92 protein-coding genes, 1 pseudogene, 1 riboswitch and 1 other annotated feature (1 of these 95 only partly in view) are annotated in these 106,346 nt (G+C 43.3%); of the genes and pseudogenes, 28 read left to right on the top strand and 65 right to left on the bottom strand.

The features are described from left to right. From ACQEXU_RS07335 to ACQEXU_RS07400, 14 genes are all read right to left on the bottom strand, one after another. Positions 1 to 625, bottom strand: the 5' portion of a protein-coding gene (locus tag ACQEXU_RS07335) for a L,D-transpeptidase family protein (RefSeq protein WP_427010270.1). 929 nt of this gene lie to the left of the window's left edge; the window shows 625 of its 1,554 coding nt (coding positions 1-625); it begins with the start codon at positions 623 to 625; its stop codon lies off the left edge, out of view. Positions 626 to 719: 94 nt separating this feature from the next. Beyond that, the gene (locus ACQEXU_RS07340; RefSeq protein ID WP_427010271.1) at positions 720 to 1,808 is read right to left on the bottom strand and encodes a DUF1513 domain-containing protein; all 1,089 of its coding nucleotides are present in this window, start codon (positions 1,806 to 1,808) and stop codon (positions 720 to 722) included. Beyond that, the gene (locus ACQEXU_RS07345; protein ID WP_427010272.1) at positions 1,789 to 2,799 is read right to left on the bottom strand and encodes an imelysin family protein; all 1,011 of its coding nucleotides are present in this window, start codon (positions 2,797 to 2,799) and stop codon (positions 1,789 to 1,791) included. Before ACQEXU_RS07345 ends, ACQEXU_RS07340 begins: the two co-directional genes overlap by 20 nt. A gap of 8 nt (positions 2,800 to 2,807) precedes the next feature. Continuing rightward, positions 2,808 to 4,196 (bottom strand): di-heme oxidoredictase family protein, encoded by a 1,389-nt coding sequence (locus ACQEXU_RS07350; protein ID WP_427010273.1) that lies wholly within the window; start codon positions 4,194 to 4,196, stop codon positions 2,808 to 2,810. Positions 4,197 to 4,279: 83 nt separating this feature from the next. Beyond that, a complete protein-coding gene (locus ACQEXU_RS07355) occupies positions 4,280 to 5,545 on the bottom strand; it encodes an imelysin family protein (RefSeq protein ID WP_427010274.1) in 1,266 nt (421 codons plus the stop codon). Positions 5,546 to 5,706: 161 nt separating this feature from the next. Continuing rightward, positions 5,707 to 6,303 carry a GTP cyclohydrolase II gene (locus tag ACQEXU_RS07360; RefSeq protein WP_427010275.1) on the bottom strand — a complete coding sequence of 199 codons (597 nt, stop codon included), beginning with the start codon at positions 6,301 to 6,303 and terminating at the stop codon, positions 5,707 to 5,709. Positions 6,304 to 7,104: 801 nt separating this feature from the next. Beyond that, the gene (locus ACQEXU_RS07365; RefSeq protein WP_367988777.1) at positions 7,105 to 7,578 is read right to left on the bottom strand and encodes a DUF2947 domain-containing protein; all 474 of its coding nucleotides are present in this window, start codon (positions 7,576 to 7,578) and stop codon (positions 7,105 to 7,107) included. Positions 7,579 to 7,592: 14 nt separating this feature from the next. Continuing rightward, positions 7,593 to 8,177 carry an HD domain-containing protein gene (locus ACQEXU_RS07370; RefSeq protein WP_427010276.1) on the bottom strand — a complete coding sequence of 195 codons (585 nt, stop codon included), beginning with the start codon at positions 8,175 to 8,177 and terminating at the stop codon, positions 7,593 to 7,595. A gap of 2 nt (positions 8,178 to 8,179) precedes the next feature. Beyond that, the gene (rimJ, locus tag ACQEXU_RS07375) at positions 8,180 to 8,761 is read right to left on the bottom strand and encodes a ribosomal protein S5-alanine N-acetyltransferase (RefSeq protein ID WP_427010277.1); all 582 of its coding nucleotides are present in this window, start codon (positions 8,759 to 8,761) and stop codon (positions 8,180 to 8,182) included. Further along, positions 8,761 to 10,305 (bottom strand): transcriptional regulator TyrR, encoded by a 1,545-nt coding sequence (gene tyrR, locus ACQEXU_RS07380; protein WP_427010278.1) that lies wholly within the window; start codon positions 10,303 to 10,305, stop codon positions 8,761 to 8,763. The genes rimJ and tyrR overlap by 1 nt, the downstream gene beginning before the upstream one ends. Before the next feature lie 100 nt (positions 10,306 to 10,405). Next, complete coding sequence (locus ACQEXU_RS07385; protein WP_427010279.1) at positions 10,406 to 11,431, bottom strand: YcjF family protein; 1,026 nt, start codon at positions 11,429 to 11,431, stop codon at positions 10,406 to 10,408. Then, positions 11,428 to 12,804: a YcjX family protein gene (locus tag ACQEXU_RS07390; RefSeq protein WP_427010280.1), complete on the bottom strand. Its 1,377-nt coding sequence runs from the start codon at positions 12,802 to 12,804 to the stop codon at positions 11,428 to 11,430. The genes ACQEXU_RS07385 and ACQEXU_RS07390 overlap by 4 nt, the downstream gene beginning before the upstream one ends. A gap of 111 nt (positions 12,805 to 12,915) precedes the next feature. Continuing rightward, entirely contained in the window at positions 12,916 to 13,101 is a 186-nt protein-coding gene (locus tag ACQEXU_RS07395) for a hypothetical protein (protein ID WP_367988771.1), read from the bottom strand. Positions 13,102 to 13,232: 131 nt separating this feature from the next. Continuing rightward, complete coding sequence (locus tag ACQEXU_RS07400; RefSeq protein ID WP_427010281.1) at positions 13,233 to 14,756, bottom strand: fumarate hydratase; 1,524 nt, start codon at positions 14,754 to 14,756, stop codon at positions 13,233 to 13,235. Positions 14,757 to 14,999: 243 nt separating this feature from the next. On the opposite strand from ACQEXU_RS07400, the gene pabB reads away from it, so the two are divergent. After that, the gene (gene pabB, locus ACQEXU_RS07405) at positions 15,000 to 16,388 is read left to right on the top strand and encodes an aminodeoxychorismate synthase component 1 (RefSeq protein WP_427010282.1); all 1,389 of its coding nucleotides are present in this window, start codon (positions 15,000 to 15,002) and stop codon (positions 16,386 to 16,388) included. Here the strand turns inward: pabB and ACQEXU_RS07410 are convergent. Both ACQEXU_RS07410 and ACQEXU_RS07415 read right to left on the bottom strand, forming a co-directional pair. After that, positions 16,385 to 18,079 carry a response regulator gene (locus ACQEXU_RS07410; RefSeq protein ID WP_427010283.1) on the bottom strand — a complete coding sequence of 565 codons (1,695 nt, stop codon included), beginning with the start codon at positions 18,077 to 18,079 and terminating at the stop codon, positions 16,385 to 16,387. The genes pabB and ACQEXU_RS07410 overlap by 4 nt on opposite strands. A gap of 2 nt (positions 18,080 to 18,081) precedes the next feature. Continuing rightward, positions 18,082 to 18,627, bottom strand: a complete 546-nt coding sequence (locus tag ACQEXU_RS07415) for a heme NO-binding domain-containing protein (RefSeq protein ID WP_367988767.1) — start codon at positions 18,625 to 18,627, stop codon at positions 18,082 to 18,084. Positions 18,628 to 18,718: 91 nt separating this feature from the next. On the opposite strand from ACQEXU_RS07415, the gene ACQEXU_RS07420 reads away from it, so the two are divergent. The 3 genes from ACQEXU_RS07420 to ACQEXU_RS07430 all read left to right on the top strand — a co-directional run bounded on the left by ACQEXU_RS07420 (position 18,719) and on the right by ACQEXU_RS07430 (position 22,314). Further along, positions 18,719 to 19,324: a CoA pyrophosphatase gene (locus ACQEXU_RS07420; RefSeq protein WP_427010284.1), complete on the top strand. Its 606-nt coding sequence runs from the start codon at positions 18,719 to 18,721 to the stop codon at positions 19,322 to 19,324. A gap of 279 nt (positions 19,325 to 19,603) precedes the next feature. Continuing rightward, complete coding sequence (locus tag ACQEXU_RS07425) at positions 19,604 to 20,857, top strand: aromatic amino acid transport family protein (protein ID WP_427010285.1); 1,254 nt, start codon at positions 19,604 to 19,606, stop codon at positions 20,855 to 20,857. A gap of 95 nt (positions 20,858 to 20,952) precedes the next feature. Then, entirely contained in the window at positions 20,953 to 22,314 is a 1,362-nt protein-coding gene (locus tag ACQEXU_RS07430; RefSeq protein ID WP_367988764.1) for an L-serine ammonia-lyase, read from the top strand. Positions 22,315 to 22,374: 60 nt separating this feature from the next. Here ACQEXU_RS07430 and ACQEXU_RS07435 read toward each other — a convergent pair whose 3' ends face one another. From ACQEXU_RS07435 to queD, 8 genes are all read right to left on the bottom strand, one after another. Beyond that, positions 22,375 to 23,121 (bottom strand): phosphatase, encoded by a 747-nt coding sequence (locus tag ACQEXU_RS07435; RefSeq protein WP_427010286.1) that lies wholly within the window; start codon positions 23,119 to 23,121, stop codon positions 22,375 to 22,377. 27 nt (positions 23,122 to 23,148) lie between these two features. Further along, a complete protein-coding gene (locus ACQEXU_RS07440) occupies positions 23,149 to 23,883 on the bottom strand; it encodes a nucleoside/nucleotide kinase family protein (protein WP_427010287.1) in 735 nt (244 codons plus the stop codon). Between the two features lie 9 nt (positions 23,884 to 23,892). Further along, the gene (locus ACQEXU_RS07445) at positions 23,893 to 24,411 is read right to left on the bottom strand and encodes an MltR family transcriptional regulator (RefSeq protein ID WP_427010288.1); all 519 of its coding nucleotides are present in this window, start codon (positions 24,409 to 24,411) and stop codon (positions 23,893 to 23,895) included. Between the two features lie 59 nt (positions 24,412 to 24,470). Then, entirely contained in the window at positions 24,471 to 25,742 is a 1,272-nt protein-coding gene (locus tag ACQEXU_RS07450) for a zinc-binding dehydrogenase (protein WP_427010289.1), read from the bottom strand. Positions 25,743 to 25,789: 47 nt separating this feature from the next. Beyond that, on the bottom strand, positions 25,790 to 27,211 hold the full coding sequence (locus ACQEXU_RS07455; protein WP_427010290.1) for a PTS mannitol transporter subunit IICB: 1,422 nt from the start codon (positions 27,209 to 27,211) through the stop codon (positions 25,790 to 25,792). Between the two features lie 12 nt (positions 27,212 to 27,223). Next, complete coding sequence (locus ACQEXU_RS07460; protein ID WP_427010291.1) at positions 27,224 to 27,667, bottom strand: PTS sugar transporter subunit IIA; 444 nt, start codon at positions 27,665 to 27,667, stop codon at positions 27,224 to 27,226. A 586-nt stretch (positions 27,668 to 28,253) separates the two neighbouring features. Continuing rightward, positions 28,254 to 29,408 carry an amino acid permease gene (locus ACQEXU_RS07465; RefSeq protein ID WP_427010292.1) on the bottom strand — a complete coding sequence of 385 codons (1,155 nt, stop codon included), beginning with the start codon at positions 29,406 to 29,408 and terminating at the stop codon, positions 28,254 to 28,256. Positions 29,409 to 29,857: 449 nt separating this feature from the next. After that, the gene (gene queD / locus ACQEXU_RS07470) at positions 29,858 to 30,220 is read right to left on the bottom strand and encodes a 6-carboxytetrahydropterin synthase QueD (protein WP_083148820.1); all 363 of its coding nucleotides are present in this window, start codon (positions 30,218 to 30,220) and stop codon (positions 29,858 to 29,860) included. A 286-nt stretch (positions 30,221 to 30,506) separates the two neighbouring features. On the opposite strand from queD, the gene ACQEXU_RS07475 reads away from it, so the two are divergent. The 4 genes from ACQEXU_RS07475 to ACQEXU_RS07490 all read left to right on the top strand — a co-directional run bounded on the left by ACQEXU_RS07475 (position 30,507) and on the right by ACQEXU_RS07490 (position 34,546). Beyond that, positions 30,507 to 32,114 (top strand): methyl-accepting chemotaxis protein, encoded by a 1,608-nt coding sequence (locus ACQEXU_RS07475; protein WP_427010293.1) that lies wholly within the window; start codon positions 30,507 to 30,509, stop codon positions 32,112 to 32,114. 193 nt (positions 32,115 to 32,307) lie between these two features. After that, the gene (gene asnS, locus ACQEXU_RS07480) at positions 32,308 to 33,708 is read left to right on the top strand and encodes an asparagine--tRNA ligase (protein WP_427010294.1); all 1,401 of its coding nucleotides are present in this window, start codon (positions 32,308 to 32,310) and stop codon (positions 33,706 to 33,708) included. 134 nt (positions 33,709 to 33,842) lie between these two features. Continuing rightward, the gene (locus ACQEXU_RS07485) at positions 33,843 to 34,073 is read left to right on the top strand and encodes a hypothetical protein (protein ID WP_427010295.1); all 231 of its coding nucleotides are present in this window, start codon (positions 33,843 to 33,845) and stop codon (positions 34,071 to 34,073) included. Between the two features lie 173 nt (positions 34,074 to 34,246). Beyond that, positions 34,247 to 34,546, top strand: a complete 300-nt coding sequence (locus ACQEXU_RS07490; RefSeq protein WP_367988751.1) for a hypothetical protein — start codon at positions 34,247 to 34,249, stop codon at positions 34,544 to 34,546. A gap of 65 nt (positions 34,547 to 34,611) precedes the next feature. On the opposite strand, the gene ACQEXU_RS07495 is transcribed toward ACQEXU_RS07490, so the two are convergent. After that, positions 34,612 to 35,517 (bottom strand): manganese-dependent inorganic pyrophosphatase, encoded by a 906-nt coding sequence (locus ACQEXU_RS07495; RefSeq protein WP_367988750.1) that lies wholly within the window; start codon positions 35,515 to 35,517, stop codon positions 34,612 to 34,614. A gap of 186 nt (positions 35,518 to 35,703) precedes the next feature. Between ACQEXU_RS07495 and ACQEXU_RS07500 the strand changes: the two genes are divergently transcribed. Beyond that, the gene (locus ACQEXU_RS07500; protein WP_427010296.1) at positions 35,704 to 36,906 is read left to right on the top strand and encodes a putative manganese transporter; all 1,203 of its coding nucleotides are present in this window, start codon (positions 35,704 to 35,706) and stop codon (positions 36,904 to 36,906) included. 36 nt (positions 36,907 to 36,942) lie between these two features. Here ACQEXU_RS07500 and ACQEXU_RS07505 read toward each other — a convergent pair whose 3' ends face one another. The 10 genes from ACQEXU_RS07505 to ACQEXU_RS07550 all read right to left on the bottom strand — a co-directional run bounded on the left by ACQEXU_RS07505 (position 36,943) and on the right by ACQEXU_RS07550 (position 46,917). Continuing rightward, positions 36,943 to 37,692, bottom strand: coding sequence for a YebC/PmpR family DNA-binding transcriptional regulator (locus tag ACQEXU_RS07505; RefSeq protein ID WP_367988748.1), 750 nt, complete (start codon positions 37,690 to 37,692; stop codon positions 36,943 to 36,945). Positions 37,693 to 37,779: 87 nt separating this feature from the next. Continuing rightward, entirely contained in the window at positions 37,780 to 38,415 is a 636-nt protein-coding gene (hisIE, locus tag ACQEXU_RS07510) for a bifunctional phosphoribosyl-AMP cyclohydrolase/phosphoribosyl-ATP diphosphatase HisIE (RefSeq protein ID WP_046874779.1), read from the bottom strand. Then, on the bottom strand, positions 38,412 to 39,185 hold the full coding sequence (hisF, locus tag ACQEXU_RS07515) for an imidazole glycerol phosphate synthase subunit HisF (protein ID WP_004749837.1): 774 nt from the start codon (positions 39,183 to 39,185) through the stop codon (positions 38,412 to 38,414). Before hisF ends, hisIE begins: the two co-directional genes overlap by 4 nt. Next, a complete protein-coding gene (hisA, locus tag ACQEXU_RS07520; protein WP_009698177.1) occupies positions 39,167 to 39,904 on the bottom strand; it encodes a 1-(5-phosphoribosyl)-5-[(5-phosphoribosylamino)methylideneamino]imidazole-4-carboxamide isomerase in 738 nt (245 codons plus the stop codon). The genes hisF and hisA overlap by 19 nt, the downstream gene beginning before the upstream one ends. Positions 39,905 to 39,916: 12 nt before the next feature. Continuing rightward, complete coding sequence (gene hisH, locus ACQEXU_RS07525) at positions 39,917 to 40,531, bottom strand: imidazole glycerol phosphate synthase subunit HisH (RefSeq protein ID WP_017819522.1); 615 nt, start codon at positions 40,529 to 40,531, stop codon at positions 39,917 to 39,919. A 26-nt stretch (positions 40,532 to 40,557) separates the two neighbouring features. Then, complete coding sequence (gene hisB, locus ACQEXU_RS07530) at positions 40,558 to 41,631, bottom strand: bifunctional histidinol-phosphatase/imidazoleglycerol-phosphate dehydratase HisB (protein ID WP_427010297.1); 1,074 nt, start codon at positions 41,629 to 41,631, stop codon at positions 40,558 to 40,560. 71 nt (positions 41,632 to 41,702) lie between these two features. Beyond that, the gene (hisC, locus tag ACQEXU_RS07535; protein WP_427010298.1) at positions 41,703 to 42,743 is read right to left on the bottom strand and encodes a histidinol-phosphate transaminase; all 1,041 of its coding nucleotides are present in this window, start codon (positions 42,741 to 42,743) and stop codon (positions 41,703 to 41,705) included. A gap of 12 nt (positions 42,744 to 42,755) precedes the next feature. Then, positions 42,756 to 44,048, bottom strand: a complete 1,293-nt coding sequence (hisD, locus tag ACQEXU_RS07540) for a histidinol dehydrogenase (RefSeq protein ID WP_427010299.1) — start codon at positions 44,046 to 44,048, stop codon at positions 42,756 to 42,758. A 5-nt stretch (positions 44,049 to 44,053) separates the two neighbouring features. After that, positions 44,054 to 44,950 carry an ATP phosphoribosyltransferase gene (gene hisG / locus ACQEXU_RS07545; RefSeq protein ID WP_427010300.1) on the bottom strand — a complete coding sequence of 299 codons (897 nt, stop codon included), beginning with the start codon at positions 44,948 to 44,950 and terminating at the stop codon, positions 44,054 to 44,056. 48 nt (positions 44,951 to 44,998) lie between these two features. Continuing rightward, positions 44,999 to 45,134, bottom strand: a sequence feature (His leader region). Positions 45,135 to 45,318: 184 nt separating this feature from the next. Further along, the gene (locus ACQEXU_RS07550) at positions 45,319 to 46,917 is read right to left on the bottom strand and encodes a Na+/H+ antiporter NhaC family protein (RefSeq protein ID WP_427010301.1); all 1,599 of its coding nucleotides are present in this window, start codon (positions 46,915 to 46,917) and stop codon (positions 45,319 to 45,321) included. Between the two features lie 115 nt (positions 46,918 to 47,032). Next, a riboswitch (Lysine riboswitch) is annotated at positions 47,033 to 47,215 on the bottom strand. A gap of 462 nt (positions 47,216 to 47,677) precedes the next feature. Between ACQEXU_RS07550 and ACQEXU_RS07555 the strand changes: the two genes are divergently transcribed. Beyond that, positions 47,678 to 48,091, top strand: coding sequence for an H-NS family nucleoid-associated regulatory protein (locus tag ACQEXU_RS07555; protein WP_367988740.1), 414 nt, complete (start codon positions 47,678 to 47,680; stop codon positions 48,089 to 48,091). Between the two features lie 64 nt (positions 48,092 to 48,155). Here ACQEXU_RS07555 and ACQEXU_RS07560 read toward each other — a convergent pair whose 3' ends face one another. Both ACQEXU_RS07560 and ACQEXU_RS07565 read right to left on the bottom strand, forming a co-directional pair. Next, on the bottom strand, positions 48,156 to 49,460 hold the full coding sequence (locus tag ACQEXU_RS07560) for an inosine/guanosine kinase (RefSeq protein ID WP_367988739.1): 1,305 nt from the start codon (positions 49,458 to 49,460) through the stop codon (positions 48,156 to 48,158). Positions 49,461 to 49,564: 104 nt separating this feature from the next. Continuing rightward, on the bottom strand, positions 49,565 to 49,834 hold the full coding sequence (locus ACQEXU_RS07565; RefSeq protein ID WP_427010302.1) for a hypothetical protein: 270 nt from the start codon (positions 49,832 to 49,834) through the stop codon (positions 49,565 to 49,567). Between the two features lie 194 nt (positions 49,835 to 50,028). Between ACQEXU_RS07565 and mnmA the strand changes: the two genes are divergently transcribed. The 3 genes from mnmA to purB all read left to right on the top strand — a co-directional run bounded on the left by mnmA (position 50,029) and on the right by purB (position 53,328). Then, positions 50,029 to 51,150, top strand: a complete 1,122-nt coding sequence (gene mnmA / locus ACQEXU_RS07570) for a tRNA 2-thiouridine(34) synthase MnmA (protein WP_427010303.1) — start codon at positions 50,029 to 50,031, stop codon at positions 51,148 to 51,150. A 37-nt stretch (positions 51,151 to 51,187) separates the two neighbouring features. Next, the gene (hflD, locus tag ACQEXU_RS07575) at positions 51,188 to 51,808 is read left to right on the top strand and encodes a high frequency lysogenization protein HflD (protein ID WP_427010304.1); all 621 of its coding nucleotides are present in this window, start codon (positions 51,188 to 51,190) and stop codon (positions 51,806 to 51,808) included. A gap of 149 nt (positions 51,809 to 51,957) precedes the next feature. Next, on the top strand, positions 51,958 to 53,328 hold the full coding sequence (gene purB / locus ACQEXU_RS07580) for an adenylosuccinate lyase (RefSeq protein WP_367988735.1): 1,371 nt from the start codon (positions 51,958 to 51,960) through the stop codon (positions 53,326 to 53,328). A 72-nt stretch (positions 53,329 to 53,400) separates the two neighbouring features. On the opposite strand, the gene ACQEXU_RS07585 is transcribed toward purB, so the two are convergent. The 10 genes from ACQEXU_RS07585 to ACQEXU_RS07630 all read right to left on the bottom strand — a co-directional run bounded on the left by ACQEXU_RS07585 (position 53,401) and on the right by ACQEXU_RS07630 (position 62,099). Further along, positions 53,401 to 53,928, bottom strand: coding sequence for a DUF3833 domain-containing protein (locus ACQEXU_RS07585; protein WP_427010305.1), 528 nt, complete (start codon positions 53,926 to 53,928; stop codon positions 53,401 to 53,403). Then, on the bottom strand, positions 53,925 to 54,485 hold the full coding sequence (locus ACQEXU_RS07590; protein WP_427010306.1) for a chalcone isomerase family protein: 561 nt from the start codon (positions 54,483 to 54,485) through the stop codon (positions 53,925 to 53,927). The genes ACQEXU_RS07585 and ACQEXU_RS07590 overlap by 4 nt, the downstream gene beginning before the upstream one ends. Then, positions 54,415 to 54,960, bottom strand: a complete 546-nt coding sequence (locus tag ACQEXU_RS07595) for a DUF2878 domain-containing protein (RefSeq protein ID WP_427010307.1) — start codon at positions 54,958 to 54,960, stop codon at positions 54,415 to 54,417. The genes ACQEXU_RS07590 and ACQEXU_RS07595 overlap by 71 nt, the downstream gene beginning before the upstream one ends. 31 nt (positions 54,961 to 54,991) lie before the next feature. Beyond that, positions 54,992 to 56,239, bottom strand: coding sequence for a class I SAM-dependent methyltransferase (locus tag ACQEXU_RS07600; RefSeq protein ID WP_427010308.1), 1,248 nt, complete (start codon positions 56,237 to 56,239; stop codon positions 54,992 to 54,994). After that, positions 56,239 to 57,009, bottom strand: coding sequence for a DUF1365 domain-containing protein (locus ACQEXU_RS07605; protein WP_427010339.1), 771 nt, complete (start codon positions 57,007 to 57,009; stop codon positions 56,239 to 56,241). The genes ACQEXU_RS07600 and ACQEXU_RS07605 overlap by 1 nt, the downstream gene beginning before the upstream one ends. 1 nt (position 57,010) lies before the next feature. Then, the gene (locus ACQEXU_RS07610; RefSeq protein ID WP_427010309.1) at positions 57,011 to 58,291 is read right to left on the bottom strand and encodes an NAD(P)/FAD-dependent oxidoreductase; all 1,281 of its coding nucleotides are present in this window, start codon (positions 58,289 to 58,291) and stop codon (positions 57,011 to 57,013) included. A 13-nt stretch (positions 58,292 to 58,304) separates the two neighbouring features. Next, positions 58,305 to 59,030 carry an SDR family NAD(P)-dependent oxidoreductase gene (locus ACQEXU_RS07615; protein ID WP_427010310.1) on the bottom strand — a complete coding sequence of 242 codons (726 nt, stop codon included), beginning with the start codon at positions 59,028 to 59,030 and terminating at the stop codon, positions 58,305 to 58,307. Then, on the bottom strand, positions 59,027 to 59,446 hold the full coding sequence (locus tag ACQEXU_RS07620) for a nuclear transport factor 2 family protein (protein WP_427010311.1): 420 nt from the start codon (positions 59,444 to 59,446) through the stop codon (positions 59,027 to 59,029). Before ACQEXU_RS07620 ends, ACQEXU_RS07615 begins: the two co-directional genes overlap by 4 nt. Positions 59,447 to 59,626: 180 nt before the next feature. After that, positions 59,627 to 60,709 (bottom strand): 3-phosphoserine/phosphohydroxythreonine transaminase, encoded by a 1,083-nt coding sequence (gene serC, locus ACQEXU_RS07625; protein WP_427010312.1) that lies wholly within the window; start codon positions 60,707 to 60,709, stop codon positions 59,627 to 59,629. Positions 60,710 to 60,833: 124 nt separating this feature from the next. Next, complete coding sequence (locus ACQEXU_RS07630; protein WP_367988726.1) at positions 60,834 to 62,099, bottom strand: DUF945 family protein; 1,266 nt, start codon at positions 62,097 to 62,099, stop codon at positions 60,834 to 60,836. 173 nt (positions 62,100 to 62,272) lie between these two features. Here ACQEXU_RS07630 and ACQEXU_RS07635 point away from each other — a divergent pair, with 173 nt between their 5' ends. The 3 genes from ACQEXU_RS07635 to ACQEXU_RS07645 all read left to right on the top strand — a co-directional run bounded on the left by ACQEXU_RS07635 (position 62,273) and on the right by ACQEXU_RS07645 (position 65,457). Beyond that, positions 62,273 to 64,219 (top strand): ATP-binding protein, encoded by a 1,947-nt coding sequence (locus ACQEXU_RS07635; protein ID WP_427010313.1) that lies wholly within the window; start codon positions 62,273 to 62,275, stop codon positions 64,217 to 64,219. 10 nt (positions 64,220 to 64,229) lie between these two features. Next, positions 64,230 to 64,727: a response regulator gene (locus tag ACQEXU_RS07640; protein WP_427010314.1), complete on the top strand. Its 498-nt coding sequence runs from the start codon at positions 64,230 to 64,232 to the stop codon at positions 64,725 to 64,727. 181 nt (positions 64,728 to 64,908) lie between these two features. Then, complete coding sequence (locus tag ACQEXU_RS07645) at positions 64,909 to 65,457, top strand: hypothetical protein (protein WP_367988723.1); 549 nt, start codon at positions 64,909 to 64,911, stop codon at positions 65,455 to 65,457. Between the two features lie 94 nt (positions 65,458 to 65,551). On the opposite strand, the gene ACQEXU_RS07650 is transcribed toward ACQEXU_RS07645, so the two are convergent. Beyond that, a complete protein-coding gene (locus ACQEXU_RS07650; protein ID WP_367988722.1) occupies positions 65,552 to 66,139 on the bottom strand; it encodes a TfoX/Sxy family DNA transformation protein in 588 nt (195 codons plus the stop codon). A 365-nt stretch (positions 66,140 to 66,504) separates the two neighbouring features. On the opposite strand from ACQEXU_RS07650, the gene ACQEXU_RS07655 reads away from it, so the two are divergent. The 5 genes from ACQEXU_RS07655 to ACQEXU_RS07675 all read left to right on the top strand — a co-directional run bounded on the left by ACQEXU_RS07655 (position 66,505) and on the right by ACQEXU_RS07675 (position 71,839). After that, positions 66,505 to 67,425: an HDOD domain-containing protein gene (locus ACQEXU_RS07655; protein ID WP_427010315.1), complete on the top strand. Its 921-nt coding sequence runs from the start codon at positions 66,505 to 66,507 to the stop codon at positions 67,423 to 67,425. Between the two features lie 20 nt (positions 67,426 to 67,445). Beyond that, positions 67,446 to 68,351, top strand: a complete 906-nt coding sequence (locus ACQEXU_RS07660; protein WP_427010316.1) for a lysine exporter LysO family protein — start codon at positions 67,446 to 67,448, stop codon at positions 68,349 to 68,351. A gap of 83 nt (positions 68,352 to 68,434) precedes the next feature. Next, positions 68,435 to 68,947, top strand: a complete 513-nt coding sequence (locus ACQEXU_RS07665; RefSeq protein WP_427010317.1) for a hypothetical protein — start codon at positions 68,435 to 68,437, stop codon at positions 68,945 to 68,947. Between the two features lie 107 nt (positions 68,948 to 69,054). Continuing rightward, on the top strand, positions 69,055 to 70,701 hold the full coding sequence (gene panP / locus ACQEXU_RS07670) for a pyridoxal-dependent aspartate 1-decarboxylase PanP (protein WP_427010318.1): 1,647 nt from the start codon (positions 69,055 to 69,057) through the stop codon (positions 70,699 to 70,701). Between the two features lie 283 nt (positions 70,702 to 70,984). Further along, the gene (locus ACQEXU_RS07675) at positions 70,985 to 71,839 is read left to right on the top strand and encodes a MurR/RpiR family transcriptional regulator (protein WP_367988717.1); all 855 of its coding nucleotides are present in this window, start codon (positions 70,985 to 70,987) and stop codon (positions 71,837 to 71,839) included. Between the two features lie 25 nt (positions 71,840 to 71,864). Here the strand turns inward: ACQEXU_RS07675 and ACQEXU_RS07680 are convergent, their stop codons facing one another. After that, entirely contained in the window at positions 71,865 to 73,106 is a 1,242-nt protein-coding gene (locus tag ACQEXU_RS07680) for an iron-containing alcohol dehydrogenase (RefSeq protein WP_367988716.1), read from the bottom strand. Between the two features lie 265 nt (positions 73,107 to 73,371). On the opposite strand from ACQEXU_RS07680, the gene ACQEXU_RS07685 reads away from it, so the two are divergent. Both ACQEXU_RS07685 and ACQEXU_RS07690 read left to right on the top strand, forming a co-directional pair. Beyond that, positions 73,372 to 73,635: a GrxA family glutaredoxin gene (locus ACQEXU_RS07685; RefSeq protein WP_367988715.1), complete on the top strand. Its 264-nt coding sequence runs from the start codon at positions 73,372 to 73,374 to the stop codon at positions 73,633 to 73,635. Positions 73,636 to 73,788: 153 nt separating this feature from the next. Next, positions 73,789 to 75,471: an aspartate:alanine antiporter gene (locus ACQEXU_RS07690; protein ID WP_427010319.1), complete on the top strand. Its 1,683-nt coding sequence runs from the start codon at positions 73,789 to 73,791 to the stop codon at positions 75,469 to 75,471. A gap of 101 nt (positions 75,472 to 75,572) precedes the next feature. Here ACQEXU_RS07690 and fadR read toward each other — a convergent pair whose 3' ends face one another. Further along, complete coding sequence (gene fadR / locus ACQEXU_RS07695; protein WP_367988713.1) at positions 75,573 to 76,412, bottom strand: fatty acid metabolism transcriptional regulator FadR; 840 nt, start codon at positions 76,410 to 76,412, stop codon at positions 75,573 to 75,575. 638 nt (positions 76,413 to 77,050) lie between these two features. Between fadR and nhaB the strand changes: the two genes are divergently transcribed. Beyond that, complete coding sequence (gene nhaB, locus ACQEXU_RS07700; RefSeq protein ID WP_427010320.1) at positions 77,051 to 78,640, top strand: Na(+)/H(+) antiporter NhaB; 1,590 nt, start codon at positions 77,051 to 77,053, stop codon at positions 78,638 to 78,640. Positions 78,641 to 78,725: 85 nt separating this feature from the next. Then, positions 78,726 to 79,244, top strand: coding sequence for a disulfide bond formation protein DsbB (dsbB, locus tag ACQEXU_RS07705; RefSeq protein ID WP_427010321.1), 519 nt, complete (start codon positions 78,726 to 78,728; stop codon positions 79,242 to 79,244). 219 nt (positions 79,245 to 79,463) lie between these two features. Here dsbB and ACQEXU_RS07710 read toward each other — a convergent pair whose 3' ends face one another. Both ACQEXU_RS07710 and lrp read right to left on the bottom strand, forming a co-directional pair. Then, the gene (locus ACQEXU_RS07710) at positions 79,464 to 82,391 is read right to left on the bottom strand and encodes a DNA translocase FtsK 4TM domain-containing protein (protein WP_427010340.1); all 2,928 of its coding nucleotides are present in this window, start codon (positions 82,389 to 82,391) and stop codon (positions 79,464 to 79,466) included. Between the two features lie 141 nt (positions 82,392 to 82,532). Next, the gene (gene lrp, locus ACQEXU_RS07715; protein WP_367988710.1) at positions 82,533 to 83,027 is read right to left on the bottom strand and encodes a leucine-responsive transcriptional regulator Lrp; all 495 of its coding nucleotides are present in this window, start codon (positions 83,025 to 83,027) and stop codon (positions 82,533 to 82,535) included. A 156-nt stretch (positions 83,028 to 83,183) separates the two neighbouring features. On the opposite strand from lrp, the gene ald reads away from it, so the two are divergent. Then, positions 83,184 to 84,308 carry an alanine dehydrogenase gene (gene ald, locus ACQEXU_RS07720; RefSeq protein WP_427010322.1) on the top strand — a complete coding sequence of 375 codons (1,125 nt, stop codon included), beginning with the start codon at positions 83,184 to 83,186 and terminating at the stop codon, positions 84,306 to 84,308. A 95-nt stretch (positions 84,309 to 84,403) separates the two neighbouring features. Here ald and yfbV read toward each other — a convergent pair whose 3' ends face one another. Next, the gene (gene yfbV / locus ACQEXU_RS07725; RefSeq protein WP_367988708.1) at positions 84,404 to 84,856 is read right to left on the bottom strand and encodes a terminus macrodomain insulation protein YfbV; all 453 of its coding nucleotides are present in this window, start codon (positions 84,854 to 84,856) and stop codon (positions 84,404 to 84,406) included. Positions 84,857 to 85,222: 366 nt separating this feature from the next. Here yfbV and ACQEXU_RS07730 point away from each other — a divergent pair, with 366 nt between their 5' ends. Together ACQEXU_RS07730 and pta are read left to right on the top strand one after the other, a co-directional pair. After that, positions 85,223 to 86,419: an acetate kinase gene (locus ACQEXU_RS07730; RefSeq protein WP_427010323.1), complete on the top strand. Its 1,197-nt coding sequence runs from the start codon at positions 85,223 to 85,225 to the stop codon at positions 86,417 to 86,419. A 122-nt stretch (positions 86,420 to 86,541) separates the two neighbouring features. Next, a complete protein-coding gene (gene pta / locus ACQEXU_RS07735; protein ID WP_367988706.1) occupies positions 86,542 to 88,707 on the top strand; it encodes a phosphate acetyltransferase in 2,166 nt (721 codons plus the stop codon). A gap of 83 nt (positions 88,708 to 88,790) precedes the next feature. Here pta and ACQEXU_RS07740 read toward each other — a convergent pair whose 3' ends face one another. From ACQEXU_RS07740 to ACQEXU_RS07795, 12 genes and pseudogenes are all read right to left on the bottom strand, one after another. Continuing rightward, on the bottom strand, positions 88,791 to 89,744 hold the full coding sequence (locus tag ACQEXU_RS07740) for a glutathione S-transferase family protein (protein ID WP_427010324.1): 954 nt from the start codon (positions 89,742 to 89,744) through the stop codon (positions 88,791 to 88,793). A gap of 140 nt (positions 89,745 to 89,884) precedes the next feature. Then, a complete protein-coding gene (gene azu / locus ACQEXU_RS07745) occupies positions 89,885 to 90,337 on the bottom strand; it encodes an azurin (protein WP_427010325.1) in 453 nt (150 codons plus the stop codon). Between the two features lie 224 nt (positions 90,338 to 90,561). After that, entirely contained in the window at positions 90,562 to 91,554 is a 993-nt protein-coding gene (oppF, locus tag ACQEXU_RS07750; protein WP_427010326.1) for a murein tripeptide/oligopeptide ABC transporter ATP binding protein OppF, read from the bottom strand. Beyond that, positions 91,551 to 92,522, bottom strand: coding sequence for an ABC transporter ATP-binding protein (locus tag ACQEXU_RS07755; protein ID WP_367988702.1), 972 nt, complete (start codon positions 92,520 to 92,522; stop codon positions 91,551 to 91,553). Before ACQEXU_RS07755 ends, oppF begins: the two co-directional genes overlap by 4 nt. Before the next feature lie 28 nt (positions 92,523 to 92,550). Continuing rightward, positions 92,551 to 93,453 (bottom strand): oligopeptide ABC transporter permease OppC, encoded by a 903-nt coding sequence (gene oppC, locus ACQEXU_RS07760; RefSeq protein ID WP_367988701.1) that lies wholly within the window; start codon positions 93,451 to 93,453, stop codon positions 92,551 to 92,553. Between the two features lie 15 nt (positions 93,454 to 93,468). Beyond that, entirely contained in the window at positions 93,469 to 94,389 is a 921-nt protein-coding gene (gene oppB, locus ACQEXU_RS07765; protein ID WP_427010327.1) for an oligopeptide ABC transporter permease OppB, read from the bottom strand. Positions 94,390 to 94,495: 106 nt separating this feature from the next. Then, positions 94,496 to 96,130 (bottom strand): ABC transporter substrate-binding protein, encoded by a 1,635-nt coding sequence (locus ACQEXU_RS07770; RefSeq protein WP_427010328.1) that lies wholly within the window; start codon positions 96,128 to 96,130, stop codon positions 94,496 to 94,498. 1,261 nt (positions 96,131 to 97,391) lie between these two features. Then, a pseudogene (locus tag ACQEXU_RS07775) lies at positions 97,392 to 98,288 on the bottom strand (IS5 family transposase). Between the two features lie 81 nt (positions 98,289 to 98,369). Next, positions 98,370 to 98,684 (bottom strand): hypothetical protein, encoded by a 315-nt coding sequence (locus ACQEXU_RS07780; protein ID WP_427010329.1) that lies wholly within the window; start codon positions 98,682 to 98,684, stop codon positions 98,370 to 98,372. Next, positions 98,671 to 99,342 (bottom strand): RHS repeat domain-containing protein, encoded by a 672-nt coding sequence (locus tag ACQEXU_RS07785; protein WP_427010330.1) that lies wholly within the window; start codon positions 99,340 to 99,342, stop codon positions 98,671 to 98,673. The genes ACQEXU_RS07780 and ACQEXU_RS07785 overlap by 14 nt, the downstream gene beginning before the upstream one ends. A 473-nt stretch (positions 99,343 to 99,815) precedes the next feature. After that, the gene (locus ACQEXU_RS07790; protein WP_427010331.1) at positions 99,816 to 104,507 is read right to left on the bottom strand and encodes an RHS repeat-associated core domain-containing protein; all 4,692 of its coding nucleotides are present in this window, start codon (positions 104,505 to 104,507) and stop codon (positions 99,816 to 99,818) included. Positions 104,508 to 104,526: 19 nt separating this feature from the next. After that, positions 104,527 to 106,346 (bottom strand): LamG-like jellyroll fold domain-containing protein (locus tag ACQEXU_RS07795; protein ID WP_427010332.1); only part of this gene is annotated, 1,820 nt, incomplete at its 5' end.

A 106,346-nucleotide genomic window follows, 5' to 3' on the forward strand; every position in this document is an offset into this window, starting at 1 on the left:
CACGATCTTCTAGTATATCGCCAGCACGCTTTAGGCCTTTTTGGTGATAGAGAGGCAAGTCCAGTTTATGGTATTTCTGTAAGTGCAGATAAGTATTGACGAGTTGCTCGTAGCCATCTGAGTCTGGCGTGTAACTTTCAACTAACTCTCGCATTTGCTGCGTTTCTACAGCAGCATATAGCGCAGTCATTGATGTTTGGCTCGGTTGAGGTAATCCCCCTTTGAGCTTACTTTCAAAGAACCAATGAGTGCCAATAGCTGAAGCCTGTTCTGCGTAGCTCAAGTAAGCAATCAGCGTATCTGTTGCGAGTAAATCATATTCAAACCAGCGGTTACTTTTACGGTAAAACTGCAAGTGATTTAAACGTTTTGAGAACATAGGGCTAAAGCCCGCACGTTGAATCACTTCAAGTTGAAATTCCAATTTACTGCTTTGTTGTAAATCAAACCAGATTAGCTGAGCATCATTTTTACGATAGATGCGCTCCACCAGCTCTGGATATTGGATCAAGGTTTCGAGCTTATCATTGGGCTTCATCCATCCCATATGCTCAAAATATTCCAGTGCATTTGCCTGCACTGGAATACATAAAAACACCAACAATAACAACCTAACCTTAATCATGTTCACCCCGTTTTTTGCCTTCTCCGAAAGTATGGCAAAGGTCTAAATTAAGGCAACGTTATATAGCATTAAAGTGTCTTAGTTATGAGAAACGTCAAACGATCGCAGACCAGTGATTATCCCAATGGGTGCCGGTATTAAGTAATTGTTTTACTTTGGGTTCAAATTGAGTCACGACACTGCCAGCTCCAGAGCTGATACGAAAGCTCTCGTCCTGAACCACGACCCCTGATGCATCAGGTAGAGCCGCAAGCTCTATCAATTGGCGGGTTTGTTTCGACCAAATGCCGTAACAATTTCCTCTTGGCGAAGTCGCTAAAATCCACTCGTTTGTCGCGGCAATACTGGCGATGTAGTGGTTAAACCTAGCCCACTCTTCCGGCTCTGCTTCTAGCGGCATCATAGGCTGACCTTTCGTATGCATCGCCAATAAAGAAGGGTATTCATCCGGCTCACCACGATATTGCTGACCACATAACACCGTGTCTGCACCATCGTGCGCCAAATGACGAATACTCAAATGGCGGTCCTCAAGAGAAACTTGATCCTGCAGTACCCCTTCATGATTTAAGTAGCTTAAACTAGGCTGCATCGTGTCAATGTTTAATGGCTCTCTTCCATTGGTATGAACACCACCAACACCAATCGCCAGTGAATCATCTGGCATCACAATCACTTCATGAGGGCCAATCCCAAAGTCAGTAAATTCTTCGACTTTGTTGTATCCAGTTGCCACATCATAAACACCGATGATCCCTCGGCTGGTTCCTCGTTCACCCTCTGTGACATACAGCCATTTTCCATCATTAGAATAAACGCCATGCCCATAATAGTGACGGTTTTTCGTTGCTGCCGCAAGGTGAATCGTCTCACCATTTTGATAATCAAAAACTAAAAAATAAACACCGGGACGGCGGGCAAAAGCGACAGCATGATGTCGCTTACTATTAATGGCGACACCATGTCCGCGCGAAGGTAAAGCAACCTCCCGTATCGGCCAACCGAATTGATCGGCCACCACAGCAGAGAATTTGTCGCGGCCGCGAATAGCGCATCCGATTAAGGCCGCCGTTTTGCTTTGTTCATTATTTTGAGCATGAAGAGAAAACGCCGGAGCGGCTGCCCCAAAAAGGGCTGCCTTTAACAGCATTCTTCGTGTTGAATCAGTCACCATCGGTTGCATTAAATCCTATTACTACACCAAGTTCGATAGCCACTTCTTCATGAATCAAGTAGTTAAGCTGTTCAAGTTTGTTGAACTGTGCCATCACGGTTTGATATCCCGGTTTACTTTTCAGTAGGCCAAATAAGCTACTCTGCGACGGCCAAGTTTCGAGGACAGTTGCGAACTGCGTTTTAATGCTATCTGCAAGCTGTATTTTGCCTCGAGCACGTAAAGTGGCATCCAATCCTTTTCCGTTGGCCAGATACAACTTTTCCATCGCCACAACGTTAGATTTAAGGTTAGATAGTGACGTTTGTGAACGCCAAGACTCCGAGAAATAAGGGCGTGGCTTTCCGATCTTAGCCATTGGTCGGCTGAGCTTTTTCATGCTGTAATCGAGTTGATTTGATAACAGTGCAATGTATTCTGCATACCATCCAGCCTGATCAAGTGCTTGCCATGGATTTTCTTTCCATGCCAAAGCAATGGCTTTCGCGTTATTTTGCAAATTCTGCGCAATCACTGTCCCTGTTTTGCAAGTTTTGGAATTGGCTTGTAAATCAGACGCCGGATCATACAGTAACCACTCGATAGCTCCGAGCCCTTGCACTGTCACGCTTTGCTGTGAAATATCGTCAGGAAGCCATTCTCGATCTTGACGGATCAACGCCGCCATTTTTCTCCCTGTCGTATTTTTCTTATCGGGCCAAAACTGGATATTCCAGCTCTGCTCTAACGCAGCAACAGGCCCTCGCTCTTGGCCTTGCAGAGCCATCCAACTCAACATCGCTTGATGCCAAGCTTGAGTAACTGGTGCACTATCGCTTCTTTCTGTTGCACAAAAATCGGCGAACACGGAGGCCAAAACTTCAGTTTTACTTGAAAAGGTCTGCGCTGCCTGTTGCTCAACCAAATAAACTTGATGGCTACTATGAACATTTGCGTGACTTTGCGCACTCATCACTGCGGCGCTCAATAGCGCCATTGAGGACATCAATTTCATCATCATCTTATCCTTTACAATGAGTTAAGAAAGGCAACCAAGGCATCACGTTCTTTTTGGTTAAACTTAAGAACTTTCTGCTTTGCCGCTTCCGCCTCACCTCCGTGCCATAAGACTGCTTCCAATACGTTGCGCGCTCGTCCATCATGAAGGAAGTAAGTGTGACCATTGACTTCTTGCGTGTAACCAAGTCCCCAAAGAGGAGCCGTACGCCACTCCTGACCATTTGCCAAATATTCTGGACGCTCATCAGCCAAACCCGGCCCCATATCATGAAGGAGCAAGTCGGTATAAGGGTGAATTCGCTGTTCAGACAAGGCAGGAAGATCTTCACGTTTTGCTGTGGTGACACTTGTTTTGTGGCAGCTTTCACAACCAGATTGAGAGAATAGTTTTTGCCCAAATTGAACTTGAGGATCGTCCATATTACGTCTCGATGGCACCGCAAGATGTTGAGAATAGAACTCGACGAATTTCAGGATCTTGTCACTCACTTCTGGCGAACCACCATTCGGTAACTCATCACAGATCGACTGTTTAGCGGTGCAGTTTTCATTAGGGAACAAGCGGCTGGTTAAGCCAACATCGCCATTAAATGCGGCGGCATTTTGCTGCATCAATGTCGGCTGTCCTGCTTTCCAACCAAATCGGCCAATAGAAAAATCTTTCGTTTGAACATCCCAAACACGATTTAACTTACCTGAAATACCATCGCCATCACTGTCATTTTCATCCGCCCAGTTTTGTAGCGTTTGAACAGGGATACTTTCTAGAAGACCTAAACCAATCATTGGCGGAGCCACACGCGCCGAAAACTGAGTATCCGGATGCATTGGACCATAACCTAGATTTGTGATGGTTAAATGTGGTTTTCTCAATGTCACCACAGTGCCATCGGCAAACGTTACAGGCACATCACTGTATTTAATGCTAACGGTGCCTTCTGGTGTTTGATCTTGTAGAGCAAAGTCTTGTAATTGGCCGCCATAAGTTGGTTCTGGGATCACCCCATCCACAATGAATGCTTTCTTTTGTTCAGGTGTCATCGCAGGAATACTTAAGCGAACTAACATCGATACAGCATGGAGATCATTTTCTTCAGGTGGATGCCCACGCCCATCTTTAATGTGGCAGTTTTGACAACCATTAGTGTTAAACAGCGGTCCTAGCCCATCTCTGGCATCGGTCGAAGCCGGAGCCTGAACCCAAGGGTTGCGGAAAAAACTATTTCCGACACTAAAATCTAACCGCTTGCTCATTGGCAAATTCGCCGACGGTAGCGAGAAGGCATTTGGCCCTTCCTTTTTAACCGTCGTATTTCCACCAGATTTTACTTCATAGCCGGACACGGTCGTTGAAGCGGTCAAAAGGGCAAGTAATAAAGGGGAACTCAACTTCTTCATTGCGACATTCTCTTGTTATATTTGTTTTGCTCACAAACAGCAAAGGGCTCACGAGGAGCCCAGAGACAGTAAGGTCTTTTTGATTAGAACTCGTGGTCAGCGGTATCCGGGTTCAAACTGTCGATACCCACGATTTTTGCTGCTTGTTCAATAGAAGCGGTTTGAGCAACGAGTGCCATAATGGTTTCGTTAACTAGAGCATGACCTTTGTCATTTCCGACAGCGATCAATTGGTCAAAATATTGATTCTCTTTCTCAGCAGCATTAACTAGCTGCCCCACTTGAGTGCGCGTCACATCGAACTGCTTTTGAATACCTTTAGCTGCTGATTTATCTTTTTGCGCTACCAAGTCTGCGATACTCGGTCCTGATAATTGCGAGCCGTCTGCACGGGTATAGCTACCGGTGTAAACGTTGTAGATCCCCTGCTCGTTGTAATAGTGTGAATTGTGCGTATTGTCTGAGAAACAATCGTGCTCATCTTCTGTTGAATTGGCTTCTAACGCCACTTTCATACGCTCACCAGCCAATTCACCTAGTGACAGAGACCCCATACCAAACAGCATTTTACGAAGGCCATTTTCAGCGCTTGCGCTAAGTAACTCTTCACGGTAATTACCTTTTGTCTCAGCTGACCATTGCTTCTCCATCCACTCTAGATCTTGAACAAGCAGATCGGCTGCTGCTTTTAGATATTCACCACGGCGGTCACAATTACCATTAGTACAGCCTTTACCAACAACAAAATCGGTATAACCACGTTGACCTGCGCCTGCATTAGTACCGTTCAGATCTTGCCCCCAAAGCAAAAACTCAATGGCATGGTAACCAGAAGCCACGTTGGCTTCAGAACCACCAACTTCATTTAAATCCGCAATAAGCTCTGGGGTAATTTTTGTGACATCAAGGGTAGAGCCACCAATCACGAGTTTCTGGTTTGCGATAATGTTTGCATTCGCACCTTCGTTACCTAATTCATGTTGGTAATAATCTTTAGCGACGTAATCAATTAAACCTTCATCTAACGGCCATGCATTCAACTGCCCTTCCCAATCATCAACGATCGCGTTACCAAAACGGAAGACTTCAGATTGTTGGTAAGGTACGCGAGAGTCTAGCCATGCTTGCTTAACTTGCTCTAGCTTTGCAGCAGAAGGCGCTGCTAGAAATGATTCGATGGACGCATCAAGTGTTTTTGCCGTCGTTAATGCATCTGCATAGACCGCATGAGCGAGATCTGCATAGTGTTCAACCACTTGTTCTTTTGTCACTTCCGTGGCAAAAGATGAACTACTTGCAACAACCATCGCCGTTACAATTGATCGCGAGAGAAGAGATTTAACTTTCATGAAAAGCATCCTTGTTGAGCTTAATTATATTGGTAGTGCTAATTATTATCATTTGCACTTTTAGTTTCGCGATCATACAAATTTACAATTTTAATGCAACCTTAATACGAAAAAAGCCTCACAAAAGTGAGGCTTTTATCAACAAACAATACGATGATGTTTTAAAGTTTCAGATTATGTTTCCCATGAGAGACTTTTGCTTGCAGGTAACTTTCGTTTCCTTCTTTCAAATGCGCTGAGGTATTTACAACCTCTTCTATGACGATGCCATTCTCTTGAAGCTCTTTCACCTTTTTAGGGTTATTTGTCACCAAACGAATACGATTGACACCCAACGCTTGTAGCATTTGTGCAGCTTCAGAAAAGTCACGTAAGTCATCACCAAAACCTAAGTGATTATTTGCTTCGTAAGTATTTAAACCTTGGCTTTGCAAATGATAAGCATCGATTTTATTGTAAAGTCCAATACCTCGCCCTTCTTGGCGAAGATAAAGAATGATTCCACCACACTGCCCCATACGATTGATGGTTTCTTCAAGTTGCTCACCGCAATCACAGCGAGAGGAATGAAAAACATCGCCGGTTAAACACTCTGAATGCATTCGCACTAGGGGAATGTTTTCCGCTTTGTCTGCTTGCTTAAAGATAACTGCGACGTGTTCTTTTTCTGTCTTTAGATCATTAAATGACAGTAATTCTGCATCAATATTACTTTGGGCACCGACTTTAAAATCAACCCTGGCTCTTACTTCCGCCATGCTCTACTCACTTGAATCTTTCTTTTCATTTTTCCATTTAATAACCAGGTCATCTCATGATGCTAGTTGGAAAGTGTTAACATCCTGAGGTCACTTGGCCATGTAAATGGTTTCTACGTCCTAACTATGGGGACTATCAATACGAAATTCAATGCCTCCCTAGCAATTGTTATATTATAACAATTATTTTTTGAGGCAATAAAAAACCTCAGTTTGTATCAAACAAACTGAGGTCTCAGAAGCTTAGTGCATAGATAAATGCAGGAGAATGAAAGGTTATTTGATCACACCATTAATGGGTTTGGTTCTTCTTCCAAACCGAAAGCTCAACCCAAACATTTTCCAACTCTCTTAACTCTTCATCCGTGAGCAAGGATAATGTTGGCTTCGAATTTGGCAGTGTATAAGCTTGCAGTGAGCTAATCTGCGCATAAAAGTCTCTTTTTAATTGCGATATCAATGTGTCCACTGCTTTCCCTTAAATGACATAAAATTTACCTTACTCTTAAAAATGATACCTTTTTGCATAAATATTGCACAAGAAAATACAGTTTGTGGAATAACAATCACACTATATTTACGAATGAACGATGGATTTCTTTTTATTTTATGAGGATCTTTAAGATCAAATCAGAGATCATTTAAGTGCTTGGATCTTAGATTAAAATTTAATCACTTATTCTGACCAAAAGCGCCTTAAATTCTATTCTTCTATTTTCATATCTCAGAAAAAATATAATTAAACATTGGCAAAGGTATACATGTAAATAAAAAAAGCAGCTTGATTAAGCTGCTCTCTTTCTATTCACGGTTTCCTAGTTTTACTTGCCCATTTGAATCAAACCACAAAGCCTGCGTTCGTCTTCGACCAATCAAAATAGGGCCATCATCATAGAATAAGAAGTTTTTCCAATGCTTTTTAAATACTGACCACTTAGTTTCGATGACATTGTACTTTTCGTAGCAAAAATAAACGGTGACATCATCTTGCCAATCAATATGAGCAGAAATGCTTTCAGGGAGAGTGTCATCGTCTGATTCCCAAGCATCCATCCAATCCACAGTTTCTGACCAATTACTTGCCTTCATCGGCCAGTCACTTGAACTCATGCGCTCTGCATCTGGACTTTGTGCACTGATATTTTCCTTCCATAACTGTGCAGCTCTTGCCTGAGACATAGGTTTGATCGACGATAAGTCAGCATCAGGCACAGGCATTGATTGGTGGGTAAAAATCCATTTTCTTTGGTATTCATCCAAAGGTAAATAAGACATTTAGTATCCTTAAATTACTTCAGCCAGCCTTTGTCGCTCGCTTCATTGATTAACTGTTGTGCTTTTTGCCATAACGCGTGAGAACCATCATCAATCCTCCGATTTATGGTCAGGGCTTGTTTTGCGGTCACATTGTTTTCACGCCAACTACGCCCATGATTATGATAATTTAGTAGCATTGGAATAATGCGATCGAGAGCCTTTGCGAAACGAGCATCTGCACTTTTAGCCTGCTCAAACTCACACCAAATTGATTTTAATTCCGCCGCTTGATCCGGTGGAAGCATACCAAATAAACGTTCTGCTGCCGCAAGCTCTTTCGCTTCCTGTTCTAAGGATGCCTGCGCATCATAAACAAAGGTGTCTCCAGCATCGATTTCGACAATATCGTGCAGAAGCAACATCTTAACCACGCGCGCAATATCAACTGGCTCGTTGGCATGTTCTTCCATCAATAGCGCCATTAACGCGACATGCCAGCTATGCTCAGCGCTATTTTCAAGTCTTTCATCAGCACTTTTCACGCGTGTACGACGTAAAACAGACTTCAACTGATCAAGTTCAATCACCAATGCAAGTTGTTGTTCTAATCTCGTCACACTTAACCCTCCTCTTTCCAGTCAGGGTTAATGATGGCCGTCAAGTTGTGGTCTTCCCATTTGCCGTTTATCAGCAAGTAATCTTTCGCAAATCCTTCTTGCATAAAACCAGCGCGACTCAAGACGGCTTCACTTCGTTTATTTCGGGGCATATAGCTTGCCATGATACGGTGCATGTTCTGTATCGAAAACATGTAATTCACGGCAAGCCGAAGAGCGGTAGTCATCACCCCTTTCCCTTGCGCTGTTTTGGCCAGTGAATAGCCAACATTACAAGCATGGAGTGGAAAGCGCGATAAACTACTAAAAGAAATGGTGCCCTGCATTGCGCCGCTTTCTTTATCGAGGATAAGTAAGTAAAAACCTAAGCCAATTCGATGAAGTTCATTCAATTTGATCAGCTTTCGTGTCCAACCTTCCAACGTAAAAAATGCCTCTTCACGTGTGGGTTCCCACTCCTTTAAGTGTTCACGGTTTTGATTAAAATATTCAACAATCATCGCTGCATCCGTCGGCTCGGCCGTTCGCAGCACCACATTGCCTTCCGTTTCATAAACCTGACAAGGCGTACTTACTCGTTCCATTAACTTTTTCTGATTCCGTATTCACGAAGTTTGTTAGCAATTGAGGTATGAGAAACGTTGAGACGTTTCGCCAGTTTTCGACTCGAAGGGAAAGACTGGTATAGTCGCTCTAATACTTGTGATTCATAATCTTTCATGATCTCATCAAGAGAGCCATCAATGTTTAGCGTTGGTATGCTAGATGAACTGCTGTCCATTTGAGGCAAATGGAACAAGTCAATCGTTAATGTGTCACAATCAAGTTCAGTTAATGCCCTAAGCACCATGTTTTCTAACTGGCGCATGTTACCCGGCCATTGATAGTTAGCGAGTTGATCCGCTAAATGTTCATCCACTTTAGGTTTGGCAATATCCAGTTGCTTGATGTATTTCAAGATAAACAAATCCAGCAATGGACCAATATCATTCGTTCTGTCTCGCAGCGCTGGAATGGCTAAAGTAAGCACATTTAAGCGATAGAATAAGTCTTCACGGAAAGTACCAGATTCGGCCAATACAGCTAAATTATGGCGCGTTGAAGCTATCACTCGTACATCGACATGCATTTCGTGCTCTTCACCCACTCGACGAAAGGTGCCGTCTTGCAACAAGCGTAATAGCTTAATTTGTAGATGCGGACTCATCTCGCCAATTTCATCAAGAAAAACAGTACCGCCATTTGCTTGCTCAAATATCCCTTTGTGACCCTGTTGGTGATTAAACGAGCCAGGAGCATGACCAAACAATTCTGTTTCCGCTACGTCATCTGGCATCGATGCACAACTTAAAACAAGAAAAGGTTCTGATGCTCGGTGTGAACGATTGTGGCAAGCACGCGCAAGCATCTCTTTACCAGTGCCTGTTTCACCTTGAATTAACAAAGGTTGCTCAAGCATCGCCAGTTTTTTCGCTTGAGTGATCAGCGCTTTATGACGATTTGAAACACCGACAAAATGCTCAAAACCAAGGTTATTTTGTAGCGGAAGCGAATCATTGAATACTGGTTTTTCCTGAGCGGAGCGAATGATCATCACCGTACTTGCTAATACGGATTCATTGGATTCGTCCGTAATGTAGACAGGCGTCATCTCCATTACATAGTCCAAGCCATTGATCACAATAGTATCTCGCTGACGAGTACTCTTACCTTCTGACCATTTAGAAAAGTTGAATGTGGGTAGCAAGCTCGCAACAGGCATACCAATCATCTCACCTTCATCGTGATTGAATAAGTTCAGCGCGGCGTGATTCGCCATATCAACATGACCTTTGAGATCTATCGCAAGAACAGGCTCAGGCAGGTTGTTTAGCAAAGAGATCAGTTCAGTATTGTGACGCTCAATTGGCATAAACTGTATTTTACGAACATCATTAACACCTGAGATTCGGCGAATTTCAGCCATGAGTTCACTGAACGTATCAAAGTCGATATCAGGACAGTTCAGGTAAATAATCCCTGAAATATCGATTTCGATACCTCTAAGATCAATATTTTTTGAAGCAAGAATATCAAGCAGCTCACGAGTCAGCCCGAGTCTGTCTTCACAGAAAACTTCTAGACGCACTGAAAATTCCTAGTTTAAGGTGTCAGGAAATGTTGACAGTAGTTTCGCGCAAGGCTGAATTGGCGTCAAGCAACCTGATATCACTTGCTTCACAATCACACTATTTCATAGCGATAGCGGCGATTTTAGCAACAATTTCTTTGCGTACCGCGCCTAACTTAACAGACCTTTCTTTCTGCCAAGGAATTGGACGCAGCAGTGATATCGCTTTGATGCCTAGGCGTGCGGTTAGAATTCCTATCCCTATTCCCTGCCCTGCTCTCACTGATACTTTGCCAGCTAGATCCATCGACATTAAGTCCATGCCGACATCAACTGCCAAATCACTTGCACCTGCCGCTGCCATATTAATCAGCGTACTTTTAAAGAGTTGCAAGCGTGACCAGTAACCCAGTTCGATACCATATACTTTAGCAAGGTTATCGATCATCTTAAAATTGCGCCAAGCCACAAGCAGCATGTCTGCAATAGCAAGCGGGCTAATTGCGACCAGCGCTGCCGACTCCGTCGCATGACGCGTAACAATAGCGGTTGCTTGCTTATCTTGCTCTGCAATCACCATCGCATCGTACATATCCAATACTTCAGCATCACTATGGGCTGGATCAATGCTGTTCAACCAGCGATCATACGCTGGTGATTCCGGCAATATACCACTTTGCTTGGCAACCTCTTGGCAAAATGCTTTGCCCTTGCCAACGCCATCTGCGTCAATCAGCGCTTCACTTTGCTCTTGCACACTAAAGTGATTGCGTAATGTACGAAGTTTCCATAATTCACGGCCAAGTGCGCCAATACCAAGGCTTGCAATGGCCGCCATAAAGCCTGCCCAACCGATAGTTAGCCAATCATTGGTTTGAAAAGCAGTAACCACTGTGTCGACTGCTTGTAAGCCAACTAAACCGGCAAACGATATAAGCAAGCCACTTGCCAACCATTTTCGGCCACGTTTAGGACGAATAATGCGTTCTAATTGGCGTTCAGTTTCGTGTTCTGTTTCAACGCCAGTCTGAGTAGGAACAAAGGTTTCTTGCTCAGAAAACTGCTGTTGAGCCGTCAGTTCTGGTTGAGGATCTTTTCCTTTCAAATCTTGATTGAAGATCTGCTTTTGTTTTAATTCACTCATCTCAATTTATCTCCAATCAAGTATTGCAATGCTTTATCCATACGGATGTGAGCCAAAGGTGCCTGATCACTTTGTGGCATCGGCCTAAACGCCGTAAATTCAAACCCGTTACTCTGCCAATAAGATTGATTCGGTAGTTGCTTAGGCACTTCTCCTGGAAATACGGTGAGTGGCTCACCAGTTAACGCTACCCCTTGAAGTGCTGGAATAGAGACACTGTCACGTGTGATAAAACCGGATTCAGTAGCCTTCACAGAAGCCATGCTCATACAGCTCATTTCGATGTTTTCATACGCAGCAGTCTGCCATGCAGGATGCACCATCTGTTGTAATAGTGAAGCAAGGTTTGAATGCTGCTCCGGCGTGACATGGTCTGCTTTAGTGGCAGCAAAAAGAATCTTATCGATTCTCGGAGAAAACAACCGTTTTAGGATGTTGCTTTTGCCGTATCGGAAACTATGCATCAACTGTTCAAGTGCCATCTTCATATCATTGAATGACTCGTGCCCCGCATTTAAAGGCTGCAAGCAGTCAACCAGTACAATTTGGCGATCAAACGTTGCAAAGTGGTGTTTATAAAACGCCTTTACCACTTTCTGTTGGTATTCCTCATACCGCTTTTTCAACATGGCCAAATTTGAGTTACGTTCGATTTTCTGCTCTTGATCGAACTGGCACGGGAAAAACTGAAGGACAGGTGCCCCTTCTAGTTCACCGGGAAGAACAAAGCGCCCCGGCTGAACCCAATGCAAACCCTCAGCTTTACACTGATGAAGGTAATCGGTGTAAACCTGAGCGACCTGTTCAAGTTGCTTTTCATTCAGTTCGGCATTGAGATCCAATTGCGCAAGCAGCTCAACCCACTCTTTAGATAACTCTCCACGTAGCCCTTTGAGGGCATCAAACTGCGTTTGAGACCACTGGTGAAAATCCATGTTAAGTAATGGAAGATCCAGTAACCACTCTCCCGGATAATCAATAATATCGAGGTTCAGGGTGGCTGTGCTACTGAGTAATTTTTTCGTCGTCTTTTTAGGTCGATACTTGATAGCTAAGCGAATTTCACTCACGTCTCGCGTTGGCTCAGGCCACATGGGAGGCGTCATATGTAATTGGTGCATTGCCTCATCATAGGCAAAACGCGGGACCATCATATTACTCTGGGGTACACGCTTTGCGCCAACTAACCGTTTATCGCGTGCTGCAACCAATAATGGTAAGTTTTCATGCGTCGACGTATGCAATAGTTGGTTGACTAACGACGTAATGAATGCCGTCTTACCTGCACGAGATAAGCCGGTTACCGCAATACGCACATGAGAATCCATACCGCGACTGATAAAATCACTGACTTCTTGTTTAATTCTTTTCATTGAGTCTCTCTTTGTTAATCAGCCCGAATAATACTAAATACAATCTTAATCAGAGATGAACAAAAAAGCCTCTGATAAAAATCAGAGGCTTAGTCTTAAAATGGTTACTTTCTAATCGTCTTCAATCAGTTTGTAGATAACAAACAGGGCAATCTCAAGCAGAACCCAAAGCACACACGTGATAGTGATGTACTTCTCGTCAAAAATACTAATACCGTGAAGCACTAAGTCGTATCCCACGAAACTACCGACAACCACGGCAAGAATAATTTGTAAAATTTGAATAAAACGAGGCATGAGCTCTCCTGATATATGATTATTTCGAGCAAACTCTGATGAGCGATATTGTATAACTAAAAAGTGCAGCATTCGCTGCACTTTTGTCAATTCTTCGCTATAGAAATCAACACTTTTTTATGATCTCATATTTAAGACTGCGAATCCATTTCTGCAATCTTAACTTTCCATGTATCTGGACCAATTTGATGGGCATTCGCACCTTGAGAGTCAACAGCGACCGTAACTGGCATGTCTTCGACTTCAAATTCATAAATCGCTTCCATACCCAAGTCTTCAAAAGCGACAACGCGTGCTTTCTTAATCGCTTTAGCCACTAAGTATGCAGCACCACCAACCGCCATTAAGTAAACCGCTTTATGCTTTTTAATTGACTCAACCGTTGCTGGGCCACGCTCCGCTTTACCAATCATGCCCATAATGCCAGTTTCTTCAAGCATCATATCGGTAAATTTGTCCATGCGCGTAGATGTTGTCGGGCCTGCTGGGCCCACCACTTCATCACCCACTGCATCAACGGGTCCAACGTAATAAATAAACTTACCTTTTAGGTCTACACCTTCTGGTAAGCCTTCACCACTTTGTAGCATACCTTGAATGCGTTTATGCGCAGCATCACGACCTGTCAGGATTTTGCCAGAAAGAAGCACCGTTTCACCAGTTTTCCATTGTTCCACGTCTTCTTTAGTTACCGTATCAAGATTAACACGACGTGTATTTTCTCCCGCTTCCCATGTGATCTCTGGCCACTCTTCTAACTTAGGTGGTTGAAGGTCTGCTGGACCAGTGCCATCTAATGTGAAGTGAACGTGACGTGTGGCCGCACAGTTTGGAATTAGGCACACCGGTTTCGAAGCTGCATGGGTCGGCGCAGTTTTGATCTTCACGTCAACAACCGTTGTTAAACCACCTAAACCTTGCGCGCCAATGCCAAGTTTGTTCACACGATTGAAGATATCAAGTCGAAGTTCTTCTTCCGCATTTTGTGGGCCACGGTCTATCAGCTCTTGAATATCAATGTGTTCCATCAACGATTCTTTTGCCAGTACCGCCGCTTTTTCCGCTGTACCACCAATACCAATACCCAACATGCCTGGTGGACACCAACCAGCTCCCATTGTTGGCAATGTTTTTTCTACCCACTCTGCAATATCATCAGATGGGTTTAACATCACCATCTTGGTTTTGTTTTCGCTGCCGCCGCCTTTCGCTGCAATTTGAATTTCTACGTTATCACCCGGCACCATGTTGATGTGCACAACGGCTGGAGTATTGTCTTTGGTGTTGATGCGTTTACCCGCTGGATCCATGAGTACTGAGGCACGTAGCGGGTTATCTGGATTGGTGTAGGCTTGACGAACGCCTTCATCAACCATTTGTTGAACGGTAAGTTCGGTGGAATCCCACTTCACTCCCATTCCTATATTGACGAAGCATGTGACAATACCGGTATCCTGACATATCGGTCGGTGTCCTTCTGCGGACATTCGTGAGTTAATCAAGATCTGCGCAATGGCATCCTTTGCTGCCTGGCTTTCCTCACGGTTATAGGCTTTTTCTAGGGCTTGGATAAAATCCATTGGGTGATAATAAGAGATGTACTGAAGCGCATCAGCAACACTACTGATGACATCTTGCGCGCGAATTACCGTCATTGCATGCCTCGTTATTGTTATGCTTCCATTTCAACTTACTTAATTATCGGTATTTGTTGAGCGAGTTGTCGATATTTATATTGTGAATACCAAATCAGTTGGTGACACATTAAGTAAGTATTTTTTATTTGTCTTATAGTATTGAGCTTAGATGATGCGCTTTTTACAAAATAAGCATCGTGAGCGAGCTCATGACTATGATACTCTTGCTTTCTACAACGCGCTATTTCTCCAACGATCTCTTTGTCACAAATTAAACAAATGAATAACAACAACTCAATTGGTATTGAAATCAAGCCTCTAAGTTATCAAGCCGACCTTGCTAACCAATTTTTCTCTACGATTGAACAGCAACCATGGGCCATGTTGCTGCGTTCAGCATCCCAAAGCCACATCGATAGCCGATACGATATCTTGGTCGCTCAACCCATCGCCCATGTCGTTACTCGCAGTGGTGTCACGACTGTCACTGGTCCAAGCGAAACATTCGAAAGTAGCGAAGACCCATTCTCCGTCCTACACAACGCGCAACAACAGTATTTACCTGATATTTCCATAGATGAACCTTTGCCATTTATTGGCGGGGCTTTAGGGTATTTTTCCTATGACTTAGGGCGGAGCGTAGAAACGATTCCGACCATCGCTCAGCAAGATATCTCGACTCCAGAGATGGCAGTAGGACTCTATGATTGGGCGTTGATCGTTGACCACAAAGAGCGAAAAGCATTCGTGGTAGGCCAAAATCCCGAAGAAAAAATGGCATGGTTAAACGCGCAAAAAAGCACGAATCAACCAAGCTTCAAGCTGACAACGACTTGGCAATCGAATATGGAGAAAGCGCAATACTCAGATAAATTCGGTCGCGTTCAAGATTATTTATTGTCAGGAGATTGTTACCAAATTAACTTAGCCCAGCGTTTTAATGCCAGTTATCGAGGCAGTGAGTGGGAAGCGTATCAACGATTAGAAAAAGGAAACCAAGCACCATTTTCTGCGTTTATCAGAACAGAGGAAAGCGCCATTATCAGCGTTTCCCCTGAACGTTTTTTACAACTCAATGATCGCGTGATTGAAACGAAGCCGATCAAAGGTACTCGTCCCCGCTCTGAAGATGCGGCAATAGATAGAGCCAATGCTTACGATTTGGCGCATGCAGAAAAAGATCAGGCAGAAAACTTAATGATTGTCGACCTCCTTCGTAACGATATCGGCCGAGTAGCCAAACCGGGGACAGTTCATGTTCCAAAATTATTTGATATTGAAAGTTTCCCGGCCGTGCACCATCTAGTCAGTACTATTCGCGCAGAGTTGGACGAAGGCTACCATGCAACAGATCTACTCAGAGCCAGTTTTCCGGGCGGGTCCATCACTGGTGCTCCGAAAGTTCGGGCAATGGCTATCATTGAAGAATTAGAGCCTCATCGACGTAATGCTTATTGTGGCAGTATTGGCTACATATCACGTCATGGTCAGATGGATACCAGTATTACGATACGAACACTCGTTGCAGAAAAAGGGCAACTATACGCTTGGGCCGGTGGTGGCATTGTGGCCGATAGTCAGTGTGATTCTGAATACCAAGAAACATTAGATAAGTTGAGTCGAATTTTACCTGTTCTTGTAACAGATTAAGGGCTCCACTTAGCTAACATCATTCTTAAGTCATTGGCGGTGTATGGTTTGGTGAGAATGTCATTCATACCACATTCTATGCACCGCTGGCGTTCCTCTAACGTGGTTCCTGCAGTTAGAGCAATAATTGGCAGTTGATAACCTTGCTCTCTCAGATGATGTGTTGCTTCAAACCCATCCATTTCAGGCATCCGACAATCCATAAATACGATGTCATAGTGAACAGCTTCAACTAGCTTTATCGCTTCTATTCCGTTATTGGCTGTTTGCGGTACCACCTCTAATTTCTTCAGCATTTGATTAATGATGATTTGATTCATCCGAATGTCATCAACCACTAAAATAGAGAGCGCTTCAAAGCTTGTTAATTCTTCATCACCCGAAACTACACTTTGTAACGGCGCTTCAGCTTCTTCCAATGGTAGACTCACGTAAAACTGGCTCCCCTTTCCAACAGTGCTAAAAAAACCAATGTCACCTTGCATCAATAAAGCGAGGTTTTTACAAATCGCAAGACCCAGCCCTGTCCCTTCAAAACGGCGTTTGGCCGTTCTGTCCGCTTGTATGAAAGGATCGAAAAGTGCTTCGTGTAGGTCATTCTCTATACCCGGACCGGTATCAATCACTTCGATATGCATGGCTTCATCTCGCCAATCTATATTCACTCGAACCGCACCTGATGAGGTGAACTTGATTGCGTTGCCCACAAGGTTTACTGATATTTGACATATACGTTCAAAATCACCAACAAGGTATTCTGGTATCTGTTGTGACATCTGAATCGTGAAGCCAATATTTTTCTCTTGAGCTTTTGGTTTAAAGATACTGGTTAGCGTCTCAGTCAATTCATCTCGACCAAACGGTTTGTTGACCAATTCCATCATGCCTGCATTCATTTTGCTGAAATCAAGCAAGTCGTTGATAATGTGTCTGAGCAGCTCGCCGGAATTGGTAAGGTTACCCAGCAAACTGCTCTGCTCTAGAGTCAGCTCTGTATCAGCAAGTAATTCTGCGCTACCCAGTAAGCCGTTTAAAGGTGTCCTCAGTTCGTGATTGATCATCGCAACAAACTCTTTTGTTGCCTTTTCAGATTCTTCCGCCCTTAATTGTGCACGGCGCGACTTACTGTGCATTAACTGGCGGCTCACAGCACTACAAAATAAGTCTTTGACCAACGACATTTGATTCGCGATAAAGTCTTTTTCAATATCGCCAACCAGCAAATCGAACACAATATAACCGACTTGTTCATGTTCAAGTTCAATGCTCAGTTGAAGGATCTCACCATCCCAAACAAATCGTGACTCTTTAGGTTCTTTATTACTGAGAGTCTGATCGCCAAACCGGTGTTCCACTGCCGATTCCAACAATTCACTATCAAGCTCCAGATAACAGTTCATAATGACCGAATTGTCTGTTAAGCGGTGCAAAAAGCTGGAAATTAATCCATCATCTAACGTTCGATTTAGAAATGCTCGGCCAAAATCGATCAACACCTCATCAATACGAGCCTCAAATTCCAATTTACGCAGATCATGTTTGGATTGCTTTTCTAGTTGGCTCAGCGCGACTTGCAGCTTCTGATTCAACTGATAAAGTTCAAGACTTTTCTCTTCTAAGAGCCGTTCCGCTTCTTTTCGAATGGCACTTTCCCGAATAAGCTTACGCTCTAGAAGCTGCTCTCTATTCATCGTCATGCATCCACAAGCTGTAGACTAAACCGAACTTGATTTCCTACGTCAGTTTGCTTATCCATAAAAATTTCAACACTCTGGCCAAAATATTCCGCACAGCCTTCAACCAAGCCCAAGCAAACATGTGCCATGCAACGCGCGCTAACGTAATCAAACACCAACTCGGTTTCTGTTTCCGAAATAAATTCAAATTTGGGCGGATTTGCATCGCTGTAGAGCTTTTTGACCTCAAGATGAATGTAGTCTTCAACCAAGCGAATAAATTGAAAGGTATTTTTGCACTCATGAAGACTGGCAGACTTAGGTAAAGATTGATAAAGATTTTTGAATATAGAATGCCCAAACACCCGTTGTAATTCCTCTGGAGGAATGTTGGTTAATTGGCTTAATACGACAATCAACTTAACCAAGGCTTTATGATCATAACTGCCCACTGCCGTATAAACACCTTGGTCCTTTGCTTGTTCAAGGATAGTTTCAAGACTTTCCGGACCAAATTTCTGTTCAACTAATTCCATGAACTCGGTAAAGATTATTCCTTTCATCTTAATCGACTATCCTTTATAAGAAGGGAGGGACTATTTCAAAGCATTGTCTATAAGAGTCGCTTTTTCAACTTCGTTCATAGGGGATTTTGTGCTGTCAGAACTTAAAAAAGATCATGTTATTCAAAAGTTTTTATTCTTTACACCGAGCGAATATCATGGAGAAGCTTTAAAACGAGTCGCCCATTTGAATAGCGATTCGCTCAGAAAAGCGTCGGTATTAATTGGCTTTGTTGAACGCCCAAGTGGTTTGCATATTATTTTCACTCGAAGGGCAAAACATCTAAAACACCACCCCGGTCAGATCAGCTTCCCAGGGGGCAAATATGAACTGAGTGATTCAAGTCTCGCCCATACCGCTTTGCGAGAAACTTATGAAGAGATAGGCATCGCTGAACGACATATTAATATTTTAGGCAATATGAAAGAGCTGGTGACCATCAGCCGTTTCTCTGTAACGCCATTTATTGCGTTTGTCTCACCTGATTACAAAACGCTTATCGATACCAATGAAGTCGACGAAGTCTTTGAAGTGCCCGCTTCCGTGATATTGGATAAAGACAAACTAAAGAGCCATACCTTTCAGTTGAACAATCACTCACATCGCGTATTTGGGCTTTCTTACCACCAGCACTTTATATGGGGCATGACCGCACAAATCATTCAAGCAATGCAGAATCACATCTCACTCTCTTAATTGAAACAGCACATTCCGACATAAATAAAACTAACCGCTCTCGAAGAAAACGATTGCCTATGCATACATTCTGATTATTTATCGGTCGGATTAGTTTTTCTAATTTTAGTCATTAGCAAAAATCAAATGTGGCACATCATTTTCGTGATTAAAAACAGATTTTTGCCATATCATGTTATAACCCATATCAATTCATGATTTAGATCTAGTTTTAGCACATCAATTCTATGCAAGAATGCCCCCGACTTATTTCCTGTTCCCAAAAATGAGTATCACAAAATGAATACTACAACTTCTGCGGTATCTACCGCACAATCTCCTAGTAAGTTTACTTACAAGGACTTTACTTGGTGTCTGTCACTTTTCGGTACTGCGGTAGGTGCTGGCGTACTTTTCCTTCCAATTAAAGCAGGTGCTGGCGGTTTCTGGCCATTAGTTATCCTTGCTCTAATCGCGGCCCCAATGACTTGGTTCGCACACAAATCTCTTGCACGCTTCGTACTTTCTGCGAAAAACCCTGACGCTGACATCACTGACACAGTAGAAGAACACTTCGGTAAAACTGGCGCAAACATCATCACTTTTGCTTACTTCTTCGCTATCTACCCTATCGTTCTTATCTACGGTGTTGGTATCACAAACACTGTTGACTCTTTCCTCGTTAACCAAATGGGCATGGAATCTATCCCTCGCTGGCTACTTTCTGGTGCGTTAATCGCTGCGATGACAGCTGGTGTTGTATTTGGTAAAGAGCTCATGCTGAAAGCAACGTCTGCACTGGTTTACCCGCTTGTGTTCATCCTACTTGCGCTGTCTTTCTACCTAATCCCTGATTGGAACAGCTCAATGATGTCTGTTGCACCAGACTGGTCTTCTATGCCATCAGTTGTGTGGCTAGCAATCCCAATCATCGTATTCTCGTTCAACCACAGCCCAGTTATTTCTCAGTTCTCTAAAGAGCAACGCCGTGTATACGGTGACGATGCGGTTAAGAAAACTGACGCTATCACTGGTGGCGCAGCAATGATGCTAATGGGCTTCGTGATGTTCTTCGTTTTCTCTGTAGTGCTTTCTCTATCTCCAGAGCAACTCGCAATGGCTAAAGAGCAAAACATCTCTGTTCTTTCTTACCTAGCAAACGTTCACGAATCTCCACTTATCTCTTACATGGGTCCACTAGTTGCTTTCGCAGCAATCACTTCAAGCTACTTCGGCCACTTCCTAGGTGCTCATGAAGGTCTTGTTGGTTTAGTGAAATCTCGCTCAGAAACGCCTGTAAGCAAGATTGAAAAAGCATCGCTAATCTTCATCGTTGTGACGACTTGGATTGTCGCTATCGTTAACCCAAGCATCCTAGGCATGATTGAAACCATGGGTGCACCAATGATTGCAGCTATCCTATTCCTAATGCCTGTATTCGCAATGCAGAAAGTGCCAGCAATGGCGAAGTACAAAACTTCTGCACCTGTACAGATTTTCACAGCTATCTGTGGTATTGCAGCAATTACTTCTGTAATCTACGGCGCTCTTTGATTTCTCGACTTTATAAAAGTCTGATCAAACCAAGAATATAACGATAATAATAAGCCTCCCTACCCCTTGGGAGGCTTAGTTTTGAGGTAATCGATATGATTAGTGTTTTTGACATCTATAAAATCGGCGTTGGTCCTTCAAGCTCGCATACTGTTGGTCCAATGAAAGCAGGTAAGGAATTTATTGATGATTTACGCTCAATGGGAAAATTGCGCGACATCACTAAAATTACCGTCGATGTTTATGGTTCACTATCACTGACAGGGAAAGGTCACCACACTGATATCGCAATCATCATGGGTCTTGCTGGCAACACTCCTGAAAAAGTAGATATCGACTCTATTCCGGGCTTTATTGCTCGCGTAGAAGAAACTGAACGCCTTCCTGTTGGCATGCACTGTCACACAGTATCGTTCCCAAAAGATGGTGGTATGAACTTCCATACAACCAACCTTGAGCTACACGAAAACGGCATGCAAATCCACGCTTGGATCGGCGAAGAAAACGTGTACTCAAAAACCTATTACTCAATCGGCGGTGGTTTCATCGTTGATGAAGAGAACTTCGGTAAAGAAGAAGAAAACCCAGTTAAAGCACCTTACGAGTTCACAACAGCAGAAGAGCTTGTTAATCAGTGTAAAGACAACGGTCTTTCTATCAGCACACTGGTCATGCAAAACCAAGCTGCATTGCATTCTGACGAAGAGTCTCGTACATACTTTGCAAACATCTGGAAAACCATGCGCGAGTGTATGGATCGCGGTATGAATACCGAAGGTATCTTACCTGGTCCTCTGCGTGTACCTCGTCGTGCAGCAGCTCTTCGCCAGCAGCTACTTACTTCAGAGAAAACAACCAATGACCCAATGTCGGTTGTGGACTGGGTAAACATGTTTGCTTTCGCAGTAAACGAAGAAAACGCAGCCGGTGGCCGTGTTGTGACGGCTCCAACCAATGGCGCATGTGGCATCATCCCAGCAGTTTTAGCTTACTACGACAAGTTCATCCAAACGGTAACTGAGAAAGACTACATCCGTTACTTTGCTGCTTCTGGCGCAATCGGTGGTCTGTACAAGCGTAACGCATCTATTTCTGGTGCAGAGGTTGGCTGTCAGGGTGAGGTTGGCGTTGCATGTTCTATGGCGGCAGCTGGCCTTGCTGAGCTTATGGGTGGCAGCCCAGAGCAAGTCTGTATGGCGGCAGAAATTGCTATGGAGCACAACCTAGGTCTTACTTGTGACCCAGTTGCTGGTCAGGTACAGGTTCCGTGTATCGAGCGCAATGGTATTGCGGCGGTTAAAGCAATCAACTCGACTCGTATGGCGCTACGTCGTTCTTCTGCACCAACAGTTTCTCTGGATAAGGTTATTGAGACCATGCTAGAAACTGGTAAAGACATGAACGCGAAATACCGCGAAACCTCTCAAGGTGGTCTAGCGGTCAAAGTTATCTGTTAACTTGATATCGCGACTGAAAAAATCCCTCGACTCATTCGAGGGATTTTTGTTTTAGGTATATTAATAGAGCACATCAAACTCTGAGATCCGTGGCTTACCTCTCAGCAGCAAGAAGTTTAGAAATCGGCTAGTTGATGTGGTTAGGATTTTCTCTTCTTCCACACCATGCTTTTCCAGCAAAGCAATTGCCAAGTCTAATCTGGCAATCTCTTCACAGAAGTGAGCATCAGATCCTGAACTAAAGTACACACCAATCTCTTTGCCTAGCTCGACAATGCGATCACAACGACTGTCACTTCCTTTGCGGCTTTTCCCCGTCAAAGACGTATTATTTACTTCAACCGCAACATTGTGCTCTTTTGCACAGCGCAGCACCTGTTCCATATCGAATGGGTAATTTGGGTTACCCAAGTGACCAAGAACATCCACTCTGCCGCTTTTAATCGCATTGATCAGGGCAGCGGTATGTTCAGCTTCGGTCGCGGGCTTGAATACGGGCTCATGAAAGCTGGCAATCACCCAGTCAAGATGTTGGTCAGAGGACGGTGGTAAGTCTATCTCCCCTTTCACATTCAGCGTGTTGGCTTCAACACCGCGGAGAATACCAACATCATGTAAAAAGCGGGGCAAAATTCTTTGATTATTGAAATACCAGTAGTGAGGGGTTCCTGGCATCTTGGGAGCATGATCGGTGGTACAAAGAAGTTTTAGCCCCTTATTCTTGGCAGACAATGCGTTCTCTAAAATGGTGCTGTAAGCATGTCCACTAGCAATAGTATGGGTGTGGCTATCAACAACGATATCCATGGTGTTCTCCTGAAAATTGTGGACAAACTATCGAATGTCGAATGAACCGTTTTGATTGAGGAACAGTGATAAGTCCGCAGGAATCGAATGATTCAACACTTTATCAACGTTGACCGCATCAGAGCGTAAATAGAATTCCAATGCGGCTTCTGGATCTGTGCCTCCGCGGATCTTACGATTGACCAAACGCTGTTGTAGAAACTCCGCTTGGGTATCTATAAACACGGTGAAGTCGGCCAAACGATGCAATTCGTTCCATACTGGTTCGTCAAGTAGCAGCCAGTTCCCTTCTACAACGACGATGTTACGGTTAACCTTAATTGCATCATCAACAGGCTCGTGCAAGTTACGATCGTAGTAAGGCCATTTGCTGTCTTTTACTTTGAGCTGTTTAAGCTTGGCGATGAGCTCCGTGAGATTGAAGGTCTCGTAGGAACCTTTAATGCTGCGCAGAGGAACAACTTCACCATTGCGTTCAATAGTATTGTTGTCGAGGATTTCATTTGGGTAATGAAAACCATCAAAAGGCAGAACCTGAAGCGGCTCATGACTTTCATCCTGTTCGGATAGATACTCCCAAAACGCGGCAAGTGTCGATTTACCACTGCCAGGGGGCGCACATAAGAACACCACAATGCGTTCCTGCTTCTCATTATAGAGGCGGGTAAATTTTTCTATGAGAGGTTGATGGATTCGCTTTACGTCGACATTAGGAAAGATAGCGTCGGTTTCAAAACCACTGACGTTTAAATTCACTTTCATGGTGAATCCTTATTGATTGATCTCCCCTTCGATTCTTTCTATCAACATTTCGCACGACAGCTTCAATACTGTTTTAATGAGGGCTTCGTACCTCATTTGCGAAAAGGACTCAAACGAAGAGAACTTAAGCTGATTGATCGACTCAAGATAAAAGCTGTCTTGCAGGGAAGAGAGTACCGCTTGGTTTTTGATGAAGTCGTAAATTACATCATCAGTAAACTCAACCTTCTCTGGCTGGGTAACCACGTACTCCAGCACTTGGTCATACAAACCAATATCAGCATAGGTTTCCAATGAGATTTTACCCATCGCAAACATCAACTTCGATACCACATCAGTTGTTACCAAGGGACCATTTTCCTTTAATAAGGGATCCACCGCATATTCCTTCACAAATTCGTCTTGGACGAATACGCTTGGAAGTAATGCTTTTAGCTTGAGGTTTATTATTTTGTTAGAAACCTGAAGAAACGCTGTAGCATTATCACACTCATCCAGCTTCTCCAGTAATTCATCTTCACGTGACAACGTCTTATGACCTCTCCATTATGTGGCAGTGCAAAGGCTACCACACAAATTCGTTGCGACTAAACCGTTAAGCTCACGTCATAAAACTCAAGTAACGCTTTTTCTGCATGTGCGTTCCACACATAGTTATTCGCGTTCAAAATTGCGTCTAATTCGGCGAAGAATGGGTCCTGGTCTACTAACGATAAAAAGTCATCAATTGCGGTCAATGGCAGGTCAATGTGCGGGTAAATCAACTTCTTCCCACCCGGAATATCCAACTGATTCAAAATCGTATGTGGTGCTGCTTGCAAACCACCTACATGGGTGATCATGAACGATGGATTGATCTTACCTTGTGAAGACAACTCGATAGATTCCACCATGTCACCTGTCGAGCCGCCAGACGTACCCACAATGTGCGTCGACTCGTAATGGACGTTGTAGAAGTTAAACGGTACTTTGAAATTTTTATCTGTTGGCCCAGCAAAGAAGTTTAGGCAGCCATCATTACCAAGCAATTTATCGGCTTGTTCTAGCACTTGCGATACCGCCGCGTACACCATCACATCGTCGTAACCTTGGCCATCGTTGAGCGCTTTCAGATAAGTCACAGGGTCATCGACTTGAGCGGTGTTCACGTAATACAGCTCAACGCCTTGCTGTTTTGCTTTCTCAACCGGAATTAAGCACTCAGCTCGGTCTAAACGTGCGGCGTCGATGTCTGTTACCACAATCAATTTTGGCTTCACCGGGCCGTTAATCGCGTAGTCAATCGCGCCAATCCCCATTGGGCCAGCACATGCAAGTAGCGCTAATGCTCCGCCCTCTTTGATGCCCATATCGTGCTCGTACACGTATTGCGTAGTGTGATAACTCGCATGGTAAGCACCGATGATGCATGACATAGGTTCAGCCAAAGACGCATCTGCAAAGTAATCGCCGTGGTAAGGCAAAACGCAACCTAGATCGATGGCGATTTTTGGAATGATGGAATACGTTGCGTTGCCACCAAAGGTTTCGTAGCTGTAGCCCGCGGAGTAACCAGTAGGCAAACCCATTGCTGGTTGCAGAACAAAGTAATCGCCTGCTTTGTATTGGTCTTTTAGGTTCTCACCAACTTCAACAATCACACCTGCGTATTCGTGGCCTGTCATCACTGGCACTTCATCAATGTTTTCAGGTACGCGTTTGTGTTTGCTACCTAACAATGCCGCTTTGTAAGTGGACAAGCAGATGCTGTTTGAAATGTTTTTAACCAGAAGTTCGTCGGCTGAAATGCTTGGCAAATCAAAGGTTCTTAGTTGAACGTCTTTCTCGCCACAGATAACTGCTGCCGTTGTTTGTACCATGATTTCTCTCCTAAATGGGGCTGCAGGTTCCGCCCCATACTGCATTGTTAGGCTGGTTGCTCAGTTGCGACCGTTTGTTGCTTAATCTTATCCATCAGCTCATCCAGCGCTGGGTCGTTGAGGAAGTTCTTAATTGTCACCACTGGCAAACCTGTTGCGTTGACTGCGCGGCTTTCTAAGCTTTCGTGTGTCACGACAATGTCAGCTTCACTTGGCACTTTCTCAATAGCGAAGTTCTTCACTTCAATATCAATCCCAGCCTGAACCAACTTACGTTTGAAGGTTGATGCTCCCATCGCACTTGAACCCATACCCGCATCGCAAGCGAACGCAATAAATGAAATTGGCTTATTTATTTGTTGTGTTGCAGTCGCTGTAGGTTTGATTGCACCTTCTTCCTTCATGTCTTTCATATCAGTGACAGATTTTTCAAACTCGCTTTCTGTCTCTTCCGATTTACTCATCTTCAGAATCGCACTTGCGACAAGGAACGAAACAATCGTTGCAGTTGTTACCCCTGCGATGGTTGCTAGGAAACCACCTTTTGGTGTCAGTGCTAGGTATGAGAAGATTGAGCCTGGACTTGGACCTGCTACCAAACCAGCATCAAGTAGGTTGAAGGTTGCGATACCTGTCGCTGCACCCGCAATCATTGCCACAATCATGATTGGCTTCATTAACACGTACGGGAAGTACAGCTCATGAATACCACCGAAGAAGTGAATGATGATGGCACTTGGCGCAGAGCGTTTAGACAAACCTTGACCAAACTTCGCGTAAGCCAGCAGCATACCAAGACCCGGGCCTGGGTTAGATGCCACCATAAAGAAGATCGATTTACCTGTTTCTGCCGCCGCTTGCAGACCTAATGGGTAGTAAATACCTTGGTCGATGGCGTTGTTAAGGAATAGAACTTTCGCCGGCTCATTGATGATCGCAAGCAAAGGAAGAAACCCCGTTGCCACCAAAGCTTCAATGCCTGATTTCACAAACAAGTTTGCAGCAGTTACCGCAGGACCAACGATCTCGTAAGCGAACAAACACAGGATCATGCCCACAATACCCAGTGAGAAGTTGTTCACCACCATTTCAAAGCCAGAAGGAATGCGGTGTTGGATACGTTTATCCATTTTCACCACAACCCAAGCACTGAGAGGACCCATGATCATCGCACCGACGAACATTGGAATGTCTGCACCAACAATAACCCCCATGGTACCGATAGCACCGGCTACCGCGCCGCGTTTGTCACCAACAATCTGACCACCGGTGTAACCGATCAACAGTGGCAACAAATAAGTGATCATAGGACCAACAAGTTCACCAAACGCTTCGTTTGGCATCCAACCCGTTGGGATAAAGAGTGCAGTAATAAAGCCCCAAGCGATAAAGGCTCCGATATTTGGCAGCACCATGGCAGTCAAATGACCACCGAAGGCTTGCACATTGGCTCGCATGTTTGCTTTCACGTTATGTTCCTTTTAGTATGCTTTTATTATGTTTAGCACTTGTTCCTTAGATGAGGCTTGTGCCAGTTTTGCAATGTTCTCTTCGTCCACAAACATCTCGCTTAATGCTTGAATCACCTCAATGTGGGTATCAGAGTCTTTTGCAGCTAGGGTGATAAGAATGTTGGCAGGACCAAGGTCCGAACCAAAATCAACTGGTGAAGGGAAAATATGAATACCCAAGCCCGTTTTTAGCACGCCGGTTTCAGGGCGAGCATGTGGCATGGCAAGTCCCGGGCACAAGACATAGTAAGGACCATTTTCTTTGGTAGATTGGATGATGGCATCCGCGTATTGCTGAGAAACGTAACCTTTATCTTCTAGGTATTGCGTTGCCTTCTTAACCGCCTCTTGCCATTGGTAAACACCGTCATTAATGACATCTACTAGTTCGTGGTCGATCAGTTCATACAGCATTTTTAAACCCTATCCACAGTTCATTGTCCGATGGGTTAATTATCAATAAGAGGAGTTGAACCGCGCAAGCACATCATTTTTGTGCAACAACTCACAATTAAATAGCTGTCAATTTGTTTTAATGAATGTATCTCAAGAATTGGCAAAGAAAATTAATAACAAATTTTATTTCAGCAACATGTCAATAAGCATAATTTGAACTGCCCCACCATTTAAGAAATCTTACTAAATTCGCAATAATCTAACTTAATCACACTATGACTATTGACTCGCCATATATCGTGATTAAATTCAAACTTAATTTTTGCTCAATTGATGAGTTACACGGTTCAAACAATGACAGTTATCACATTTGTCTATTAAATAACGTCGGGACGTAATTTAATTTCAATATTTTGCTTACGTCATTGCTGAAAAAAGAGAAAACAGAATGTATGGTTTGTTACAAACCATGTTAGAGACTGATAAAGACATGAACGCGAAATACCGTGCCCCCACCCAAGGCGGTCTAGCGGTCAAAGTTATCAGTTAAAAGGACGATAGATTAAAAAGCCCGGAGATATCCGGGCTTTTTTGTCGGTACGATTTAGATAAGTTGAGAAAACAATAAAAAGCCGCCGAACAAGACTGTAAACAACAACATAGCCATACCACCTTCAGCAGTATAACGGCTCTGTTCAAGGTCTTTATTTCTTAGTTTTACCACCATGGCAAACGGAACAAACACCGCTAAGAAGACCAAAATAATGCCGGCGTAGCTCAACACAGCAAGGAATTTGTCCGCAGCTAGAATCGCACCAGCAAGTGGCAGCATAAAAGTGATCACGTAAGTCACTACTTTATTTTGTTTAAACGTATCTGTGTTTTGGTGGAACAATGCCATCGCAACACCAAAGAACGAAGTTAACAACGCAAGTCCCGTGAACACCGATAATATACGGCCAATCCAAGGGGAGCGATGTTCAAACACCGTCATCAGCTCAGAGACATTTGTAAACGCTCTTAATTGTTCTGGTTTTAAATTTCCCACAACAGCAAACAGCCATAAAAGGTAACATGCTAGAGGGATCAGCGAACCTATAATGACCATGTTTCTGAGTTGCTTGTCTGTCGCCTCTTGGTTGTAGGAAACAAGGCTAGGTATCACCACCATAAAGCCAAAGCTTGTGAAAAGCACTGCACTAGTTTTGATGAGTTCAAGGTGATCGTGGTTGGTCACCTGACCTAAATATTCGGATGAAAAATCTGGTAATAAAAAGACTAACGTCAACACCAAACTCGATAGCATGACGATAAACAGCAAGCGGTTTAATTTATCAATCACACCCGTTCCACAGGCAACAATAACGCCAGCACCTAGGGTAAATAAAACCTGACTCTGCATCGCGCTAAAGCTGAGCCCAAGGTTACTTAATAACTTACCTATCAAATCAGATGCACCTAAAATGTACGCCATCAATAGGCAAATCAGCAGTGCATACAACAAAGCATTGGTAACAATTTGGCCGCCTTTTCCAAGTGTCTTGCGTGCGATGGAGTTCATTCCAAGTCCACCACCAGATTTAACGGTTGCCTCTAACAGGAGTAGCGCCGCGTACGTCGTGCCAAAGCAAATCAGCACCATCAATAATGTGCCGTATAATAAGCCGAATTGAGCTAAAACCATTGGAATAGCAAGCATGCCAGCGCCCAGCGCTGTGCCGGAAATAATTAGGGAGCTCCCTAGAAGTTTAGTGTTCATATTTTTCGTATTCTGTTTGATTAATGTATAGAGAAAGATGCGCTTGCCTAGCGCGATGGCTAACAATCAAAAGCAATACGAATAGCGGGCTTTAAAGAGAAAAGTTCGAGAAAAAGAGACAGAGAAGGCGTGATAGAAACGACAAAAAGCGATAGCAGTAGAATTAATATGTGCCAGTTTCGCAAGATGGGGCGAACCTTCTGTCGGTTCAATAATTGGTTGGGTAATTTTGAAAATCATTGAGACGTCCATTACAGCTAGACATTCCTTAAGGTAACGATGCAGCGACTCCTTCGCAGCAGGCCTCTTAACAGCAAGAGACGATTCATCATAACTTGTAAGGAGTCGATTGCAATGCCTATTTTTTTGGACAGATGCAACTCTATAATTAACAACTTTCCAAATGCAAAAAAGCGAAGCCTAAGCTTCGCTTTTTCTCGTCACAACTATTACTCGCCTTTATATATACAACCCGCAGTACAGGTTTCTTTGATCTCTACCTTACTTAATAAAGGTAGATTTGGCTTAAGCTGCTGCCAGATCCATTTTGCTAACACTTCGCTGGTTGGATTTTCCAAACCTTCGATGTCATTTAAGTAGTAATGATCTAAGCGGTCATAAATAGGCTTGAATGCCGCCTTAATTTCTGCGAAATCAACAACCCAACCAGTATGTGGATCCACTTCACCTTCTACATAAAGGCGAACTAAGAATGAGTGCCCATGCAAACGTCCACACTTGTGCCCTTCTGGTACATGCGGGAGGTGATGTGCAGCTTCAAACATGAATTCTTTATACAATTCGGTTTTCATTTCGTTTCTCAGACTTTTCAAAAGAGACGCAATACTAAGGAATATCTTTTCTCGACACAAGCGGATAAGCACAGTAAGCGTTTGCCTTTAATTTAATCGCCATTTAGACCTTTGTCTTATGTCGATTTTCTGTCATTCCGCCAATGATTTGACAACCCAACACTTACATCACATTTACAAAATCCACATTTTGTTTATGGTCACATTCCATTCCAACACGTCTTTTTCACCGTACAGAATTCAAGCAAAATTGTTATGTCTATTCCAATAATTCATCACTACTAATATGAGCATGACAATAACAAAAAAACTCCTCGTGACTTTAGTCATTGTGTTTACTTTAGTGCTTACTGGCTCAACCATTTATCAATACATCCAACAACGAAATCTGATTAACTCAGTTCTTAGTGAGCAATTGCACGACAAAGCAAGCAACTATTTTGATAGTCTGAACATGATGATGCTCACTGGCACTATGGCGCAGAAAGAAACATTACGCCAAAAGGCTCTAGTACAAGAAGGAATTGAGCAGGTTCGTGTTCTTCGTTCAGAGTTAGTCAGTAAACTCTATGGCCCCGGAGATGAAAACCAAAAACCAGTTGATGATATTGATCGTAGAGCGCTTTCTGGTGAACTTGTCATCGAACCGATCATGGCAGATTGGGGACAAGGACTTGTCGTTGCACTACCCATGAAATCAAGTGAAAACTATCGTGGGACCAATTGCGTGGCATGCCATATGGCCGCAGAAGGAGAAGTTCTAGGCGCAGTTCGGCTAGAGTATAACCTTTCTCATATTGAAACCCTGATTAACCAACGTACCATGATTGCCATTGTGATCATGGCAGGTATTGCATTTATTGGTTTTATTATCACGCTTGCATTAATTCGAAAAATGATTGTCAAACCGATTCAAAATGCTTCTCAGTTCATGCAAGAAGTGAGTCGAACGAAAGATCTTTCCCAGCGCCTGCATAGCCGTTCAAAAGATGAATTAGGACAGATGGTAACATCAATCAATTCATTTATAGAAACCGTGAGCCAAGGGCTAAAAAACGTACAACACACCTCCCATTCCCTCACGATATCTGCCGGTGAGTTAACAGATGTTGCTCTCACAACAGATCGAGCAGCAAAAAACCAACAAAATGAAACCTCCGACGTCGAAACCAACATTGAACATATGCAGTCACAACAAGCGTTGGTTGAGCAATCAACAAAAGAAGCTTCAAAACTCATTCTTCACACAACGCAGCTTGCAGAACAAAGCGCAACTAAGGCACACAACGCCAGTACGGATATTAAAAATCTGGTACAAGAAATTGAAGATGTGAAGCACAGCATTGTCGGTCTTAATAACCAAACCGGAGAAGTCACGACGATTCTTGAAGTAATTAAAGGCATTGCGGAACAAACAAATCTGCTTGCTTTAAATGCGGCTATTGAAGCAGCCAGAGCGGGAGAACAAGGCCGTGGTTTTGCTGTGGTAGCAGACGAGGTTCGCCAGCTGGCAAGTCGAACCGCTGAAGCAACATGTAACATTGAAACCATTATTAGCCAGTTTCAAAATGATGGCCAAACCTCTATGCAGTCAGTCGATAGGGTTTGTGGTACTGCTCACCAGCGTTCTGCTGAAGTAGAGCAACTTGTCGAAGCAATGAATTCTGTAGTAACAGAAATGCAGCAAGCACTCAGTCATGCTCAGTCAATTCAGCAGCAAACTGGTACCACAACTCAGTTAAGTGAAGATATTCAATATAAGGCTGAAACCATCACACGGCATGCGAATGAAACCTCTCAATCTGCGGCGAAAACAAGAAACATCAGCGTAAATCTTGAGCAATCGTCTGAGCAACTTGAATCACTTTTAAATCAATTTACTCTTAATCGATAGAAATACGCGAAATTGCTGCGTTTTTCTCTTGGCAAATGAGAATAAAGGTTGAAGCTGACGAGATGACAGGTAATATGTTCCGTTGAAATAGTAAAAATTCTATCCAACCCAATATTTTGCTTACTTTTTAGGCACTCAGTGCAATAAGCAGGTATTGGATTGAATTTTCACCTCAATGGAGAATATTGAAAACATGACTTACGCGCCTGTATCAGACGTATTGAAAGGTCAGCTAGCGGTAGACAGTGAAGTCACTGTTCGCGGCTGGATCCGTTCGCGTCGTGATTCCAAAGCTGGAATCTCTTTCCTTGCCATTTATGACGGCTCTTGTTTCGACCCGATTCAGGCCGTGGTCCCTAATAATCTTAATAATTACGACAACGAAGTTCTTAAGCTAACTACAGGCTGTTCTGTTGAAGTAACTGGTAAGATTGTTGAGTCTCCTGCGAAAGGTCAAGACTTCGAGCTAGCAGCAACTGACGTTAAAGTAGTTGGCTGGGTTGAAGACGCTGACACTTATCCAATGGCAAAAACTCGTCACTCTATTGAGTACCTACGTGAAGTTGCGCACCTACGTCCGCGTACAAACGTAATCGGTGCGGTAGCACGTGTACGTAACTGTCTGTCTCAAGCGATCCACCGCTTCTACCACGAGCAAGGTTACTTTTGGGTATCTGCACCACTGATCACAGCTTCTGATGCTGAAGGTGCTGGTGAAATGTTCCGCGTTTCTACGCTAGACATGGAAAACCTACCTCGTACAGAAGAAGGCAAAGTAGACTACAACGAAGATTTCTTCGGTAAAGAAACCTTCCTAACAGTATCAGGTCAGCTTAACGGTGAAGCTTACGCTTGTGCACTAAGCAAAGTTTACACGTTCGGCCCGACTTTCCGTGCTGAAAACTCAAACACTAGCCGCCACCTAGCAGAATTCTGGATGGTTGAACCTGAAGTAGCATTCGCAGATCTCAATGACATTGCGAAACTATCTGAAGACATGCTTAAGTACGTGTTTAAAGCAGCACTAGAAGAATGTCGTGATGACCTAGAGTTCTTCGCTCAACGTATCGACAAAGAAGCAATCACTCGTCTTGAGAAGTTCGTTTCTTCTGACTTCGCTCAAGTAGACTACACTGACGCGATCCAAATCCTTCTTGATTCTGGTCGTGAGTTCGAATTCCCTGTTGAGTGGGGTATCGATATGTCTTCTGAGCACGAGCGCTACCTTGCTGAAGAACACTTCAAAGCACCTGTAATCGTTAAGAACTACCCGAAAGACATCAAAGCATTCTACATGCGTCTAAATGACGATGGTAAAACAGTAGCTGCAATGGATGTTCTTGCACCTGGCATCGGCGAAATCATTGGTGGTTCTCAACGTGAGGAGCGTCTAGAAATTCTAGATGAGCGTATGCGTGAAATCGGTATCGACCCAGAGCACATGAACTGGTACCGAGACCTACGTCGTTACGGCACAGTGCCACACGCAGGCTTCGGTCTAGGCTTTGAGCGTCTAGTCTCTTACGTAACAGGTATGGGCAACGTTCGTGACGTGATCCCATTCCCACGTACACCAAGAAGCGCAAACTTCTAAAAACTGAACTTTGTGAATAAAAGCCTCCTTATACGGAGGCTTTTTTATTGCCTGTTACTTTACTCAATTTGATTTTCATACTGCTAGAAAATCAACCATACTAACAGCGTGTACTTCACTTCGGAGCGTTAATCATGAAAGTGTTTAAAATTGAAGATCTCTATTACAACGGAGCAACAAACGGAGTGCACAGCTGGACACACCCTCAAGGGACACAGCCATACTACTGGCATCCAGACTGGTTGCACGTCGCAGAAGATATAACGGGTTTACATGGTAAGCATGACATTAATGTTGAAGACGGTACGTCAGCAACAGAAGAGCATGCGAAGAAGACCATCATAGACCACTTAAACGACGAGTAATACCCTCCCCTTATTATCAGATAAGTCACCTCGGCTTATCTGATCGTCTCAGGTTAATTTCTTTACACTTTGCATAAGCAAACGTTTTGCATCACATATTTCCAATGCCAGTTTGATTACTTTAATAGTGAATATTGATGGCACAAATGCCAAACAAAATAGAGATGATAACAATGACAAAATACAACGCAGGCGATATTCAGTATAAAGGCGAAAGTAACGGGGTTCACAGCTGGACGTCGCCACACGGGCAGCCATATTATTGGCATCCAGACTGGCTCCATATTGCAGAAGACGCGACAGGTTCACACCCTAAACAAGCGTTAGAATTAGAAAGCTCTGAAGAAGCGACTAAAGAACATGCTGTTTCAGCGATTCTGAAACACATGAATGATTGGGCAGTCACTAAGTTTTCACAAAATCCTGAAGTGGAAACTAATGCGATAGAGCGTGAAATTGACCTGAAAAAATAGCTCATCGCTTAAAGTAAAGAATAAAAAAGCCCGCAAACGCGGGCTTTTCAGTAAGAAGCAACAAATTAAGCAAGTTCAGTTTGAAGCCAAGGCCAACCTTGTTTCTTACGGCTTAATGTGTTTTCCATCATCAGCATACCGTCTTGCTCGTGCTTAACGAGTTTTTCAGACCATTCACCTTTGTGTAGAAGGCGAGTCTGAGCAGTCGTGATATCTGTTAGCATCACTGCAGCAAATGCAAGACCATCTTCAGCACAGCGACGCTCTAGATCAGCTTCAAGCGCATCGATCATGCCATCTACTTGCTCAAGTGTCGCCAGCTCAACTTGACCTACAACAACGTCACGACCATTGAATGGGTAACCTTTTAGATCTTTTTCTACTAGCTCTGCTGCAGAAAGACCTTCGATGTTCGTTTTCGCGATAAGAAGGTCTTTGATGAACGCATCTACATCACATACATCTGCGATTTTTGCTAGTTCTTCAACAGCATCTTTGTCTTTTTGCGTGCAGGTTGGTGAAGCAAAACCAACAGTGTCAGAAAGAATTGCAGACATCATCAATTTAGCGATTTTAGGTGTGATTTCATGACCTTCAATCTTAAACATGTTGAAAAGTACGGTGTTTGTACAACCAACTGGCCAGATCCAAGCTTCCATTGGGTTTACCGTCATCACATCGCCTAGACGGTGGTGGTCAACAATACCTAGGATTTCAGCTTCAGCCACATCATCTGGCGCTTGTGCTAGATCTGAGTAATCCACCAACCAGATTTTCTCACCCGCAACAGAAGTGCGTAGTTCTGGCACTTCTGCACCTGCTACTTCTAGGATATGTTGTGTTTCACGGTTGATTTCGCCTTGGCGAATTGGCATAGCTTCTACGCCACGTGCTTTAAGTAGCTCAGTGGCTACTAGTGCACTACAGATACTATCGCTATCAGGGTTTTTGTGACCTACTACTAGAATCATCTCTTTTCCTATTTAAGACTATACGAGCCCTAATTGGGGCTATTACTCACGAAAGGTGATTACTTTACCTGATTTTTGAAATTTGTCATGACTTACAAAAAAGAAAAACGTGTCTGAAAGTTATTGTTGATAATAATTCGCATTAAGGTAGAATTGATAATAATTCGCATTTTCATGTAGGTCATTATGAATACGCTTAGAGCTTTCCCCCATTTACCGCAGTGGCTTTGTTTATCGCAATTTGATCTAGCCTATAAGCGTTTGATTTTACCTTTGTGCCTTATTGCATTACTTGTTGTTGATGGTACAAGGGAAGTCACTGTAAATACGTTATCTGATGCATTTTGGGCAGTTTCGAGTTATGTCGCTTTCACACTCGCAATTTACCATTACATTTCTCGCTTCTTCAGTAAACAAAGCCGTATCGCGACGTTATACAATTCGTCACGCTATTACCAAGTTCTGTTTGCAGCCTTATTAGGTGCCTTGCCGGGTTGTGGTGGGGCCATCATCGTTACAACACAATTTGTTAGTGGTCGGGTTGGCTTTGGTGCCATTGTTGCGGTTTTAACGGCAACCATGGGTGATGCTGCATTTCTTTTACTCGCCAGTAAACCAGATATTGGTATAGCCGTTGTGATACTTGGCGTTATTGTTGGCTGTGTGAGTGGCTGGGTCGTGAACCTCTTTCATTCTGATGATTTCTTACGCCCACAAGTTGCAAAAACACTGTCAAGTTTCTCATGCAATGCTGAACCTTCTCAAACTGAGCAAAAAGCAATCAATCTACAAGGGGTATTCTGGAAGTACTTACTCATTCCTGCAACTGTCATTGCTTTTATGGGCTCGTTTCAAGTTGACCCCAATGTGACCTTTAATCTACCGACAGGCTCAATTGAATGGTTAGGTGCAATACTCTTAGTTGTCAGTATGTTGCTTTGGGCGATGACAAAAGAAATCAAGGATTATGAATCGACGGTTTCCGAAGATAAAAAATGCCTTGCATCGCATCCTCTACAAAAAGCCGCTCAGGACACCAACTTTGTTACCGCATGGGTGGTGGTAGCATTTATGGCCTTCGAACTAACCACCTTCTATAGCGGTGCGGACCTCCATCAACTGTTTTCGGGTTGGGGTGTTTGGATGCCACTCATTGGCCTTGCTGTAGGAATGTTACCAGGGTGTGGACCTCAAATATTAGTCACTAGCTTATACATATCCGGAGCTGTGCCAATGAGTGCTCAACTTTCTAATGCAATTTCAAACGATGGTGATGCGCTATTCCCTGCGATTGCAATGGCACCAAAAGCTGCATTAATTGCGACAATATACTCAGCAATTCCCGCATTTCTTGTTGGTTATGGTTATTACTTCTTGTTTGAGATGTAAATTGAAAAAAGCCCCTTAGTAAGGGGCTTTTATGATTTATTCTTCGAGAGAAGCAGCAACTTCATCGGAAATGTCACCGTTGTGATACACCTCTTGAACATCATCTAAATCTTCCAGAGCATCAATCAATCGAAGTAACTTTGGTGCGGTCTCGGCGTCAAGTTCAGCTTTAGTGGATGGAATAAGAGAGACTTCGGCATTTGCTGCCTTAAACCCAGCCGCATCAAGCGCATCTTTTACGCCCCCAAAATCTGCAGGCGCAGTAAATACATCAATCGCACCATCATCCGCAGTTTCGATATCATCTGCACCACTTTCAAGCGCAACTTCCATCACTTCGTCTTCATCTAATCCCGCTTCGTATGAGATCACACCTTTCTTCTCAAAAAGGTAGTTAACACTTCCATCTGTGCCCAGATTACCACCCGCTTTTGAGAACGCATGACGCACACCAGAGACGGTACGGTTGCGGTTATCTGTCATACACTCAACCATCACGGCAGTACCACCGGGGCCATAACCCTCATAGATGACGGTTTCCATTCCTTCATCCCCTTCCCCACCAGCGCCTCGGGACACCGCACGATTAACAGTATCGCGAGTCATGTTATTTGACAGGGCTTTGTCGATAGCGGCACGAAGTCGAGGGTTATTTTCTGGCTCACCACCACCTTCTTTCGCAGCAACCACAATCTCACGAATGAGTTTGGTAAAAATCTTACCTCGTTTGGCATCCTGTGCCGCTTTACGATGACGGATATTCGCCCACTTACTATGACCAGCCATAAACCTCTCCGAGTTCAAAATGAAAAAAGCCGTAAGGGGAACTTACGGCTTTAATTATTGAATCACTTTACCATAAAACGACGTGGGTTACTTGTGACGCTCTTTCAACTTATTCACTACATCGTTCATCGATAGGCCTTGGTCTTGTAGCAATACCATTAAGTGGTAAATCAAGTCTGCCGATTCACATACTAGCTCCGCCTTATCACCCGACGTCGCCGCAAGCGCGACTTCAACGCCTTCTTCGCCCACTTTTTGCGAAATACGCTTGGTGCCACGGGCATAAAGACTGGCAGTATAAGAGGAATCTGGGTCGGCACTCTTGCGGGCAGCCAATAGCTGCTCAAGTTGATGAAGCCACACCATTTGTGACTCCTCCTGAGGATCACCGTCCCAGCAGGTTGTCGTGCCAGTGTGACAAGTGGGACCAATGGGATTCACTTTCACCAGCAGCGTATCGTTGTCACAATCGAGTTGCATGTTCACCAATTGCAATACGTTGCCGGAGGTCTCACCTTTGGTCCAAAGACGCTGCTTGGTACGAGAGAAAAACGTCACTTGACCCGTTTCGCCTGTTTTTGCCAACGCATCTTGGTTCATGTAACCCATCATCAGCACTTGGCTTGATTGGAAATCTTGTACGATGGCAGGTACCAGACCATCCACCTTTTCCCAGTTGATTCGCTCAGCTAGCGAACTTACTTCGGCGGCTTTCACACTCATAGTCGTACCTCAATGCCTTGTTGTTTCAAATACTGCTTTAGTTCACCAATATTGATGACTTGCTTGTGGAATACCGATGCGGCAAGCGCGCCATCCACATTTGCTTTTTGGTAGGCTTCTGCGAAATGCTCCATGGCACCTGCACCGCCCGATGCAATCAATGGCACGTTACACACTTCACGCACCATATTAAGTTGTTCAATATCGTAGCCGTTACGCACGCCGTCTTGGTTCATCATGTTCAGTACAATTTCACCAGCGCCGCGTTTTTGTACTTCTTGTACCCAATCACGCGTTTCCCATTGGGTCGCTTTGGTGCGTTCTTCATCACCAGTAAACTGGTAAACCTGATACTTGCCCGTCTCTTTGTCGTAGTATGAATCGATACCAACGACGATACATTGCACACCAAACTTATCAGCAAGGTCAGTAATCAACTGAGGGTTTGCCAAAGCAGGAGAGTTAATCGATACCTTATCTGCACCAAACTCAAGAATGCGCGCCGCGTCCTCTGCTGATTTAATGCCACCAGCCACACAGAACGGGATATCAATCACTTCTGCAACGCGAGCGACCCAACTTTTATCGACGACACGACCATCACTTGAGGCGGTAATATCGTAGAACACAAGCTCGTCTGCGCCTTCTTCAGCATAACGCTGCGCCAGAGGAACGATGTCGCCAATAATTTCGTGGTTGCGAAACTGGACGCCCTTCACCACTTGTCCATCACGAACATCAAGGCATGGAATTATTCGCTTTGCCAACATGCAAACGCCTCCTCTGCTGTGAACTTACCATCTAACAATGCACGACCAACAATCACGCCAGCAACACCGCTGCCTTTTAGTGCTTCGATATCCGCTAATGAACCGATGCCACCTGAAGATTGGAACTGCACTTGCGGGTACTGTTTACATAAGTCGACGTAAAGCTCAACGTTTGAACCTTCTAGCGTACCGTCACGAGAAATGTCCGTGCAAAGCACATGCTGTAGACCTACCGTCAGATAATCGTTGACCAAAGCTTCGATAGTCACACCTGAATCTTCTTGCCAACCAGAGATCGCTACCTTACGTGTGCCGTCTTGATCGATGTTGATGTCTAGCGCGAGAACGATTTTCTCTGCACCGTATTTTTCCATCCAACCTTTCACAAGCTCTGGCTGTTTTACCGCTGTAGAACCAACGACAACGCGCTGCGCACCGGCTTCTAACAGATCAATCACGTCCTGCTCTGTACGCACTCCACCACCAATTTGGATGTTCGCTGGCGTACTTGCTAATAGCTTTGCAATCAAATCAAGTTGACGTGCTGTCGTGTCTTTCGCGCCAGTTAAATCCACTAAGTGTAGCCAGTTAGCACCTGCTTGGTGGTACAAATTAAACTGCTCTGCTGGGTCGACTTTGTACTCGGTAACTTGACCGTAATCACCTTGATAAAGGCGAACCACCTGTCCTTCAATTAAATCAAGAGCTGGAATAATCACACTAAATCCCTTTTATAATTCTAAGAAGTTTTGAATAAGCTTCGCGCCCGCTTTTGAAGAACGCTCAGGGTGGAATTGCACACCGTAGTAGTTACCGCTTTGTACTGCTGCTGTGAACGGGTTGCCGTATTCACACTCAGCAATCGTGTACTCCCCGACAGGCATTGCAAAGCTGTGTACAAAGTAGAAGTACTCACCTTCTTCAATGCCTTTGAACAATGGGTTACCTGCTTTTGCAGACACTGTGTTCCACCCCATATGCGGCAGCGGTAAATCGCCGGTTTGTAGCAACTTCACTTCGCCATCACAAAGTCCAAGACACTCAACCAACTCATCTGCTTTCTGCCCTTTCTCTTGAGACACTTTGCCCAATAGTTGCATGCCTAAACAGATACCTAGCAATGGCTTTTCTACCTGTTTTACCAAGCTGATAAGATCGCGCTCTTCTAGGTTCTTCATCGCTTCACTGGCAGTCCCCACGCCCGGTAGAAATAACTTGTCAGCTGCCAATACAACTTGTGGATCTTTTGAAATAGTTACGTCATAACCTAGGCGTTCAATGGCAAACTTCACCGAAGAAACGTTGGCACAGCCAGTATCGATAATGACAACTTTCTGTTCTGTCACTGTTTTTCTCCTTGCTAACGTGAGCCTTAAAGCACGCCTTTACTACTTGGTAGCTCAGTGCCTTCTACTTTGATTGCTTGACGTAAAGTACGACCAAACGCTTTAAACAAGCTTTCAATGATGTGGTGGTCATTATTGCCCGCAGAAGACAGGTGCAGCGTACACGCTAGGGTGTCAGTCAGAGAACGGAAGAAGTGAACCACCATCTCTGTTGAAAGATCCCCCACTTGCTCACGGCTAAACTGCGCGTCGAACTTAAGGTAGGGACGACCTGATAGGTCTAGCGCACATTGTGCTAAACACTCATCCATTGGCAGGCTGAAACCAAAGCGACCAATACCACGCTTGTCACCCAGCGCTTCTTTCAACGCCTGACCCAAGGCAAGAGCGGTATCTTCTACTGTGTGGTGATCATCAATGTGAAGGTCTCCTTCCACTTTGCACACCATTTGGAATCCACCGTGCGTCGCAATTTGATCCAACATGTGGTCGAAGAAACCAAGACCCGTTGAGATGTCATTACCGCCTTGCTCATCAAGGTTAACTACAACTTTGATGTCTGTTTCTTTCGTAGTACGAATGACTTCAGCAACGCGTGCCTTCACCGTTAGATCTTTCAAGATCTGTTTCCAACCCATGGTTTCTGGGTTGTATTGAATGCCACGAATTGCCATGTTTTCTGCAAGTTGAAGATCGGTTTGACGATCGCCAATCACAACAGAGTTTTGGAAATCGACTTTGCCCCCTTGAAGGTACTCTTTTACCAAGCCCAATTTAGGCTTACGGCAAGAGCAGTTATCTTCATCAAAGTGAGGACAAATCAGCACGTCATCAAACTTCACACCTTGAGACTCAAAGATCTCCATCATCATGTTGTGTGGTGCATCAAAATCTTCTTGTGGGTAGCTGTCGGTACCCAAACCATCTTGGTTCGTGACCATCACTAGACGGTATCCTGCATCCTGCAACGACAACAGGCTTGGGATAACAAATGGCTCTAGCTTTAGTTTGTCTAAACGGTCTACTTGAAAATCAATCGGCGGCTCGACAATTAAGGTGCCATCACGATCAATAAAAAGGATTTTTTGTTGTTTGCTCACTCGAGAACTTCCTTATTGCTATTCTTTTGGCGCTCCCGCTATTGAGCGAGAGCGATTAATTTTGTCTCTACTTATGCGTAGTAGTTTCTAATAAATCCAAGCGTTTTTTCACACTCGTCGCGGTTACCAACACTGATACGTACGCAGTTCTCAATTGGCGAGTTACGTAAAATAATGCCCGTATCCCAAGCAGCTTTGAAAAGATCATCGCCATCTGGGAATTTTACCAATAGGTAGTTCCCCCACCCTTCAAACACTTCCAAACCCGGAATCATTGAAAGACCAACTTGTAAGTAAGCACGGTTTGCATTCAGATCGAGAACTTGGAACTTCGCTCGTGCTAAACCAGCTTCCGAAAGCGCCTGAGTCGCAATTTCTGCCACAGGCACCGGTACTGGATATGGAGCGATTACTTTAAGAAGTACATTAATCAACTCTTCGTTCGCAAGCGTAAATCCACAACGCAGACCAGCAAGGGCAAAAGCTTTCGACAAAGTGCGCAGAATGGCGAGATTCGAGTATTGCGCCAGTAGGTCTACCGTTGATGCTTCAGGGCAAAAATCAATGTACGCTTCATCCATCACCACGATTGCTCGGTCTTTTGTCATCTCAAGCAGAGAGACAATATCTTCACGCTTAACCAAGTTACCTGTTGGGTTGTTTGGCGAACATACAAAAACCAGTTTGACGTTATCCAGGTTAGCTTCGATACCTGCAAGGTCTAGTTGCCAATCTGACGTTAGTGGCACGGTTTTTCGCTCTACACCAATGGTTTCAGCACTGATAGCGTACATACCGTAAGTTGGTGGACAGTAAAGAATCACATCTTCACCCGGCTCACAGAATGCACGAATCAGTAGTTCAATACCTTCATCTGCTCCGCGAGATGTTAGTGTTTGTTCTGGCTTTACATCCGCATAGGCTGCATAAGCGGAAATCAATTCTTTCGGCTGACATTCGCTGTAACGATTGAGACGAGCAAAGTCTGTTGTGTATTCATTGTTAAATGGCGATTCGTTGGCATTTAGCCATACGTCACCGGTACCACCAATTCGGCGAGCCGATAAATAAGGGGTAAGTTGTTGGACTTGTTTACGCGCTAGCTTTTCCATCTCATTGCCCTCTTACTTAGCTGCTAGTTTTTCTACACGGATCGTCACTGCACGTTTGTGTGCATCCAAGCCTTCCGCTTCAGCCATGGTGACCACCGTTGGTGCAAGGTTCTTTAGACCATCAGCAGACAGTTCTTGAATCGTCATACGCTTAGAGAAATCCGCCAAACCTAAGCTTGAATAAGTACGTGTGTAACCGTAAGTAGGAAGAACGTGGTTAGTACCCGATGCATAATCACCTGCAGATTCAGGCGACCAATCACCAAGGAAGATAGAACCTGCGTTGTCTAATAGAGGCAGAAGCTCGCGTGGATTCTTAGTCTGAACAATTAAGTGCTCAGGACCGTAGTAGTTCGAGATGGAAACCGATTGAGTCAGAGACTCGGCGATAATAATCAAGCTTGAAGCTAATGCTTGCTCGGCAATATCCGCACGCGACAGTTCTTTAAGTTGGCGTTGAACCGCGTCCGTCACTTGATCCGCAATCACAGGTGAAGGTGTCACAAGTACCACTTGAGAATCAGGGCCGTGCTCCGCTTGGCTTAGAAGATCTGCAGCAATGAAGTCTGGGTCTGCCGTTTCATCGGCAATCACTAACACTTCTGATGGACCTGCTGGCATATCAATCGCTGCACCACGGAAATCATTACTTACCTGACGTTTTGCTTCTGTCACGTAAGCGTTGCCTGGGCCAAAGATCTTATCAACTTTAGATACGGTTTCTGTTCCGTAAGCCATCGCAGCGACGGCTTGACCACCGCCAACGTTGTATACTTCATCAATGCCACACAATTTTGCTACATAAAGGATCTCATCAGCAATTGGTGGTGGAGAGCAAAGCACCACTTTACGGCAACCCGCAATTTTTGCAGGAACACCAAGCATTAAAACAGTCGATGGTAATGGCGCACTGCCACCGGGAATGTACAAACCCACTTTTTGAATTGGGCGCGTTACCTGCTCACAAAGTACACCCGGTTGAGTTTCTACTTTGATTAGCTGTGGCTTTTGCGCTTTGTGAAACTTAGCAATGTTTTCATACGCTTGCTCCAGTGCGTTCTTCATTTTTTCAGAAAGACGCGCTGACGCTTCATCGATTTCTTGAGTTGATACACGGATAGATTCCGGCTGCACTCGGTCAAACTTCTCAGTCAGCTCCAATAATGCAGCATCGCCTTCTTTGCGAACTTTCGCGATTACTTCAGAAACTGCGGCTGTGATGTTCGCACCTTCTGTGATTGCAGGACGCTCTAGAATCGAATCTTGCTGCGTTTCACTTAGTGATTGCCATACGACTGTTCTCATTGCGATTACTCCATCATTTTTTCAATTGGTAGTACTAGAATCGAGCTCGCACCCAGTTCTTTTAACTGTTCCATGGTTTCCCAGAACAGGTTTTCAGTACTTACCAAATGAACCGCAACTTTTTGCTTTTCAGCGGAGAGAGGCAATACGGTTGGGTCTTCCGCACCAGGAAGCAGTGCTTTGATTTGGTCTAGCTTCTCAGCTGGCGCGTGTAGCATAATGTACTTAGACTCTTTGGCTTGCTGTACACCTTGCATACGAGTTAGAAGTTTTTCTATAAGAGCGGTTTTATCAGTGTCAAATTCGCCAGTGCGCTGAATCAGTGTCGCTTTTGATTTGAAGATGATTTCTGCTTCTTTAAGGCCATTGGCTTCTAGCGTTGCGCCAGTAGACACTAAGTCCGCGATGGCATCAGCAAGGCCCGCCCGAGGGGCAACTTCTACAGAGCCTGTCAGCATACATGTTGAGAATGAAACACCCGCTTCATCCATATAGGCTTTCAGCAGTTGTGGGTATGTCGTAGCGATACGTTTGCCAGCGAGATCTTGAGGGCCGTTGTACTCTTCGTCTTTATCAATCGCGATAGACAAACGACAGCCACCGAAATCAAGGCGACGAAGTTGAACAAATTCATTCGGTTCACCCAACGCTTTACGATCTAGACGAACTTCTTCCAGTTCATTTTCACCAATAAAGCCTAGGTCAACTACGCCATCCATAATCAGGCCAGGGATGTCGTCATCACGAACCAAAAGCAAATCAATTGGCATGTTCTCCGAGTGAACCACTAGACGCTCACCCATTACGTTGAATTTCACGCCACACTTTTTTAATAGCGCTTGGCTTTCTTTACTTAGGCGACCTTTCTTTTGAATTGCGATTCTTAGGCGTTGTGTTTGCATTGCGAATTCCTTGTGCAATTTAAATTTATAAACTTTCTAATGACTAAAACTAAAAAACCCTCAAGAGATCTTTGGTCTCCCGAGGGTCTGAATCTGAATCTAGCGATTTAGCCTCCGGGAGTTTCCTGTCTCCCGGATATGCGCACATCTCCCGAAAGACTAGGATGGGTGATGGTGATGATGAATATTCATTTCAAAATTGCGCATATATATTAAGCTTCAATACTTGGTTTGTTTCGTTAACATCCACACTAACTAAGCTGTTAACTTTTTTCAACCATTAATTTTAAAAAAACTCAATTTGTATAATACAAATAAGAAGGGAGGCTCACGCCTCCCTTCTTATTATTCATAATTTCAATACGTTACTATATATGAGCACTTTCAATTTTAGACTTAGAAAGCATAGAAAGTACGACACATACAGCAATAAATGTTAAAGAAGCAGCAGCAAAAGCAAGACCAACAGAAGCTGTCATTCCTAAAACAATAAACCCGATACACGATACTAATGCGACAGAAAGTGCATAGGGTAGCTGAGTCGCTACGTGGTCGATATGGTTACAACGAGCACCCGTTGACGACAAAATAGTTGTATCCGAAATTGGCGAACAATGATCACCAAATACCGAACCTGCAAGCACCGCACTTAACATAGGAAGCATTAACGCAAGATCTGTGGCACCAGCCATATCACCAGCGATTGGCAACATAATGCCAAATGTTCCCCAAGACGTACCCGTCGAAAACGCCATTAATCCAGAAAGTAGGAATAAAATAACAGGTAACCAGTGTGGGTTGATATTACCTTGCACTAAGGTCGACAGGTATTTACCTGTATTCATGTCTCCAATTACTGAGCCAATTGTCCATGCAAAAATCAGAATCAAAATCGCGCCGAACATAGACTTCGCACCAATCCATAACGTGCGTGAAATTTCTTTTGCAGGTAACCCTTGTTTAACTACTGTAAATAAAGCAACAAATAATCCAACCAAACCGCCATAGATCAACGAAGTACCAACATCTGTATTTTCAAATGCACCTAGCATATTAAAGGCGATACCATCAGCCGCCAATGCTTGTCCACCGGTGTACATCATCGAAGCAACGGTAGCTGCGATTAAGAATACAATTGGTAAAACTAAATCGGAAACTTTGCCCTTTTCACTTTCCACGATATCTAATTCTTCATTTAGATCGTGCGCTTCTTGAGTATCATTCTCTAAGTCGTGATCAAAACCTCGACCTTGAGAAGCAGAGATTTCATGCTCTCGCATTTTACCGACATCAAGGCTGAACCATGCAACTGCGAACACCATCAGCAAAGCGAAAATAGCGTAGAAATTCATTGGCACCAAACGTAAATATGCACCTAGTGCAGAGTATTCAGTGATACCGTGTGAAACCAGGATGCCACCAATAATTGTCATGATGTATGCACCCCAGCTTGAAGCTGGCATCACAACACACATAGGTGCGGCAGTTGAATCAAGGATATATGCAAGTTTGGCACGAGAAACGTAAAAACGGTCAGTGACAGGGCGGGAAATAGCACCAACAGCCAAGCTGTTAAAGTAATCGTCAACGAAAATGAATACACCTAAAAAGGCAGCAAGAAGTTTAGAGCCACGTTTACTTTTAACGCGCGACTGAGCCCACTCAGCAAATGCACGAGTACCGCCAGACAACGTAAGCAATGCGGTCATCATACCAAGTAATAGCAAAAAGCCGACGATACTCATATTCCAAGTATTCAATCCGCCATCTTCAACAAATACACTTGATACGGTCGAACTAATATAACTTAGTGAATGAGTAAATGAATAATCATTAAGGAGAACAGCTCCTAGCGTAATACCCACACCAAGTGAAAGTAAAACTCGACGAGTAATGATTGCGAGACTAAGTGCCACTAACGGTGGCAAAAGCGAGTAAGGGGATGATGCAAAATCAATTAAATTCATGATCTTCAAAAACCAGTAATAAATGGTTAGAGATCTACTGCAGACTAATTGATGGAACTCATTTCCAAACAATTAATGTTGAACTTAGCGACAGGGAAGTGGACACTTCACCCAACCCTACAGTAGCGCTCCATAGTTTTACAAAATTATAGACTATGGCAGTGTTGCTCCTTTCGAAAACAACCCCAGCAAACGGTTTTGATTTACCTATTTACTTCGGCGAATTGCCCCTTCACATTTGTTCACTGGCATCACCCTAGCAAATGTTACTCATTCAATTCGCACCTCTACCGCTCTTATTATTTTAAACTATTGAAAAGTCATTTTAACAACAATTTAACCACAAAAGAGCATTAGGTGTTCGCCATTGTACTTGTTTGAAACACCAATGCAATACAACATTTCGATTTTTATTTACATGCGGAAGTTCACAATATGACAATGATTGTTTAGGTTAGTTTAACTATGCAATCAATGTTATAAAACTTCGTCTATCTTTAATTATTATTGATGGAAAGCAATATACAATATGAAACAAATGATACATTCATTCTAAATGAATATTGACTTTTCTATATCTAATACAGAAATCAATACTTATTAATAAAAGCTAAAGAATAAATTAAATGACGACACAGTTCTTATTTTTCATCAGATTTGTAAGTAATATTTGAATAAAATAGCTAATATAATATTGTATTAATTGTAACTCAGGTTTACTATTTAACTATCGACTCCATTTTATTTTATAGGAATGAACATGTCGGAATTAACCAAAACATTATTGAATATTCGCAGCTTGCGTGCTTTTGCTCGTGAACTGACCTTAGAGCAATTAGAAGAAGCATTGGACAAATTAACTACTGTTGTTCAAGAACGCAAAGATGCTTATGAAGAAGAACGTGCGGAACGTGAAGCACAGGAAGCTAAATTAGCAGCTATTGCAGAACAAATTACAAGTGATGGTATTGATGTTGAAGCTTTAATTTCTGCTCTTTCTGGTGAAAACAAAGCAAAAGGTAAAGCTAAGTCAAAACGCGCTCCTCGTCCAGCAAAGTACAAATACACTGATACTAATGGCGAAGAGAAAACTTGGACAGGTCAAGGCCGTACACCTTCAGCAATCCAAGAACAATTAGACGCTGGCAAATCTCTAGATGATTTCCTCATCTAATAAGAATTAGTCCCTGCGCTAAACCAGTTATAAAATAAAACCCGCCTTTCGGCGGGTTTTATTTTTATCTTTCCCAATATGCCTCTTCGAGACTATCTTCACGTTCTGGCAGACCACGCGATAATCTTGGTGAATGCTGAACTAACACTTCATAGCTAGCACGGTTTGAATATTTACAAACTTGTGAAAATGATGAATAAGTTAGAAATGAGTATGTATGTTTACTTGAATTGGGAACGTTCTCTTTATGATATTTATTTGCAGCCATATCATGCAACAGTGCGGATAATGCCGCATCCCCTGCTCCATTTGTATTTTTTATCTTTTCTGGGCCACCCATATAAGGAGAAATATGCGAATAGATCTTAATAGGCGTTTCACAACTTGCTTTTGATGCAGGTCTGCTGAATTCATAACGGTTAAATTCAGCGATACACCCTGGCAATAATGGCAGCGATGTCTCACGTTTTGCTGAATCTTCTGTATAACCTGCCATAAATAAACCAACTGGACCAGCAGTACATAGAACCAGGTCAACCCAGTCTAGTGCTTTATCTGACGCAGCAAGAGGGTCAGACTCTCCAGTTAATGCTTCTGCTTCATCTTCATTCATGGCAACAACAGTGACATGATCTCGCAAAAATTCACGCCAAAACTCCGGGTCGTCCTGAATAACAAATTTTGTACCTAGGGTTAGAACAACAGGAACATCATGTTTTTTAGCATATTCAATTGCTCGCATTGTCGCTTCAGGCATTGGATCGCCCTCTTTACAACGAACCAAATAAGCCGTTAAAACTAAAGCTGATGCAGTTTTGAAAATTTTCTCTGGAATATTATCCGCATGAAGTTGGTTCATTTGCCCTTCACTAATCGCAAACGTTCGCTCACCATCTTCAGTTATTAATGCAAAACAACGACCAATAGCACCTTCCACCCCTTGGAGGTAATTTAAATCCATTCGGCTAGATGTGTTGCATAAATAACGATAACCATAACTACCAATCTTAATATCTTGGCTCATAACGCCTAACAAAGTAGAACGATCATCTGCTAATACAGAATAGTTATGAAGGGTATTTCCTATTGTACCACCTGCATACTCGTTGGTAATGAGTTGCTGATCTTTTAGCTCGTTATACAAAGCTTCTGCAGTCGCATCATCAATAACTAAAGAGTGTCCCTTACTCAAATTGTATTTTTCGATAAGCTCTGAACTCACTTTTGCTTCAATATCCACCAAAGTTTGGTCAATACCGATAATATGAGTACGAGACATTTTTTTGCTTTCTTGCGACTGACTGACTAATGGGTCGCGAGCGTGAACCGGAAAGTAGTGCTTCGATTTACGTTGGCCAGGAAATTTCATAACAATGATTCTGAGTAAGGGATGAAAGGATGCCGGATTCTACCGCGCACAAACAGGCGCGGCAATAATAGAGAATTATAGCAAACGTTTGCTAAGGGATATTTTTATTCACCCTCCATAAAACTTAAATCCGGCAGCATATCTAGATGCTCAGTGTATCGCTTAAGATTAAACTCTCCATCATTCTTCATGACATCAAATATCTCGATTGAAACAGCACACGCCATCATCGCAATAGCATCTTCACGCGAGGTTCCAGTCATCATTAAACGCATTAAGGTCTCTTTAACTTTAATTGGGTTGCTATCCTCAAGCTGATTTTCGATCACTTGCATCAATTCATTTTCTTGGATCAGTTGTGTTTCTTCTGTCATCTCATGTTCTCGATATTTACAATTGTTCCCAATGTTATACCTGAGTCCTATCATGATGCTAGACTCCCTTGCAAACACAGGCTCTAAGCCGTTATTTTTTAATCAAAGAAAATTGTGATTTCGGTCTCGGATCTGTCACCAATCAACTCTTTCTGATAGAATCTGCCCCCAGTTAAATCAAGTGGTGTTTTGTAATGTCCGAAAACCGTTCTGACAACAGTCAAAAGAAAGTTATTGTAGGTATGTCTGGTGGCGTAGACTCATCCGTTTCCGCTTATCTTCTTAAACAACAAGGCTATCAAGTTGAAGGCTTGTTTATGAAGAACTGGGAAGAAGATGATAACGAAGAATACTGTACAGCTGCTGAAGATCTTGCTGATGCACAAGTGGTTTGCGACAAACTTGGTATTCATTTGCACACAATAAATTTTGCTGCGGAATACTGGGACAACGTATTTGAATACTTCCTAGCTGAATATAAAGCAGGCAGAACACCCAACCCAGACATTCTTTGTAACAAAGAAATCAAGTTTAAAGCATTTCTTGAGTTTGCAGACGAAGTGCTAGATGCCGATTATATTGCTATGGGTCACTATGTGCGTCGTTCATTCCCAGAGCAGGATGAAAAACCACAAATGTTGCGTGGTATTGATAGCAATAAAGATCAAAGCTACTTCTTATATACGCTAAGCCACGAGCAAATTGCACGTAGCCTCTTCCCTGTTGGAGAGCTAGAGAAACCAGAAGTGCGTCGCATCGCGGAAGAGCAAGGTTTAATTACTGCGAAGAAGAAAGACTCAACAGGTATTTGTTTTATTGGTGAGCGCAAATTTACAGACTTCTTATCTCGTTATTTACCTGCTCAGCCGGGTAAAATCGAAACACCTGAAGGCAATGTTATTGGCGAACACCAAGGATTGATGTACCACACGTTAGGTCAACGAAAAGGCCTGCACATAGGCGGACAAAAAGGCGGTGGCGGTAACGAAGAACCATGGTATGTCGCAGATAAAGATCTGAAACGTAACGTGCTTATTGCCGTTCAAGGTGCTGATCATCCGTTATTAAAGTCTCAAGGGCTGGTTGCATCACAACTACATTGGGTCAACCGTGAAGCCATTAAAGAACCAATGAAATGCACGGTTAAAACACGCTACCGTCAGACTGATATTCCTTGTACGATCATCCCTGTTGATGATGAGAACATCAAAGTGATCTTTGATGAGCCACAAGTTGCGGTAACGCCGGGACAGTCAGCTGTATTTTACAAAGATGAAGTTTGCCTCGGTGGCGGCATCATCGAAGAACGAATTTAATTGAATTAAAGTTCATCGTTATTAGGAGTATCACTACGTGGCTAACGCACTTTATGACCGAACTATTGCCTTTGCTGGTATTTGTCAGGCCGTTGCATTAGTGCAACAAGTAGCAAAAGACGGTTATTGTGATTCTGACGCGTTTCAAGCTTCACTCAATGCAATTCTAAGCACCAACCCTTCTAACACAGTTGCGGTATTTGGGAATGAAGCCAATTTAAAACTCGGTCTGGAATGTTTGGTTAAAGGAATCGATAGCACGCCGACTGGCAGTGAAATCACGCGCTATATTATTAGCCTGATGGCACTCGAACGTAAACTCAGTGCACGAAATGATGCGATGTCACAACTTGGCGATCGAATTCAGATGTTAGAGCGACAGCTTGAACACTATGACCTCTTAGACGAGAACATGATCAGCAATGTTGCCAGTGTATACCTAGATGTCATCAGCCCAATAGGCCCTAGAATTCAGGTCACTGGAACTCCATCTGTTTTGCAACAAACCTCTAACCAGCACAAAGTTCGTGCGCTGTTGTTATCAGGTATCCGTAGCGCAGTACTTTGGCGTCAAGTTGGCGGTAAACGTCGCCACCTGATTTTCGGACGCAAGAAGATGGTAGAGCAAGCACAAATCCTTCTTGCTCGAATACAGTAAGATATCAAGTAAGCAGCTCGCGTTTATCGCGAGCTCATTTTTTTGACTAATACAACTCTCGCGCAAACGTTTGCGCAATATTCGTGACAATTGCCACAGTTATTGGTATAAAGCTCACGAAATTTAGAAACCCAATTCAGGAGAACATCATGGAACTGTCAGCATTGACTGCTGTTTCACCAGTAGACGGCCGTTACGGAAGCAAGACAATTGCGTTACGCGAAATTTTCAGTGAATACGGTCTACTAAAGTACCGCACTATCGTTGAAATCCGCTGGCTACAAAAGCTTGCTGCTACTGCTGAAATTGCAGAAGTGCCAGCGTTTAGCGCAGAAGCAAATCAATTCCTAGACGACCTTGCTGCAAGCTTCTCTGAAGAAGATGCACGCCGTATCAAAGAGATCGAGCGTACAACTAACCATGACGTTAAAGCGGTTGAGTACTTTCTAAAAGAGAAAGTAGCAGACGTTCCTGAACTGCACGCTGTAAACGAGTTCTTCCACTTCGCATGTACTTCTGAAGACATCAACAACACATCACACGCTCTTATGCTTAAAGAAGCGCGTGAGAACGTGATTCTTCCAGAAATCCGCAACCTAATCGATGCTATCAAAGCGCTAGCAGTGGAATACCGCGACATTCCTCTTCTATCTCGTACACACGGTCAACCTGCTTCTCCATCGACAATGGGTAAAGAAATGGCAAACGTGGCGTACCGTATGGAGCGTCAGTTCAAGCAAATCGAAAACGTTGAGATCCTTGCGAAAATCAACGGTGCAGTAGGTAACTACAACGCACACCTTTCTGCTTACCCAGAGCTAGATTGGCACAAGTTCTCTGAAGAGTTCATCACTGAGTCTCTAGGCGTTACTTGGAACCCATACACAACTCAGATCGAACCACACGATTACATCGCTGAACTGTTCGACGCTATTGCTCGTTTCAACACTATCCTGATTGACTTCGACCGTGACGTTTGGGGTTACATTGCGCTAGGTCACTTCAAGCAAAAAACCATTGCTGGTGAGATCGGTTCTTCAACCATGCCTCACAAAGTTAACCCAATCGACTTTGAAAACTCGGAAGGTAACCTAGGTCTTGCGAACGCTGTGTTCGGCCACCTAGCACAAAAACTGCCTGTTTCTCGCTGGCAACGTGACCTAACTGACTCAACGGTTCTACGTAACCTTGGTGTTGGTGTTGGCTACGCAATCATCGCTTACACTTCAACGCTTAAAGGCATCAGCAAGCTAGAAGTAAACCGCGAAGCACTTCTTGCTGAACTAGACAAGAACTGGGAAGTACTCGCAGAGCCAGTACAAACTGTAATGCGTCGTTACGGCATCGAGAAGCCATACGAGAAGCTAAAAGAGCTGACTCGTGGTAAGCGTGTAGATGGCGAAGCAATGCGTAACTTCATCGACGGTCTTGAGCTTCCTGAGCACGAGAAAGCACGCCTTAAAGAGATGACACCAGCGAACTATATTGGTCAAGCAATCGAGCTAACTGATAAGCTGTAATTACTTCGTTATCAATTAATGATATGAAAGGTTGGTGTGAAAGCACCAACCTTTTTATTTTCCTGTGTGTTCTCAATGTATTTTCTGAAAGAACAACGTGATGGTTCCCACTTCGACACCAAATTTCTTAATCTTCGTTAGATTAAACACATGCTTGTCATCTTGGCGAAAGAGCCAATCATCAAAAAACACCGTAATGCTTGAATCATTTACCGCCAACTGAAAGTCATATTGCCATTGCAAGGCATTACCTATTTCCTTCCCTGTCGCCACACCAATGATGTCATCCGCCTTTCCTTGATAGCGGCCGCCTTCTAATCGTGTGATTACCCATGTCCGTTGATCTGTTTCTCCATCATCGAATACAAAATCCTCAACCAACGTCAGTGTCTTTCCCTCAACAGAGCCAACGATGTTGACTTCGAAACGGCGAGTTTGCTTTTGGGTATAGTCTTGAACCATTCCCCAAGCTTTGGTGTTCCCATCAAAATACTCAAATAAGTTAAATGCGGGGGTGCTGTCGCTATAGTCGTTTAAGTCTGTAGAGCACCCCGAGAACCAAAATGAGCAAATTAATAAGAGAATAGCTTTCCAACTCATTGATTTTCTCCTATTAACTGTTTTCGTAGCTCTGGGTATTCTGTTTCAGGCGATAACCAAATCGCGAGAAAAGCATCATTTAATTGCTCATCTTCAATCTGACCAATTTGGTATAAATCAACCTCACCGTTAGCGTAAAAAAATTGCCCGACTCTTCCATCAGTCACATACGTCAGGCTTTGCCCCTGCTCTATATTTGGGAATATACCTTCCACCGTTTTTACCCAAGGCATTATTTGACTAGATTGATAACCTAACTCTCGCCATTGTTCTTCGGTGGCATCAATGAGTTGCTGACTTGAAATGTTACGTTGATAGTGTATTTCTAGCGCTAGAGGATGGGGAGAAATATCGTTGGATGCTGCATACTTTCCATTGGGAGATAGCAGTTGTGAAGAATACACGTCAAAAATAAAGACGGTAAGTTGTGCCGTCCCAACCACCTGCCATTCATGCCAAACAGGCGATTTTCCTATTGTAGTGGCCTCAGCGCTTACTACGTTTGTTCCAATCAGTAGAGCAAAGAAGCTTGTTTTCCATTGTTTCACTATTTGCATAACGATAAACCCGACATATCACAAATATGATGACAAACCATTCAACAAACAAAATGATTGCCGTACTGCTTACAGAGTTTGGGAAAGTCACTGCACCTAAACCATTACCGGCAAAGTAACTTGCCATCCCTGCAAAGCCTCCTAATAGTGATACGGGAAAAACAGGATATCGGGTCAAAAATGGCATTAAATAATAGGCATACCATAAAAAGGCAAACCATAGTGCGAGCAGCCACAATGGAAATTCTGGTATTTCAAATCGCAACAAATCGAACTGAATATTGGCATAATCCACAGCAATACCGAGTAAGCTCAATAAAACAACTTTTTCTAGAGGGATATAGTGCTTCATCAATGTAATAGCATAAGTTGCCACTACACAAGCAATGGTCAGCCATTGATAGTTTTCCCCACCGACAACAGCAGCAAACCAAATAACTTGAAACCAGGTCGAAATGATAAACAGCTTTGCCATGTTGTTTCCTCCTGACACCTTAAGTTGTTGGCTAGCCGACTTTCTCGAATATCATGTGTACAGTGCTAATCGTTCTTGCTTTAAAGCCACCTGCGCAATAACAAAAATAGAAGCGCCACATTCTTATAAATCGACTATCAAACCCTAACGCTCTAACCTCTGCTAGTGATTTATCAAAGCGACATAACCACTCTTCGAGTGTTTTTTGATAGTCTAGTCCAATATCAAATAAGTCTCTTACAACCAACTCACTCTTCGATGTAGCTGCATCGGTCAGTACAGAGACAGAAGGCAGAAAGCCACCAGGAAAGATGTATTTCTGAATAAAGTCTACATTTCGACTGTAATAATCATAACGTTGGTCAGCGATCGTAATTGCTTGAATGGCCATCAATCCATTCGCTTTTAACAAGGAATTGCATTTCTCAATAAAGGTAGAGAGAAACTCTTTCCCGACCGCTTCAATCATTTCAATGGAAACTAACTTATCAAACTGCCCTTCTAATAAGCGGTAATCTTTTTTAAGCAAAGTGATTTTATCTTCTAGCTTCTCTTCGATTATGCGTTGTTTCGTGTAGTTATATTGCTCCTCCGATATCGTTGTTGTGGTTACTTTGCATCCATATTGTTTCGCCATATAAATAGCCATCGCACCCCAACCCGTACCAATTTCGATAACGTGATCATGTTTAGACAGTTGTAATTGCTGACATAACCGTTCCATTTTATTGGTTTGAGCCACTTCTAAACTGTCTGTTGGTTGATTAAAAACTGCGGCCGAGTACAACATTGAACTGTCTAAAAATAACTTGTATAACGCGTTGCCAATATCGTAGTGAGCGTGAATGTTTTTAGTCGAATTTCGCAACGTATTACGATTTAGCCAGTGCTGTAATTTATCAGTGAACTGAGTCATCCAACTGGTTTTGCTCTCTAACTTATCAAGCATTTTCATATTGAGTGCAAACAACTCAATCACCTGAATCAGATCAGGGCTATCCCACCACCCGTCCATATACGCTTCAGCCGCCGCGATACTGCCACCTTTTAGAACACGCGAATAAAGCGCCGGGTTGTGAATTTCTATACTGGCCGTAGGAGTCCCCTCAGACGAAAAACCAAACCGGTGAATACGCTGACTTTCATCACTTTCAAATGTCTCATCAATAATCAGTGAACCGGCATCTAAATGGTTAATCAGCTTAAAAAAAAGCGCTCGTGTTAGTTTGTCCAATTGGCTGGTACGTTTATTTAAAATCAATGCATCACTACTGGCCATCACTGATTCTCCTCATTATTATTTTTTATTGGTTCCGAGTTATATTTGGGGTGTGAGTAAAAAGGAGCGCCTTTGCACCAAAGCTTTAGCGCGTTCCAATAAATCCCTATTACCATTTTTACTGCCATGACAGGCGTTTTGATCAACTGGGCGATCAAAGCTCGGCTAGAAAGCGGGATCTTTTTCATCACCATGGTGGCATCAAAGACTTTGTCGTTTTCATGGCATTCAAGGTGGATAAAAAGCTGCTTTGTTAAAGGTTTTATTCGCCAAAGGTAAGACTGATTGATTGGATTGAACGGTGAGACATGAAAAGCCTTATTATGTACCCACCTTTTCTGATTGGCTGGAACGACATAATAATGCCTTTCGTTCCATGGCGTATTGCTAACTTCCGCTAAGAGATATTTCCAATTCTGCTGAGCATCAAAAACATAATAGAAGTTCACCGGACTGAAATAGATCCCCATATAGCGCAATTGAACGACAGCAAGCACTTTGCCATTAACTTCGTCACCCGTGATCTCATAAATTTTCTGATGGACTGCGCTCTTCCAATCCCCAGTGTTTCCGACATAATCAGAGCGTTTGATGCGAGCCCAGTGCCACCATTTGTCACCCAGCCCCCAAATTCGCTCTTGTACTTTTGCTAACTCATCGAGATCGATACAGGGTGAGAATAAAGTATAGTTAAGGCTATGCTTCACTGGCGAGAAACGCCGGTGCCTAACCGTCCCGATGAATAAATGACTATTTAGCTGCGACACCATCTTATGCTGCTCCGCGATGAACAAGGCAAGCATTTGATAACGCCTGCAGATCTTCCACCACACTTAATGCGCTACGCACCCCATCTTCATGAAAACCGTTGTGCCAATATGCGCCACAAAACCAAGTATTGCGTTTGCCATTAATTTCGCTTCGTCTTTGTTGGGCGATCATAGACTTCAAGTTAAACACGGGATGATGATAAGTAAAACGTCGTAATACCTTATCTTCGCTAATTTGAGCATCGCCATTTAGCGTGACACAGAATGTATGCTCGGACTCAATATGCTGCAGTATGTTCATGTTATAAGTCAGAACAGGCGGCGAACTGAATGTCCCTTGGTTACCAGAGAGGTGATAATTCCAAGAAGCCCACGCCGCTTTTCTGGTGGGCAACATTGACTCGTCAAGATGCAGAGTCACATCATTCGCTTGATAAGCTAAATCTTGTAAGATCTCTGTTTCTGACATATTGGGATCAGCCAACAACTTCAATGCCTGATCACTATGACAAGCTAAAATCACGTGGTCGTAGTATTCCGCCTTCCCCAAACTCATGACCCAAACGCCTGAGCCTTCTCTCCAAACTTTTTCAACCGGACTGTTTAAGCGAATATTATGACGAAACTCTTTGGTCAATTTTGGAATGTATGCTTTAGAGCCTCCCTCAATCACATACCATTGAGGACGATTCACCACATCGAGCAAACCATGATTAAGGAAGAAGCGCGCAAAGAATGAAAAAGGAAATGCACGAATATCGGTCATTGGAGAAGACCAAATGGCAGCACCCATGGGTAAAATATAATTCTCACAAAAATAGTCACTAAATGCGTTGTTTTCTAAGAACTCACCCAGTGTTAATTCATCCTCATCTTGATACAGGCTACTTTTTACAGCTCGGTTAAAACGCAATATTTCAAAGATAAATCGATAAAATGTTGGGCTAAACAGATTACGTTTTTGAGCAAACAAGGTACGAAGTGTATGACCATTATATTCGACCCCTTGATTGTCATTTCGAACACTGAAGCTCATTTCAGTTTCTTTCCCTGAAACACCAATCTCGTTCATCATTTTAATAAAGTTAGGATAGGTTTTGTCGTTGTAAACAATAAAGCCAGTATCCACTGAATACATGCCCCCTTCTAATTCAACGTCCACCGTTGCGGTATGGCCACCAATATAGTCATTTGCTTCATATAATGTGATGTCATGTTGTTTATGAAGATGATAGCCACACGTTAAGCCTGAAATCCCCGTTCCTATTATTGCTATTTTCATAGTCGTATCCTTCTTATCGGGAAGTGAGTTGCGCTGTGAGCTTGCGCTGTAAAAAATAAGGTAGCGCCCCAAGAAATCGGAGCATGCTGGTGAATCGAGTTGGGAAGTAGATCGTTTCTTTCCCTTTTTCTAATCCAAGCTGGATGCATTTTGATGCTTGCTCAGGCGAGACGAGAAAAGGCATTGGGAAGGTGTTCTTATCCGTTAGTGGCGTTTTAACAAAACCGGGATAGATCGTAGATATTTTTATTCCATAAGGTTTTAAATCAAGAGCAAGCGATCGAGCCAAATAGCTTACTGCCGCTTTTGAAGCGCCGTAAGCTTCAGCTCTAGGCAGCGCAACTTCACTTGCGATGGAACCGACAATGGCCACTCTGTCGCCAGCACTAAAATAGGGTTGAATGGCCTCTAAGGTATTCGCCAGTCCAATAACATTCGTATCAAACACGCGCTTTATTAACGCCGCATCAATCTTCCCATGATCGATATATTCACAATCGCCAGCATTTAATATCCAAAGTTCTGGAGAGCACTGAATTTGAGCGACTTGTTCTTTAATCGCCCTTAGTTCAGTCATGTCAAAACAAAGCGTTTGTATTACAGGGGACAACCGTGATAACTCAGATAAACGACTTTGATTTCTGCCACAAGCCACGACCATCCAACCAGCATTGGCATAATCTATCGCTAACTGCTGGCCAATTCCTGATGTGGCTCCGGTAATGAACACACAACTCATTGGGCTAGCCTCTGCTTGATACCTTTAACGACACGTCCAAGAAAAGGCAGATTTTCATAGAGCATCTCACCCAGATCAAAGTAGTCTCTGTGGTAAATGACCTTTCCTTCCGAGAACTTTAGGTGGCTTACGCCACTCACTTCGATGTTCTTGCCTTTGGAGAGTTTCGGGTGCTGGAGGTGCATCGTCCATGTTAAGAAGCCAGTCTCACCGACTTGTTGCAGCTCATCAATATCAAAATCACAGCGAAGAACGTTATCGTATAACCCCTGAAAGTAACGCTCTAGTTGCTCAATCCCAACTAAACGATGTGCAGCATCTTCGAACACAATATTTTGATGGTAGATATCTTTGAGCAAAAATAAGCTCGACTTGTCTAGCTGTTGGTAAAGTCTCCCAACTTCTGAAATGTCCATATATATTCTCCGCCCTTCCTGAACACCATACGCTTATCGGCTTAGATTTAAGCGTAGACAAATGCAACCATACGCACAAACCTCAGCTTGAAGCTTTTATGTTATTGGATACGAAAGAAATATAAGGAAGGATCAAAAAAGGCTTGGTAAAAACCAAGCCTTTGCATATGAGTAAGAATACTATGCGTTATTTGCTTCAAATTCTTTCATGAATTCAACTAACGCTTTTACCCCTTCAAGAGGCATTGCATTGTAGATGGAAGCACGCATGCCACCAACAGCACGATGCCCTTTCAAAGCCACCAGACCACGTGCGCTTGCTTGCTCTAAAAACAAACCATCAAGTTCAGGTTTAGCGAGCTGGAAAGGCACGTTCATACGAGAACGGTTCTCTGGATGAACGCCATTATGATAAAAATCGGATTGATCGATGTAACCATAAAGCACTTCAGCTTTCTCTCGGTTTACTTGCTCCATTGCAGCGACACCGCCCTGCTCTTTAAGCCACTTAAATACTAGCCCTGACAGATACCAAGCAAACGTTGGTGGCGTATTAAACATCGAGTCTTTTTCTGCCAACACTTTGTAGTTAATGAAGCTTGGCAACAGTTCGCTCGCTAGATCGAGTAAATCGTCACGAACGATAGCAATACAGATACCAGCAGGACCGATATTCTTTTGGGCGCCCGCATATATTACGCCATATTTAGATACATCTATCTGTTTAGACAGAATGTTTGAAGACATATCCGCTACAATCGGTTTATCCGTCACTGGCAAGTCAGAAATTTCAATACCATCAATGGTTTCATTTGGACAGAAATGAACATACGCAGATTCTGAATCGATCTGCCACTTGGAAGCTTCTAATACTGCCGTTTTGCCATCTTTCTCTGACTTTGCGAGAAAAGCATCCACTTCACAGTATTTTTGCGCTTCTTTAATTGCACTTTCGGCCCAATAACCAGCATCAATGTAAGTCGCTTTCTTTGCTTCACCAAGCAAGTTTAATGGCACCGCCGCAAACTGAGCGCGAGCGCCTCCCTGACAGAACAGTACTTTGTAATTACTCGGAATGTTCAGCAGATCACGTAAGTCTTGCTCTGCCTCTTCAGCCACTTTAATAAACTCTTTACTACGGTGACTGATTTCCATGACGGACGTGCCCAGCTCATTCCAGTTTACGAACTCAGCTTGCGCTTTTTCCATCACTGCTTTAGGCAGACCTGCTGGGCCAGCACTAAAGTTATATACATTGTCCATTCTGTCTTTCCTTGCTCATGCTTTAATTAAGAACCACACGATTAATAACACGTTTTTTCGCGGATAAAAAGCAAGAAAAGAGGTCTTAAGACCTCTTTTCTTTCCTAAACATGAATAATTTTCACTATGGTTGCAACATCAAGGGCATGAGAAGAGCAAACAAAGGCACTTGCTGTCCATTAGCAAAAACTAACTTACCATCTTTTAAGTCCGCATTAATCTTGTAACCAGTATCGGTATCCTGAACAAACTCCATGATCACAGCTTCATCGATACCTTGTTTGATAAATGGATACTCTTCAACAAGCTCATCAGAAAAATAGGTATCCAATTTACCAGTCAGAGCTGGCAAAATTTTTGTTGGATCGGCAGCCACATTATCGGTACCTTCAGGAATCGTAACATTCCATGCAGACTCAAATTCCCCTTTACCAAGCGTTAAAGCCATCTTATTCATCGTCAGGTTAAAACCTTTAGAGAATAACGTTTCAACATAAGGAATCGCTTTCTGAATCTCTGTTTCAGTCAACTGAGGATTATTTTGATATAAGGAAAGTAATTGACTGAATGATTCACTATCAATATCACCAAGCGAAACATCCACTTTGAAATTAGACAAAGTGTCTTCGTCCATTGTTGCATTATTGATGGTAAATACATGATGGCTATCTAAACGGCTCGTCATATCATCTAGCGCTGAGTTGAACTCATATTGGGCTTGGTTAATGTCGAGAAGTGTTGTCGATTCACCCTCAGTAAGGCGAATACTATCCAATTTGGCAACTTGATCACCCAGCCAATATCCATTGAGCTGTTTTCCATCACCTTGACCAGTTAAACTCGTCATGATCAATTTTTCACCAGAGTTAAAATCAATCTCTATCGAAGGAATATCTAACTGATAATTCACATTGCCTAAAACGGTCGCATGTCCAGTTAAGTTTGACGGTGCAATGGAAATAGCCGCACCATCCTCACCAGAAAACTCCTGATGCCAAGCGGCCAGCTCTAGCGAGAAGTCGGTATTTCCATTTAATTGCGTTACCGTATTCAAAGTCAGCGGTAACTGAGGCACATTTTCTAAAACAGAAACGGCACTCAAGCTTAATAACCCATGATCAATATTACTGAGTACAATCCAGTCGGTTGGCAAGCCGTCGGCCTGAAGCTGCTCCGCCAACGCTTCATCGGTTAAGGTGTAGCGCGTTTTAACAACGGACGATAAGTAGCCACGGTCGTAGCTGACAATTTCTGCTTTTACGGAAGCGTTATCGAAATTATTGATGCCATCGGTAATAACATTCTGACCAATTTGCCCTACCGCAAGAGGCCAACATAGTGCTAATGAGATTGCGCCACCTATAGCGCCGATTTTTTTAAGCTGATGCATGGTCTATTTTCTTTGTTGATCGTTTCAATCAGTCTACACCAAAAAACATTGAGATAAATCAGACTATTGGCCTTAAGTACAAATCTGCAGAAATAATAGAACCTAGCTCTCAACACCTAAAGGCAAAGATTGCTACAGTGAAATCAGTCTTTCAGTCACTTTATGGCGATTAAGTGAATCAATTTGCAATCCTCTGCTTAGACAATAACCCCACCAGCGCAGAACAACTGCGTCATGAGCTTAGCCACTTCACTACAAAATTCGATCTTCATACTGCAAGCTCACTTGAAGAGGCACACACTGCCCTTGATTATTGCCAAGATAACGGACAAACCGTGGCACTCGTCATCGCAAGCCATCAAGATGATTTCAATGGCGCCGATTTTTTAATTCAACTCGACAAGCTAAAGCATACTCAGGGCGCTCGTAAAATCCTCATCAGCTGTGGACAAGATATCCAAGCCATCGTGACTGCGGTCAATGAAGGTCGCCTTGATCACTGCCTAACCAAACCTTTACAAGACAAGCTGGTGTATCAAACAGCTTTAAAAGAGCTCACTACCTATGTTTTAGAAAATGATGTAGAAAATTCGCTTTCCTACAGCCAAGTATTAGAACAACAACGCCTCCTTCGAGCCCATATTGATCTTAAGATGCGCAGCTATCGCGAAGGATTCATCAGTGACCACCACCGACTCAGTGATGACGAACTGGCACAGCAAGTCATTCAGGCACTTCACGACTTTTTTGCTTCAAACGATGACACCCGGGCATGCCGGACATATTCAGCCGAACACCTTCTAACAAAAGAAGGAGAAGAAAACCGCTTTCTATGGTTCATTACCGATGGCGAAGTGGCCTTATATAAAAAAGATGACCTTGGTATGCAGCGCGAAGTGGTTCGACATAACAAAGGAAATATTGTTGGTGGCATGTCTTTCGTAACAGGAGAACTATCATTCTCAACAGCCATTACGTTGACAAGAACTGAGGTTATCAAATTGGATCGTGAGGTGTTTGCTAAAGTCATGCACTCCAACACCAGCTTATTGCCATTATTTACCAACCTGTTACTCCGTCACTTCAATCGTCGTTTACAGAGAAGTATTCATACCAAATTAGAACTGCAAAAAACTTTAGAGTCTTTAGAGTCGGCCCATCAGCAGCTTATCGAAAGAGAAAAGATGGCGATGCTAGGACAATTGGTTGCTGGTGTCGCTCATGAACTGAATAACCCTGTCGCAGCGATATTAAGAGGAACAGACACCTTAAAAGCAAACATTGCCAACATTGTGACTTCACCTGAACATCAAGCCATTAGTAACAAAGGTGCAGAACTGTTGGCCAATGCGCTTACTGCAAAGCCAATATCGACCTCTCAAGAACGGCAAATGGCCAAGCAGCTCGAAGCTGAGTTAGGTGACCGGCGCCTTGCTAAAAAGATCGTAAAGTTAGGGTTAGAGCTGGATGCACACTTAAAAAGCAAAGTACAAGCATCACCATCAGAAACCCTTAAAGAACTAAACATGCTTGAACACTACCATTTAACTGGCAGTACACTCCGCTCTATCCATGTTTGCGCCCAACGCATCGCTGATATGGTCAAAAGTCTCAAGGGTTACGCGCGACCAGATGATGAAACCTTCCATTCGGTAGATATTCACGAAGGCATCGAAGATACCTTGATGATCTTTGAAAACCGGCTCAAGTTCCATCACGTTGAAAAAGAGTATTGTCAATTACCGCACATCTATTGTTTACCGATTGCTTTGCAACAAGTTTGGACCAACCTGATTTCTAATGCGATTGACGCATTTCCTAGCAAAGGAAAACTTCGGCTGCAAACACGTTTAGAGTATGCCCAACACCAAGATTGGGCAGTGGTCAGCTTTGAAGACAATGGCTGCGGAATACCACCACAACTGGTTGAACAGATATTCACCCTTAACTTCACGACGAAAAAAGAAGGGAATTTCGGCTTGGGAATAGGATTGTCAGTATGCCAGCAAATCGTCGCCCAACATGGAGGAAGAATAGTCGTGGAGTCAGAACAAAACCACTTTACCAAAATGAGCGTGTGGTTGCCTATTCAAAAGGATACCTCGTCCACAACACCATAAGGAGTCATCCATGAGTAAATACCTAATCTTATGTGTCGACGATGAACGTGAAGTCTTAGACAGCGTGATTCAAGATCTCGATGAGTTTGAAGCGCATTTTTCCATCGAAGCTGCGGAGTCAGTCTCTGAAGCTAAGGAAATCATTGAAGAATATAAAAATGAAGAGACACCGCTCGCACTAATTCTCTGCGATCACATCATGCCAGAGCAAACTGGAATCAGCTTTCTGATCGAGCTGAACCAAGACGATGCCACCCAAGCAACCAGAAAACTGCTGCTCACTGGCCAAGCAGGATTAGAAGACACCGTAGAAGCAGTCAATCACTCCTGTCTTGATTTTTACATTGCCAAACCTTGGCGAGGAGACGACTTAAGAGACACCGTAAAAGCACAGCTAACACAATACGTCATTAACAATGACCCGGATCTCATGCAATGGGCCCAAGTTCTCGATACAGAAAAAATCTTTAACGCAATCGCAGATAACCGGATCAATTTCGGAGAATAATAACCAGATAGCATATTGATTTGGCACACAGATTGCTTATTTTATGAAGTAGCGACAAAACAATGACATTTATTTGGTGACTACCCGTCTGGATGCATTATCATGTCGTAAACATAACGTCGTGGCGAGTCGTCGCTAAAGACCAAGGAAACTAACAATTTTAAATAGGTTTATCGTTCGTATGCGTAAAACAATCTTAGCAACAGCGCTTGTGCTTGCATCTGGCCACTCTTTCGCAAACACTGATCCTAATAGCCCATCGGTAATGAGTAACTTCAGTTACGATTATCTTGAGGCTCGCATTGGTGCCAGTCCAGTTACTTTCGGTGCAGCAATGAGTAAGTCCATCCACCCGAATGCTCACGTTATTGGCCGTGTCGATTCTGAGTTTGAAGGCGATTATGATGCAGCAGCAGGCTTCGGTTTCCACGCTCCAATTAATAACTGGGCAGACTTTACGGGTGAAATGCTTTTCCGTTTAGTCGATGACGGCGCAGATAAAGGCACTGATACCGGTATGGAGCTGAACTTAGGTGTTCGCCAATGGCTAGGTCCTCAACTAGAAGTTGGTGGTAAGCTTGGTTACGTGTCGATTGATGATAATGATGACTGGATTGGTGGTGCATACGCTCGCTTCCACTCTACAGAACTTTTCTCTCTCGGCGCAGAAGCTCGTATCAATGATTTCTATGGCGACCAGATCATGTTTACCACTCGCTTCAAGTTCTAATTCGTTATTATGTCCAAGCAAGCTTAAAGCTCTTGGACATAAATAAACAAAAAACCGAGACAAATGTCTCGGTTTTCTATATTTAGAATACGGTTTACTGACAGTTCGATAATAGCTGACGCTTACGTGGCTCTTGGAGCAATTTCCAATGAATGCCTTCTATCGCACCAGCGAATTTCCATAGCAATTTCACATCAACATCACTGCCATATGTCTGACGTACTTTACTGAAGACTTCAGCCGCACCTAACTCCATAAATGTTTCAACATCTTCAATGCCCGCCTTTTTTACCATTCGCTCTAATGTAAGCTGCATATTAGGCAAATCTCGTAAACGACGGTTAGCCGATGATTTTTTGAATTTACGTTGAGAAACTGAGTATTCAATTGACTGTTTTACAATATGGTCAAGCTGCTCACTTCTCTCTGTAAATAGCTCTGTCACTTCATAATAGTTTACAGTTGCCGTCGTCTGTTTTTTAACATGACGATACTTCTGACAACCGAGCTCAATTAGCTGAGGGTCTAACTCATCACCACCTCGAATAAAAATCTTATCCGCACTGATAAGTGCAAACATTGCTTCTTCCTGAAACAAGCCGGTACCACCGAACATAGAGCGTTTTTGGAAAGTACCAAATTTGCTAACGTACTGCATGAACGATTGCTCTGTCATATCCATTGATCCTTTTAATCTATAACCCCGATTATTTTTGATCACCAGATAGAAGCAGCTTTAAAGCGAAAAAGTAAACTGTTTGGCCAACTGTAAGTTTATTTGTATTGTGTTGTGCCAATATCGAATACCATAAATGATAGTTAACGTTGAAAAATAAGTCTGTGCACAGCTCACATCAATTAAACTAAATTCATATCAATTAGTGACAGATATCACGTGGCGAGTTTTTTTGATAGTTATCGTCAAAAAAACAGCACTCGTCATTAGGAAATTCTTTCGATAGACATCAATTGTTCGTTACAACTTATTTGCCTATCTCCTCGTAGAAAAGTTACACTGTATATGTAACGTCATCTAAAAACTCTTTTATGAATCATTTATCTTTTTACTGGCTCCCTGAGAACAACGAGCTGTTGATCAAGGGAATCGAAACCGAATTTGCTCAACTTATTGAGCAGTCCATTAGTACTGGAAAAATTTCCCTTCCTCCTATTCCAGAAGTCGTATTACGTATTCAAAAGCTATGCACTCAAGAGATGACTTCTGTCAGTGATGTCGCCGATTGTCTTCTAGAAGATCCCGGTTTAGCCGCCATTGTTATCCGTGTTGCAAACTCTGTCATTTTTAATCGCCGAAACATCACTTGCACTGACTTAGTCACTGCAGTCTCTCGACTTGGAATCTTGCGTGTTCGAGATATTGTCACCGCTCAAGCGATTGAGCAGCTAAAGCATTCAGTAAATATGAGCAAAGAGTGCAATCAAATTCTGCTTGAGAGTGCCGCGAATTCTCGCGAGCTTGCCGCCACTATGGTGATGGTTGCCAAAGGTTTTAAAGAAAGTAATAGCAGTGAATATCGCAATATCGAAACAGATAAAGCGCTTCTCACTGGTTTATTAGCTGATATTGGCTTGTTCTGCATTGTCAGTGAATATTACCTCTACTTAGAGCGCGGTAATTATCTCGATCAAGATATCGCACTACAGATCTTTAATAACCAATGTTCTATCGCCAGTAAAATGGTATTGACCAGTTGGGGCTTCGATAATGATTTTATTGAAGTTGCAACTAATGAATCTTCGTCTATTTCTGCTTATGACGTGAAATACCTTGATATTGCACGTATGGCTAACCACATTCTGATGTTCCGTCGTAAAGATGAGAGTATCGATGAACATACTGTTGAATTTGACATTACCGGTGCAGATATTCTGTACAAACTCAGCAATTTGAGTGATATTGAGTTCAAAACTCAGATTGATGAAGTTATTAACGCTAGCGGCCTTTAATAACGCTAACAGGAAGTGCCATGTTCTCAGGAATGCTGTTTATATTTGCCCCGCTTGTTGCGGGGTATTTAATTTCTGTCTCTAACCCCTCTCGCTTAGAATCCATTAATAAGATCACATCGAATCTTATCTACGTCATATTGGCGTTAATGGGCCTCAGCTTGGCCGCACTGGATAACCTTGGACAGAATTTACAGCTTATTCTGAAATATACCGGTGTGTTCTTTGCTTGCATTGGCTTATGCAACTTAGCAACACTTCCTCTCATCGACAAATTCATGCCGATAGACACCGATACAAAGCACAGCAAACTGCCACTATCGAGCATGGCATTAGAGTCTCTAAAGCTCATTTTTGTCGTCGGTGGCGGCTTAGTTGTCGGGCTGATGCTTTCCATCGATTTAGGCTGGGTTGATACTGCTAGCGAGTGGATCTTATTTGCCTTGCTGTTTTTTATCGGTATTCAGTTGAGAAACAGTGGCCTGACGCTAAAACAAATTCTGCTCAACAAACATGGAATGATCATCGCCCTGACTGTGATCATCAGCTCAATGATTGGAGGCCTTCTCTCTGCCTTTGTATTAGGTATCAACCCATATAAAGGGTTAGCGATGGCGTCTGGTTTCGGTTGGTATTCCCTCGCGGGAATCTTGATGGGTGACGCCTTTGGCCCCGTTTATGGTGGCGCTTCATTCATGATAGAGCTGCTTAGAGAATTAGTGTCCTTAGTACTTATCCCCTTGTTTATCCGCAGCCGTCCGTGCACGTCTATAGGCTATGCTGGTGCAACCGCAATGGATTTTACTTTGCCCGTCATCCAAACAACAGGTGGGGTACGGTGCGTGCCTGTTGCCATTGTTAGTGGGTTTATTCTCAGCTTATTAGTGCCTGTTTTAATGCTATTCTTTGTATCACTTGTAGGCTAGATCGCAGGAAAGTTCGCACATATTCTCTATGATGTTTGCGAAAATATAATAATGATATCGAAGTAACTTCAAAAGGATTGATTATGAAACGCACTATTGTTGCGCTGTTACTAACTACAGCATCAACGATGTCTTTTGCAGCAGATAATGCTTGTTTATCCAAGAAATACGATGCTTACATTGACGCTTCCTTGCATTGGTATGAAGATCTGACAACGTTAACCGTACAGCAATACCCAGATCTTGCAGAAGTGAGCCAATGGTTTTTGCAAGGTAGAAAAAACCACTTCGAGCTCAATCGAGCAGCCGTTAAATACTTTCTACAAAATGACCCTTCAAAAGTTGCGACAGCACAACCTGTCGAGGCATGGCTAAAGCTCGAACAGCATGACGTAAAAGTTCTTGCCTCACGCAGTGATGAGCTTGGTACTATCGCTCAGAAGACCTTTAACGATCGCCAAGCTAAGCCTCACAATCAGAACTACGAGCTTCGCTCGGCATTCGCTGATCTATTGAGCCACCCGACTCAAATTGACCAAGCTTTAACCCGCTATAATGGTGCAATTAAGCAGCTTGAGCAGATTTCCTGCCCTTAACTAAGATTTCTATCGCGAGATGTAACATTTAAGACGGGACATTAGTCCCGTTTTCGTTTAGATTGTCCCGCCTGCAAGAAAAACAATTCAATTAGAGCAATCGTTGTATGGTTATGGAACATAAAACGGCGGATGTGAGTTTCGAAAGTTTACTTCGAATTTTCACGGTTCCCGAAGGACCAGACTCCACCTTAACTAAAATTGATGAAGAGTTATCGCAAAACCTAAATAAATTCCTGCGCGAGCATATCGTTGCAGAAGAAAAGCCTTTGCGTGACATTGAGAAAGATTTCTCAACATCAGCTATGCCTGAACAACCGGCATTTGTTTCGGATCATACACAGCACCTGCTTGATACATTGGTATCTCATTCAGTACACACTTCTTCACCTAGTTTTATTGGTCACATGACCTCTGCGCTTCCTTATTTTTTGATGCCTTTGTCGAAAATTATGATCGCGCTAAACCAGAATTTGGTGAAGATCGAAACGTCAAAGGCATTTACGCCTTTAGAACGCCAAGTGCTTGGAATGCTCCACCGGCTTATTTACAACCAAAGCGACGACTTTTACTCGCGATGGATGCATAGCGCTGTACACTCTCTCGGTGCGTTTTGCTCTGGCGGTACAATCGCCAACATTACTGCACTTTGGGTTGCTCGAAATAACGCGCTGAAAGCAAATGGTGAGTTTCAAGGAGTGGAAAAAGAAGGCCTTTTCCGAGCAATGGCTCACTATGGCTATCAAGGGTTAGCAGTTTTGGTGTCTGAAAGAGGACACTATTCACTGAAGAAAGCTGCCGACGTCCTTGGTATTGGTCAACAGGGCTTGGTGCCTGTAAAAACAGGCGCGGACAATCGTATTTGTCCTGAAGATTTACAGCGCCAGATCACCGCGTTAAAAGAACAGAACATCAAACCATTTGCCGTCGTTGGGGTGGCTGGTACCACTGAAACGGGCAACATTGATCCGTTAAACGCTATCGCTAAGATCTGTCAGCAAGAAGACTGTCACTTCCACGTTGATGCAGCATGGGGTGGTGCGACGTTAATGTCGAATACCTATCGTCACCTACTCGACGGCATTGAATTGGCTGATTCCGTCACCATTGACGCCCATAAGCAACTCTATATCCCGATGGGAGCTGGCATGGTTCTGTTTAAAGATCCTGATGCCATGAAGTCTATTGAGCATCATGCTCAGTATATCTTACGTCAAGGATCTAAAGATTTAGGAAGCCATACACTAGAGGGCTCTCGTTCAGGGATGGCGATGCTTGTTTATGCCGCAATGCACATTATCAGCCGCCCTGGCTACGAGCTACTTATCGATCAAAGCATTACCAAAGCACGCTATTTTGCAGATTTGGTGGCTGACCAAGACGATTTTGAGCTCATTTCACAACCTGAATTGTGTCTTCTCACCTATCGCTACATACCAGTGCACGTACGAAAAGCGTTAGATAAAGCAGATGATAACGAAGCACTTTCACTCAACCAGTTACTAAACGAGTTGACTAAGTTCATTCAAAAACGTCAACGGGAAACCGGTAAATCGTTTGTGTCCCGAACCCAACTCAACCCAGAGAAATGGCAAAGAGCTGACACCATTGTATTCCGAGTCGTTTTAGCTAACCCACTGACAACGAATGATATTTTGACATCCGTTTTATGTGAGCAGCGAGAAATCGCAAAACAGGCACCAAATCTCATGGCACAACTTGATACTCTGGCACGTCAAATTACGCAAAAGTGAAAATTTCTTTCTATTTGATGTAATTTATATGTCATTCCGGGCCTCATTCTGATTATTTGAGCACTTAAGCTAAGTTTTTTTGTAGTTTAGACAAAATTTACTTGAGGCCTGTCATATTCTCACCAATTGATATGTATAAAAATTACTGTAAACCTAAAGGTTAGGTTTATACTGGTTCCATGGCGTTGGTTAGTTGTTGCCTACTTTGGGAAGTCATTTATTCCCTCAATGCCAATCAGGCAGGCATAACCAACGAGTTGTTCTCTATACTCTCGTGAACACTATGAATACATTAGAAAAAATTCAAAAAAATCTAGAAAACTTTAGTAAGTCCGAGCGTAAAGTTGCCGAAGTAATAATGGCGTCACCGCAGACTGCTATCCATTCTAGTATTGCCACACTGGCAAAGATGGCTGACGTTAGTGAGCCAACTGTTAATCGATTCTGCCGCCGACTGGACACCAAAGGGTTCCCAGACTTTAAACTTCATTTAGCGCAAAGCTTGGCTAACGGGACACCTTATGTGAACCGTAATGTCGAGGAAGATGATGGTCCAGATGCGTACACGCATAAGATTTTCGAATCAACAATGGCGTGTCTTGATGTAGCAAAAAATAGCCTAGACCCAATGCAGGTAAACCGAGCGGTTGATTTGTTGACACAAGCCAAACGTATTTCCTTCTTCGGGTTAGGTGCATCTTCTGCTGTGGCGAAGGATGCTCAGAACAAGTTTATTCGCTTTAATATCCCAATCACTTGTTTTGAAGATATCGTAATGCAACGAATGAGCTGCATTAACTGTACTGATAACGACGTTATCGTGCTGATTTCCCACACAGGCCGAACAAAGAGCCAGGTTGAGATCGCTAATTTAGCCCGTGAAAACGGTGCGACAGTCATTGCAATCACAGCAAAGGACTCTCCGCTCGACAAAGCAAGTTCGCTGTCAATTTCATTGGATGTTCCAGAAGACACTGACGTGTACATGCCTATGGCAAGTCGAGTAGTACAGATGACTGTCATTGATGTACTCGCAACCGGCTTTACGCTTCGTCGCGGATCAGGGTTCAGAGAAAACCTAAAGCGTGTTAAAGATGCATTAAAAGACTCACGCTACGACAAGCTATCACACTTCTAAAAAAAGGAGCGTATACGCTCCTTTTTTATTGCTCCTCCACCTGCTCTCCCTGCATAAACATGATCGCGGGTGCTTCTATATCATCACGAACAGCACCACCACTTTCACACCGACCATCACACTCACACACTTGCTGCAATATATAAACTAGACGCCCTTCAGTTAATGGTAGTGGATTTCCTTTGATTGCCACCGATTTCAACGCATCTTCTGCAACTTGTTCAAACGATGTGCTGCAGACACCAAACTCTCTAAGCTCAGGAAGTTTAAGTTTATCTAGCATCATATTGACCCATAGCACACTATCTTCAATATGAGCATTAATACGTCCTGTAAGGATTTGAGCAACCTTGGCATAACGATGTAATACATCATTGCGTTGCATCACTTTCGCTGCTCGAATATTTTCCGTCATTACATGCGGTGCGAGTCGTGCGGTGATAACACTATGAGGAGCATGAAGCTTGCCGCCAAGCGCTGATGCTAAACCATGTGCCGCCCCCAGCTTTGCATTGGTAGTGGCCATCCCACCCAACATTGCGGCAAAAGAAAGATCAGATCGAGCAGCAAAGTCATCATTTAAACAGGCGGGAAGAATCGATTTTTTTAACCTTCTTAACCCTTCTTCGCAGATCATATCGGTCAACGGGTTCGGGTCTCCACATACATAAGCTTCCATCAGATGGGTAAATGCGTCCATTGCACCTCGTCCTGAAGTGTAACTGTCCATGCCGTATGTTAATGTCGGATCGACGATAGCCATGTCAGCCAACATATCTGGGCTGCGTAGGCTGACTTTGACTTGATCTTGCCCTGAGCGTAACACTGCATTGCGTGTCACTTCCGAGCCGGTGCTTGCAGTAGTTGGAATAGCAATAAAAGGGAGAGGTTTGGTTTTCAAGGGAACACTACGACCAACAACTTCGACATAATCGTACACATCACCCTGATTAGGAATGATTGCCGCTAACGCTTTACCTGTATCAAGAACGCTTCCGCCCCCAATAGCGACCACCATCTCCGGCTTAAATTTTCTGCCCATATTGGCCGTTTCTTCGACCATAGTAATATTAGGCTCACCCGAGATTGCAACATGCTGGTAACGCATTTTTTGAGATTTCAGATACCGAATAATAGGATTTGCCCGTTCAGTTCGTTTCCCTGTAACGAGAAGTACGCTGTACCCATATTGATTAAAAAGAGATAACGAAGACTGCAACGCACCTTCCCCAAAAACAATGCGCGTTGAGGTCATAAACTGAAACATAGCTTGCTCCCCGAACCTAAGACTCCTTTATCAATAGCTTGCCTGCTACTGAATAAAATTAACTTGATGAAGTGCAACTTGTCGAAAATACCCTTATAAAAATAGTGTCTTTCTAAAAAATTTCACGTGATCTATCGCATTTTTAATCCGAGTTGAACAAAAATACGTCGATAGATTTTACCTATCGAAACAAGAGGTAAATGCATCTTTATTTCCGCTGAGGGATGAGGCATAGTTGTCGTTATCAAAATGAAGGAGAAAGTATATGTTCGTAGTTATCTTTGGTCGCCCAGCTTGTCCATTCTGTGTTCGTGCAAAAGAGCACGCAGAAACACTAAAAGCAAAGCGTGACGACTTCAACTACCGCTATGTAGATATCCAAGCAGAAGGTATCTCTAAAGCTGACCTTGAAAAAACGGTTGGTAAACCTGTTGAAACAGTACCACAAATCTTCGTTGATCAAGAGCACATTGGCGGCTGTGATGACTTCGAAGCATATGCAAAAGAAAACTTGGGTCTATTCGATTAATTGACCTCCTGATTATATAAAACCCGCTACTCATAGCGGGTTTTTTAATACCTGAACTAATCGCTAAAAATAAAATAATTCACTTATCTTTTTGCAATATTCAGATACAATTCGCACACTTATCCTGTCGGCACAAAAATATAGAACTGCCCCGTGAACATTGACGTCGTACTCTTGCTCAAACAAAACCCAATTCTTTTGATCTTTGTCGTCCTCGCAATAGGGCTGGCAATTGGTAAAGTCCGCATTGGAAATCTCCAATTAGGTAACTCCATTGGCGTACTCATTACCGCGCTGATCATGGGTCACCTAGGTTTTACTTTTAATACCGATGCATTGACCATTGGCTTTATGCTATTTATTTATTGCGTTGGCATTGAAGCTGGGCCGAACTTCTTCGGTATTTTCTTCCGTGATGGTAAACATTACTTTATTTTGAGTATGGTTGTACTCTCCACAGCACTCTGTATTACTTATTACTCCAGCCATTATCTTGGCCTCGATTTTGGGCTTTCTGCCGGTATGATGGCAGGTGCTCTCACTTCAACCCCAGTTTTAGTTGGTGCACAAGACGCGCTGAATTCGGGTTTGGCTTCAATCCCAAGAAATATGGACTTTGGCTTAGTCATAGAGAACCTCTCTGTCGGTTATGCGATGGCTTATTTGATCGGATTGATCAGTATGATCATGTTTGCCAAGCTGATGCCTAAAATGCAAAAGCAAAACCTTTCTGATTCTGCCCAGCAAATAGCTCAGGAGCGTGGGCTTGGCAACTCCGGCCAACGTAAGGTCTACCTTCCAATTATTCGAGCGTATCGTGTCGGACCAGAGCTGATAAATTGGATAGATGGGAAAAACCTGCGCGAGTTGGGTATTTACCGTCAAACTGGCTGCTACATCGAACGTATCCGACGAAATGGTATTCTTGCCCACCCAGATGGTGATGCGATTTTGCAAGAAGGTGATGAAATTGCGCTGGTGGGGTTCCCAGACAGCCACGCTCGCCTCGATCCAAGTTTTCGTAATGGTAAGGAAGTATTCGATCGTAACTTACTGGATCTGCGTATTGCAGAAGAAGAAATCGTGGTAAAAAGTGACTCGATGGCTGGGAAGCGTCTTTCTGACTTGAACCTCTCAGAATATGGCTGTTTCTTAAACCGTGTAGTACGTGCCCAGATTGAAATGCCGATGGATTTAGATATCGTTCTAGCCAAAGGGGACATTCTTCAGGTAAGTGGTGAGAAAAGCCGCGTACACGGCCTTGCTGAAAAAATCGGTTTCATCTCAATCCATAGCCAGATGGCCGATTTACTCGCATTCTGCAGCTTCTTTATCTTGGGTATTCTTTTTGGCTTGATAACAATGACTTTTGGCCAAGTCTCCTTCGGCTTAGGTAATGCAGTAGGTCTTTTACTGTCAGGTATCACGCTTGGTTTCTTACGAGCCAACCACCCGACGTTCGGCTATGTCCCTCAAGGGGCACTGAATATGGTCAAAGACCTAGGCCTGATGTTCTTTATGGTTGGTATTGGATTAAGTGCAGGCGGGAAGATGTTCGAGCACCTTTCTCAGGTTGGCCCTCAGGTTATTGGACTGGCTTTTATTGTCAGTGTCGTGCCTGTTGCGTTAGCCTATTTTGTAGGTGCCTATATATTGAAGATGAACCGAGCACTCTTATTCGGGGCTATTATTGGGGCCCGAACTTGCGCTCCGGCAATGGATATTGTGAACGACTACGCTAAATCTACCATTCCAGCTCTAGGCTATGCCGGGACCTACGCAATAGCGAATATTCTGATGACGCTTGCGGGTACGGTGTTAATCATTTTAAGCTAGAAAAACAAACCATTAAAAAAGCCACCTTCTTTTGAAGGTGGCTTTTTTTAGTGGTGCTGTTATATCACGGTTCTATTCGTAGCAAACGGATGAGCTATAAATTAGCAATCGTCTTCCGTAAAGTTGGTCGGCAATGTCATTTTCATCTGATTCCAGATCTGAGCGCTTTCCATACCATAGTGACGAACAACACTTGCAATATCATCACGAGAACCACTTTCACAAACTTCTAATAGATCACGGTAAAACTTCAACGCGAGATCACGCGCTTGTGGGTTTGAGAAATAATAACTACCAACACGGTCGTAAAGTTTCTTCAAACCATTAAAAATCAAACCATAGATTTGGTTGCCTGAATGAAATGCTAAACGTTGGAAAAGCATGTAGTCATAAAAGTTAAAAGTCTTCGCAACTAAGATTGATTGGCGTTTAACTTCGTCTTTCTCACCATCATCTTTAATGTGCTGCTGGATTTTTTCAGCGTATGGCGAAGACTCCATAAAAGAATCCCAAGATTCAGCATTAACCAACGCCTCACACGATTCAATCACCCCAGCGATCGTTCTCGCAGCATTTTCTTTATTTGCCTTAAACGCATGACGCATAAAAATTGGGCTGATATTAGTACGTGCTGCAAGCAAATCTTCTACAATCGACGTTGCATTATCGGCATCTAACGTCATCAACGTGTCTAAAATGTGTAGACCCGATGTTTCCATAAACTGGTTTACTCGTGTCGGCTTACCATGTTGAATGGTTAACCAGCCATCTCTTGCTAAACGCTGCAGTACTTCACGTAACGTTGTTCGAGTAACACCAATTAGCTCAGACAGCTCACGCTCTGCTGGTAAAATCGAACCAGGAGGAAAGCGCCCCTTCCAAATGCTTTCGATTATGTACTTTTCCGCAAAACCTGCTGGGCTCTTTGCCTTTATGACCATTTATTTATTGTTCCAATTTATATTTAGTTGGGTCGAATGGAACTCATCATACCACTAGTTGGAGCTTATCGGAAACCGGCGAACAACAAACTTCAGTCAAAATCAATATAGAGTGTTAACTCTAATTTAATCTGAATATATTAGAACATATGTTTATAAGAGAACGAGTATTTATTCAAATTATCACTCTCTAAAACGTACTTAACACTAGATGGCATATAGTGTTATGGTGTTTAGTTCAATTATTAAAAACTCAATTTTATGTTGTTTTTTTCATTGATATATTCAACTTAAACTGCTTTTCACATCATTTATATCAATTTGTAGCCACCGAATACTTTTTTTCACAACTCTTATGTTATGCTAACGCCACTTTGATCGCGTTTTTAAACAAAATTCTTATCAGTTGAGAGTCGAATCATACATTCATATTGACTAAATCCCATCGAAGAGTAGAGTGGCGACCAAAGTAAAGGAGTGCTTGTCTTTCTCAGGGAGTGACTTGGCAAGGCCACATTGCCCAACTCTATGTTGTTTTTCTAAGTCACTGTTGAATCGGGATTGTTTCCTAAAATAACGTGCCGATAATGGATACAAGCACATGCAGTGTCTATTCATTACAATAAAGAGTATTAACAATGCCGATGTCGCTCGGAAATGCCTTTATTAAGAATTTTCTTGGTAAAGCCCCAGATTGGTACAAAGTTGCCATTATTTCCTTTCTTATTATCAACCCTATTGTCTTCTTTTTGGTTGATCCATTCGTAGCTGGCTGGCTACTTGTTGCAGAGTTTATTTTTACACTCGCAATGGCCTTAAAATGCTACCCACTTCAGCCCGGTGGCTTGCTTGCGATAGAAGCCATCGCAATCGGCATGACTAGCCCGGAACAAGTAAAACATGAATTAGTTGCCAACATTGAAGTGTTATTACTTCTGGTCTTCATGGTTGCTGGTATTTATTTCATGAAGCAGTTGCTTCTATTTATTTTTACTAAGATTCTTCTTGGTATTCGTTCTAAATCGATGCTTTCCGTCGCATTTTGCTTTGCGGCTGCGTTTCTGTCAGCTTTCTTAGATGCACTAACTGTGATCGCAGTTGTGATTAGCGTGGCAATTGGTTTCTACGCTATTTATCACAAAGTTGCGTCAGGAAAGGGGTCAAATGCTTCACACGACCATACTCAAGATGACCATTTGTCTGAGCTCACTCGTGATGACCTTGAGAATTATCGTGCTTTCTTACGCTCGCTACTTATGCATGCCGGGGTCGGTACTGCTCTAGGTGGCGTAATGACAATGGTTGGCGAACCACAAAACCTTATTATCGCTGATCAAGCTGGGTGGCAATTTGGCGAATTCATCGTGCGAATGTTGCCAGTGACCGCTCCGGTCTTAGTTTGTGGCCTAATTACGTGTGTGTTGGTGGAAAAATTTAAGGTATTTGGTTACGGCGCTCGCCTACCTGAGAATGTCCGCCAGATCTTAGTCGACTTCGACACTGAAGAACGTAAAAATCGTACCAACCAAGATGTCGCTAAGCTTTGGATTCAAGGTTTAATTGCCGTTTGGTTGATCGTTGGTCTTGCGCTTCATTTAGCAGCTGTTGGGTTAATCGGTTTATCTGTCATTATCCTTGCGACCGCCTTTACCGGTGTGATTGAAGAGCATTCGTTAGGGAAAGCCTTTGAAGAAGCGCTGCCATTCACAGCCCTACTCGCGGTATTCTTCTCTATCGTAGCTGTCATCATTGACCAAGAGCTATTTAAGCCCGTTATCGATGCAGTATTGCACGTTGAAGATAAAGGTGCGCAGCTGGCATTGTTCTATGTGGCAAATGGATTGCTGTCGATGGTATCGGACAACGTTTTTGTGGGCACGGTTTACATCAACGAAGTTAAAACCGCGCTTGTTGAAGGTATTATTACTCGTGATCAGTTTGACTTACTTGCGGTTGCTATTAATACTGGTACTAACCTACCATCAGTGGCGACACCAAATGGCCAAGCGGCATTCCTATTCCTGTTAACTTCAGCATTAGCTCCACTCATTCGCCTTTCTTATGGTCGAATGGTGATCATGGCACTACCATACACTGTTGTTTTGGCATTGGTAGGCCTAGCAGGTATTGTATTCCTTGTTGAACCTATGACGGCATGGTTTTACGATGCTGGCTGGATCGTCTCTCATGCAAATGATGTGATCCCGGCCGTAACTGTTGGCCATTAATATTAAAAGTTTTTGTTGATACTGAAACTTTTCCGCGATAAAAAGCTCTGATTAGTCAGAGCTTTTTCTTATTTTGGATACTTCCGTGAACATACTTTCGACCATCAAATCATTTTCTCAAAGCCGCTTATCTTGGCTGTTACTGCTTATTTTTGTCGTCTTCTTCGAAGCCTGCGCATTATTTTTCCAACACGTAATGATGCTCTCCCCGTGCGTGATGTGCATTTATGAACGGGTCGCAATGATGGGTGTGGGTATCGCTGCTTTGTTCGGCTTGATGGCACCAGACAATTCTGTGGTTCGTTGGCTTGGTTTGGCTGCGTGGGGATTAAGTGCTTATAAAGGTCTGATGCTAGCGCTTCAGCACGTCGATTATCAATTTAACCCTTCTCCATTTGCTACATGCGATCTATTCGTCACATTTCCAAATTGGGCGCCATTAAATAAGTGGGTTCCTTGGATGTTTGAAGCCTACGGAGATTGCAGCAAAATTGTATGGCAATTTTTGACACTTTCTATGCCTCAGTGGTTAGTGGTTATTTTTGCGGCAAACCTTGTCGCTCTTGCGGTTATTGTTCTCGCTCAGTTTGCAAAAACTAAGTAAACAATCACTACACAACATCAAAAGGTTGGCCTGCAAACGCCAACCTTTTTTATTGCCTGCCATCTACAATTCATTCATACCAAGCCCTTGTTCTCCTTAGCTAGGAGAACTCTCTTCAAGCAATGATTAACTACACTTTGCTTGTTTAAAGAGCCAAGACGTTTAAAGCGAGCAATAAAAAAGCAGGTCAATGACCTGCTTTTTTGTTTATGAAAGTACTTAGTTCATCTCTCGCCCTGGTGCAGGCGCTAACACCTCGCGGTTTCCGTTATGTCCAGGTGCACTCACAATACCCTGAGCCTCTAATTGCTCGACAATACGAGCGGCTCGGTTATAACCAATCTTGAATCTACGCTGAACACCGGACACCGAACCACGACGAGACTGCACCACATGTTCAACAACTTGGTCAAACAGCGGGTCCATATCTTCATCTGCTTCTGCTTTTTCACCCGGTAGCAACGTCTCTGGGCCTTGATCCCCACTGGTAATTTCTTCAATGTAATTTGGTTTACCACGCGCCTTCCAGTTGTTAACAACAGCATGTACATCATCATCAGACGCGAAAGCACCATGAACACGCACAGTATGGCTTGAACCTGGAGGTAGATAAAGCATATCCCCCATACCAAGTAAGGATTCTGCCCCACCTTGATCAAGAATCGTACGTGAGTCAGTCTTAGTCGAAACGGTAAACGCAACCCTTGTTGGAATGTTCGCTTTGATCAAACCGGTAATAACATCGACAGACGGGCGCTGCGTAGCCAGAATCAAATGGATACCAGCAGCACGAGCTTTTTGGGCAAGACGAGCGATTAGCTCTTCTACTTTCTTACCAACCACCATCATCAAGTCGGCAAACTCATCTACGATAACGACGATATAAGGTAGCTTTTCTAGTAGCGGTGGCTCAGGATCCATACTGTCTCCCGGCTGCCACAATGGATCATGAATTGGGTGGCCTGCTTCTGCTGCCATTTTAAGCTTGTCGTTAAAGCCTTTGATGTTTCGTACACCCAGCACAGACATAAGCTTATAACGACGCTCCATTTCACCCACACACCATCTCAATGCATTTGAAGCATCTTTCATGTCTGTTACAACTTCTGATAGAAGGTGTGGTATGCCTTCATAAACAGATAGTTCAAGCATTTTAGGGTCGATCATGATAAAGCGAACTTCTTCAGGTGTTGCTTTGTAAAGCATACTTAAGATCATGACGTTCACACCCACAGACTTACCAGAGCCTGTCGTACCGGCAACCAGTACGTGAGGCATTTTAGCCAGATCAGCGATCACCGCTTCACCAGCAATGTCTTGCCCCAGTACCACAGTCGTTGGCGATTTCGCCTCAACAAATTGTGGGCTACCTACCACATCCGAGAAGTACACCGTTTGGCGACTCATATTTGGCAGCTCTAAACCGACATAAGGTTTACCTGGAATCACTTCAACAACACGGACCGCCATGGCAGATAATGAACGAGCCAGATCCATTGACAAGCCTGAAATGCGGCTCACTTTAACACCAGGTGCTAAATCCAGTTCAAATCGCGTAATGACAGGGCCAGGGAATATACCGACCACATCGGCTTTGATCTTGTAGTCCGCTAATTTCGATTCAACGAGGCGTGCTATATCTTCAAGCGCATCGCGGTCGATATAGTTATCACGTTTCTCTGGATGGTAAAGTAACTCTAAGGTCGGCATAGGTTCTGCTGGTTTTGGCAAGTTCACGTCTTGCTGAACTAAGAATGGATTTTGCTGCGCAACAACTTTTGCCTGAGCTTCTGCCACAATATTCTGGAACGCTTCAACGTCGTTGGTTGGAGCTTCATTTGCCATTGGTTCAAATACTGGCTCCTCAACGATTACTGGTTCCGCTCTTTCAACTGAAGCATCATCATCCACAACATTGAAGTCAGAAATGATTGGTTCATTGGGCTCAGAAACCTCTGGCACCATGCTCATTGAAGACAAAGCATCTGGCTGAAGTGGCACTTTTTCCTCTTCTTGTACTTGCCACGGCATATCTTCCACGGGTTCATCAATCACTTCTGCCTTTGGTTCGGTAATCGACTCCATTGGTTGTGGTGGCACCTGCTCTTGAGGTGCTAGATCATCGGCACTGATTGCTGCGGCCTCGAGTTCCTCAATGGTCGCTCCAAGTTGGCGAGTTCGCTCAACAATAGGCTGTGCTGGCTGAATCGCTTGCACGGGTTCAGGGGCTACTCTAACAACGGGTTGAATAGGCTCAGGAGATGTCGCTGGTTCGGGCGTACTTGGTGCAAGTAATGGGTCCCACTCTTCTTCTTGGTCAACATTTGATTGAGAGGAAGGCATATGGATATTGAAATGGCGTTCAGGCTCCACTGTGAGTTTTGGCTCATCAATAGGCTCTAGACTAATGGACTCAACACCCCTTCCCAAGCTAGGTTCCGTCACTTCTTTTTGATCAAATACGGGTTCGTTGAGCGCAGGTTCGACCAACTCATCACCATTTCCACGCATTTTGTTAAGTAGCTTCGTCACCATGGATAACGCCGATGAACCTAACCATTCCACAATGGTGAGCCACGAAATACCCGTAAGTAGTGTAAAGCCTGCGCCCCAAAGGAATAGAAGCACAAGTGTTGTACCCAAGACGTTTAATGTTGGCAGTGCCAAACTGGTCAGCACATCTCCAATCACACCGCCAGATGAGAAAAACCAGATATCATCAAAGTTAATATCTGCTAAGCCGCAACTGGTTAGTATCAAAACAGTCAGACCTAAAAGTCGCGTTCCCCATAGCATTAAATCAATGGGTTCATCTTCATCTCGTGTGCGCAACACTATCCATGCGGTGACAGTAATAATTACTGGTAATGTGTAAGCTAAGGAGCCAAAAGTAAAAAACAACGTGTCTGCAATCCACGCGCCTACCATGCCACCCGCATTTTCAATGTCGACACCCCATGCAGTTTGAGACCAAGAAGGGTCTGCAGGGCTAAATGTAAGAAGTGCGACAGACAATAATATGGACGCCAATACAACCACAATAAGACTGCACTCTTTTAGGCGCTGAGGTCCGTTAAGGCGTGAAGACTGAGGTTCTTCGCCCGTTTTAATTATTGTCTCAATTTTACTTTTGTTCTGCTTGAACATAACCAACTTAAATTCACTGTTCATATAAAAAAATAGTCCGAGCAGCCAACGGTGCTCGGACTATTGATTTAACCATATCGCAATCAAAAACCCAATTATCTAAAGTCAGAATATCGAAAGGGATTTTGATACTTAACCCAATTATCGTGTTTTGATAACCAATTGGTTTGTTTGCTTAACTTCTTCCATTACCACGTAAGTGCGAGTGTCATTCACTCCTGGAAGACGTAGTAATGTATCACCAAGCAGCTTACGGTAAGCGCCCATATCAGATACACGTGTTTTTAGAAGGTAATCAAAGTCACCAGAAACAAGATGACATTCTTGAATATCATCAAGCTTTTGAACCGCAGTATTGAACTGTTCAAATACATCCGGCGCACCACGATTTAACGTAATTTCAACAAATACCAATAGAGATGCGTCTAAGTATTGAGGGTTTAGCAGAGCCGTATAACCCATGATATACCCTTGACGTTCTAGGCGACGTACACGCTCTAGACATGGTGTTGGCGAAAGGCCTACACGCTTAGACAGTTCTACGTTCGAAATACGACCGTCTTTCTGCAGTTCATTTAGAATATTGCGATCAATACGGTCCAAATCCTTAGACGGCTTTTTATAATTGTCTGCCATTTTTTATTCCACCTTATTACTTCCTTGCAAAAAAATATACTACAACTTATTAATATTCAGTATCAAATTTTTTACTTTAGCCACTATACTAGAGATTAATTCGACAATAACACCCTACATATAGTCAATACAACCAAAATAAAATGAGGAGTCAGGATGATCATTGGCGTACCTAAAGAAATCAAAAACCACGAGTACCGAGTGGGTATGATCCCAGCAAGCGTTCGCGAACTTGTCTCACAAGGTCACCAAGTTTTTGTTGAAACCAATGCTGGTAATGGCATCGGTTTTTCAGACGATGATTACATCGCTGTAGGCGCATCCATTCTTCCTACTGCTGCTGACGTTTTCGCGAAAGCAGATATGATTGTCAAGGTTAAAGAACCTCAAGCTATCGAGCGAGCCATGCTCCGAGAGGGGCAAATATTATTTACGTATTTGCACCTAGCACCAGATTTTCCACAAACTGAAGAGCTAATCAAGAGCAAAGCTGTCTGTATAGCCTATGAGACTGTAACAGATAATATGGGTCGCTTGCCACTATTAGCACCAATGTCTGAGGTCGCAGGCCGCATGTCTATTCAAGCTGGTGCACAAACTTTGGAGAAATCTCACGGTGGACAAGGCTTATTATTAGGTGGTGTACCAGGTGTTGAACCTGCGAAAGTCGTCGTTGTTGGCGGTGGTGTGGTCGGGGCAAATGCCGCACGTATGGCCGTTGGACTGCGTGCAGACGTGACAATTTTAGATCGGAATGTAGATACATTACGTCGCCTAGATGAAGAATTCCAAGGCCGTGCGAAAGTGGTTTACTCGACAGAAGATGCGATTGAAAAGCACGTATTAGACGCTGATCTTGTTATTGGAGCAGTATTGATCCCCGGAGCTGCCGCTCCGAAGCTAGTGACTAAAGCGCACATTGAAAAAATGAAGCCAGGTTCTGCTGTTGTAGATGTAGCTATCGATCAAGGTGGCTGCTTTGAAACCTCACACGCAACCACTCATGCCGACCCAACCTATATTATTGATGATGTCGTTCACTACTGTGTTGCAAACATGCCTGGAGCGGTTGCACGCACCTCAACATTCGCCCTCAATAACGCAACCCTTCCTTATATTACTAAGCTTGCAAATCTTGGTTATCGCGATGCGCTCATGAGCGATGAAGGCTTCCTAAAAGGCCTAAACGTCATTCACGGAGAAGTCACATGTAAAGAAGTCGCTGAAAGTTTCAACTTGGAGTACATCGACCCAGCTAAGGCTATCGCAATGTTTGGCTAATATTGCAACTCAACACAAAAACGGCCACTTATTGTTAAGTGGCCGTTTTTTTATGTTTGAGAGTTGGTGTTGTGTGGTCGCAACATCAAGGTAATTTAAAACCAACGTTCTAATGACGACTTATCAAGTTGGCGAAATGCTCGATTTAAAATTTGAGCCAACTCTTTATAGCGAGGCTGAGCCTTGATTGGCTCAAGTGCAAAGCCACTTTCAGTAATTTTCTGATAAATTTCACGATACCACCCCGCTAATGCTGGAGGAAGCTGAGTATTCGCACGATTTCCTAACCACCACATACCTTGAATGGGCAAGCTAATTGCGAAGAGTGCCATAATTACAGCTTGAGGCATTGCTTGATAGTTATTAAAAGCCATCTGGGTAAGCACACTGATTGCAGCAATCGCGGGCATGACCTTCACACCAAAACGCGTCGCCTTAATAATACGCTGTTCAGGAAAGAGTAAATTCAACTCTTTGCGCATTGGCCAAATATCCATGTACTTCTGTCCATCTCGCAAACTATGAACTAAACCGACTTTATTACTCATAATGCTCTCTCACTTCACTTTTGGGTCGACGCTGACTCAAATTTAGTTGAAAGATTCAACTGTTCGCGTAAAAAATTGACGAAAGTTAATATTCTTTCAAATTTTTTTTGTTATATTTGTCTATTATCGCTATCCTTTGCGCACCCTCAATCTCATTGTTGCTGTTATTTACAATTAAGGCAACTCTGTGACGATATCTGCAAGGATTGCACAGGTTACTTTCACGGTAAAGTAACGTCTCACTATAAGGAAATTACAGTTTTTTTGACCAAGATTAGTACGCGCTGCCAGACAGTTCGACTATTCTTGAGATTAATTTTCATCCTTAACTGATTTTATTATCAGACGAATAACAGGTAGTCACTCATGTCTAAGCTAGTTTTAGTTTTAAACTGCGGTAGTTCTTCTCTTAAGTTCGCTATTGTTGATGCAGCAAACGGCGACGAGCACCTAACAGGTCTTGCAGAATGTCTTCACCTTCCAGAAGCTCGTATCAAGTGGAAACTTGATGGCAAGCACGAAGCACAACTAGGCGAAGGCGCTGCACACGATGAAGCGCTATCTTTCATCGTTGAAACTATTCTTGCTTCTAAGCCAGAACTTGCTGAGCAACTAAAAGCGATTGGTCACCGCGTTGTACACGGCGGCGAGAAGTTCACTCAATCAGCTCTTATCACTGATGACGTTGTTAAAGGTATCGAAGATTGTGCAACACTAGCACCTCTTCACAACCCAGCAGCAATCATCGGTATCAAAGCTGCTCAAAAAGCATTCCCTAGCCTACCAATGTCTGCTGTATTCGATACTGCATTCCACCAATCAATGCCTGAAGAAGCATACCTATACGCTCTTCCATACAACCTATACAAAGACCACGGTATCCGCCGTTACGGCATGCACGGTACTTCTCACCTATTTATCGCTCGCGAAGCTGCAGAGCGCCTAGGTAAGCCAGCAGATGAACTAAACATCATCAACTGCCACCTAGGTAACGGCGCATCTGTATGTGCAATTAAGAATGGTAAATCTGTAGATACGTCTATGGGTCTAACTCCTCTTGAAGGTCTAGTGATGGGTACTCGTTGTGGTGACATCGACCCTGCTATCATCTTCCACCTACATGACGCACTAGGTTACTCTGTTGAGCAAATCAACACGATGCTAACAAAAGAGTCTGGTCTACAAGGCCTAACTGAAGTGACATCTGACTGTCGTTTCGTTGAAGACAACTACGGTGAAAAAGCAGAAGCAACTCGTGCAATGGACGTATTCGCGCACCGCCTAGCGAAATACGTAGCTGGTTACACTGCTACTCTAGACGGTCGTCTTGACGCTATCGTATTCACCGGTGGTATCGGTGAAAACTCTGCACCTATCCGTGAAATGGTTCTAAACCGTCTAGGTGTATTTGGTATTGAAGTTGATGGTGAAGCAAACCTTAAAGCACGCTTCGGCGGCGAAGGCACAATCACTACTGCGAACAGCCGCATCCCAGCAATGGTTATCTCTACTAACGAAGAGCTAGTTATCGCTGAGGACACTGCGCGCCTAGCAGGTCTTTAATGACTTTCACTGGCTAGCATTTCGCTAGCCAGTATTTTATTAAGGGGCTCAACTCCTATTCCAATTACCACTAAGGAATAAGAGTTGAGCTTTTATCCCCAATAGCTAAAGGTACTCTACGAATGTCTCGTACTATTATGCTTATCCCTGCAAGCGCTGGTGTTGGTCTAACTAGCGTTAGCATGGGTGTTCTTCGCGCAATGGAGCGCAAAGGTGTTAAGGTTTCTTTCTACAAGCCAATCTGTCAGCCTCGTTCTGGTGGTGATCAGCCTGATCTAACGTCAACAATCGTTGGTTACAACAGCGATATGAAAATCGGCCAAGCTATGGCAATGTCTGTTGCTGAAAGCCTAATCGGTAACGACAACATGGACGAGCTGCTAGAAACTGTTGTTGAGCGTTACAACCAAATCAACAAAGATGCAGAAGTAACGCTGATCGAAGGTCTAGTACCAACTCGTAAGCACCCATTCGCTAACCAAGTGAACGCAGAAATCGCGGCGACTCTAGGCGCAGAAATTGTTCTTGTTGCAACTCCTGGTACCGATAACCCAGCGCAACTTAAAGAGCGTATCGAAGTTGCATGTTCTAACTTCGGTGGTACTAAGAACAAAAACATCTCTGGCGTAATCATCAACAAGCTAAACGCGCCTGTTGACGAAGCTGGCCGTACTCGCCCTGACCTATCTGAAATCTTTGACGATGCAGACAGCGCGAAGCAAAACGAAATGAAAGTGATGGAAATCTTCAACACTTCTCCAATTCGTGTACTAGGCTGCGTGCCATGGAGCATCGACCTGATCGCTACTCGTGCAATTGATATGGCTCAGCACCTAAATGCTGACATCATCAACGAAGGTGACATCGCGACTCGTCGTATCAAGAGCATCACTTTCTGTGCACGTTCTCTGCCAAACATGATTGAGCACTTCAAACCAGGCTCTCTACTTGTTACTTCGGCAGACCGTCCAGACGTTATCGTTGCAGCTGCACTTGCAGCAATGAACGGTGTTGATATCGGTGCGGTACTTCTAACTGGCGGTTACGACATTCCTGAAGAGATTGCAGGTCTATGTAAACCAGCATTTGAAACGGGTCTACCGATCTTCAAAGCACAAGGTAACACTTGGCAGACTTCGCTAAACCTACAGAGCTTCTCTATCGAAGTTCCTGCAGACGATAAAGAGCGTATCGAGTTCATCAACGAGCACGTTGCTGGTCACATCGACGGCAACTGGATCGAGTCTATGACTGAAGGCACTCAAAAGTCTCGTCGTCTAAGCCCACCAGCATTCCGTTACCAGCTAACTGAGTTCGCTCGTAAAGCTGGCAAGCGTATCGTTCTTCCTGAAGGTGATGAGCCACGTACAGTTAAAGCTGCGGCTATCTGTGCTGAACGCGGCATCGCAGAGTGTGTGCTTCTAGGTAACCCAGACGAAATCCGTCGCGTTGCAGCACAGCAAGGCGTTGAGCTAGGAGCTGGCGTCACTATCATCAACTCTGATGAAGTTCGTGAAAACTACGTTGCTCGTCTAGTTGAGTTACGTGGCGCGAAAGGTATGACTGAAGTTGTTGCTCGCGAGAAACTACAAGATTCAGTATTCCTAGGCACAATGATGCTTGAGAACGACGAAGTAGACGGTCTAGTTTCTGGTGCGGTTCACACCACAGCAAACACTATCGTTCCTCCGTTCCAAATCATCAAGACTGCACCTGATGCATCTATCGTATCTTCTGTATTCTTCATGCTACTACCAGACCAAGTATTGGTTTACGGTGACTGTGCGATCAACCCAGATCCAACAGCGGAACAGCTTGCTGAAATCGCTATCCAATCTGCAGATTCTGCAGCGGCATTCGGTATCGACCCACGCGTTGCTATGATCTCTTACTCTACTGGTGAATCTGGTAAGGGTGCAGACGTAGATAAAGTACGTGAAGCGACTAAGATTGCTCAAGAGAAACGTCCAGATCTAGTGATCGACGGTCCTCTACAGTACGATGCAGCGATCATGGAAAACGTGGCAGCTTCTAAAGCGCCTAACTCTCCAGTAGCAGGTAAAGCGACAGTATTCGTATTCCCAGACCTAAACACGGGTAACACGACTTACAAAGCGGTACAACGTTCAGCTGACCTAGTATCTATCGGTCCAATGCTGCAAGGTATGCGCAAGCCTGTAAACGATCTATCTCGTGGCGCACTAGTAGACGATATCGTGTACACAGTTGCTCTAACTGCGATTCAGGCAGATCAAGCTGACCAAGCTCGCGAAAAAGCAGTTAACTAATAACTTTGCTTCTTTCAAAATAATAAAACCTCGCCATGGCGAGGTTTTTTATTTGTTGTTCAACAATTGCACTGCTTGAACGACTATGCGTCACCGACCCCTTCACGCCCGTGAGGCGAATCAAGATCTAATTCCGGTCCCTTTGGCACCACTTGCGTCGGGTTAATTCCCGTGTGACTGAAATAATAATGTCGTTTAATATGGTAGAAATCCGTGGTTTCCTTAATTCCGTCAACTTGATAGAGCTCTTTTAAATATCCCTGCAAATGCGCATAATCCGCAATGCGTTTTTTATTGCATTTAAAGTGTCCCACATAAACAGCATCAAACCGCACTAAGGTCGTAAACAGTCGCCAGTCAGCTTCAGTTAATGTATTTCCCGCTAAATAACGATGTGTAGCTAGATGGGCATCCACTTTGTCTAATGCCGCAAACAGTGCATCATAGGCTTCTTCATAAGCATCTTGCGTGGTGGCAAAACCACAGCGATAAACGCCATTATTGATGCTTGAATAAACATACGCATTCCACTCATCAATAACCGCTCTTAGTGGTTCTGGATAATAGTCTGATTGTTCGCCAGTCAATACATTAAATTCAGAGTTAAACATGCGAATAATTTCTGACGACTCATTGCTGACAATCGTGTTGAGCTTTTTGTCCCACAATACCGGAACGGTAACTCGTCCGGTGTAATCCGGCTTTGCTTTGGTATAAAGTTGATGAAGCTTCTTAAAGCCAAATAATGGCTCGGGCAAGCCCATATACCACCCTTCCTCTAACATATCAGGACACACCACTGTCACATCAATATGTGTTTCCAGCTTTTTTAATTCACGAAAGATCAAAGTACGGTGAGCCCATGGACACGCCAATGAGACGTACAGATGATAGCGGCCCGACTCAGGTTTAAAAACGGTATCTACCTTGTCTTCTATCCAATTACGAAAGCCAGCGTCTTCTCGTATAAATCGCCCGTTGTTATTTTTTGTATCGTACCAAACATTGTGCCATACCCCTTGTACCAACTTGCCCATTCCATACTCCTGACTGTTTAATCTGTATGAGCTAAGTATAAAAAAAGCCAGCTCGGTAAAAACTCGAATAAGCTGGCTTATTTGTTCTAATTATTTGATTGACACGGACTCATTGAATCCAATCAGTTAACGGTCATGAATCACTGGACAACAAATTTACCGCGCATGATGGCCCAATGTCCTGGGAATGAGCAAAAGAAGCTGTAATCTCCTCCTGCTTTCATTTTATCAAGGCTGAATGTGACCTTAGTGCTTTCACCACCACCAATCACTTTAGTATGAGCATAGACACGAGCGTCGTTTGGTTTAACATACGCATTATCAACACCAGCAGACATGCCTTCAGTACCTACCGCTTGAACATTGGCGGTATCAACAATCACAACATTATGCCCCATCGAAGTTGCCGGTAGCTTCCCAGTATGATTCAACGTTAATGTCACTTCTTTACATGATGAAGAAACGGTCAAAGTATTCGTTGAAAACTGCATCATATCATTGGCATCGACAGTGACGTCGCATTGTTCTGCCGCCTGAACAGCAAAAGTAGTGCTCCCTAACATAAGCAGGGTTACAAAAGCACGTAATCGCATAGTTAATTCCTCGTTGAGCTTAAAATTTTACAATTAAGGTTCATTCTATGATGAATGCCTGATGCATTATCTATTAGGAAAAGGAATAAAACTTTAGGGCAGATCAGACTGTGACATTTTAATGAGAACTTTTTTCAATTGGCTTCTTGGGTAAGTTCAGGCATAAAAAAAGCGCGGCTCCCGAGAGATACCGCGCTTAAGCCCGTCACAGGCTGAACCAATAATTACACGTCAACGTGTAAACAAGAAACGGCATGAATGTCGTTCCCTTTGATGCTTGGTTTTGTTTGAGCACACGCTTCAGTTGCCTGTGGGCAACGAGTTCGGAAAACACAACCAGAAGGAGGATTAATTGGCGATGGAAGATCGCCTTCTAGCATCTCAATCTCTTTCAAACGCTCAATTTTCGGATCCGGAATTGGAACCGCTGACATAAGAGCACGTGTGTACGGGTGCTTAGGATCAGCAAACAAGGCATCTGCTTCGCCAAGCTCTACAGCGTTACCCAAATACATAACCAACACACGGTCAGAAATATGTTTTACGACCGAGAGGTCGTGAGCAATGAAAACCAGAGAAAGACCAAGCTCTTTTTGCAGCTCTTTCAACAAGTTAACAACCTGAGCTTGAATTGATACATCCAATGCCGAAACCGGCTCATCACAGATAATCATTTTCGGGTTTAGGATCAAAGCACGGGCAATGCCGATACGTTGACACTGACCACCTGAAAACTCATGAGGATAACGGTTGATAACATTCGGTAATAAACCAACTTTCGCCATCATTTCTTTTACGCGCGACTTAACTTCATCTTTAGAAAGCTGCGGGTAAAAGGTCTCTAATGGCTCAGCGATAATATCTCCAACCGTCATACGTGGGTTAAGCGATGCCAGTGGATCTTGGAAAATCATTTGCATCTCTTTGCGCGTTTCACGACGTTGAACTTCACGCATTTTGGTGACATCTTGGCCTAACCAAACCACTTCACCATCCGTTGCTTCGACTAAGCCGATAATGGCACGAGCGAACGTTGATTTGCCACAACCAGATTCACCAACAACACCCAGCGTTTCACCTTCATAGAGTCGGATATTTACGCCATCGACAGCTTTTAAGTTTGACGGCTTAGTCCAAGGCCAAGCTGACTTAGCCGCAATACTGAAGTGAACCTTTAGATCTTTTACGTCTAATAGTAATTTCTTTTCTGCACTCATTTTGTCCAAGCCTCCCAATCAGAAAAACACGCGCGCTGACGGCCATCACCAAATGGTGTCAGGATTGGCGCTTCACTCTTACAACGGTCTGTCACCCTATGGCAACGCTCTTGGTAAGGGCAGCCTGGTGGTAAATGAAGTAAGTTTGGTGGGTTGCCAGGGATAGTTGGCAGAATTTCGCCTTCGGTATCTAGGCGTGGAATCGCCTTTAATAGACCTTCTGCATAAGGGTGGCTTGGGTTGTAGAAAATTTCATCTACCGTTCCGTATTCCATGGTACGGCCTGCATACATCACGAGTACTTTGTCACAAGAGCCCGCAACCACACCCAAGTCGTGCGTGATCATAATGATTGCTGTATTAAACTCATCTTTCAGCTCATTCAGTAGATCCATGATCTGAGCCTGAACGGTCACATCAAGTGCTGTGGTTGGCTCGTCTGCAATCAATAGTTTTGGACGACATAACAGAGCCATCGCAATCATCACGCGCTGGCGCATACCACCAGAAAACTCGTGGGGGTACATCGTAATACGCTTACGCGCTTCTGGAATTTTAACCGCTTCAAGCATACGCACTGATTCTTCAAATGCCTCAGCTTTACCCATTCCTTTATGCAGCATCAATACTTCCATCAGCTGATCACTGACTTTCATATATGGGTTAAGTGACGTCATCGGGTCTTGGAAGATCATCGCGATCTGTTCTGCGCGAACTTTGTTCAGTGCTTTCTCAGGAAGGTTTAAGATTTCGTTACCTTCAAATTTCGCGCTTCCTGAAATAATACCGTTTTTTGCCAAGAGTCCCATGATAGCAAATACGGTTTGTGATTTACCTGAACCAGACTCACCCACGATACCTAGAGTTTCCCCTTGGTTTAGTGAAAAGTTCAGATCGTTTACTGCGGTAACAATACCATCTTGTGTGGTGAATTCGACTCGCAGATCTTTGACATCTAATAAGCTCATCATTGCTTCCTTAATCTTTTATTTTTAGTTATCTGTCTTTTGGATCAAGCGCGTCGCGCAGGCCGTCACCAACGTAGTTGAAGCAGAATAGAGTCACAACCATAAACGCTGCTGGGAATGCAAGCTGCCAGATTGCTACTTCCATTGTCTGAGCACCTTCTTGCAGAAGTGCGCCCCAACTCGTCATTGGCTCCTGAACACCAAGACCAAGGAATGAAAGGAATGATTCCGTCAGAATCATACTTGGGATAAGTAGCGTCGAGTAAACCGCGACGATACCCAATACGTTTGGAACAATGTGACGCGTAATGATTTTCCATTTACTCACACCACACACATGCGCCGCTTCGATAAACTCTTTGCTACGCAAACTAAGTGTTTGTCCACGTACAATACGTGCCATATCTAGCCACGCAATGGCACCGATCGCAACGAAGATCAAAATAATGTTGCGTCCGAAGAAAGTAACCAAAACGATAACTAGGAACATAAACGGAACAGCATAGAGGATCTCAAGAATCCGCATCATGATGCGGTCCGTACGCCCACCAATAAAACCTGATGCTGCACCATACAAAGTACCAATCAGTACTGCGACAAATGCGCCCATTACCCCAACCATTAGCGAGATACGGCCACCGATTAGAGTGCGAACATAGAGATCACGCCCTAGGCTGTCAGTACCAAACCAATGGTCGGCATTTGGACCCACATGCATTGCATACCAATCTGTATCATCAAATGCATATTGAGCCATCATCGGCAAGAAAATGACTGCAAGCGTCATCAATGCAAGAATAAACAGACTCACCATTGCCGCCTTATTGCGCATAAAACGGATGCGGGCATCTTGCCATAAACTGCGACCTTCGATCTCCAAGTTTTCAGAGAATTTCTCAATCGCTTCTAAGTTCTCTTTTTTCGTTAACATAACCATACTTCCCTGTTAGTAGCGAATCTTCGGATCAATCATTGCCAACAAAATATCGACGATTGCATTGAATAGAATGAATAGGAAACCAATCAAAATGGTTACACCCATTACTAGGGAATAGTCACGGTTAAACGCGGCGTTAACGAATAGCTTACCAATACCGGGTAAACCAAAAATGGTTTCGATAACTACAGAACCTGTAATGATCCCAACAAACGCAGGGCCCATGTATGAAACAACAGGTAATAGCGCAGGTTTTAAAGCATGTTTAAGAATGATGTAGCGGTAACTTAATCCTTTAGCACGTGCAGTACGGATAAAGTTGCTGTTTAGCGTTTCAATCATCGAACCACGTGTAATACGGGCAAAAGTGGCAACATATAGAAGAGACATACCAATGACAGGGAGAACAAGATATTTAGCACTTCCATCGTGCCAACCACCCGCTGGGAAGAGATTCCAATGCAGAGAAAACAAGTAAATAAGTGCCGGAGCTAATACGAAAGATGGCATTACCACCCCAAGCATTGCTGTGGACATAATAGTGTAATCTACCCATGTGTTTTGCTTCAGTGCCGCAATGGTGCCAACGGACACCCCCATTATCACGGTAAATATGAAGGCGATAAAACCAACTTTAGCGGAAACAGGAAGTGCACCATAGATCAATTCATTTACAGAATAATCTAGGTACTTAAATGAAGGGCCAAAGTCCCCTTGTAATACGTTACCCAAGTATGTGGTGTATTGCTCAAGCACTGGCTTATCTAAGCCATACTTAGCTTCGATGTTTGCCATAACTTCTGGCGGTAGCGGTTTTTCGCTTGAAAATGGGTTACCAGGTGCGAAACGCATGAGAAAGAAAGATACGGTGATCAAAACCAACATCGTTGGGATCGCCTCAAATATCCTTTTTGCGATGAATTTAAGCATAAACTCACTCTTTCAGTCTGTGACAGTTTAAATGATAAGAGACGCTGCATATGCGCGATGGCATATGCAGTGTCTAGATTACTTATAGTTTTATCAGCTTAGTTGATTACTGAGCTTTAATATAAAGATCTTTCGAGTAGATTTTCTCTTCAGCGTTATTTGATGGGAAACCACCAACTTTCGGAGAAAGTAGTCGAGCTCGAACATATTGATAGATAGGTGCGATTGGCATTTCTTTTGCCATCAGCTCTTCTGCTTTAAGATACAATGCAGTGCGCTCTGCTTCAGACGTTGAATTTAGCGCCTGATCGATAATTGCATCGTATTCTTTGTTGCCCCAGTGCTGACCAGCAGTTGTATTCTTGCTCACCATTAGAGTCAAGAATGAAGAAGCTTCGTTGTAGTCACCACACCAACCTGCACGAGAGACTTCAAAGTCACCCGAGTCTTTTGTTGATAGGTAAGTTTTCCATTCTTGGTTTTCTAGAGTTACATTCAAACCAAGTGTTTTCTTCCACATTGAACCCAGTGCAACTGCAATTTTCTTGTGGTTTTCATTTGTGTTGTATAGAAGCGTAAACTTAAGCGGGTTATCTTTACCAAAGCCAGCTTCTTCAAGAAGACGTGCAGCTTCTGCGTTACGCTCTTTCTGAGTCATTTTCGCAAACTCAGGCAATTCAGGATTAAATCCAGCCGTAATTTCTGGCGTTAAGAAATAAGCAGGTTTCTGTCCTTGCGCAAGAATAGCGTCTGTCACAATACTGCGATCAATCGCGTAAGAGATTGCTTTACGTACGCGTACGTCATCAAATGGTTTTTTCTTAGTGTTGAATGAGTAGTAGTAAGTACACAGACTACCTTCAACAGATACCGACTCTGGGTATTCTTTCTTTAGTCGCTTAAAGTGTTCAACAGGAAGAGCAGAAGAAGTAAAGTCTAGCTCACCAGACAAGAAACGGTTCATTTCCGCGACTTGGTTTTCGATAGGCAAGAAAGTTACTTTATCAAGAACAGTCTTATCATTATCCCAGTATTGTTCATTACGCTTTAGGACCATACGTTCATTTAGAACCCATCGGTCTACCACATAAGCACCATTTCCTACGAAGTTTTCTGGCTTAGTCCACTGATCACCGTACTTTTCAACCGTCGCTTTGTGAACGGCTTTTGTTGTTGTGTGACCTGTCATCATTACAAAGTATGGGACTGCTGTTTCTAGCTCAACAACCAACGTATGGTCATCTACCGCTTTAACACCTAGCGTGCTTTTGTCTTTCTTACCAGCAACAATATCTTTAGCATTCTTCATCTTGGTGTATTCCATGTACCAAGAGTATGGCGAAGCCGTTGCCGGGTCGACAGCACGCTGCCAGCTGTAAACAAAGTCTTCAGCGGTTACTGGGTCACCGTTAGACCATTTTGCGTCTTTACGAAGGTGGAAAGTAAATGTTTTGTTGTCTTTTGTTTCCCAGCTTTCTGCAACACCTGGAATAGTATTGCCATCTGCATCCTGATTCACCAAACCTTCTAGCAGGTCACGGATCACATGTGACTCTGGAACACCTTGAGATTTATGAGGGTCAATCGTTGCAACTTCAGTACCATTACCACGAACAAGTTCTTGTTTCTCTGCTAATTTAGTACCGGCTGGAACATCAGCGGCTAGAGCTGTAGTTGAAGTGGCGGCCACTGCTAGACCTGCACCTAAAAGAAGGGCTTGTGTGATTTTGTTCTTATACATGCGTAAAACTCCAAGTTTTCATTTTGCATCCATGACTTCTTTGCAAGTTCACCTGAACGGAAGTGATTTAGATTTATTTTGACCGCAAAATAAGCAAAAAAATCTAAAACCTTACAAAGATTGCGGCACACAGTAGCAATCATTGAAGTAATTTGCCATAAAAATGTAGCAAAAAATCTTATAATTCTCCGATTACCTCAACAAATCAGCAAATATCACTACCACAGTTAACATTTGCGGCATTTTCCAATAGGAAAGCTTTTACCAATAGATTGAAGTGCCAAATAATCTGATAAGACACTTATTTTTAGCATCTTATGCTAGGCATTGTGCATAAAATTTAACAAAAGTTATGTAATCAGGATAACAAATAGCTACATTCGTCTTATTAAATGAGATAAAACGTGAGCGGAATCACGCGTTAAATAAGAAGAGTTACGTATAGAAAAACACCAAAGAAAATAAGTATTTTTTCTTAGTAAATAGTTATTCAGAATGAGTTCTTTTAAGAGGAAAAATATTCAAAAGAGAAATAGGACAAAAATAACAGGATCAGTAAATTTACTAACGTTCAGATGTGATGCTTGCAAGATAAGCCTGCATAACAAGAACTAATTTTCAGATAGTTACAAATAAATTTGCAGCATAAATTCGCATAAACCAGCATCAAAAGTCTGCAAATTTAAACAACTACTGAATCTCAACGTAGTAAAATTCCCCCCACCTTTTCAAAGAAGTGTCGGAAGGCAAATAAACTTTGATCGGAAGCGTGCCTCTTCAAACGGTTCGTAGGCCATAAAAAGCTAAAGTTTGATCATTTTTGAAGCGCATTGTCACCTGAAACACTATGGGAATGTAAATAAAATCTGATCAATCTCTAGCAAGCTTTTGGAAAGAAGTTTGTCAGTGACTTAGCTAAATTAGCATTTAATGGATTACCTGAGACATCGTAAACGTCCAATCCAGTGGTCAAACTCCCTACTACAGTTCAAAAACCCCTGAGCATTGCTTAGAGGGCTGTGTACAAGCTATCAAGCAGCTTCTAGTTATCCAAATTGAGATCCGAAGAGCCAAGTATCAGGAGCTTCATCCAACAAGTTAAGAACTATCGCGTTTTTGATTTGTTCCTTTTCAGGATTGCTAAGTACTTCACTTTTCAATATTTCTTCTAGAGAAGGTTGCCCTATATTCACGAGCTCTAAGGCAACGACTTTGTTGCTTAACTCGGTGAGAAGTCATCGAAGCCCCAGTTGATAAGTTCTTAAACAACATACTGAGTTTCAGGCATATCAAGTCCTGTGAGCTTGTTCAGCGCTTTGATCATAGCGTAAGCCAACCTGAGCATTGCAATTTCTTAGGCTTAATTTCCCACCTAACAACTGTTTCACCCGATACATTGGTGTCTCTGATAGTGAGCGCTTATGATAGCCATACCGCTTTTTCCACTTCTTGTTGGAGCCGTAGAGCTTCTGACAACCTACTGCTAAATTGCGCGGATGCCCCGCTCCCAGAAGGCCGATTCTTTTCGTATAGGAATGAGCGAAACTGCTCGTTTGATTTGTATAGCGTCATAGCAATCTCTTGTGCCATACGCGCCATCACCTGATATATCTATGATTTTACGACGTGTCTGCTTAAGTAAGTTGGGGAGCACTTATGCATCGAGTACGTTAGATAAACTCAGCTCTGCTGCAACTATTTCGTGAGTACTTGTATCTACTGCGATGTGCAGCTTACACCATACTCTGCGCATCCCGTCAGCACCATGCTTCTTGACCTTCCACTCACCCTCACCATAAGGCATTAATGGCTAGATGTTGTATTGCTCCTCTAGTTTTGGTTTTAAATGAAACCTCAACTTTCTTTGCTCGGCGGCACAGATGTAGTGCGGGCAAACAAGCGGGATGTTAGCTAGCTTAAATACTTAGTCGAGAAAACCTTGCAGCGCTCTCAATGGCATAGAGAAAACGCGTTTCACCATCAGTGCAGTATTAATGGCTAAGTCGCTGAATCAGCGAGGTCTACTACGCTTACCTTATTTGTTTTGCTTCCACTCGACTATCGCTTCCTCATCAATCCAAAAGGTCATAGAACCACGGTTAATTAAGGCTTTATTGTACCGCTTCCAGTTCATTGTTTTGTAGCGAGGCTTCGGCATGAAATTAAGGTCAGTGAATGAATGTCACTGACCTGATCATAAGATTCTGATTTAGTTAATTCGATTTCGGCAACTAGGCCGCTAAGACTTTAAAAATATATCAATAAAATTTCTATGATAAAAGCCAACTACCCCACCAATAATGCCCCAAAATAAACTAAAATCCAGTAAATACATTAAAGTAGATGTAAATACTATTCCTATAATAGCCATAAAATAATTTGCTTTTAGGGAAGTAAATCCTATAACCTCGATACCAACGCCAAAACCAATGAACATTCCCCCTAACCCAAAAGCTAGTATCATTTCAAAATTAATTGGTTCAGTTATAAATTGGTACGCTGAAAATATAAAGAAACCAGCTAAACCAAAAATAATTAATTTAATTACATTCACAGGAACCCCCATCAACATTCGATGCTTTCTTGTGCAGCTGCTTGCTACCTTGCCACGTAGCTTGTAATTCCAAGTGTGATTTAGCTACATTTCTACCAGCTGAAGTTCCCTTACCTAAACCTTGATATATTTTCTTAGTGCTTGCAAGTAAACTTGGAGCAGTTGCAGAGAACAGGCCACTCCAAAATAAATCTGTTTTATCCACACAACCCCAGCTAATCCAGTTACCTGTATTACGATAATGATTTACACCTTGCACCGCATAATCTAAACCTACACCGATACCTATTGCAATAACAGTTGGCATTCTCCCATCCGGATCTACATACCCAAGCGGGTCACCATTCACATGCGCATAAAGGTTCATTCCACCTAGCTCTTCCAGCGGATCACGGTTGAAATTTGGTACATAAAAACGATAACCAAAATAAACCAACCCACTCTTAAAATCACTTCGCTTAGTTGAGTAACCAAAGGGTTGGTGTTCATGCTGGCTACCACTTGAAACTCCATAAGGCGTGTACAAGTAGTTTTCAATCTCTACCCCTAACCGATTAACGACTTTTTGAACTGAACCAAGGTGGTTATACATATAGTAATAACTGCCATGTTCAGCTTTTGTCATCAATAATCCACCAATACCTTCTGGCTTATCCATACGCCAAGCATACTACTGTTCAACTTGACCACTTCCATTATGTTGACAGACATACAACAAAGCCCGCTAAACTAGCGGGCTTTGCGTTTGTTCACCCGCCCTAAAATCGGGCAAAGGTTTTAGGCGTGATTGTTAAATTTAACGATAGTAACCAAGCCTTTTGAGCTGATGTAAGTATTTAATCTTTAACATCAGTAGTCCCGGAGATATGGCCATAGCATAACCTAGCACTATTACTAAGACAGCTCCCCAGTGACCAATGACATCGCTGAGTAATGATATATATGTCAAAATCATTAAAAGCAACGGAACTATTAAGCTAAAGGCAAACAGTAAGTAAAGAATAGAGCTAAGAATAGCTTTTATTAGTTGAGGTTGCCGTGATACTAATATTAAACCATTGCAATATAATATTACTACTATAACGAGTAGGATAGCGGTCAAAACATTCACTGCTATTAAAGATAAAACTATCATTTAAAATTAGATCCTATTAATTCACCACTGCCTACTATTGCTCCTTCCGTAATAGCCCCTCCTACGTGTTGCGGCCACCTATTAATACCGGATGACGTTAAAGGACGGCTCAGTATCGGCGGACGATAAGGGGGAACAAATTTACCCAGCCCGCTTCCAAGAGGCCCAGCTAGTCCGCCAGCTAGTCCAGCACCAACAATAGCTGGAAGGTTATAATTACAAATATCTGTAGGGTCTTTACCTGTTAGAGCATTACCCAACGCTTGTCCTATACCACTAGCGGCTGCTGAACCGAGAGCGGCACCCACAGCACCTGATGCTGCCGGATTTACTGCTCCAACTAAACCTCCCGCTATTGCTCCAACAACCGCTCCGGAAGCTCCACCAGATATGGCTCCGCCGATCCCTCCTGAAATAGCTCCAGTTACTCCCCCAACTATTCCAATTTGTCCATCCGGATCAACATATCCTAACGGATCCCCGTTTACATAAGCATAAAGGTTGATTCCTCCCTGCTCTTGCAATGGATCACGGTTTAACCATCGTCTTAAATTTGGCACATAAAAGCGGTGCCCAAAATAAACCAATCCACTAATAAAATCACTTCGCTTAGTTGAGTAACCAAAGGGTTGGTGTTCATGCTGGCTACCACTTGAAACTCCGTAAGGCGTATACAAGTAGTTTTCAATCTCTACCCCTAACTGATTAACGACTTTTTGAACTGAACCAAGGTGGTTATACATATAGTAATAACTGCCATGTTCAGCTTTTGTCATCAATAACCCACCAATACCTCCTGGCTTATCCATACGCCAAGCATACTGCTGTTCAACTTGGCCACTTCCATTATGTTGCTCAAGCTCAAGCAACCCTAACCGAACAAATTGTTTATCCTTAACCAGCTTACCATTTTCATAACGTTGATAACCTTTCAACATATGGTCAAAGCCATAAGTAAAACGTTCAGAATAGCTCATGCCACTTTTATTAAAGTTAAGCTTAACTAATCGACTCTCACCGTCATATTCAGCAGTAAAAGGAACATTATTGGGTAATAACCCTTTAACCAAGTTTCCACTGGCATCATAGACAAACTGTGATTCATCGCCATTCCAACGAGTTATCTGATTCAGTGCATTATAGCGGGCAGTTACCCCTTCAATATTACTGTCCCAGCTCGGTGTACCTAACTGCTCACTGAGCTGCCCTGCATCATCAAATCGATAGTGATAGTTTGCTAACGCTTCGTTACCCTTGCGATACACAATTTCGGATAAATCGGCCTTCCTATCATATTGAGTGAGACCGGTTAAACCATTCGGATATTGAGTTGTTATTTTCGACGAAGTCGAATCGTCATCATAACCGTAGCTAAATTGCTGCCCAAACGCTTCTACTTGAGTTAAGCGGCCTAAATCATCATAGCTATACTGAGTATTTAACTTTCCATCAATGGCTATCGTTTTCAGCTCATTAAGCTCCGTATATGTCAGCTCAATATTGTCATTTCTTAAAGGACCATCTTTATACTTCAAAAAACCGTTAGCATAATAACCAAAGGATGTCTTACCCGTCCCATCTGTCACTGCACTTAAGCGTCCAAAGGTGTCATATTCGTAGTCCACACTTGCAGTGCTATCGCTATAGCGAATGCCAGATAGTTGCCCTTTATTGTTATAGCTATATGATTTTTTAATGCCTCGCGCATCAATAAACTGAGTAATACGACCTTTTGAATAGTGATATTGTAACTTACTGCCATCGGCGTAGATTTTTTCTTTTAGAGTACCTGATGGATTATAAACAAAGCGGGTACGGTTATTGTAACTATCCGTAATCGCCTCAATCCGCCCCGCTTTAGAACGCGCTAATGTAGTTGTTCTTTTAAGAGGATCTATCACTCTGTTCAACCATTTAGCGTTATCATACTGATAGGTGTATGTTCGCCCACCGGGCAGTGTGGCTGATTCCAACATCCGTGGACAAGTTCCAAATTGTTTCTCTGTTGAACGACCAGCCGGCGTTGTCACCTTCACAAGGGTATCTAACTTATTGTATTGATAGTGTGTAGTGTATCGATTCAAGCCTTGCTGACTAATTACTCGTCCAATTTCATCATAAATGTAACTGGATACCGTTTTGGAGTTAACTCGAATTTCTTGAGTAAGACCGCTAACATTCCTGACAAAGTCTGTCTCATTACCTTTGGCGTCTATACTGCGAATCATATTGCCCGATTCATCATACTCAAAATTAGTGGTGCGCCCTTCTATATCTTTATATGAAATAACCTGACCATTCGTGTTATAAGTCATTAGTATTGTTCCAAGCGGACTGCGAACTTCTTTAAGATCAACACTATTCTCCGCATAGGTATAAATAGTTTCATTACCTAACTTATCTGTATACTTTGCTAATAGCCCTTTTGAATTCCACGCATATTGTTCAGTTAAACCGCGTTCATCGGTAATAGTCTTTAACTTGTTATTGGAGTAATAAGTGAACTTGTTATACGAGCCATCAGGTTTAGTCACTTGAGAAAACTGTCCTTGACGTCCATTTGGCGTTACGTATTTATATATCGTTTTAGCAACAGAATTACTGTAGTTACTACTCTCAGATGTATACTCTCGATAATTATCTGCATTTACATACCACCCTGTATTATGATAACCATCAAAATAATACTCCTCTTTGTTACCGTTCGGGTTAGTTACAGTAATACGATAGTTCTCCCACATCGGTGATCCGGGCGGATTGTAGGCGTTTGAGCCATTACGAATACCATCGGCGGGTTCAATGTAGAATGACGTTGTTCCTTTCGCATCTGTAATAGAGGTTATAAAACGGTCTTCATCATACGTCAGTGTGCTTGTATAACCCTCCATATCCGTTAACGAGATAAGGTTTCGCTTGTCGTCATAGACAAATTTTGCCTCTCGACCAAATGGGTCTCTAACAGTATGAATAAGCCCTATAGAGTTATATTCAAGAGTCGTTCGACGTCCCATAGCGTCTTCTATTTGGGTCATCCTTGCCGAATTGTCATAATGAAATATCAGCTTCTGTCCAAATGGATCTATCTGCTCTAATAGGAAATTTTGAAGTGCCAGTGTACCTTCTGGAACTCCGTAGACTTTTTGAGAACCATCAGCAAAAGTCAGTAAGTAACGACCATCTTTTTCTGTTAACGTCGTGCGAAAATAGTTATCTGATTGATAGACACCAGCTGAGTCTTTAATAAACACATCTTCACGACCATCAGGACTAAAGATCGTAACTGCTTTACCCGGATCAACAACTAGGTAAGTAGCATAATTAAACATCCACTTAACCCCAAAAGGCTCATTCTGAGCCAAAACACCTTGTGTGTTATAGGCCAACTTAATATTCACATTAGGCCCAATAGCACTCTCATACCAAAGTGGGGTATCTTCAACATACAGGTTCATGTTGATCATATTGACCGACCAAACAGGGGCGCCTTTCGATGTTGAGCAATCATCCTTTGGCTCTTTGGGGTCATCCGGATCTGTACCGGGCTTTCCTGGCTCTCCTGGCGGCCTTTGAATGCCGCAACAACCCCCGTAAGTGCTCTCCATCTCATCTTGGTCAAGTAATCTACCAATGATCTCATTACCATTATCAGACAGCGAGATCACGTTCCCAGCCCATTCTTTTGCTAACTGTTCTGCTGTGAACGAAAAACGACGATTCATTTGTGAATCAAAGATATTAAATTGGCCGCTTGTGTGGCTTTCTAATACCCAATAATGCCCCTTACCGCCTGTAGCCTCCCTATCAATTTGCAAAATGGCGGGAGTCGTAATCTGAGCGAGTTCCTCTATTGTTGCTTTGACGGCAAGTGCCTGGTATCCATATTGCTCTGCTAAGGCAATCATATCTGCAATACTAAAGCCGTCGTCACTAGGAGCATAACCTAAGACCTCTTCAGCAGCATCAAATCGATTGTCTTGCTTTAACAAGTAACTCAGTGCTCGAGTACCACAGTCAAGTAGACTACCGGCATTCTCATCTAACAGAGATAGCTTTCTCAGCCAAGTTGACGCATAAGTTCTTAAGCGCCAATCAGGGGAGTCTTGTTTTACCTCTTTAAATAGTCTTTTTGCTTCGTCTGGGTTATTTTCCATGAGACGCAACACTGCTAGACGACTTTTTGCTTTTGCAGTCATCATCTGTGCACCAACATATTCTGATGATGCGTTTTTCGCTATTACCTCTTGGAAGAGCTGGTTCGCCTGTGAATATTGACCAGTAAAACGTGCATTGCATGCCATATGCAAAATCGCTTCAGACGCCCAAGCACTATTAGGAAATTGCTTACGAAATACATCAAAATCTTGCGCTGCAGATTCATATTGGTGCTTATTCCAATTTTGTATCGCATGGCCAAATGCAAGACGCTCTTGTTCATCATCACTAGAAAACACATCCATCAGATGGAAGGAATTGGGGTCCATTTTATCTTCGACAGGATGAGTGGGAGATAGTACGCCCCCTAACTGGCCAGCTTCACTTAACTGCCGATGAGTCGGTGCCACTGTGAGATCCATTTCGGTTAACGCCGGCGACACATGTCTTATATCCAATGTTTGTGTCTCGCTGCCACAGCCAGAAAGAACCATTGACATTGCCAAGCCCAACGCACTTATGCAAAAAATACGCATATACAATACCTTACTACTTCTATTCTTTGTTTTTTATGATGTTTCTTTCAGACAGCTTCATATCAAACTCGCCCGTTGCCACATTCTCTACCCACAACCCGCGGTAACGACTGAAGTCGTAATACGCCAACAGCTCTGCTTCCCCTGACTGAGGCGGCGTCAACATATAACTTTGTACGTCACTGCCATCCAACGCTCGCGACCACACTTGAATGTCATCCAACTTCGCATCCTGAAAATTTTCTGCCCCTTGCAATCGATGCGCAGCACCAAACAACAAACTGCGTAAACTCGCTCCCTTGAAGCTCACATAACTGTCTCGCTTGAGCTCTCGGCCATTGAGGTACAGCACGCGCTGACCGGCCTCTTTATCAAACACCGTCGTTAGGTGTACCCATTGGTTTACTTCAACTTTATCAGGCCCTGTTGCGGAACCGCTGCCTACCCCTGCTATCGGCCTGCCATAATCTAAGCCTGCATATAGACGATGATTATTGTCATCATGCACACCCGAAAATTGATAACGGCTACCCAGCGTATTGAACTTCACCCAGTACATTAAGGTCATGGAGCGCTCACCCAAAGGTACAAGCCCTGTGTAACCAAACGCCTTCTTATCCGTCACATCTAAAAGGTGTTCACCAGAAACCACTGACTCACCTTTCTCTTGCGCCAAGGCTGTCTGCGCCTGAGCGTATTCGCTCCAGCGATTAAGTCCTTGCTCATTTACTGCGGTGATATCGAAGTGTTGGATGTCCCACCCCTTCGCATACTCATACGCATCATCGATACCATCACCGTCGGTGTCTGAGTTACATGGGTCACTGACATAACGACCTGTCTCAACTCCCATCTCTATGCCATCCGACAAACCATCGCCATCAGAGTCAACGTTGTTAATATCTGTACATAACGCCAACTCTTGACGGTCAGTTAGGCCATCATTGTCCGTGTCTGCTTCTTGCTCTGCTTGCTGAATCAGGTTGGCTGAAGAAAGCTGCGCATCAAACTCACCTGTTGCGATGTTTTTTACCCAATCTCCACGGATATCACTGAAGTTATATAAGGCGATTAAGTTTTTCTCTCCTTGCTGAGGTGTCGATAGCATGTAGGTCTGAATTTCTCGCTTTGTCAGTGCTCGTGTCCATACTTGGACATCATCCAACTGACCATCCATGTAACTGTCTATCTCCTGACCATTGATACGGGCCCCCAACAAGAGACTCTGAGAAGTTCGACCATCTAATTTGAGAGAGTTGTGCCAGACAATAGACTGGCCATTACGGAACATGTGTGTTTTATTATTGGCAGGGTCATACACCAAAGCAATATGTGCCCACTCACCAAACTTAATACCGGAGTCGTATTGATCCGTGTAGTTATTTCCTACACCAAACATGGCGTCGTTTTCTTTATCAATACCTACATAAAAACGCTTATTATGAGTCGCATTGTGTACACCAAGCAGTTGATTATCTTCCGTCAAGCCTTTTAATCGGGTCCAGAACATCACGGTCATAGGGTGTCCACCCTCTGGGAAAATCCCCGTTCTTACAAACCCTTTGACCCCCTCCAAATCAAGGACATGATCACCAGACTCAATAGAGATCCCTGCCTCTTGTGCTGCCTTTGATTGCGCGGCTGTGTAAGCTTGCCAGTAAGTCATCCCGTTGCTGTGTTGATTGCCTACATCGGATACAAGTGGATCACTGCCAAAATCGTATTCCCAACGATCTCCAATGCCATCATTATCACTATCTTGGTTACATGGGTCACTGACATAACGACCTGTCTCAACTCCCATCTCTATGCCATCCGACAAACCATCGCCATCAGAGT

The sequence above is a fragment of the Vibrio sp. TRT 21S02 genome (assembly GCF_050113675.1).
Lineage (GTDB): Bacteria > Pseudomonadota > Gammaproteobacteria > Enterobacterales > Vibrionaceae > Vibrio.

Coding starts and splice junctions, on each gene's coding strand:
- ACQEXU_RS07340 (WP_427010271.1), bottom strand. CDS start 1,808: ATGCAACCGATGGTGACTGATTCAACACGAAGAATGCTGTTAAAGGCA.
- ACQEXU_RS07345 (WP_427010272.1), bottom strand. CDS start 2,799: ATGATGATGAAATTGATGTCCTCAATGGCGCTATTGAGCGCCGCAGTG.
- ACQEXU_RS07350 (WP_427010273.1), bottom strand. CDS start 4,196: ATGAAGAAGTTGAGTTCCCCTTTATTACTTGCCCTTTTGACCGCTTCA.
- ACQEXU_RS07355 (WP_427010274.1), bottom strand. CDS start 5,545: ATGAAAGTTAAATCTCTTCTCTCGCGATCAATTGTAACGGCGATGGTT.
- ACQEXU_RS07360 (WP_427010275.1), bottom strand. CDS start 6,303: ATGGCGGAAGTAAGAGCCAGGGTTGATTTTAAAGTCGGTGCCCAAAGT.
- ACQEXU_RS07365 (WP_367988777.1), bottom strand. CDS start 7,578: ATGTCTTATTTACCTTTGGATGAATACCAAAGAAAATGGATTTTTACC.
- rimJ (WP_427010277.1), bottom strand. CDS start 8,761: ATGGAACGAGTAAGTACGCCTTGTCAGGTTTATGAAACGGAAGGCAAT.
- ACQEXU_RS07385 (WP_427010279.1), bottom strand. CDS start 11,431: ATGAGTGAATTAAAACAAAAGCAGATCTTCAATCAAGATTTGAAAGGA.
- ACQEXU_RS07390 (WP_427010280.1), bottom strand. CDS start 12,804: ATGAAAAGAATTAAACAAGAAGTCAGTGATTTTATCAGTCGCGGTATG.
- ACQEXU_RS07395 (WP_367988771.1), bottom strand. CDS start 13,101: ATGCCTCGTTTTATTCAAATTTTACAAATTATTCTTGCCGTGGTTGTC.
- ACQEXU_RS07400 (WP_427010281.1), bottom strand. CDS start 14,756: ATGACGGTAATTCGCGCGCAAGATGTCATCAGTAGTGTTGCTGATGCG.
- ACQEXU_RS07410 (WP_427010283.1), bottom strand. CDS start 18,079: ATGAATAGAGAGCAGCTTCTAGAGCGTAAGCTTATTCGGGAAAGTGCC.
- ACQEXU_RS07415 (WP_367988767.1), bottom strand. CDS start 18,627: ATGAAAGGAATAATCTTTACCGAGTTCATGGAATTAGTTGAACAGAAA.
- ACQEXU_RS07425 (WP_427010285.1), top strand. CDS start 19,604: ATGAATACTACAACTTCTGCGGTATCTACCGCACAATCTCCTAGTAAG.
- ACQEXU_RS07430 (WP_367988764.1), top strand. CDS start 20,953: ATGATTAGTGTTTTTGACATCTATAAAATCGGCGTTGGTCCTTCAAGC.
- ACQEXU_RS07435 (WP_427010286.1), bottom strand. CDS start 23,121: ATGGATATCGTTGTTGATAGCCACACCCATACTATTGCTAGTGGACAT.
- ACQEXU_RS07440 (WP_427010287.1), bottom strand. CDS start 23,883: ATGAAAGTGAATTTAAACGTCAGTGGTTTTGAAACCGACGCTATCTTT.
- ACQEXU_RS07450 (WP_427010289.1), bottom strand. CDS start 25,742: ATGGTACAAACAACGGCAGCAGTTATCTGTGGCGAGAAAGACGTTCAA.
- ACQEXU_RS07460 (WP_427010291.1), bottom strand. CDS start 27,667: ATGCTGTATGAACTGATCGACCACGAACTAGTAGATGTCATTAATGAC.
- ACQEXU_RS07465 (WP_427010292.1), bottom strand. CDS start 29,408: ATGAACACTAAACTTCTAGGGAGCTCCCTAATTATTTCCGGCACAGCG.
- queD (WP_083148820.1), bottom strand. CDS start 30,220: ATGAAAACCGAATTGTATAAAGAATTCATGTTTGAAGCTGCACATCAC.
- ACQEXU_RS07475 (WP_427010293.1), top strand. CDS start 30,507: ATGAGCATGACAATAACAAAAAAACTCCTCGTGACTTTAGTCATTGTG.
- asnS (WP_427010294.1), top strand. CDS start 32,308: ATGACTTACGCGCCTGTATCAGACGTATTGAAAGGTCAGCTAGCGGTA.
- ACQEXU_RS07485 (WP_427010295.1), top strand. CDS start 33,843: ATGAAAGTGTTTAAAATTGAAGATCTCTATTACAACGGAGCAACAAAC.
- ACQEXU_RS07490 (WP_367988751.1), top strand. CDS start 34,247: ATGACAAAATACAACGCAGGCGATATTCAGTATAAAGGCGAAAGTAAC.
- ACQEXU_RS07495 (WP_367988750.1), bottom strand. CDS start 35,517: ATGATTCTAGTAGTAGGTCACAAAAACCCTGATAGCGATAGTATCTGT.
- ACQEXU_RS07500 (WP_427010296.1), top strand. CDS start 35,704: ATGAATACGCTTAGAGCTTTCCCCCATTTACCGCAGTGGCTTTGTTTA.
- ACQEXU_RS07505 (WP_367988748.1), bottom strand. CDS start 37,692: ATGGCTGGTCATAGTAAGTGGGCGAATATCCGTCATCGTAAAGCGGCA.
- hisIE (WP_046874779.1), bottom strand. CDS start 38,415: ATGAGTGTGAAAGCCGCCGAAGTAAGTTCGCTAGCTGAGCGAATCAAC.
- hisF (WP_004749837.1), bottom strand. CDS start 39,185: ATGTTGGCAAAGCGAATAATTCCATGCCTTGATGTTCGTGATGGACAA.
- hisC (WP_427010298.1), bottom strand. CDS start 42,743: ATGGAAAAGCTAGCGCGTAAACAAGTCCAACAACTTACCCCTTATTTA.
- hisD (WP_427010299.1), bottom strand. CDS start 44,048: ATGAGAACAGTCGTATGGCAATCACTAAGTGAAACGCAGCAAGATTCG.
- hisG (WP_427010300.1), bottom strand. CDS start 44,950: ATGCAAACACAACGCCTAAGAATCGCAATTCAAAAGAAAGGTCGCCTA.
- ACQEXU_RS07550 (WP_427010301.1), bottom strand. CDS start 46,917: ATGAATTTAATTGATTTTGCATCATCCCCTTACTCGCTTTTGCCACCG.
- ACQEXU_RS07555 (WP_367988740.1), top strand. CDS start 47,678: ATGTCGGAATTAACCAAAACATTATTGAATATTCGCAGCTTGCGTGCT.
- ACQEXU_RS07560 (WP_367988739.1), bottom strand. CDS start 49,460: ATGAAATTTCCTGGCCAACGTAAATCGAAGCACTACTTTCCGGTTCAC.
- ACQEXU_RS07565 (WP_427010302.1), bottom strand. CDS start 49,834: ATGACAGAAGAAACACAACTGATCCAAGAAAATGAATTGATGCAAGTG.
- mnmA (WP_427010303.1), top strand. CDS start 50,029: ATGTCCGAAAACCGTTCTGACAACAGTCAAAAGAAAGTTATTGTAGGT.
- purB (WP_367988735.1), top strand. CDS start 51,958: ATGGAACTGTCAGCATTGACTGCTGTTTCACCAGTAGACGGCCGTTAC.
- ACQEXU_RS07585 (WP_427010305.1), bottom strand. CDS start 53,928: ATGAGTTGGAAAGCTATTCTCTTATTAATTTGCTCATTTTGGTTCTCG.
- ACQEXU_RS07590 (WP_427010306.1), bottom strand. CDS start 54,485: ATGCAAATAGTGAAACAATGGAAAACAAGCTTCTTTGCTCTACTGATT.
- ACQEXU_RS07595 (WP_427010307.1), bottom strand. CDS start 54,960: ATGGCAAAGCTGTTTATCATTTCGACCTGGTTTCAAGTTATTTGGTTT.
- ACQEXU_RS07600 (WP_427010308.1), bottom strand. CDS start 56,239: ATGGCCAGTAGTGATGCATTGATTTTAAATAAACGTACCAGCCAATTG.
- ACQEXU_RS07605 (WP_427010339.1), bottom strand. CDS start 57,009: ATGGTGTCGCAGCTAAATAGTCATTTATTCATCGGGACGGTTAGGCAC.
- ACQEXU_RS07610 (WP_427010309.1), bottom strand. CDS start 58,291: ATGAAAATAGCAATAATAGGAACGGGGATTTCAGGCTTAACGTGTGGC.
- ACQEXU_RS07615 (WP_427010310.1), bottom strand. CDS start 59,030: ATGAGTTGTGTGTTCATTACCGGAGCCACATCAGGAATTGGCCAGCAG.
- ACQEXU_RS07620 (WP_427010311.1), bottom strand. CDS start 59,446: ATGGACATTTCAGAAGTTGGGAGACTTTACCAACAGCTAGACAAGTCG.
- serC (WP_427010312.1), bottom strand. CDS start 60,709: ATGGACAATGTATATAACTTTAGTGCTGGCCCAGCAGGTCTGCCTAAA.
- ACQEXU_RS07630 (WP_367988726.1), bottom strand. CDS start 62,099: ATGCATCAGCTTAAAAAAATCGGCGCTATAGGTGGCGCAATCTCATTA.
- ACQEXU_RS07640 (WP_427010314.1), top strand. CDS start 64,230: ATGAGTAAATACCTAATCTTATGTGTCGACGATGAACGTGAAGTCTTA.
- ACQEXU_RS07645 (WP_367988723.1), top strand. CDS start 64,909: ATGCGTAAAACAATCTTAGCAACAGCGCTTGTGCTTGCATCTGGCCAC.
- ACQEXU_RS07650 (WP_367988722.1), bottom strand. CDS start 66,139: ATGGATATGACAGAGCAATCGTTCATGCAGTACGTTAGCAAATTTGGT.
- ACQEXU_RS07655 (WP_427010315.1), top strand. CDS start 66,505: ATGAATCATTTATCTTTTTACTGGCTCCCTGAGAACAACGAGCTGTTG.
- ACQEXU_RS07660 (WP_427010316.1), top strand. CDS start 67,446: ATGTTCTCAGGAATGCTGTTTATATTTGCCCCGCTTGTTGCGGGGTAT.
- ACQEXU_RS07665 (WP_427010317.1), top strand. CDS start 68,435: ATGAAACGCACTATTGTTGCGCTGTTACTAACTACAGCATCAACGATG.
- panP (WP_427010318.1), top strand. CDS start 69,055: ATGGTTATGGAACATAAAACGGCGGATGTGAGTTTCGAAAGTTTACTT.
- ACQEXU_RS07675 (WP_367988717.1), top strand. CDS start 70,985: ATGAATACATTAGAAAAAATTCAAAAAAATCTAGAAAACTTTAGTAAG.
- ACQEXU_RS07680 (WP_367988716.1), bottom strand. CDS start 73,106: ATGTTTCAGTTTATGACCTCAACGCGCATTGTTTTTGGGGAAGGTGCG.
- ACQEXU_RS07685 (WP_367988715.1), top strand. CDS start 73,372: ATGTTCGTAGTTATCTTTGGTCGCCCAGCTTGTCCATTCTGTGTTCGT.
- fadR (WP_367988713.1), bottom strand. CDS start 76,412: ATGGTCATAAAGGCAAAGAGCCCAGCAGGTTTTGCGGAAAAGTACATA.
- nhaB (WP_427010320.1), top strand. CDS start 77,051: ATGCCGATGTCGCTCGGAAATGCCTTTATTAAGAATTTTCTTGGTAAA.
- ACQEXU_RS07710 (WP_427010340.1), bottom strand. CDS start 82,391: ATGTTCAAGCAGAACAAAAGTAAAATTGAGACAATAATTAAAACGGGC.
- lrp (WP_367988710.1), bottom strand. CDS start 83,027: ATGGCAGACAATTATAAAAAGCCGTCTAAGGATTTGGACCGTATTGAT.
- ald (WP_427010322.1), top strand. CDS start 83,184: ATGATCATTGGCGTACCTAAAGAAATCAAAAACCACGAGTACCGAGTG.
- yfbV (WP_367988708.1), bottom strand. CDS start 84,856: ATGAGTAATAAAGTCGGTTTAGTTCATAGTTTGCGAGATGGACAGAAG.
- ACQEXU_RS07730 (WP_427010323.1), top strand. CDS start 85,223: ATGTCTAAGCTAGTTTTAGTTTTAAACTGCGGTAGTTCTTCTCTTAAG.
- pta (WP_367988706.1), top strand. CDS start 86,542: ATGTCTCGTACTATTATGCTTATCCCTGCAAGCGCTGGTGTTGGTCTA.
- ACQEXU_RS07740 (WP_427010324.1), bottom strand. CDS start 89,744: ATGGGCAAGTTGGTACAAGGGGTATGGCACAATGTTTGGTACGATACA.
- azu (WP_427010325.1), bottom strand. CDS start 90,337: ATGCGATTACGTGCTTTTGTAACCCTGCTTATGTTAGGGAGCACTACT.
- oppF (WP_427010326.1), bottom strand. CDS start 91,554: ATGAGTGCAGAAAAGAAATTACTATTAGACGTAAAAGATCTAAAGGTT.
- ACQEXU_RS07755 (WP_367988702.1), bottom strand. CDS start 92,522: ATGAGCTTATTAGATGTCAAAGATCTGCGAGTCGAATTCACCACACAA.
- oppC (WP_367988701.1), bottom strand. CDS start 93,453: ATGTTAACGAAAAAAGAGAACTTAGAAGCGATTGAGAAATTCTCTGAA.
- oppB (WP_427010327.1), bottom strand. CDS start 94,389: ATGCTTAAATTCATCGCAAAAAGGATATTTGAGGCGATCCCAACGATG.
- ACQEXU_RS07770 (WP_427010328.1), bottom strand. CDS start 96,130: ATGTATAAGAACAAAATCACACAAGCCCTTCTTTTAGGTGCAGGTCTA.
- ACQEXU_RS07785 (WP_427010330.1), bottom strand. CDS start 99,342: ATGGATAAGCCAGAAGGTATTGGTGGATTATTGATGACAAAAGCTGAA.
- ACQEXU_RS07790 (WP_427010331.1), bottom strand. CDS start 104,507: ATGCGTATTTTTTGCATAAGTGCGTTGGGCTTGGCAATGTCAATGGTT.